Source organism: Streptomyces sp. NPDC058240, from assembly GCF_042882135.1.
Taxonomy (GTDB): Bacteria; Actinomycetota; Actinomycetes; order Streptomycetales; family Streptomycetaceae; genus Streptomyces.
Window position 1 is genome coordinate 1 of the sequence record NZ_JBHVWT010000026.1, and the last position, 86,845, is coordinate 86,845.

General features: G+C 71.3%; 84 protein-coding genes and 3 pseudogenes. 49 read left to right on the forward strand and 38 right to left on the reverse strand.

Features of this window, described 5'->3' with window-relative positions; all coding sequences use genetic code 11:
- The 15 genes from ACFVX4_RS29280 to ACFVX4_RS29350 all read right to left on the reverse strand — a co-directional run.
- Positions 1 to 176 (reverse strand): flavodoxin-dependent (E)-4-hydroxy-3-methylbut-2-enyl-diphosphate synthase (locus ACFVX4_RS29280; RefSeq protein WP_385338952.1); only part of this gene is annotated, 176 nt, incomplete at its 3' end.
- A 4-nt stretch (positions 177 to 180) separates the two neighbouring features.
- Positions 181 to 1,200, reverse strand: coding sequence for an adenosyl-hopene transferase HpnH (gene hpnH, locus ACFVX4_RS29285; protein WP_389982652.1), 1,020 nt, complete (start codon positions 1,198 to 1,200; stop codon positions 181 to 183).
- A gap of 5 nt (positions 1,201 to 1,205) precedes the next feature.
- Positions 1,206 to 1,865: a 1-hydroxy-2-methyl-2-butenyl 4-diphosphate reductase gene (locus ACFVX4_RS29290; protein WP_389982655.1), complete on the reverse strand. Its 660-nt coding sequence runs from the start codon at positions 1,863 to 1,865 to the stop codon at positions 1,206 to 1,208.
- A complete protein-coding gene (shc, locus tag ACFVX4_RS29295; RefSeq protein ID WP_389982658.1) occupies positions 1,865 to 3,865 on the reverse strand; it encodes a squalene--hopene cyclase in 2,001 nt (666 codons plus the stop codon). Before shc ends, ACFVX4_RS29290 begins: the two co-directional genes overlap by 1 nt.
- A 108-nt stretch (positions 3,866 to 3,973) precedes the next feature.
- Positions 3,974 to 5,077 carry a polyprenyl synthetase family protein gene (locus ACFVX4_RS29300; protein WP_329817261.1) on the reverse strand — a complete coding sequence of 368 codons (1,104 nt, stop codon included), beginning with the start codon at positions 5,075 to 5,077 and terminating at the stop codon, positions 3,974 to 3,976.
- Positions 5,074 to 6,462, reverse strand: coding sequence for a hydroxysqualene dehydroxylase HpnE (gene hpnE, locus ACFVX4_RS29305; protein WP_389982661.1), 1,389 nt, complete (start codon positions 6,460 to 6,462; stop codon positions 5,074 to 5,076). Before hpnE ends, ACFVX4_RS29300 begins: the two co-directional genes overlap by 4 nt.
- Before the next feature lie 118 nt (positions 6,463 to 6,580).
- Positions 6,581 to 7,501: a presqualene diphosphate synthase HpnD gene (hpnD, locus tag ACFVX4_RS29310; RefSeq protein ID WP_389982664.1), complete on the reverse strand. Its 921-nt coding sequence runs from the start codon at positions 7,499 to 7,501 to the stop codon at positions 6,581 to 6,583.
- A gap of 29 nt (positions 7,502 to 7,530) precedes the next feature.
- Entirely contained in the window at positions 7,531 to 8,451 is a 921-nt protein-coding gene (gene hpnC, locus ACFVX4_RS29315; RefSeq protein ID WP_389982667.1) for a squalene synthase HpnC, read from the reverse strand.
- 444 nt (positions 8,452 to 8,895) lie between these two features.
- On the reverse strand, positions 8,896 to 9,681 hold the full coding sequence (locus tag ACFVX4_RS29320; RefSeq protein WP_389982670.1) for an ABC transporter ATP-binding protein: 786 nt from the start codon (positions 9,679 to 9,681) through the stop codon (positions 8,896 to 8,898).
- Positions 9,674 to 10,603, reverse strand: coding sequence for an ABC transporter permease (locus tag ACFVX4_RS29325; protein WP_389982673.1), 930 nt, complete (start codon positions 10,601 to 10,603; stop codon positions 9,674 to 9,676). Before ACFVX4_RS29325 ends, ACFVX4_RS29320 begins: the two co-directional genes overlap by 8 nt.
- Before the next feature lie 107 nt (positions 10,604 to 10,710).
- Complete coding sequence (locus ACFVX4_RS29330) at positions 10,711 to 11,583, reverse strand: glycosyltransferase family 2 protein (protein ID WP_389982875.1); 873 nt, start codon at positions 11,581 to 11,583, stop codon at positions 10,711 to 10,713.
- Positions 11,584 to 11,591: 8 nt separating this feature from the next.
- On the reverse strand, positions 11,592 to 12,371 hold the full coding sequence (locus tag ACFVX4_RS29335; RefSeq protein WP_389982676.1) for a CDP-alcohol phosphatidyltransferase family protein: 780 nt from the start codon (positions 12,369 to 12,371) through the stop codon (positions 11,592 to 11,594).
- Positions 12,349 to 13,410 carry an iron-containing alcohol dehydrogenase family protein gene (locus ACFVX4_RS29340; protein WP_389982679.1) on the reverse strand — a complete coding sequence of 354 codons (1,062 nt, stop codon included), beginning with the start codon at positions 13,408 to 13,410 and terminating at the stop codon, positions 12,349 to 12,351. The genes ACFVX4_RS29335 and ACFVX4_RS29340 overlap by 23 nt, the downstream gene beginning before the upstream one ends.
- Positions 13,398 to 14,135 (reverse strand): sugar phosphate nucleotidyltransferase, encoded by a 738-nt coding sequence (locus tag ACFVX4_RS29345; RefSeq protein WP_389982682.1) that lies wholly within the window; start codon positions 14,133 to 14,135, stop codon positions 13,398 to 13,400. The genes ACFVX4_RS29340 and ACFVX4_RS29345 overlap by 13 nt, the downstream gene beginning before the upstream one ends.
- Positions 14,132 to 15,901 (reverse strand): DUF5941 domain-containing protein, encoded by a 1,770-nt coding sequence (locus tag ACFVX4_RS29350; RefSeq protein ID WP_389982878.1) that lies wholly within the window; start codon positions 15,899 to 15,901, stop codon positions 14,132 to 14,134. The genes ACFVX4_RS29345 and ACFVX4_RS29350 overlap by 4 nt, the downstream gene beginning before the upstream one ends.
- A gap of 437 nt (positions 15,902 to 16,338) precedes the next feature.
- Here ACFVX4_RS29350 and ACFVX4_RS29355 point away from each other — a divergent pair, with 437 nt between their 5' ends.
- From ACFVX4_RS29355 to idi, 3 genes are all read left to right on the forward strand, one after another.
- Positions 16,339 to 17,280 (forward strand): cation diffusion facilitator family transporter, encoded by a 942-nt coding sequence (locus tag ACFVX4_RS29355; protein WP_385338915.1) that lies wholly within the window; start codon positions 16,339 to 16,341, stop codon positions 17,278 to 17,280.
- Positions 17,281 to 17,487: 207 nt separating this feature from the next.
- Complete coding sequence (locus tag ACFVX4_RS29360) at positions 17,488 to 18,756, forward strand: bifunctional class I SAM-dependent methyltransferase/N-acetyltransferase (RefSeq protein WP_389982686.1); 1,269 nt, start codon at positions 17,488 to 17,490, stop codon at positions 18,754 to 18,756.
- A gap of 146 nt (positions 18,757 to 18,902) precedes the next feature.
- A complete protein-coding gene (gene idi, locus ACFVX4_RS29365; RefSeq protein ID WP_389982689.1) occupies positions 18,903 to 19,496 on the forward strand; it encodes an isopentenyl-diphosphate Delta-isomerase in 594 nt (197 codons plus the stop codon).
- Positions 19,497 to 19,523: 27 nt separating this feature from the next.
- On the opposite strand, the gene ACFVX4_RS29370 is transcribed toward idi, so the two are convergent.
- Together ACFVX4_RS29370 and ACFVX4_RS29375 are read right to left on the reverse strand one after the other, a co-directional pair.
- The gene (locus ACFVX4_RS29370) at positions 19,524 to 19,979 is read right to left on the reverse strand and encodes an ATP-binding protein (RefSeq protein ID WP_389982692.1); all 456 of its coding nucleotides are present in this window, start codon (positions 19,977 to 19,979) and stop codon (positions 19,524 to 19,526) included.
- A 134-nt stretch (positions 19,980 to 20,113) separates the two neighbouring features.
- Positions 20,114 to 20,737, reverse strand: a complete 624-nt coding sequence (locus tag ACFVX4_RS29375) for an HdeD family acid-resistance protein (protein WP_389982695.1) — start codon at positions 20,735 to 20,737, stop codon at positions 20,114 to 20,116.
- A gap of 80 nt (positions 20,738 to 20,817) precedes the next feature.
- On the opposite strand from ACFVX4_RS29375, the gene ACFVX4_RS29380 reads away from it, so the two are divergent.
- Positions 20,818 to 21,675, forward strand: coding sequence for an enoyl-CoA hydratase/isomerase family protein (locus ACFVX4_RS29380; protein ID WP_389982698.1), 858 nt, complete (start codon positions 20,818 to 20,820; stop codon positions 21,673 to 21,675).
- On the opposite strand, the gene ACFVX4_RS29385 is transcribed toward ACFVX4_RS29380, so the two are convergent.
- Entirely contained in the window at positions 21,638 to 23,203 is a 1,566-nt protein-coding gene (locus ACFVX4_RS29385) for a serine protease (protein ID WP_389982700.1), read from the reverse strand. The two genes, ACFVX4_RS29380 and ACFVX4_RS29385, sit on opposite strands and share 38 nt — an antisense overlap.
- A 142-nt stretch (positions 23,204 to 23,345) precedes the next feature.
- On the opposite strand from ACFVX4_RS29385, the gene ACFVX4_RS29390 reads away from it, so the two are divergent.
- Both ACFVX4_RS29390 and ACFVX4_RS29395 read left to right on the forward strand, forming a co-directional pair.
- Positions 23,346 to 24,017 (forward strand): RNA polymerase sigma factor, encoded by a 672-nt coding sequence (locus ACFVX4_RS29390; protein ID WP_389982703.1) that lies wholly within the window; start codon positions 23,346 to 23,348, stop codon positions 24,015 to 24,017.
- The gene (locus ACFVX4_RS29395) at positions 24,014 to 25,093 is read left to right on the forward strand and encodes a CU044_5270 family protein (protein WP_389982706.1); all 1,080 of its coding nucleotides are present in this window, start codon (positions 24,014 to 24,016) and stop codon (positions 25,091 to 25,093) included. Before ACFVX4_RS29390 ends, ACFVX4_RS29395 begins: the two co-directional genes overlap by 4 nt.
- Positions 25,094 to 25,419: 326 nt before the next feature.
- Here the strand turns inward: ACFVX4_RS29395 and ACFVX4_RS29400 are convergent, their stop codons facing one another.
- Both ACFVX4_RS29400 and ACFVX4_RS29405 read right to left on the reverse strand, forming a co-directional pair.
- Positions 25,420 to 25,575 (reverse strand): hypothetical protein, encoded by a 156-nt coding sequence (locus ACFVX4_RS29400; protein WP_266430446.1) that lies wholly within the window; start codon positions 25,573 to 25,575, stop codon positions 25,420 to 25,422.
- A 236-nt stretch (positions 25,576 to 25,811) separates the two neighbouring features.
- Complete coding sequence (locus ACFVX4_RS29405; protein WP_389982709.1) at positions 25,812 to 26,573, reverse strand: metallophosphoesterase family protein; 762 nt, start codon at positions 26,571 to 26,573, stop codon at positions 25,812 to 25,814.
- Positions 26,574 to 26,747: 174 nt separating this feature from the next.
- Between ACFVX4_RS29405 and ACFVX4_RS29410 the strand changes: the two are divergent.
- Both ACFVX4_RS29410 and ACFVX4_RS29415 read left to right on the forward strand, forming a co-directional pair.
- Positions 26,748 to 27,035: pseudogene (locus tag ACFVX4_RS29410) on the forward strand (DUF4158 domain-containing protein); the annotation flags it as partial.
- 102 nt (positions 27,036 to 27,137) lie between these two features.
- Positions 27,138 to 28,421, forward strand: a complete 1,284-nt coding sequence (locus ACFVX4_RS29415) for an MFS transporter (RefSeq protein ID WP_389982881.1) — start codon at positions 27,138 to 27,140, stop codon at positions 28,419 to 28,421.
- Between the two features lie 164 nt (positions 28,422 to 28,585).
- On the opposite strand, the pseudogene ACFVX4_RS29420 reads toward ACFVX4_RS29415, so the two are convergent.
- Positions 28,586 to 29,117, reverse strand: a pseudogene (locus tag ACFVX4_RS29420) (site-specific integrase); the annotation flags it as partial.
- A gap of 142 nt (positions 29,118 to 29,259) precedes the next feature.
- Positions 29,260 to 29,907: a class I SAM-dependent DNA methyltransferase gene (locus tag ACFVX4_RS29425; RefSeq protein WP_389982712.1), complete on the reverse strand. Its 648-nt coding sequence runs from the start codon at positions 29,905 to 29,907 to the stop codon at positions 29,260 to 29,262.
- A 544-nt stretch (positions 29,908 to 30,451) separates the two neighbouring features.
- Between ACFVX4_RS29425 and ACFVX4_RS29430 the strand changes: the two genes are divergently transcribed.
- Together ACFVX4_RS29430 and ACFVX4_RS29435 are read left to right on the forward strand one after the other, a co-directional pair.
- On the forward strand, positions 30,452 to 31,366 hold the full coding sequence (locus tag ACFVX4_RS29430; RefSeq protein WP_389982715.1) for an NADP-dependent oxidoreductase: 915 nt from the start codon (positions 30,452 to 30,454) through the stop codon (positions 31,364 to 31,366).
- A 99-nt stretch (positions 31,367 to 31,465) separates the two neighbouring features.
- A pseudogene (locus ACFVX4_RS29435) lies at positions 31,466 to 32,098 on the forward strand (amidohydrolase family protein); the annotation flags it as partial.
- 73 nt (positions 32,099 to 32,171) lie between these two features.
- Here the strand turns inward: ACFVX4_RS29435 and ACFVX4_RS29440 are convergent.
- The 4 genes from ACFVX4_RS29440 to ACFVX4_RS29455 form a co-directional block, all read right to left on the reverse strand.
- Complete coding sequence (locus ACFVX4_RS29440) at positions 32,172 to 33,773, reverse strand: hypothetical protein (RefSeq protein ID WP_389982718.1); 1,602 nt, start codon at positions 33,771 to 33,773, stop codon at positions 32,172 to 32,174.
- Positions 33,774 to 34,264: 491 nt separating this feature from the next.
- Complete coding sequence (locus tag ACFVX4_RS29445) at positions 34,265 to 34,387, reverse strand: hypothetical protein (RefSeq protein WP_389982721.1); 123 nt, start codon at positions 34,385 to 34,387, stop codon at positions 34,265 to 34,267.
- A 132-nt stretch (positions 34,388 to 34,519) separates the two neighbouring features.
- Positions 34,520 to 34,834 (reverse strand): transposase, encoded by a 315-nt coding sequence (locus ACFVX4_RS29450; RefSeq protein WP_389982724.1) that lies wholly within the window; start codon positions 34,832 to 34,834, stop codon positions 34,520 to 34,522.
- Entirely contained in the window at positions 34,791 to 35,141 is a 351-nt protein-coding gene (locus tag ACFVX4_RS29455; RefSeq protein WP_389982727.1) for an IS5 family transposase, read from the reverse strand. Before ACFVX4_RS29455 ends, ACFVX4_RS29450 begins: the two co-directional genes overlap by 44 nt.
- Before the next feature lie 175 nt (positions 35,142 to 35,316).
- Between ACFVX4_RS29455 and ACFVX4_RS29460 the strand changes: the two genes are divergently transcribed.
- The 3 genes from ACFVX4_RS29460 (at position 35,317) to ACFVX4_RS29470 (ending at position 38,538) form a co-directional block, all read left to right on the forward strand.
- Positions 35,317 to 36,189, forward strand: coding sequence for a 4-hydroxybenzoate octaprenyltransferase (locus tag ACFVX4_RS29460; protein ID WP_389982730.1), 873 nt, complete (start codon positions 35,317 to 35,319; stop codon positions 36,187 to 36,189).
- Positions 36,190 to 36,213: 24 nt separating this feature from the next.
- Positions 36,214 to 37,107: an oxygenase MpaB family protein gene (locus tag ACFVX4_RS29465; RefSeq protein ID WP_389982733.1), complete on the forward strand. Its 894-nt coding sequence runs from the start codon at positions 36,214 to 36,216 to the stop codon at positions 37,105 to 37,107.
- Between the two features lie 243 nt (positions 37,108 to 37,350).
- Positions 37,351 to 38,538, forward strand: a complete 1,188-nt coding sequence (locus ACFVX4_RS29470) for a serine hydrolase domain-containing protein (RefSeq protein ID WP_389982736.1) — start codon at positions 37,351 to 37,353, stop codon at positions 38,536 to 38,538.
- 116 nt (positions 38,539 to 38,654) lie between these two features.
- Here the strand turns inward: ACFVX4_RS29470 and ACFVX4_RS29475 are convergent, their stop codons facing one another.
- A complete protein-coding gene (locus ACFVX4_RS29475; protein WP_389982884.1) occupies positions 38,655 to 39,185 on the reverse strand; it encodes a GNAT family N-acetyltransferase in 531 nt (176 codons plus the stop codon).
- Positions 39,186 to 39,194: 9 nt separating this feature from the next.
- Here ACFVX4_RS29475 and ACFVX4_RS29480 point away from each other — a divergent pair, with 9 nt between their 5' ends.
- The 3 genes from ACFVX4_RS29480 to ACFVX4_RS29490 all read left to right on the forward strand — a co-directional run bounded on the left by ACFVX4_RS29480 (position 39,195) and on the right by ACFVX4_RS29490 (position 41,853).
- Positions 39,195 to 39,980, forward strand: a complete 786-nt coding sequence (locus ACFVX4_RS29480; RefSeq protein ID WP_389982739.1) for a hypothetical protein — start codon at positions 39,195 to 39,197, stop codon at positions 39,978 to 39,980.
- 509 nt (positions 39,981 to 40,489) lie between these two features.
- Entirely contained in the window at positions 40,490 to 41,230 is a 741-nt protein-coding gene (locus ACFVX4_RS29485; protein ID WP_389982741.1) for a 2OG-Fe(II) oxygenase, read from the forward strand.
- A 188-nt stretch (positions 41,231 to 41,418) separates the two neighbouring features.
- Entirely contained in the window at positions 41,419 to 41,853 is a 435-nt protein-coding gene (locus ACFVX4_RS29490) for a hypothetical protein (RefSeq protein WP_389982744.1), read from the forward strand.
- On the opposite strand, the gene ACFVX4_RS29495 is transcribed toward ACFVX4_RS29490, so the two are convergent.
- Together ACFVX4_RS29495 and ACFVX4_RS29500 are read right to left on the reverse strand one after the other, a co-directional pair.
- On the reverse strand, positions 41,829 to 42,020 hold the full coding sequence (locus ACFVX4_RS29495; RefSeq protein WP_389982747.1) for a hypothetical protein: 192 nt from the start codon (positions 42,018 to 42,020) through the stop codon (positions 41,829 to 41,831). The genes ACFVX4_RS29490 and ACFVX4_RS29495 overlap by 25 nt on opposite strands.
- Positions 42,020 to 42,733 carry a hypothetical protein gene (locus tag ACFVX4_RS29500; protein WP_389982750.1) on the reverse strand — a complete coding sequence of 238 codons (714 nt, stop codon included), beginning with the start codon at positions 42,731 to 42,733 and terminating at the stop codon, positions 42,020 to 42,022. Before ACFVX4_RS29500 ends, ACFVX4_RS29495 begins: the two co-directional genes overlap by 1 nt.
- Positions 42,734 to 42,808: 75 nt before the next feature.
- On the opposite strand from ACFVX4_RS29500, the gene ACFVX4_RS29505 reads away from it, so the two are divergent.
- On the forward strand, positions 42,809 to 43,690 hold the full coding sequence (locus tag ACFVX4_RS29505; protein WP_389982753.1) for a LysR family transcriptional regulator: 882 nt from the start codon (positions 42,809 to 42,811) through the stop codon (positions 43,688 to 43,690).
- Between the two features lie 53 nt (positions 43,691 to 43,743).
- Here ACFVX4_RS29505 and ACFVX4_RS29510 read toward each other — a convergent pair whose 3' ends face one another.
- Positions 43,744 to 44,796 (reverse strand): polyprenyl synthetase family protein, encoded by a 1,053-nt coding sequence (locus ACFVX4_RS29510; RefSeq protein ID WP_389982756.1) that lies wholly within the window; start codon positions 44,794 to 44,796, stop codon positions 43,744 to 43,746.
- On the reverse strand, positions 44,793 to 45,857 hold the full coding sequence (locus ACFVX4_RS29515) for a tetratricopeptide repeat protein (protein ID WP_389982759.1): 1,065 nt from the start codon (positions 45,855 to 45,857) through the stop codon (positions 44,793 to 44,795). Before ACFVX4_RS29515 ends, ACFVX4_RS29510 begins: the two co-directional genes overlap by 4 nt.
- 562 nt (positions 45,858 to 46,419) lie before the next feature.
- Here ACFVX4_RS29515 and ACFVX4_RS29520 point away from each other — a divergent pair.
- The 5 genes from ACFVX4_RS29520 (at position 46,420) to ACFVX4_RS29540 (ending at position 49,610) form a co-directional block, all read left to right on the forward strand.
- Positions 46,420 to 46,752 (forward strand): hypothetical protein, encoded by a 333-nt coding sequence (locus ACFVX4_RS29520; protein ID WP_389982761.1) that lies wholly within the window; start codon positions 46,420 to 46,422, stop codon positions 46,750 to 46,752.
- A 1-nt stretch (position 46,753) separates the two neighbouring features.
- Positions 46,754 to 47,572 carry a hypothetical protein gene (locus ACFVX4_RS29525; protein WP_389982764.1) on the forward strand — a complete coding sequence of 273 codons (819 nt, stop codon included), beginning with the start codon at positions 46,754 to 46,756 and terminating at the stop codon, positions 47,570 to 47,572.
- A 179-nt stretch (positions 47,573 to 47,751) separates the two neighbouring features.
- Entirely contained in the window at positions 47,752 to 48,213 is a 462-nt protein-coding gene (locus tag ACFVX4_RS29530) for a hypothetical protein (protein WP_389982767.1), read from the forward strand.
- 69 nt (positions 48,214 to 48,282) lie between these two features.
- Positions 48,283 to 48,474 (forward strand): DUF6381 family protein, encoded by a 192-nt coding sequence (locus tag ACFVX4_RS29535; protein ID WP_389982770.1) that lies wholly within the window; start codon positions 48,283 to 48,285, stop codon positions 48,472 to 48,474.
- 98 nt (positions 48,475 to 48,572) lie between these two features.
- Positions 48,573 to 49,610: an MsnO8 family LLM class oxidoreductase gene (locus ACFVX4_RS29540; protein WP_389982773.1), complete on the forward strand. Its 1,038-nt coding sequence runs from the start codon at positions 48,573 to 48,575 to the stop codon at positions 49,608 to 49,610.
- 27 nt (positions 49,611 to 49,637) lie between these two features.
- On the opposite strand, the gene ACFVX4_RS29545 is transcribed toward ACFVX4_RS29540, so the two are convergent.
- On the reverse strand, positions 49,638 to 49,949 hold the full coding sequence (locus ACFVX4_RS29545) for a hypothetical protein (RefSeq protein WP_389982776.1): 312 nt from the start codon (positions 49,947 to 49,949) through the stop codon (positions 49,638 to 49,640).
- Positions 49,946 to 50,086, reverse strand: coding sequence for a hypothetical protein (locus ACFVX4_RS29550; protein ID WP_389982779.1), 141 nt, complete (start codon positions 50,084 to 50,086; stop codon positions 49,946 to 49,948). The genes ACFVX4_RS29545 and ACFVX4_RS29550 overlap by 4 nt, the downstream gene beginning before the upstream one ends.
- A 310-nt stretch (positions 50,087 to 50,396) precedes the next feature.
- Between ACFVX4_RS29550 and ACFVX4_RS29555 the strand changes: the two genes are divergently transcribed.
- A complete protein-coding gene (locus ACFVX4_RS29555; RefSeq protein WP_389982782.1) occupies positions 50,397 to 51,506 on the forward strand; it encodes a hypothetical protein in 1,110 nt (369 codons plus the stop codon).
- A gap of 49 nt (positions 51,507 to 51,555) precedes the next feature.
- Here ACFVX4_RS29555 and ACFVX4_RS29560 read toward each other — a convergent pair whose 3' ends face one another.
- Positions 51,556 to 52,500 carry an aminoglycoside phosphotransferase family protein gene (locus ACFVX4_RS29560; protein WP_389982785.1) on the reverse strand — a complete coding sequence of 315 codons (945 nt, stop codon included), beginning with the start codon at positions 52,498 to 52,500 and terminating at the stop codon, positions 51,556 to 51,558.
- A gap of 205 nt (positions 52,501 to 52,705) precedes the next feature.
- Here ACFVX4_RS29560 and ACFVX4_RS29565 point away from each other — a divergent pair, with 205 nt between their 5' ends.
- From ACFVX4_RS29565 to ACFVX4_RS29580, 4 genes are all read left to right on the forward strand, one after another.
- Positions 52,706 to 53,215, forward strand: coding sequence for a DUF664 domain-containing protein (locus ACFVX4_RS29565; RefSeq protein ID WP_266430513.1), 510 nt, complete (start codon positions 52,706 to 52,708; stop codon positions 53,213 to 53,215).
- Positions 53,216 to 53,346: 131 nt separating this feature from the next.
- A complete protein-coding gene (locus ACFVX4_RS29570) occupies positions 53,347 to 53,787 on the forward strand; it encodes an NUDIX domain-containing protein (protein ID WP_389982789.1) in 441 nt (146 codons plus the stop codon).
- A 116-nt stretch (positions 53,788 to 53,903) separates the two neighbouring features.
- Entirely contained in the window at positions 53,904 to 54,920 is a 1,017-nt protein-coding gene (locus ACFVX4_RS29575) for a phosphotransferase (RefSeq protein ID WP_389982792.1), read from the forward strand.
- Positions 54,921 to 54,974: 54 nt separating this feature from the next.
- Complete coding sequence (locus ACFVX4_RS29580) at positions 54,975 to 55,991, forward strand: hypothetical protein (RefSeq protein ID WP_389982794.1); 1,017 nt, start codon at positions 54,975 to 54,977, stop codon at positions 55,989 to 55,991.
- Positions 55,992 to 56,053: 62 nt separating this feature from the next.
- Here the strand turns inward: ACFVX4_RS29580 and ACFVX4_RS29585 are convergent, their stop codons facing one another.
- Positions 56,054 to 56,620 carry a DUF4291 domain-containing protein gene (locus tag ACFVX4_RS29585; RefSeq protein WP_389982797.1) on the reverse strand — a complete coding sequence of 189 codons (567 nt, stop codon included), beginning with the start codon at positions 56,618 to 56,620 and terminating at the stop codon, positions 56,054 to 56,056.
- 228 nt (positions 56,621 to 56,848) lie between these two features.
- Between ACFVX4_RS29585 and ACFVX4_RS29590 the strand changes: the two genes are divergently transcribed.
- The 12 genes from ACFVX4_RS29590 to ACFVX4_RS29645 all read left to right on the forward strand — a co-directional run bounded on the left by ACFVX4_RS29590 (position 56,849) and on the right by ACFVX4_RS29645 (position 71,698).
- On the forward strand, positions 56,849 to 58,459 hold the full coding sequence (locus tag ACFVX4_RS29590) for an ABC transporter substrate-binding protein (protein WP_389982800.1): 1,611 nt from the start codon (positions 56,849 to 56,851) through the stop codon (positions 58,457 to 58,459).
- Complete coding sequence (locus ACFVX4_RS29595) at positions 58,459 to 59,445, forward strand: ABC transporter permease (protein ID WP_389982803.1); 987 nt, start codon at positions 58,459 to 58,461, stop codon at positions 59,443 to 59,445. The genes ACFVX4_RS29590 and ACFVX4_RS29595 overlap by 1 nt, the downstream gene beginning before the upstream one ends.
- Positions 59,445 to 61,364 (forward strand): dipeptide/oligopeptide/nickel ABC transporter permease/ATP-binding protein, encoded by a 1,920-nt coding sequence (locus tag ACFVX4_RS29600; RefSeq protein ID WP_389982805.1) that lies wholly within the window; start codon positions 59,445 to 59,447, stop codon positions 61,362 to 61,364. Before ACFVX4_RS29595 ends, ACFVX4_RS29600 begins: the two co-directional genes overlap by 1 nt.
- Positions 61,361 to 62,149 carry an ABC transporter ATP-binding protein gene (locus ACFVX4_RS29605; RefSeq protein WP_389982808.1) on the forward strand — a complete coding sequence of 263 codons (789 nt, stop codon included), beginning with the start codon at positions 61,361 to 61,363 and terminating at the stop codon, positions 62,147 to 62,149. Before ACFVX4_RS29600 ends, ACFVX4_RS29605 begins: the two co-directional genes overlap by 4 nt.
- Positions 62,146 to 64,095, forward strand: coding sequence for a prolyl oligopeptidase family serine peptidase (locus ACFVX4_RS29610; RefSeq protein ID WP_389982811.1), 1,950 nt, complete (start codon positions 62,146 to 62,148; stop codon positions 64,093 to 64,095). Before ACFVX4_RS29605 ends, ACFVX4_RS29610 begins: the two co-directional genes overlap by 4 nt.
- Positions 64,096 to 64,127: 32 nt before the next feature.
- Entirely contained in the window at positions 64,128 to 65,498 is a 1,371-nt protein-coding gene (locus tag ACFVX4_RS29615; RefSeq protein ID WP_389982814.1) for a serine hydrolase domain-containing protein, read from the forward strand.
- Between the two features lies 1 nt (position 65,499).
- Entirely contained in the window at positions 65,500 to 66,645 is a 1,146-nt protein-coding gene (locus ACFVX4_RS29620) for a M20 family metallopeptidase (protein WP_389982817.1), read from the forward strand.
- On the forward strand, positions 66,642 to 67,499 hold the full coding sequence (locus ACFVX4_RS29625; RefSeq protein ID WP_389982820.1) for a GNAT family N-acetyltransferase: 858 nt from the start codon (positions 66,642 to 66,644) through the stop codon (positions 67,497 to 67,499). Before ACFVX4_RS29620 ends, ACFVX4_RS29625 begins: the two co-directional genes overlap by 4 nt.
- On the forward strand, positions 67,496 to 68,602 hold the full coding sequence (gene menC, locus ACFVX4_RS29630) for an o-succinylbenzoate synthase (protein ID WP_389982823.1): 1,107 nt from the start codon (positions 67,496 to 67,498) through the stop codon (positions 68,600 to 68,602). Before ACFVX4_RS29625 ends, menC begins: the two co-directional genes overlap by 4 nt.
- The gene (locus tag ACFVX4_RS29635) at positions 68,599 to 69,513 is read left to right on the forward strand and encodes a serine hydrolase (protein ID WP_389982826.1); all 915 of its coding nucleotides are present in this window, start codon (positions 68,599 to 68,601) and stop codon (positions 69,511 to 69,513) included. The genes menC and ACFVX4_RS29635 overlap by 4 nt, the downstream gene beginning before the upstream one ends.
- Before the next feature lie 2 nt (positions 69,514 to 69,515).
- Complete coding sequence (locus ACFVX4_RS29640) at positions 69,516 to 71,129, forward strand: PucR family transcriptional regulator (protein ID WP_389982829.1); 1,614 nt, start codon at positions 69,516 to 69,518, stop codon at positions 71,127 to 71,129.
- 122 nt (positions 71,130 to 71,251) lie between these two features.
- Complete coding sequence (locus ACFVX4_RS29645) at positions 71,252 to 71,698, forward strand: nitroreductase family deazaflavin-dependent oxidoreductase (protein ID WP_389982832.1); 447 nt, start codon at positions 71,252 to 71,254, stop codon at positions 71,696 to 71,698.
- Here the strand turns inward: ACFVX4_RS29645 and ACFVX4_RS29650 are convergent.
- Positions 71,632 to 72,972 carry an MFS transporter gene (locus ACFVX4_RS29650; protein WP_389982835.1) on the reverse strand — a complete coding sequence of 447 codons (1,341 nt, stop codon included), beginning with the start codon at positions 72,970 to 72,972 and terminating at the stop codon, positions 71,632 to 71,634. The two genes, ACFVX4_RS29645 and ACFVX4_RS29650, sit on opposite strands and share 67 nt — an antisense overlap.
- Before the next feature lie 30 nt (positions 72,973 to 73,002).
- Between ACFVX4_RS29650 and ACFVX4_RS29655 the strand changes: the two genes are divergently transcribed.
- From ACFVX4_RS29655 to ACFVX4_RS29670, 4 genes are all read left to right on the forward strand, one after another.
- Positions 73,003 to 73,473 (forward strand): helix-turn-helix domain-containing protein, encoded by a 471-nt coding sequence (locus ACFVX4_RS29655; protein ID WP_266430557.1) that lies wholly within the window; start codon positions 73,003 to 73,005, stop codon positions 73,471 to 73,473.
- A gap of 140 nt (positions 73,474 to 73,613) precedes the next feature.
- A complete protein-coding gene (locus ACFVX4_RS29660; protein WP_389982838.1) occupies positions 73,614 to 74,291 on the forward strand; it encodes an ABC transporter permease in 678 nt (225 codons plus the stop codon).
- Positions 74,288 to 74,965, forward strand: a complete 678-nt coding sequence (locus ACFVX4_RS29665) for an ABC transporter permease (protein WP_389982841.1) — start codon at positions 74,288 to 74,290, stop codon at positions 74,963 to 74,965. Before ACFVX4_RS29660 ends, ACFVX4_RS29665 begins: the two co-directional genes overlap by 4 nt.
- Positions 74,962 to 75,912 (forward strand): ABC transporter substrate-binding protein, encoded by a 951-nt coding sequence (locus ACFVX4_RS29670; RefSeq protein ID WP_389982844.1) that lies wholly within the window; start codon positions 74,962 to 74,964, stop codon positions 75,910 to 75,912. The genes ACFVX4_RS29665 and ACFVX4_RS29670 overlap by 4 nt, the downstream gene beginning before the upstream one ends.
- Before the next feature lie 42 nt (positions 75,913 to 75,954).
- On the opposite strand, the gene ACFVX4_RS29675 is transcribed toward ACFVX4_RS29670, so the two are convergent.
- Positions 75,955 to 76,929, reverse strand: coding sequence for an acetylxylan esterase (locus ACFVX4_RS29675; protein ID WP_389982847.1), 975 nt, complete (start codon positions 76,927 to 76,929; stop codon positions 75,955 to 75,957).
- A gap of 153 nt (positions 76,930 to 77,082) precedes the next feature.
- On the opposite strand from ACFVX4_RS29675, the gene ACFVX4_RS29680 reads away from it, so the two are divergent.
- The 5 genes from ACFVX4_RS29680 to ACFVX4_RS29700 all read left to right on the forward strand — a co-directional run bounded on the left by ACFVX4_RS29680 (position 77,083) and on the right by ACFVX4_RS29700 (position 83,931).
- The gene (locus ACFVX4_RS29680) at positions 77,083 to 78,222 is read left to right on the forward strand and encodes a LacI family DNA-binding transcriptional regulator (RefSeq protein ID WP_389982850.1); all 1,140 of its coding nucleotides are present in this window, start codon (positions 77,083 to 77,085) and stop codon (positions 78,220 to 78,222) included.
- Positions 78,219 to 79,829 carry an FAD-dependent oxidoreductase gene (locus tag ACFVX4_RS29685; RefSeq protein WP_389982853.1) on the forward strand — a complete coding sequence of 537 codons (1,611 nt, stop codon included), beginning with the start codon at positions 78,219 to 78,221 and terminating at the stop codon, positions 79,827 to 79,829. Before ACFVX4_RS29680 ends, ACFVX4_RS29685 begins: the two co-directional genes overlap by 4 nt.
- A gap of 100 nt (positions 79,830 to 79,929) precedes the next feature.
- The gene (locus ACFVX4_RS29690; RefSeq protein WP_389982855.1) at positions 79,930 to 82,059 is read left to right on the forward strand and encodes a hydantoinase/oxoprolinase family protein; all 2,130 of its coding nucleotides are present in this window, start codon (positions 79,930 to 79,932) and stop codon (positions 82,057 to 82,059) included.
- Positions 82,056 to 82,643 carry a hypothetical protein gene (locus tag ACFVX4_RS29695; protein ID WP_389982858.1) on the forward strand — a complete coding sequence of 196 codons (588 nt, stop codon included), beginning with the start codon at positions 82,056 to 82,058 and terminating at the stop codon, positions 82,641 to 82,643. Before ACFVX4_RS29690 ends, ACFVX4_RS29695 begins: the two co-directional genes overlap by 4 nt.
- 4 nt (positions 82,644 to 82,647) lie before the next feature.
- A complete protein-coding gene (locus ACFVX4_RS29700) occupies positions 82,648 to 83,931 on the forward strand; it encodes a transporter (RefSeq protein WP_389982860.1) in 1,284 nt (427 codons plus the stop codon).
- A gap of 254 nt (positions 83,932 to 84,185) precedes the next feature.
- On the opposite strand, the gene ACFVX4_RS29705 is transcribed toward ACFVX4_RS29700, so the two are convergent.
- On the reverse strand, positions 84,186 to 85,349 hold the full coding sequence (locus tag ACFVX4_RS29705; protein ID WP_389982863.1) for an ABC transporter ATP-binding protein: 1,164 nt from the start codon (positions 85,347 to 85,349) through the stop codon (positions 84,186 to 84,188).
- A gap of 104 nt (positions 85,350 to 85,453) precedes the next feature.
- Between ACFVX4_RS29705 and ACFVX4_RS29710 the strand changes: the two genes are divergently transcribed.
- Positions 85,454 to 86,749, forward strand: a complete 1,296-nt coding sequence (locus ACFVX4_RS29710; protein ID WP_389982866.1) for an alpha/beta fold hydrolase — start codon at positions 85,454 to 85,456, stop codon at positions 86,747 to 86,749.
- The last annotated feature ends 96 nt before the right edge of the window (positions 86,750 to 86,845 follow it).

Genomic DNA, 86,845 nt, shown 5'->3' on the forward strand with positions numbered 1-86,845 from the left:
TGCAACGTCGCACCCACGTCCGACGTACGCGTCGTGGTCATCGACTGCACCGACACCGGCGCATCCCCGCCCACCGCAACCGACCCGACCTGGATGCGCCGCGAGTGGCGGCGCATCGCGAGCGGCCGGGCCGGCAGCTCGGGGAGACCCAGTGCGACCGGCCCTCCAGCGGTCATGACGTCACCGGTTCCCGGAGACGGTGTCGCGCGCCGCGCGCAGGGATTCCTTCAGCGATCCCATGGTGGCGAGCACGGCGGTGGGCTCGTATCCGCAGTGCGCCATGCAGTTGGCGCAGCGCGGGTCCTTGCCCCGGCCGTACTTGTCCCAGTCGGTCTCCTCGATGAGCTGACGGTACGTCGGCACGTAGCCGTCGCTCATCAGGTAGCAGGGCCGCTGCCAGCCGAAGAGCGAATAGTTCGGGATGGCCCAAGCCGTGCACGGGAAGTCCACCTTGCCTTCCAGGAAGTCCAGGAAGAGCGGCGAGTGGTTCAGCCGCCAGCGGGCCCGGTTGCCGCCCGCGAACGACTTCTTGAACAGTTCGCGGGTCTGCTCGACGCCCAGGAAGTGCTCCTGGTCGGGTGCCTTCTCGTAGGCGTAGGCGGGCGAGATCATCATCTCGTCGACCTTCAGGTCGTCATTGAGGTAATTGAGGACCTCGATGACGGTCTGCGGGGTGTCGGTGTTGAAGAAGGTGGAATTCGTGGTGACCCGGAAGCCGCGCCGCTTGGCCTCCTTGATCGCCGCCACCGCCTCGTCGAAGACGCCTTCCTTGGCGACCGACTCGTCGTGCCGTTCACGCAGCCCGTCGATGTGCACGGCGAATGCGAAATACGGCGAGGGCGTGAATTTCTCGATCTTCTTCCGCAGCAGCATCGCGTTGGTGCACAGGAAGACGTACTTCTTCCGCGCCACCAGCTGCCGGACGATTTCATCGATCTGCGGATGCATCAGCGGTTCGCCGCCCGCGATGGAAACCATCGGGGCACCCGATTCGAGCACGGCGCCCACGGCCTGGGCCACCGGCATGCGCTGCTTGAGCACGCCGGCCGGATGCTGGATCTTCCCGCAGCCCTCGCACGCGAGATTGCAGGCGTACAACGGCTCCAGTTCCACGATGAGCGGGAATTTCTCCCGCCTACGGAGCTTCTGTTCAATGAGGTACGTCGCAACCTTGATGGACTGACGGAGCGGCATGGCCATCTGGCTCACCTCCTGGGGAGCAGCAAAGATCGGTGCCATTCGTAGAAAGCCGGCAGGACGGCACGGAGAACCCGGAAAGCTGATATTCCACCGCGTATCGTGCCGATGCGGACGAGCTCATGCTCCGGAGCATCCACGATCACCCGTACGGCGGCAACCGGGCGTGGCCCGGACCGCAGAGCGGTGCGCAGAGTGGCGGCGGACTCCATGTCCACCGCGATCGCTCCGGTGGCCCGCAGCTCGGCCCGCTCATGTCCGCGTACGACATGGGCGGAGCCGGTCAGCGGACCGGTGTGGACGGCGCGGCCGGGCACCGCCCTGGCCAGGGCCTCGGCGAGCAGGCCCGGACCGGTGCAGACCGTCGAGTCCCCGTCTTCCCGGGTCTCGTCGGCGACCACCAGGTCCCCGGGGTGCATTCCGGGCACCAGCCCGGCACAGAACCCGGAGGCGACGACCGCCGTGCCGGGCGCCCGGTCCTGACCGAGCGCCCGTGAGACGGCCGCCTCGGCGGCTTTGGGACCCATGCCCGTACGGAGTACGGTCACCGGGCCGGCAGCGGCACCGGCCCTGCCCCGGCCGCTGCGCAGGGCGAACTGCTCGATGCCGAGCGCGCAGGCGATCAGCAGCGGCGCCGCGGGGCCGGCCGTCCCCGGCCCGTCGGCCATCAGGCCCCCTTGCGGGTGGCCGTGCGGTCGGCGAACGGTTCGCCGTACACGTACCGCCCGAGTGCGGTGAGCGGGAACACCTGGCGGTAGAGGTGGTAGTTGATGGAGAAGTCCCACGGGAATCCGGTGCCCGTGAAGTACGGCTCGTCCCAGGAGCCGTCGGCCTGCTGCGTCTCGCTGAGCCAGGTCACTCCCCGCTGCACGGCCCTGCTGTCCCGCCGTCCCGCGGCGAGCAGTGCGAGCAGCGCCCAGGCGGTCTGGGAGGCGGTCGAGGCGCCGTGCCCGATCCACTTCTCCTCCCGGTACGAGCGCAGGTCCTCGCCCCAGCCGCCGTCGTCGTTCTGCACGGACTCCAGCCAACCGACCGCGCGGCGGACCGCCGGGTGCGTCACGGGCAGACCGGCGGCGACCAGCGCGGGGACCACCGACCCTGTGCCGTATACGTAGTTGACGCCCCAGCGGCCGAACCAGGCACCGCTCGCCTCCTGTTCGGCGAGCAGCCACTCGATGCCCCGCCGGGTGACGCGGTGACCGGACCGCCCCTCGACGGCGAGCATCTCCACCACGTGCCCGGTGACATCGGCGGACGGCGGGTCGATGACCTCGCCGAAGTCGCAGAACGGCAACCGGTTGGGGAACGCGCTGGTGTTGTCCGCGTCGAAGGCGCCCCAGGCCCCGTTGCGGGACTGCATACCGATGTTCCAGCGGACTCCGCGCTTGATGGCGGCCTCGATGCGTGCCCGGTCCGGGTGGCGGACCCGGCGCAGTGCGAGGACCACCTCGGCGGTGTCGTCGATGTCCGGGTAGTTGTCGTTGTGGAACTCGAAGGCCCAGCCGCCCGGGTTGAGCCGGGGGCGGCGCACGGACCAGTCGCCGGGCCGGACGATCTCCTCGCCGAGCATCCAGTCCGCGGCCTTCACGAGCGCCGGGTGGTCGGGGCTGACCCCGGCGTCGGCGAGCGCGATGGTGGCGAGGCAGGTGTCCCACACCGGGGACTGGCAGGCCTCGATCATGCGGGCGCCGTCCTCGCGCCACACGGCGAAGCGGTCGAGCGATTCGAGTCCGGCCCGCATCACCGGGTGGTCCAGGTCGTAGCCGAGCAGATGCAGGGCGATGACGGAGTACACGGCGGGCGGCTGGATGCCGCCCCAGCAGCCGTCGTTCTCCTGGCGTTCGATGATCCAGCGGGCCGCGGCGTTCATCGCGGTCCGGCGCAGCTTGCGCGGTGCGATCCGGTGGTAGACGTGCAGCGCCTTGTCCAGGCGCTGGAAGACGCCGTCCCAGCTCGCGGCCGGTGCGGCTCGCCTGGGCGGGTTCGGATTGCGCGGGTCGGCGTGCAGTTCGTCGAGCGGGAAGGGCGCCGGGCGTACCGGCCGCTTCGCCGAGACGATGGTGAGCGGCACGATGGTCTGGCGGGCCCAGCAGCCGAAGTCGTAGATGTTGAGCGGGGCCCATTTGGGGAAGAACATCAGCTCGGGCGGGAGTTCCGGCAGGTCGTCCCATTTCCACCAGCCGAAGAGGGCGAGCCAGATCCGGGTGAAGACCCGGCCGGCGGCGATTCCGCCCTGTTCCCTGATCCAGGCCGAGGCGCGGGCCATGTGCGGATCGTCCGGCCGGTCTCCGGCCAGCCGCAGGGCCACGTACGCCTCGATGGTGGTGGAGAGTTCGCCGGGGCCGCCGTGGAAGGTGGCCCAGGTGCCGTCGCCCAGTTGTTCGCCGCGGATGAAGCGGCCGGCCGCCTGGACGGTGGCCGGGTCCTGGATTCCCAGGAACTGACGGAGCAGCAGGTCCTCGGCGTCCATGGTGACGTTGGTGGCGAGGTCGCCCTTCCACCAGCCCTGCTCGTCCTGCCTGCCGAGGAGGTGCTCCACCGAGCGTTCCGCGGCCCGCCGCGCGGCGGTGAACACGTCGTCCGCGGCGATGGTTGTGTCGGTCGGTTCACTGGCCGAGGCTGCGCGGGGGTTCACGGCCCCGGTGCTTCCGTCGGTCGTCGCTGTCATGGCTTCCCCTTCGTGCAGTCTGGTCCTCTGCTGTGCTGGGGTCTCCGTCGGCCGGTGCCTGATACGGGCACCGGCCGGCGACTGCGAGTCATATGGAGCAGATAGTGATCATCTCTTTCGTACGACGACGAAGTCCGCGAGCGCCGTGAGCTGCGCCCGCACGGTCTGCGGCATGTCGACACGGTGCAGCGCCTCGATGGCGACCGCATGCTGCCGACGGGCCTCCTGGGCGGTCCACTCGCGGCCGCCCGCCTCCTCGATGAGTGCCGCACGGGCGGCGAACTCCTCTTCGGAGAAGCTGTCGAAATCGCTGCTCTTGGCGTCGGCCGCAAGCAGTTCGCCCAGGCGCTCCGATGCCGGGCCGCCCGCGGCGAGCGCGGCGACGACCGGCAGGGATTTCTTGCGCTGGCGCAGGTCGCTCCAGGTCTGCTTGCCGGTGGACTCGGGGTCGCCCCAGATGCCGAGCAGATCGTCGACGGCCTGGAAGGCGAGGCCGAGGTGGTATCCGTACGCCTCCAGGGTGTCGGCGGTCCGGTCGTCGGCGCCGCCGAGGACCGCGCCGATGGAGCAGGCACAGGCGAGCAGGGCGCCGGTCTTGTTGCCCTCCATCTCCAGGCACTCCTCGACGGTGACCCGCTCGCGGTGCTCGTAGGAGATGTCCTGGGCCTGCCCGTCGATGAGCTTGCGGCTGGCCGCGGTCAGCCTGCGGGTCGCGCGGCCCGCCTCGACGGTACCGAGCTCCAGCAGGACCTCGTTGGCGAGGGCGAAGAGTGCGTCGCCGACCAGGATCGCCTGGGCGGGGCCGTGCACCTTCCAGACGGTGTCGCGGTGGCGGCGCTGTTCGTCGCCGTCCATCAGGTCGTCGTGCAGCAGCGAGAAGTTGTGCACGAGTTCGACGGCCACGGCGCCGGGGACGCCGGCCTCGGCGGCGGCGCCGGCGGCCTCCGCGGACAGCAGGGCTAGGGCCGGGCGGACGGCCTTGCCCCCGTCGCCGTCGGCGGGCTGTCCCTGGGCGTCGATCCAGCCGAAGTGGTAGGCGGCGACGGTGTCCATGGGCGGTGCGAGCCGGTCAACGGCGGCCCGGAGCACCGGCGTGGAAAGGGCCCGTCCGCGCTCCAGAAGCGCGGTGACGTCCGTGGTGTCTGCCACGGTGTCGAAAGCCGGATTCGCCGGGGTCACTGACTCTCCTCTTGTTCCGGTGGTACTGCTCATGCCGCCTCCTGCAGCGGATGTTCATGGGAGCGGCCGAGCGACCGGAGCGCGGCGTCCGCCGCGCTGAACCCGCTGCGGACGGCACCCTCCATCGTCGCGGGCCAGCCGGTGGCCGTCCATGCCCCTGCCAGGCAGAGGCCGGGGACGCGGGTGCGGGCACCCGGCCGCAGCCGGCCGACGCCGGGGGCGGGGGCGAAGGTCGCCGTACGCTCCCGGGTGACGAAGAAATCCCTGATGCCGGCCCCTCGGGCAGCCGGCAGGAGCCGCTCCAGCTCGGGCAGGTAGCGGGTGCGCAGCTCGGCGACGGGAAGGTCGATCTCCTCGTCGGCGGCGGACTGGGACACGGCGAGGTACTGCCCGGGTCCGGTGAGGCCCGAGGCGTCCGTACGGTCGAAGACCCACTGGACCGGGGAGCCGAGCGCGGCGAAGAACGGGCGGCGCAGCACCTTGCGGTCGTAGACGACGTGCACGTTGAGGATCGGCGACGTGCCGATGGCGAGCAGCCGCTCGGGCTCGTCGAGCGCGCCCTCGGGCAGCAGGTCGTGGGTCTCTCGCTGCGGGACGGCGAGGACGACGATGTCCGCCTCGATCCGTTCGCCGCCGGTGTCCACGATCCAGCAGCCATCCGCCGTACGGGTGAGGGAGGAGGCCTTCGTACGCAGCTCGGTACGGACTCCGGCGGCGTCGAGGGCCTTGCGTGCCAGCGTGTCGTGCACCTCGCCGAGGGGCACGCTCGCCCAACCGATGTCGGCGGCGCCGGGCTCGGAGAGGAGTCCGGTCTTGAAGACCTTCGCGGCCAGGGCCAGCGAGGAGTTCGGCGCGGTGGCGTTGAGCGTGGCGACGCCGACCAGGTCCCACAGGGCCTCGATGGTGCGCGGCGACTGGCCGTGCCGGGCGAGCCAGCTGCCGAAGTCGACGGCGTCGAGCGCGGGGTCGTCGGGGTCCAGGCGGCCGAGCGCCAGTGCGGCGCGGCCGACGCCCGCCCGCTCGGCGAGCGAGAGGTGCGGATAGCCGGCCAGTCCGGCGGCCAGGTGGAAGGGCACCGGCAGCGCGTTGCGGCGCAGCCGTCCCAGCCGGGGGCCCGAGGGCCGCCCGACATCGAGAACGGGCACGTCCAAACGGTTTTGCAGGGGTGCGAGGCGCGCCCCGTCCACGCGGTCGAGGAACCAGCGGTAGGCGGTGCAGCAGCGCAGATAGACATGCTGCCCGTTGTCGACCGTCAGTTCGCCGCGCCGGAAGGAGAAGGCGAGACCGCCGAGCCGGGGCCGGCCTTCGAGCAGGGTCACGTCAAGCCCGGCGTCGGCGAGACGCAGCGCCGAGGTGATTCCGGCGAGGCCGCCGCCGATCACGACCGCGCGGGAGCGGCGCGGGGCGTCGTGCGTCATGCGTCCTCCTTTCGCCAGGTCACTTCAGTCAGGGACGCGTCGGCACGGCGCAGGGTTGATCGCCGGGCGGATCGGGTTCCTGTGCTGCACATGGTGCGCGAGATGTCCTCACGGCGCATCAGACACGCCCCCTGGCCGTGCGCCGGGAGATGTACCGGGCGTCGAGACCCGACAGACCGCGCACCGCCACGTACGCCTTCTCGTGGCCCGGCAGCGAGACCCTGCCGCGCAGCACCGCCTCGGGATCGCGCTCGATCCGGTCGAGCAGCCGCCGGTAGATGCCCGCCATGGCCGCGACACAGGCTCCGCTGCGCCGGTCCAGCATGGGCAGCAGCCGGTACCCCTCGGCGAACAGGGTGCGGGCGCGCCGTACCTCGAAGTGGACGAGGCCCGCGAAGTCGGCGCCGGGCGGTGGTGTGGCCCGGTGGAAGCCGGCCGAGCAGCCGAACTTGGCGAGGTCGTCGGCGGGCAGATACGTACGCCCGTTGCCCGCGTCCTCGCGGACGTCGCGCAGGATGTTGGTCAGCTGGAGCGCGAGGCCGAGCGTGTCGGCGTACTCCGCGGCCCGGTCGGCCCCCGGCGCGCCGGCCTCGGTGCCGAAGACGCCCAGGCTGAGACGGCCGATGGCACCCGCGACACAGCGGCAGTACACCTTGAGGTCGTCCCAGGTCTCGTACGTCGCACCGCGCACGTCCATCAGCACTCCGTCGATGAGCTCGTCGAGCCCGCCGAGCGGGAGCGGGAATCTGCGCGCGGCGTCGGCGAGCGCGACAGCCACCGGGTCGGTGTCGTCCTCGTCGACCGCTCCGTCCCGGATCCGGTCCAGGACGGTGCGGGTGCTCTCCAGACGGGTCCGCTTGGTGTCCGCGTCCAGCTCGCCGTCACCGATGTCGTCGACACGACGGGAGAAGGCGTACAGCGCCGACATGGCCTGTCGCTTCTCGGCCGGCAGCAGTCTGATGCCGTACGCGAAGTTACGCGCCTGCTGTCCGGTGACCGCCTCGCAGTAACTGTATGCGGCCTGTACCGGTGCCGACATGTACGTCGTCTGTCCCTCCACGGTCCGGCTCACCCCTCTCTACGCGCTTTTCGCAAGACAACTCCCACCTCGCGCAGCAGGCTGGGCTTGGTGGGCTTGGGCGGTCCGGGCAGTACGTCGAACCCGACGGCCGCGATCGCGGTGAGGGCGGCGCGCCCCCCTCCCACGAATCCGGCGAGAAGCAGCTTGAGCCTGCCGTGGACGCTACCCACCAGAGGGGTGCCTTCATTCAGCAGTTCCCGAGCGCGTTCCGCTTCGTACGCAACCAGTGAACGCACCGATGCGCCCCCCGAGGGGGCGGCGAGATCGGCCTCGGCGACATGGAACCGGGCCATGTCGTCGGCGGGGAGATAGATCCGGTCGCGTCCGAGGTCCTCGGTGACGTCCTGGAGGTGCTCGACGATCTGCAGGGCGGTGCAGACGGCGTCGGAGCGGCGGATGCGTTCGGGGCTGGCGGTTCCGGTGATCTGCAGGACCAGCCGGCCCACGGGGTTGGCGGAGAGCTCGCAGTAGGCCAGGAGCTCCTCGTACGTCCCGTAACGGCGGACCTTCTGGTCCTGCCGGTTGGCCTCGATGAGGCCGAGGAAGGGTTCCGGGGTGAGCGCGCAGCGCCGCACGGTGGGGCGCAGGGCGCGCAGCAGGGGGTGGCGGGGGCCGTCGCCCGAGGTGTCGAAGACCCGGCGCAGATCGGCCTCGAAGGCGTCGAGCATGGCGAGCCGGTCGTCGGTCTGCGCGGGATCGAGGCCGAGGTGACGGGCGTCCGCGCCGCCGGGGGCGAGATCCCCGTCGCCGATGTCGTCGACGAGGCGGGCGTAGCCGTAGACGGCCATCAGGTCGTCGCGCCAGGCGCGGGGCAGGAAGAAGGGGGCCACGGGGAAGTTCTCGTCCGCGGCCTTGTCGAGGGTGCTGGGCACGACGTCATCGGGGTGCGTCTGCCGGGTACGGGTCACCACGGACCGCCCGGCGCTGGGACGGCGTGAGCACCTCGGAGCTGGAGATTTTCCGTCATTGCCGTCACATCTCCCGTTCTACACTGCCGACCCAAAACATCCCATTCCGGACACGCCGCCCGCTCTGTCGAGTGCGGAGCGCTGCCTACGGGCCGTACACCAGGCACTATCGCCCCACTTGCCTCGAATCAGCACCGGTACAGCTTACGTTGTACAACGCTCATCCATACGGCGGGGTGTTGGGCGCGTTGCAGGAGCGCTTTCCGCCCCGCCAACCTTCCCCCTGCACAAGGGAATTGACGTCATCCGACGGGACGAGATCCTGCGCGGGACGTACCGCCGGGCGTGGAGTGCGCCGACGGTGGTCCACGATCCGGACACCGCAGCGGCCCTTGCCGGAGTACCGGCAAGGCCCGCCTGGACGTCGTGGGACCGGGAGAGGCGCTACTTCCCGGTCTCGCGCTCGTACGCCTTGAGCACCTCGTCCGTCGGGCCGTCCATCAGCAGCTCGCCCTTCTCCAGCCACAGCACCCGGTCGCAGGTGTCCCTGATGGACTTGTTGCTGTGGCTGACCAGGAAGACGGTGCCGGCCTCCTTGCGGAGCTCCCTGATGCGCTTCTCGGAGCGGATCTGGAACTTGCGGTCACCGGTCGCCAGCGCCTCGTCGATCATGAGGACATCGTGGTTCTTCGCGGCAGCGATGGAGAAGCGCAGGCGCGCGGCCATGCCGGAGGAGTACGTGCGCATCGGCAGGGTGATGAAGTCGCCCTTCTCGTTGATGCCGGAGAAGTCGACGATCCCCTCGTAGCGGTCGCGGATCTCCTCGCGGGACATGCCCATCGCGAGGCCGCCGAGCACCACGTTGCGCTCGCCGGTCAGATCGCTCATCAGCGCCGCGTTCACCCCGAGCAGCGAGGGCTGCCCGTCGGTGTAGACCTTGCCGTGCTCGGTCGGCAGCAGACCGGCGATGGCCCGCAGCAGCGTCGACTTGCCGGAACCGTTGGTCCCGATGAGGCCGATCGCCTCGCCCCGGTAGGCGGTGAAGGAGACCCCTCGGACGGCGTGCACCTTGCGCACACCGCGCGATTCGCCCTTGCCGCGGCGCAGGATCCGGCTCAGTGCCGCGGTGGCGCTGCCCTTGCCGCCGCCGGCGCCGTTGACGCGGTACACGATGTGCACATCGTCGGCGATGACGGTGGGGACGCGCCCCGGAGTCTTGTCGTCAGCCACGGCCGTACCGTTCCTCTGCCTTCCAGAAGTACACGAAGCCCACGAGGCCTACGAGGACCGCCCAGGCGAGCGCCACGATCCAGACGTGCGCCGGCAGGTTCCCCGCGCCGTACCCGTCGATCAGCGCGAAGCGGACCAGGTCCATGTAGATGGCCGCCGGGTTGTACTGCAGCACGTTGGCGATCCAGTCCGGCTTGCTCTTGAGCATCACCGGGATCGAGAACATGACGCCCGACGCGTACATCCAGGTCCGCATGACGAACGGCATCAGCTGGGCGAGGTCGGGGGTCTTGCTGCCGAGCCTGGCCATGATCAGCGCCAGGCCGGTGTTGAAGACGAACTGCATGACCAGCGCCGGGACGATCAGCAGCCACGAGAGGCTCGGGTAGCTGCCGAAGGCGATGGCCACGGCCGCGAGCACGATCATCGAGAACAGCAGCTGCTGGAGCTGCTGGAGCGAGAACGAGATGGGCAGCGAGGCGCGTGGGAAGTGCAGTGCCCGGACCAGTCCCAGATTGCCGGAGATGGCCCGCACGCCCGCCATCACCGAACTCTGGGTGAAGGTGAAGACGAAGACGCCGGTCACCAGGAACGGGATGAAGACCTCCTGGGTCATTCCCTTCCGGGTGCCCAGGATCAGCCCGAAGATCAAGTAGTAGACCAGGGCGTTGAGCAGCGGTGTGGCCACCTGCCACAGCTGGCCGAGCTTCGCCTGGCTGTACTGGGCGGTCAGCTTCGCCCTGGAGAACGCCATGATGAAGTGGCGCCGGCCCCAGAGCTGCCGGATGTATTCGAAGAGCCCTGGCCGGGCGCCGCTCACCGTCAGGCCGTACTTGGCGGCCATCTCGGCCGAGCTCAGGCCGTCGTCGGCGGATGGTGGGGTGCTCAATGCGACCGCACCATCATGGGTTGTGTCACTCACCAGATGAAACTCTCGTATTCAAGATGCGCAGCCAGTCGCGGGCGCGGTTCGGAGCGGACAGGTCCCGTGGAGAAAACGTACGTCCCATGCTCTCAGAGGTGAGCCTCTCAGATCACGGGAGGTCGGCCGAGTCGGGTCAGCCGCCACACCGTGCGCCACCTCATCGGGCGGCGCGTTCCGCACGGCGTGGACCAGCCTTCCCGGAAGCCGCCGAGCCATGCCTTCAGCGCCGGGCCCGAGGGCTTGCGGAGCAGGGTCAGCAGCAGCCACACCCCGAGATAGACGGGCACCAGGGGCGCGGGCAGATTGCGCCGGGCCAGCCAGACCCGGTTGCGGGCCACCATGCGGTGGTACACCGCGTGCCGCGAGGGGGCGGTCGTCGGGTGGTTGAGCACCATGTCCGCGCGGTAGTCGATCATCCAGCCGGCGTCCAGTGCCCGCCAGGCGAGATCGGTCTCCTCGTGCGCGTAGAAGAACTGGCCGGGCAGCGGCCCGACCTCGGCGATGACCTTGGTGCGTACGGCGTTGGCGCCGCCGAGGAAGGTCGTCACGCGGGAGGAGCGCATCGGATCGGAGGCGCGCAGCCGCGGTACGTGGCGGCGCTGCGTGACACCGGTGTCCGGGTCGGCGATGCGGAAGCTGATGATGCCCAGCTCGGGATCGGCCTCGAAGGCCTGCCGGCACAGTTCGGCGGTGTCGGTGAGCGGCAGCAGTCCGTCGTCGTCGAGGAAGAGCAGGGCGTCCACGTCGGCGCCGGACGGGCCGAAGGCCTCGATCCCGACGTTGCGGCCGCCGGGGATGCCCAGGTTCTCGGGCAGCTCGACGGACCGTACCCCCGCGGGGACGTCCGGTACCGGGGCGCCGTTGCCGACGACCACCACCTCGATCCGGTCGCCGTCCTGCACGGCGACCGAATCGAGGAGGGCGCGGAGCTCTTCGGGGCGGTTGCCCATCGTGATGACGACCGCGCCGAGTTTCATGGGCGTGCTCACTTCAGCCTGCTCGACGCCAGGATCGACACCAGGTGCAGGAGCGTCTGCAGCAGCGCGATGCCGGCCAGCACCGCGACCATGAGGCGGCTGAAGAACAGGTCGTCACGGACCGCGTCGAGGACGGCGGCCGCCAGGATGACCAGTGACGCCTCGACCCCGAGGATCAGCCGGTGGAACTTGAGCGCGCCGGCGGCCCGGCGGGCGAGCGCCATCCCGGACGAGCGCGGCTCCGACGCGGCCTCCTTGACCGGCGGCAGCCCGCCCTGGTGGCGGGCGACCCCGACCAGGTCGGTCTCGGCCTTGATCAGGATGGCGCCGAGGGCCGCGAGCGTGCCCAGGAAGGCCCAGAGCCAGTCGATCCGTCCGGTGCCCCACAGGTCCGCGGCGCGCAGGCCGAAGCCGACCAGCACGGCCGCGTCGCAGAGGTACGCGCCGACCCGGTCGAGGTAGACCCCGCCCAGCGAGAACTGCTTCTTCCAGCGGGCCACCTCGCCGTCGACACAGTCGAGCAGGAGGTAGAGCTGGACCATGAGCACCCCGAGCAGCGCACCGGGAATGCCCGGAACGAGCAGGGCCGGCGCGGAGAGCACTCCGGCGACCGTCATCAGGTAGGTCAGCTGGTTGGGGGTGACCTTGGTGTTCACCAGGTGCCGGTCGATGCGCAGCGAGATCTCGCGCATGTAGAGCCGACCAGCCCAGTGCTCACCGCTGCGCCGGTCCTTCACACCCGGGGGGTGCACGACCGGACGGAGTTCAGCTATGGATGGCTTTTGCATAGTCGGCGTACGCGTCCCTGATCTGGTCGGTGGACAGGTTGAGGTGTTCCAGGATCGTGAAGCGCCCCGGACGGGTCTGCGGGGCGTAGTCGACGGCCTGGACGAACTCGTCGGCGGTGAACCCGATCTCTTCGGGCACGACCGGCAGGCCGTGACGGCGCAGGGTGGCCGCCATGAGCAGCGACTCCTCGCGCGCGCCGCGCAGATACATGGCGAAGCAGGCGCCGAGGCCGACCTGTTCGCCGTGGCTGGCCGCGCGCTTGGGGTACAGCAGGTCGAAGGCGTGGTTGATCTCGTGGCAGGCGCCCGAGGCCGGCCGGGAGTCCCCGGCGACGGACATCGAGATGCCGGTCAGTACGAGACCCTCGGCCAGCACCTTGAGGAAGGCGTCGTCGCCGATCCCGCCGGGGTGGCGCAGCACGGCCTCGCCGGCCTGACGGGCCATGGCCGCGGCGAGACCGTCGATCTCCTCGCCCTTGACTTCGTGGGCGAGTTCCCAGTCGGCCACGCAGGAGATGTTGGAGACCGCGTCACCGATGCCGGAGCGCACGAAGCGGGCCGGTGCCTGGCGGACGATGTCGAGGTCGATGACCACGGCGATCGGGGTGGGGACTCCGTAGGAGCCCCGGCCGTTGTCGTTGTCGAGCGTCGCGACGGGTGAGCAGAGGCCGTCGTGGGCGAGGTTCGTCGCGACCGCGACCATGGGCAGCCCGACCCGCGCCGCCGCGTACTTCGCCACGTCGACGATCTTGCCGCCGCCGAGGCCGACCACGGCGTCGTACCGGTTGCCCTTGATGTCGTCGGCCAGCTTGACCGCCGAGTCGAGGGTGCCGTCGGTCACGGGGTACCAGTGGGCGCCGGGCAGCGCGGGGGTCAGCCGCTCGCGCAGGGCGCGCCCCGAGCCGTCGCTGATCGCGACGGCGAGCTTGCCCGAGGCGGAGATCCGCTGGTCGGCGAGGAGACCGGCCAGATCGTCCAGGGCGCCGCGACGGATGTCGACGACGACCGGGGACGGGATGAGCCGGGTCAGTACTGGCACGCGATCTCACGGCCCTTCGCGAGGTCGTCGTGGTTGTCGATCTCCACCCACGTCACTTCGCCGATGGGGGCCACGTCGATGGTGAAGCCGCGGTTCACGAGCTCCTGGTAGCCGTCCTCGTAGTAGAGGTCGGGGTCGCGCTCGAAGGTCGCCCGCAGTGCGTCCGCGAGCTCCTCGGCGGCCTCGGGCTCGATGAGGGTGACGCCGATGTACTCACCGGTCGCGGTGGCCGGGTCCATCAGCTTGGTGATGCGCCGCACCCCCTTGCCGTCCTCGGTGATGACCTTCATCTCCTCGTCGGCGAGGTGCTTCGCCGTGTCGAGGGCGAGGACGATCCGCCGGCCGTCGCCGCGGGCGGCGAGCAGGGTCTTCTCGACGGAGACCGGGTGGACGGTGTCGCCGTTGGCCAGGATGACGCCGCGCTTGAGGACCTCACGGGCGCACCACAGGGAGTAGGCGTTGTTCCACTCCTCGGCCTTGTCGTTGTCGATCAGGGTGAGGGCCACGCCGTACTTCGCCTCGAACTCGGCCTTGCGGTCGTACACGGCTTCCTTGCGGTAGCCCACGACGACGGCTACCTCGGTGAGGCCGATCTCGGCGAAGTTGGCCAGCGTGAGATCCAGGACCGTCTTCTCGCCGTCGACAGGCACGAGCGCCTTCGGAAGCGTGTCGGTGTAGGGGCGCAGACGCCGTCCTGCACCGGCTGCCAGTACGAGGCCGATCATGCGGGTTCTCCTTCGTCGTGAACGGCGGGTGCTCCGGAGGACACCCAGAAACGGATGGACTCCACGAGCACCACCAGTGCCACCGCCACAGCGAGCGTGGTGAGTGCCACGGTGAAAGCCGGATGCTGAGTGAATACGGCGGCGAGTACGGCCACCACCAGGGTGCGGCCCTCGTGCCCACCGATCGTGCGGACCAGCCACTGGGGCGGCGCGCCGGTGCCGCCGCGAATGCGGTACACCGTGTCGTAGTGATGGTAGGCGACGGCCGAGACCAGCCCGAAGGCTGCGGGAAGGGCTCCCGGGACATCGCTGCGGGCCGCGAGAACGAGGATGGTGCAGTACTCCGCCGCCCTGAATATCGGGGGTACGAGCCAGTCGAGGGCGCCCTTGAGGGGGCGGGCCACCGCCACGCCGGAGCAGATCGCGTAGAAGACCGCGGCAAAGATCATCTGCTTGCTGCCGAAGGGCTGCTGGAGCGCGGCGGCGATCAGCGCCCCCGCTCCGACGAGCGCGATCACCGGGGCGCTCCAGGCGCCGCCGATCCTGGGACCGTGCGCCGCGACGAACAGGGCGACCGGTCCGGAGTCGGCCAGCTCGGCGAGCGCCCGCGCGGCGCGGTCGGTGCGCTCGGCCTTGCGGGTCAGCGAGCGCAGCAGCCGTCCCGCGGTGGTGTAGCAGGCGGCGAAGGCGCAGCCGATGAGCAGGGCGTAGAAGACGATCCGGGGCGTGGTCACCGCGGTCAGTACCGCGATCATCGCCCAGCGCTCGCCGATCGGCAGCACTATCATCCGGCGCAGCCAGACGGTCCAGCCGACGCTGTCGAGCCGGTCGGAGAGTGCTGCCGTGGGGCTCGAATTGGCCACCGCGTCGTGGTTGGCCTCGTTGAACGAGAAGTCGATGACGTGCCGACAGGCCTGGAGCACCATCGCGCCGAGGGCGAGCGCCCATACGTCGTCACCGCCGCGGGCGGCGCCGAGCGCGAGGCCGGCGTAGTACGCGTACTCCTTGGCCCGGTCGAAGGTCGCGTCCAGCCAGGCGCCCATCGTCGAGTACTGGAGCGAGTAGCGGGCGAGCTGCCCGTCGGTGCAGTCCAGGACGAAGGAGAAGAGCAGCAGCAGCCCGGCGGCGATGTAGCCGCCGCGGGTGCCGGTCGCCGCGCTGCCGGCCGCGATCAGCGCGGTCAGCAGGGACGCGGTGGTGACCTGGTTCGGTGTGAGGCCGCGGCGGGCGCACCAGCGGGCGATGTAGCGGGAGTACGGGCTGATGAAGAACGTGGTGAAGAAACCGTCGTGGGCCTTCACGGCGCTGCGCAGCCGCACCGCCTCGTCGTCGACCGCGGCTCGGGCGGTCTCCGCCGCTTCGCGCGCGGGCCCGTCGACCGGAACGGCCGCGACCAGCGAGCCCAGCTCGGGGCGCTGCACGGCGGTGCCCCCGGCGTCCATGGTGACGGCGAGGCGGCCCGGCACGGTTCGGTCGGTGACCGGTGCGTCGGGCGTGCCCGTGGGCACTCCGGCGCCGACGGCCTCGGCGGTGGTGTCCAGGGCCCGGACGAGGGCGGGGCGCGCCTCCGGCTGCGCGGTCAGCGCGCCGGGCACGGTGGCGGCGGGGAAGCGCGGGTCGGTCAGTCCGAGCCGGAGGGCGTGGACATGGCCGACGAAACGGGGGTCGATCAGTGCGACGCGGTGGTCGGCGGGGACGGCCGAGAGCAGCCGTGCGGCCTCGGTCACATCGGCGGCGGCCTGTACGTCGAAGCCCAGTGACCGCAGATCGTCCGCGAGCGACGATCCGGGTACCGGTGCACCGGTGAGGATGGCGGTCGACAGACGAACTCACTCCTTGGTGCTGACGGGGTCGGCGCGCGACAGTGCGGCCCGGATGCGGGCCGGCGGCACGTCGGCAGAGGCTATCGGATGAACGGAAGCGCGAGTTCACTGACCGTTTGCGCTCTGTTCGGGGTGGACCGGCATCATGCGACGCCGCCCGCGATCATCATCGTCGATCGCCACCTCGCCTGACAAAACGCGAGGGCGGGGTCCCGCTCCGGGACATCGCGCCGCCGCTCTGACCTGCAAGCATTTCCGCAGGTCAGAGCATATGACAACGGTGTTCAGTACCGTGTTGCCGGATACCCCCCACCCGTAGTTGACTGGCAGTACCCGGGGCGACCGCGCCCGGGACCCGAGAGCACCGGGAGGCGTTCCCCATGGGGGCAGGGCACGACCACGGACACACGCACGGCGGGCCGCCGCCCACCGGCACGGCAGCCGCCGCGTACAAGGGACGGCTGCGGATCGCGCTCTGCATCACCCTCACCGTGATGGTCGTGGAGATCGTCGGCGGGGTGCTCGCCGACTCCCTCGCACTGATCGCGGACGCGGCCCACATGGCGACCGACGCCCTCGGCCTGGGCATGGCGCTGCTGGCGATCCACTTCGCCAACCGGCCGGCCGGGCTGAACCGCACCTTCGGCTACGCCCGCGCCGAGATCCTCGCCGCGCTCGCCAACTGTCTGCTGCTGCTCGGCGTGGGCGGCTTCCTGCTCTTCGAGGCCGTCGAGCGCTTCATCACCCCGGCCGAGACCAGGGGCGGGCTGACGATCGCCTTCGCCCTGGTCGGCATGGTCGCCAACATGGTCTCCCTGTCGTTGCTGATGCGCGGACAGAAGGACAGTCTCAATGTGCGCGGCGCCTATCTGGAGGTGCTCGCGGACACGCTCGGCTCGTTCGCGGTGCTGGTCTCGGCGGGGATCATCCTGGCCACCGGCTGGCAGGCCGCCGACCCGATCGCCTCGCTGGTCATCGGCCTGATGATCGTCCCCCGCACCGTGAAACTGCTCAGGGAGACGCTCAACGTGCTGCTGGAGTCGGCGCCCAAGGGGGTCGACATGGGTGAGGTACGGGCCCACATCACCGCCCTGCCCGGAGTGCTGGACGTCCATGACCTGCACGCCTGGACGATCACGTCGGGAATGCCGGTGCTCTCCGCCCATGTGGTGGTGCGCCAGGACATGCTCGACTCGATCGGACACGAGAAGCTCCTCCATGAGCTGCAGGGCTGCCTCGGTGTCCACTTCGACGTGGAGCACTGCACCTTCCAGCTGGAGCCGAGCGGCCATGCCGAGCACGAGGCCAGGCTCTGCCACTGAAGTCCCCGCCCGGCGGGGCCGTGTAGGGTATTCGCAGAGGCGTTCGGCCTCCCCATGTGCGAGAGAGGAGCTGAGGTTGATGACCGCCGCTACGGCGCCTGCCCGGCGCAGCATCCGGTCCCTCCTCATCTCCCGGGTTCTCGGCTAGCCCCCCGACCCACCGGGTCGACACGTTGGCCGGAGCCCTCGTACCCAAGGGTTCCCCCGTTGACCGACAACGATCACGCCGTCCGTACCGAGGCGTTCTTCTCCCTGCATCACGGCCTGCCCCGGCAGAGCCCCGGCTCCGATGCCACCACCCGGCGGCTGCTGGAACTCACCGGCCCGTTGCCGAGCCGTCCGCGCGTCCTGGATCTGGGCTGCGGACCCGGCCGCGCCGCGCTGCTCCTCGCCGCCGAGGCCGGCGCCGAGGTGACCGCCGTCGACCTCCACCAGCCGTTCCTCGACGAACTGCGCGAGGCGGCCGACGCCCGCGGGCTCGGCGACCGGGTCCGTACGGTCCGGGCCGACATGGCCGAACTGTCCGGTCCCGGCTTCCCCGACGGGTCGTTCGACCTCGTCTGGGCCGAGGGGTCCGCGTACATCATCGGTCTCGACACCGCGCTGCGTGACTGGAAGCGGCTGCTCGCCCCGGGCGGCTCCCTCGTCGTCAGCGAGTGCGTCTGGACGACGGACGCGCCGACGGCCGAGGCGCGCGCCTTCTGGGAACAGGAGACGTCGATGCGCCCCGTGGCGGGCAACACCGCTGCGGCCGTGGCAGCCGGCTACCACGTCCTCGCTGTCGGGCTGCAGCCCGACAGCGACTGGGACGAGTACTACATCCCGCTCGCCGAACGCGTCGAGGCCGCCGACGCCTCGGCTCCCGGCATGGCGTGGGCGCTCGCGGCGACCCGCGAGGAGCTGGCCATGCGGCGCGACCACGGCACGGAGTACGGCTACGCCTGCTACGTGCTGCGCCCCGTCGACCCCCGCTGGACGACCCGGCCGGAGACGGCGGCCGACGCGGCGGCCGTGCACGCGGTCAACGCCGCCGCGTTCCCGACGCCGGACGAGGCCGCTCTCGTCGACGCGCTGCGCGCCGATCCGGCGGCCTGGCGGCCCGGCCTCGGCCAGGTCGCCACGGACGGCCCGGCCGGGGATATCGCGGCGTACGCCCTGCTGACCCGGTGCCGGGTCGGGGACGCGCCGGCTCTCGCGCCGGCCCCGGTGGCGACGGCTCCGGAACACCAGCGCCGGGGTGCGGGTCAGGCCGCGGTGTGGGCGGTGCTCGACGCGGCCAGGCTGCGCGGCGAGTCACTCGTCCTGGTGCTCGGCCATCCCGAGTACTACCCGAGGTTCGGTTTCGTGCCGGCGTCGCGGTACGGGATCCGGCCGGGCTTCGACGCCCCGGACGAGGCGATGATGGCCCTGGTGCTCGACGACTCCGCGCCGGTGCCGCAGGGCACGATCCACTACCCGGCCGCCTTCGGCGTCTGACGTACCGTCCGGTCCCGCCGCGCGTCGTGGTGCGCGGGACCGGACATGCCAGACCCCGAGGTGCGGACAAGCGGCTTTTGTACGGCAGACTTGAGCGGACTCGACGGGACCGGCGCACCGGGCCGGGACCATAGCGAAGGATGGGTATGCCGACCACACCAGCCACCGCGGCGCACAGCTCGTCGAACGGCACAGCAGAAGTGATCATGCTCGAACTGGTCGATGAGGACGGCACCACCATCGGTACGGCGGAGAAGCTCGCCGCCCATCAGCCGCCCGGTCAGCTGCACCGCGCCTTCTCGGTCTTCCTCTTCGACGAGCAGGGCAGGCTGCTGCTCCAGCGCCGTGCGCTCGGCAAATACCACTCCCCCGGTGTCTGGTCGAACACCTGCTGCGGCCACCCCTATCCCGGTGAGGCGCCCTTCGCCGCCGCCGCCCGGCGTACGTACGAGGAGCTGGGGGTCTCGCCCTCCCTGCTGGCCGAGGCGGGCACGGTCCGCTACAACCACCCCGACCCGGCTTCCGGTCTGGTGGAGCAGGAGTTCAACCATCTCTTCGTGGGAATGGCGCAGGACCGGCTGGCCCCGGACCCGGAGGAGGTCGGCGAGACCGCGTTCGTGACGGCCGAAGAGCTCGCCGAGCGGCATGCCCGGTCGCCGTTCTCGGCCTGGTTCATGACGGTGCTGGACGCCGCGCGTCCGGCGATCAGGGAGCTGACCGGACCGTCCGCCGGCTGGTGACGGGCGGACGGCACCGGGTGCGGGCGGTCAGGGTCGCGGACTCAGCGGCAGCACCGCCCAGATGATCTTTCCGCCGCCTGCGGTGTGCTCCGCATCGCAGGCCCCGCCCGCTTCCCGGGTGATCTCCCGGACCAGCAGCAGACCGCGCCCGCCGGTCTGCGCGTGGTCCGTCTCCAGGGCCGTCGGACGGTAGGGATGGTTGTCCTCGACGGACACCCTGATCCATTCCTCGCCGACGGCCACCTCGACGGCGAGCTCCGGCGAGAGCAGCGCGGCGTGCTTCACCGCGTTGGTGACCAGCTCGGAAACGATGAGCAGCAGACCCTCGGCGACGTCGTCGTCCAGCGGCACGCCCTGGCGTTTCAGCAGATCGCGCACCGCGTGCCGGGCCTGCGGTACGGAGACGTCCACGGCGGGGGCGGTGAACCGCCAGACTCCCTCGTACGACACGGGCCGGGCGGGGACACTCCCGCGGCTCTCCATAGTCCGGTACCCGCTCTCCGCTCGATGTGACTGCACGTCGAGTACAGAGTGCGGGGCGTAGTCGGTCCGGGCCGTGCCACTGAACAGAAGTCGACTCCTATCGACATATTTTGACCGAACAGCACACCAAAGACTCAATCATTGGACCGCTTCTGCTCATCTCGCAGGGGTGAGTCGGGCAACTCTCCGGTCACCCTCTGTTCCGAGACCATGGAGACGATGCGGCGCCCGCCCACCCCCATCGCGATCAGGCCGAGCCCGTCGAAGAGCAGCGCAAGCGAGAAGAAGAGGCCCAGCACGTAGAGGCTGCTGTGCGGCCAGTCGAAGAGCACCAGCAGCCCCAGCAGCAGGCCGAAGGCTCCTTGCAGCAGCGTCCAGCCGAACTGCGGGCCGCGCACCACGACGCTGCCCACGAGGCGGAACACCCCGCCGGTCAGGAAGAGCAGCGCGGCGAACATGGTCAGCGCCTCCGCGGTGCCGTGCGGGTGGCGGATGACGACGACTCCGGCGGCGATGTTCAGCGCGGCCACCACGACGCCCAGCCAGAAGTAGTCGCTGCCGCGGGAATCGATGGCGTGCAGCAGTCCGACGATGCCGCCGATCAGCAGCAGCCAGCCGAACAGGATCATCGAGGTCAGCGTCGCGACGCCGGTGTAGACGAGACCAACGAGGCCGGCCACGACGAGAAGGGTGCCGAGCAGGGCGAGCCAGCCGAAGCTGCGGCTCAGCCTCCTGCCCTCGGTTGCGGGATCGGCCACGAGAAGCTCCTCACGGTGCGTGCCTGGTCGGCGACCCCTTCTTGATCATAGGTTCGAACCGTACGGATAGCATCCGGCGCATGGACCGTACCGAACCCGGGCTGGAGCACGCCGTCGTGGACGGCGTCGCCACCGTCGTCATCAGCAACCCCGCCAAACGCAATGCGATGACGGCCGCGATGTGGAGCGCGCTGCCCGGTCTGCTGGAGCGGCTGGCGGCCGATCCCGCGGTCGGGGTGCTGGTACTGACGGGTGCCGGGGACACCTTCTGCGCCGGTGCGGACATCGCCTCGCTCCGGGACCCGGCGGACGATCCGCAGGCGCTCGCCGTGGCGGCCGAGGAGGCGTTGGCGGCGTTCCCCCGGCCGACGCTCGCGGCGATCCGGGGCTACTGCGTGGGCGGTGGCAGCCAGTTGGCGGCCGCCTGCGATCTGCGGTTCGCCGAGGAGGGCGCGTCCTTCGGTGTCACGCCGGCCAAGCTCGGCGTCGTGTACGCCGCGTCCTCGACCCGGCGGCTGGTGGCGCTGACCGGACCGGCCACGGCGAAGCATCTGCTGTTCTCCGGCGAGCTGATCGACACCGCGCGGGCGCTGCGTACCGGTCTGGTCGACGAGGTGCTGCCGGCCGGCGAGCTGGACAAGCGGGTCGAGGCGTACGTACGAACCCTGGTGGCCCGCTCGCGGCTGACGCAGGCGGCGGCGAAGGAGTTCGCCGCCGGGCGCGAGGACCGGGACGCGTACTGGGCGGAGCAGGCGCGCCGCAGCGGGGGGGGGGTGGAGGGGGGGGGGGGCCCGGGGACCGCGGACACCACCCCACCCCCACCACCCCGGCCTGCTCCGGACCGTTCCGGTCACCACCGCACGGTGAGGCCGTGTGTCCGGGTCACGGGGTCCGGCGGAGTCACTGCGTGCGGTAGGCGTCGACGATGGTCTGGGTGAGGGTGTGCCCGTCGGTGTCGGTCAGCTCCGCGCGCAAGGAGACGCCGGTGCCCGCGCCCGGGTTGTGGATCGTGACGGCGCCGCGCTCGACCGGCAGGCGGGTCCACGAGGCGCCGCCGTCCACGGAGACGGACACGGCCAGCGAGCGGAGCTTTCCGTTCGCGGCGGCACCCTGCACCGTGACGGGGACACGGAGTGCGGCGTCCGCCGCGGCGGTGCCGGTGGGGCTGAGCGAGGGGGAGAACCGCACGGCGCTCACCGGTACCGGGGCCGGACCGGTGGTCGTGCCCGAGGCGAAGGTCCACGACGCGGTCACGCGGGTGGCGGCGCCGGGCGCGCCGGTGCGCTTCACCGTGCTGGTGATCCGGTACGCCGCGCGCCCCGGCGGCACGGTGAACTCGGCCCGGCCGGGGGCGCCGGACTGCGTCCCGACGAGCACGCCGTCGCGGTGCAGCGTGGTCGAGGCCGAGGCGTACGACGGCGACGACGGCACGTGGCCACCGCCGTCAGTGAGCAGCGGGACGTCGACGGTGATCCGGTCGCCGTCGCGCACGACGCCGGGGCGGCCGGTGAGGCCGGGGCCGAAGACGGCGTTGTCGAAGACATGGGTGGTCGTGCTTCCGGCGCGCACGGCGACGCCCTCGGCGGAGTAGCGGTTCGCCGCCCCGCCGGGCGCACGGGGAGCCATATAGGTGATGTCCCAGTTGCCGCGTTCCGGAGTCACGAGGTAGGTGGCGGTGCCGGGAGTCGGCAGGGCCTGGGAGACCCCGACGGTCAGGCCGGCACTCGGTTGCAGGTCGACGGACCCGGTCCCCGCGGTGCCCGGCAGCGCGGCGCCACGGACCTTCACGGTGGCCAGGTCCTTGGCGGCGGGGTGCCGGGTGAGCCCGGTCAGGGCGCGGGTGCCGGAGAAGACGTAGCCGAGTGCGTAGTCGACGCTCTTGGTGGTCCAGTACGCGTCGAACCACTGCTTCACCGATCCGGCCTCGGCGTCGGGGCCCAGGTGCGCGACGCGCAGATTCGCCGTGGAGGAGATGAGGTTGACGAGCCGTTCGGCGCCCTGGTGCCTGACCTCGACGACCATCGCACTGTGCAGGAAGCCCGCCGAGCGGTCGGGCGGCCGTACGTCGACGGGCGCCGTGGTCCGCGCGTCGACGGTCACGGTGGTGTCGCGGTCCAGGTCGAGGCGCGGCTGGACGATCCAGTCCGTACCGTCCGCGCCGTCACCGGAGATCAGGGAACTGTTCAGCAGATAACGGCCCTTCGGCAGCCGCACGGTGGTGGTGCCGGAAGCGTCGTGCGGCTGGACGACCTCGTCGGCACCCGGACCGGAAATTCCGGTGACGGTCGTCTCGTACGACCCCGTCGGGCGGCCGGTGCGGTCGAGGTGCTTGATCGTGAGGGCGTACGTCTGCGGCTCGGCGGCGAAGGCCGTGGTGTCCAGGGCGGGCGTCGCGGTGCCGACCACGGCAACGGCGAGAGCCATGGTCCGCAGGACGCTCCGGCGGGGCAGGGAAGAATTGGTCATGACCTGCACTGCGTCGTTGGGTGCCGGAGTTCCCGTGAGCCGCGTCACATCGGTTGCAGGGTCACGGCCCCGGACGGCGCATGTGGTGCACGTCACGGGAACCGGCGCAACGGACGTGGCAGAGCAGAGTGTGGAATCACTCATGAGGAATCGCTTCCGCCGCGGAGACCGCAGCGCCCTGGGAGAGCTGTACGACGAGCACTCCCAGGTGCTGTACCGCTACGCCCTTCGCGTGACCGGCGACTGGGCGGAGGCCGAGGACGTCGTCTCGGCGACCTTCCTGGAGGCGTGGCGCAGCCGGGAGAAGCTGTGCCCCGAAGGAGACAGCCTGCGCCCGTGGTTGCTGGGCATCGCCACCAACATCATGCGCCGCAACGCACGCGCCCGCCGACGCCGTGACATCGCGCTCGCCCGCGTCCCGGAACGCGGCTCCATCCCGGACTTCGTCGACGACCTGGTCACACACCTCGCGGATGCCGAGCAACTGCGTGCGGCGCACACCGCACTCGCCCGACTGCGGCGCCGCGACCGGGAGGTCTTCACCCTCGTCGTCTGGGAAGGCCTGGACTACGCGGCCGCGGCCGAGGCACTCGGCGTACCGGTCGGCACCGTCCGCTCACGCCTCTCCCGCGCCCGTACCCGACTGCGCGAGCTCGCCGACGCCGAGGCCCGCGCCACACGCGCGCGGTCCGGGCGGTCCGGAGCCGGCCGGCCGGCCGCGGCGGAGGGCGGCGAACCCTCTGCCATCCCCGACAAGCCCGTACCGGGCCGCATCCCCGCGGTCCGCTCGTCCAGCCAGGAGAACCACGGATGAACACCACCCCGCGGCACCCCACGGACCACCCGTCCGAGGAGAGCGAACGCCTCGGCCTCACCGGTCTGTTGCCCCCGCCACCGGTCCCCGGCCTGACGCCCGACCGCGAACTGCTGCTGAAGCAGGCACTGCTGGCCGAGGCCGCCCCCGCCGAACCGTCCGGCAGGCTCATCACCCGGACCACGCGCCCGCGTCGGCATCTGGTCCGGTTCGCGGCGCCGGCCGTAGCCTGCGCGCTGGCCGTCGGCGGCGTCGTGGTGGTGAACCTCGCGGATGCGCCGGGGCCCGGCCCCACCGAGGTCGCGGGCGGCGGTGCCACCGGCGCTCTCGAGGTGACACGTCTCCTCGACCGCATCGCACTCGCCGCCGCCGGAGAGCAGCAGCCGACGGTCCGCGCCGACCAGTTCGTGTACATCGAGAGCAAGGTCGCCTACGCCGCGCAGAGTGCCGGGGGAGGCCCCGTGACGATGCCTCCCGTGCACACGCGGCAGGTGTGGCTGTCCGCCGACGGCAGTCGCCCCGGCCTGCTGCGCGAGGCGGGCGAGCCCGCCACCCGGCTCGGCGCCGACGGACCCGTCGACACCCTCGACGGACCGGGGGCGACGCCCCGTCCGAGTACCCTGCACGCTTCGGGCCCGTCGGTCGGCAACCCCACCCACGCCTACGTCGCATCGCTGCCCACTGACCCCGACGCCCTGCTGAGGCTGATCCGGGACGAGACCCGGGGACAGGGCCAGGACCCGGACCAGCGAGCGTTCACCGCGATCGGTGACCTGCTGGCCGAGACATGGGCACCACCGCGGGTCGGCGCCGCGCTCTACCGGGCCGCCGCGAAGATCCCCGGGGTCACGGTGATCCACGCGGCCCACGACGGCACGGGACGCGAGGGTGTTGCCGTCGCCCGCACGGCACACGGAGAGCAGACTCAGTGGGTCTTCGACCGGACCACGTACGCATTCCTCGGTGAACGCACGGTCCTGGCCGAAGCCGGCGACGCCGGCCCGGCGGGAACCGTCGTCGGTACCTCCGCGGTCCTTACCAAGGCCGCCGTCGACCGTGCCGGTGAGACTCCCTAGCCGCCGGAGGCCATGAGGCGATCGAGCGCCGCCCGGCCCGCGCGTCCCCAGGTGGGCCGGCCGCCGGGAAGGCCCTGTTCCCATGCCTGGCCGATGCCGATGAGGGAAACACCGCGCAGGACGGCCCACCCTCGTGCGCGCCGGATCATCGCCTCGTTCGCGCGTGCGTATGGGCCGAAGAGCCGTGAGGCCGCGCCTGCGGGAAGGAGCAGCCACGCGGCTGCAGGTGCCGCGCCTGCCCGCCGAAGGCCGGGGCCCCGGCGGTTCGGCCGGCTGACCGACCCAGGTATCCGCACGGCGGGGCCGCCGTACGGATACCGCCCGTGTCAGGTCTCCTCGTCCTCCGCGCGGCGCTCGCCCTCCGCCTGCGACGGCTGGGTGCGCCTGGTGGCGGGGTGCCGCTCCTCGGCCGGATCCCTGTCCTCGTCCAGCCTCTCGCCTTCGGCCTGCGACGGTGTCGGGTACTCGATGTTCTCTCTCATGGCCGCCTCCGTGGTCGGATCGCGTGCCTACAAGACGAGCGTATCGCTTCCGTCCCGTCGGCGGTCCGGGCTGCCCGCACAGCCCGGGAACAGCCCGCCGGGCGGACGGGCGGCCAACCCGGACGCGGTGATCAGCGCCGTGGCGGCCGGCGCACGACCGGGGGGTTGAGATTGCTATGCGTCGTTGATCGTGTGGTCGGTGTTCGGCTGCCCGATGTCATGGAAGGGGGCGGGTGTCATGGTGTGTGGTCGCGCCCGTCTCGTGGGGCGAAGGCTCTGAGGGCGTCTGCGTCGGTCGCGCGCGCGTGCAGGAAGTAGTCGACCCACTCGGTGATTTCGGGGTAGGACGAGTCCTGACCGACCTGGGTGGCGGCGGCCGCGATGTCGAAGTTCGTGGTTCGCAGTTCGACGCCAGGGCCCAGGAGGGCCCAGTGTGCTCCGGTTCTTCCGTAGGGCATGCCGATGCTGCCGGGGTTGATGACGAGCCGGCCGTGGGCGAGGCGGACGAACGGCATGTGGGTGTGGCCGCAGACCACGGTGCGGATGTCCGTATCGAGTCCGTTGAAGACTTCCTCCCAGCGGTCAAGGCGGGAGTCGACCAGGACGACCTCCTCGTCGTCACGGGGGGTGGCATGGCAGAACAGCACCTTCCCCAGGCCACGCAGGGACAGGGAGGCCGATCGTGGCAACGAGCCGAGGAGGTCGAGATGGTCCTCGCGGAGCTGTTCGGCTGCCCAGGGGGCGATCGGGTCGGGGATCGTGTCGCGTTGCCCCCGGCGGTATTCAAGGAGTTCACGGTCGGCGTTGCCGCTGATCCAGATGACGCGGTCGCCGAGGCTGGTCAGCAGGTCGAGAACCTGGGTCGGTTGTGGGCCGGCGGTGATGTCGCCGGTGAGCACGATCTGATCGGCGGTGCTGACGTCTGGTTCGGCGAGCACTGCATCCAGGGCTGGCAGGACTCCGTGAATGTCGGACAGGACGGCTACCCGGTTCAGCATGGTCACCACTGTGGGGTGAAGGCAGCCGAGCAGGGTGATCTTTCGCCCGACGCGTAGCTCAAGGCGGGGCCGTTCAGCGTGCGTGGTCGCCGGGTGCGTAGTTCTTCCAGGGGGGGGCCGGCGTCGGTGACGATGTGGGTGGTGCTCTTGTCGTGGCAGCCCAGTGCTTGGGCGATGACGGGGGCCGGGGCCTGCTCCGAGGCGCCGTTGACCAGGGCTGATCGTGCAGCGGGGTCCTCGCGGGGCGATGTTGTCGATCTTCGGAGGGCCGCGGTGGCGATCGAGTCTCCGACGGATGAGCAGGCAGCCCGGCACGGGGCGTTCTTCGGGGCGCAGTCGCGGACGGAGCAGGGGCGGTTCTTCTCCCTGGACGATGCGGACCGGGAGAAGGCGCAGGCCGAGCGGCGTGCACACAGCCGGCTGGGGTCCGCTGTCCAGCTGACGAGCGTGCGGTACTTGGGGCGAGAACCGAGAGCACCGTGTCGGCGTGTTGGTGACCAGCGGCATGGTTCAGGCCGTGGACCTGAGAACGGAGTTGGTGCTGTGACGGAATTGGCGAAGGATGTGCAGGATGTCGGGTCGGAGACCGATAGTCCGAGCCTATGGCGGCAGCGGGATTTCATGCTGCTGTGGAGTGGCCAGACGGTCAGTGAGATGGGATCGGCGGTCACCCAGGTCGCTCTACCGCTGCTCGCGGTCGTCGCGCTCAACGCGAGCACGTTCCAGGTCGGATTGCTGACCGCGGCCACCACGCTGGCGTTCGCGGTGATCGCGTTGCCGGCGGGTGCGATGGTGGACGGCGCGGCCAAGCGTTCCATCATGATCGTCTGCAACGTTCTCCGTCTGGCGATCATCGGCTCGGTTCCGGTGGCGGCGGCGTTCGGCGTCCTGACGATGGCGCAGCTGTACGTGGTCGCGGTGGCGGCGGGCGTGTGCTCGGTGTTCTTCGATGTCTCGTACCAGAGTTATGTGCCGTCACTCATCCGCGCCGACGACCTGATGAGCGCCAACGGCAAGCTCGGGACCACCCAGGCGTTCGCGCAGCTCGGGGGACCGAGTCTGGGCGGCGGGCTGGTCGGGTTGTTCGGCGCCGCGGGGGCGATGACGGCCGATGCGGTCTCCTACGCGGTCTCGGCCCTGTCGATCCTCGGGATCAGGACCAGGGAGGAGCCGCCGCCGGAGCGGTCGGCGGACGAGACACTGCGGCGCCGGATCGCCGAGGGGCTGAAGTTCGTTTTCGGGCACAGCATTCTGCGCAGGGTCGTGGCGTGCACGGGCACCGCGAACCTGTTCAGCGGCATGAGTACGGCGCTGGCGATGGTCTTCCTCGTCCGGGTGCTGCACGTGCGTCCCGCGCTGACCGGGCTGATCATGGCGGGCGCGGCCATCGGCGGGATTGCCGGGGGAGCGTTCGCCGGCCGGCTCGCCAAGAAGGTCGGCTCGGCGCGCATCATCTGGGTGTCGATGCTGGTCTTCAGCGCGCCGCAGGTCATCGCGGCGGCCGCCTGGCAGGGCTGGGGAGTGCTGCTGTTCCCGCTGGGCTGGGGCATCGCGTACTTCTCGGGGATGGTCTACAACATCGCCCAGCTCAGCTACCGGCAATCGGTGACACCGCCGGAGCTGATGGGCCGGATGAATGCGGCCGTCCGCTGGGTCGTGTGGGGCACGTTGCCGCTCGGCGGCGCCCTCGGCGGGGTACTTGGCACCCTGATCGGGGTGCGGCCCGCACTCTGGCTGGCGTTCATCGGTTCCTGGGCGGCCGGCTGGTTCGTGTTCTTCTCCCCGCTCCGCCGCATGCGCGATGTTCCCCAACCCGCGCCCGCGTCCGCCCCCGACGCCACGAGTTGACAGTGAGCGCAGGGTCGTCGCAGGGGCCTATGCATACGGCATGGGCGAGGAGAGCCGGCCGACGATCCCGGCGAGCCGCGCAAGTGGAATCCAGCCGTGTCGCGCTGGGGGCCGGCTTCTTGTGCGGAGCCGGCCAAGTGGACTCCAGGGCTTCGGTACCCGGCTCAGCGGCGGCTGTCGCCGGGCGCGAGCAGACTGGTCACCTCGCCGATCGTCTCCGGCGACGGCTTGAAGCAGCGATGGACGTTCTCCGGCTTCTTGTGCCAGGACTTGGCCATCGGCATCAGCAGGCTCGCCCCGGCCTCGCCGCGGTGCGTCAGCCCGGAGTGACGGCGCTCGTGCAGGTCCCAGCCCGTGCCCGGCCCGCGCAGAGTGGTGCGCTGGTCCAGCAACGCGCGGGCCTGCCCGTACGAGAGACGGGCCGGCCCTGTGGACGGGCAGACATCGCGTGGGGAGACCACCTTGTCCGGGCCGGGACGGCGATGGGTGACGAACACCGGCCCGGGGTGCGGTCCCGATCGGCCTCGGCAGCAACCGGGCGGTCCCGGCATCCCAGCACCCCGTCTCCAGCGCGTACCCTTCGCGCACCGCACCCCGCCGGCGGACCTGCGGCTGGGCACCCTTCGACTTCACCGGGCAGCGGCGGCCGGCCAGGCCCAGTTCCTCGATGTCGACGTCCAGGATCTCCTCGGAGCGGCGCACGCGTGTGGCAGGACCGGTCGTGGTGGTCCGGAGGATACCGGGGAGGTCCAGGAGCTTCCTGCCGCGGCCGACGCGGTCATGTGGCTCGGCGCCTTCCGGCAAGTCGGATGTGGTCGTGCGTTCGGCCGGACAGGGCCTAGGCCTTGCGGGCGAGCAGTTGAATCTCCTGGAACTGCCGTCGGTCGGTGGGCTCAGGCTCGCGAACCATCCGAGCCACCTCGGCCAACCCGGACTCACGCAGCATCGTGGCGAGGTGATCAGGCGACCACCGATAGGCAGGCGCGACTGCGTGATCGAAGACCTGCGTCGGGTGAGACGGGCCGTCGCTGGCCGAGAAGCCGATCAGAAGGTGGCCGCCAGGTGCCAGCACGCGGTGGAACTCCGCCAGGATGACGGGGAGTTCCTGCGGCGGAGTGTGGATGATGGACCAACGTGAGAGTACGCCGCCCAGCACGCCGTCAGCGATGTTCAACGCGGCCATCGAGCCCACGTCGAACCGCAGGTCCGAATTGGCTTGTCGAGCCAACTCGATCATCGCAGGAGAGGCATCGACGCCAAACGCCGCCAGCCCCAACTGGTCCAGATGAGCGGTGATATGCCCAGGCCCACACCCCAGGTCCGCGACCTGACCATCCCCACTCGCACGTACGACCTCGGCGAAGGCACTCAAGATCGCGCGGTCCAACGGCCTGTCACGCAGCGTGTCGCGGAACAGCTGGTCATAGGTGGTGGCAGCAGCATCGTAGGCCTCGCGGGTGGCGCTGTGGGCATCGTGTTCGACCATGCTCGCCACAGTAGTTCCTGGCGCTGAGGCGAGCCGAGAGAATCACGATCTTCCCTCCCGTCGGTTCGCCCGGCCATCGCCAGTTCAGGGAATGGAGCAGCTGCCACGGCGTCTTCGCCCGCAGGTGGACGTCCCGGCGGGCGATCAGCCGGTCGATCGCCGTCTTCGAGCGCACCGGGGTGTCGGAGCCCGGCGGCGGAAGCCGCTTCACCAGGCCGGGACCACCGGCCCGTCGTAGCCGCGCTCGGCGCACCAGCCGGTCCAGGACAGCACCGCGCCGCGTCGGGTGTGTCAGGTGTACACCGCCGCCGTGCCACGCAGCAGTTCCACGGCCTCGCCGTCAGCCTCCCACCTGGACCGACGGGGGCTCAGCGCTCGATCCGACGCGGATGTTCCTCAAACCCCGACCGGCGTCACCCGCGCGGCCCGCCTTTCGGCCAGGTGGAACCGCTCGGAGGGCGGGCCGGGTCCGCAGCCGGGAAGATCGACGCTGGATCACACGCGGCTTGTCCGGGCACGCGGCATGTCGACATAGGAGACAGGGATGGAAGCGATTGTTTTCGAGGAGTTCGGCGGACCTGATGTGCTGCACCTCGTGCAGTCACCCGATCCGCACCCCGGCCCCGGGCAGATCCGGGTGCGGGTGCGGGCCGCCGGAGTGAACCCGTTGGACTACAAGATCCGCAGGGGCTGGATGGAGCAGATGTTCCCCACCGCCCTCCCCGCGACGCCGGGCAACGAGTTCGCCGGGGTCGTCGACGAGGTGGGTGACGGAGTCACCGGTTTCGTGGTCGGTGACGAGGTCCTCGGCTGGAGCGCCACCGGCGCCTACGCCACCCTCGCGCTGGCCGACACCGGGACCGTGGCCCTCAAGCCGTCCGAGCTGAGCTGGGAGAACGCGGCCGCCCTGCCCATCGCGACGGAGACGGCGGCGCGAGTGCTCGACGAGCTCGGGGTCGGCGACGGTGACACCCTGCTGCTGCACGGCGCGGCCGGAGGCGTCGGCTCGGCCGGCGTCCAGCTGGCGCTGGCCCGCGGCGCGACGGTGATCGGGACGGCCTCTCCGGCGAACCACGCGTATCTGCGCGAGCTGGGTGCCATTCCGGTGGCGTACGGAGGAGGGTTGGTGGACCGGGTACGGGCGGCCGCCCCGCAAGGCGTGGACGCGGTCTTCGACGCGGCCGGGCAGGGCGCGCTGCCCGACTCCATCGAGCTGCGCGGCGGCACGACCGAGCGGATCGTCACCATCGCTGACGCGGACGCGGCGAAGTACGGAGTGGCCTTCTCGGGCGGAGGCATCGAGCGGGCCGGCGAGCGGCTCGCGGAGAACGCCCGGACCGCCGCGGCGGGCCGCCTGACGGTGCCGGTCGCGCAGACCTTCGCACTCGGCGATGCGGCGAAGGCGCAGGAGCTGAGCGAGGAGGGGCACGTACGAGGAAAGCTGGTACTGCTGCCCTGACCGCCGGGCATCGGGGGCGGCCCGGGACGGACCCGCGCCGTCCCGGCCCGCGGCCCGGACGAGTTCGAGCGCTTCCTCGACCGTCGCGGCTTCCTCCAGCACGGTGGCGGCGAGCAGACGCACGGGTATGCCGCCGACGCCGTCCTGACGGTGTCCGGCACCCGCGACACACGCGGCACCCGCGCCCACCCTTCTCGCCGTCACCTGCACATAGAGACCGTCCCCGACGACACCTTGCGCCGCTTCGGTGAACTCGGTGTCATCGCGTCCCTGCAGCCCACGCACTGCTGCGACTTCACCCGCGCCGACCACGCCGACAACTGGTTCCGGCGGCTCGGCGAGGAGCGCGCCGCGCGCGCCTGGCGCTGCCGCGATCTGTGGGACTCGGGCGCCACCGTCGTCCTCGACTCCGACTGGCCCGTCGCTCCCTACCACCCGCTCACGGTGATGGCCGGAGCCCGCCACCGCCGCCCCACCCGCGACCTCACCCAGCCCCCGCACGGCCCCGGCCATGCTCTCACCGCCCTCGAAGCGCTCCAGGCCGTGACCCTCCCCTGCCTACGCGGCAGGCGAGGAACACGAGTCGGGACGCCTGGCCATCGGCCGCCGCGCGGATCTCACCGTGTTCGCGGAGAGAACCCGCTCACCACGCCCGCGGCCGACCTGGCCGGCCTTCCCGTCGTGCTCACCGTGGTCGACGGCCGCACCACTCACCGCGACTCCGGCCTGTGACGGCGCGAGGGGTGAGGCGGCATCCCTGGAAGACCCTCGCCCCTCACCCCTCATTCCTCGTTCGGCCGAACGTCTAACCGGGGTGTCGCACGCCGATACGGTCGACGGCGCACGTCCCGGGGACACTGGTGCTGTCGGCGTACCGACCGAGGTGGGTCAGGCGGAGTGTGTTGCGTCCTGCCCGCAGGGCGACCTGGGCGAACTCCGGCTCGGCGTAGGTCATGACCGGGCTGTAGAGGTCGAGTGGCTCTCCGACCGTGGTGCCGTTCACCGAGAGCCGGTAGATGCCCCGGGAGTAGTGCCGCTTCACCCGCAACCGCAGGGTTCGCAGGCCGGCTTCCGGTTGCTGGAACTCGAAGGTCAGCGCATCGCCGGTGGCGGCCGGTGTGAACAACAGCCCCTGACCGGCGCCGCATTGGGCATCGGCGAAGACCTCGGCGCGGCCGCCCGAGGTGGTGAAGGAGAGCGCCTCCGCCTCTGCCATCCAGTTCAGGGGGCGTGGCGTCCAGCTGCCGTGCGAGTCGCAGAGGACCACCCGGGTGCGGTCGGTGGCGGCCTCCGTGTCGGTGTAGGCGACCATGCGGCCATCGGGTGAGAAGGCCGGATGGGGGTGGCCGGGATGGGCGGATCCCCAGCCCACCGGGCCGAGCGTGCGCGGTGGGTGTACGCCTGTCAGGTCCACCAGGGCCACCGCCCCCACCTGCCCCCGTGCCGAGCCGTTGCGACCGTTGGTGTCGGTCACGGCCCAGCGGCCGTCCGCGGTGAGGTCGCAGTGGTTGTACGCGCCGTTCGTGCCCGAGGGCCCCGGCGCCAGCAGCCGGTCCGGCCGGTCGTCCGGGTGGACCATCCACAGTCCCGAGGCGCTGCCGCCGATGCCCACGGCGAGGCAGCCGGTGTCGGCACGGGACTTCCACACGTTGTGGGTGCCGATCGGTACGCCCGCGGCGGCCTGGTCCCAGATCAGCTTGCCGTGCGGCGCGTGGACCGGATGCAGCGCCCAGGCGAGGATGTTGCCGCCGAGCGAATAGCCGATCCATTCGGGATCGTGGGCGCTGTACTGGAAGTGGGTGGCGAACACGCCCCCCGAGAAGACCTCTCTGACCCGGCCGCCCGTGAGCTCGATCTCCACCGCTGTGGTCGGTCCGGCGGTGATCGGTGCCGGGTAGTGGCTGCACAGCACCCGGTCGCCCGCCGGATGCAGATTGACGACGACGCTGAGCGCGCGGCCCGGCGGCGGTGAGTAGAGCTTTACGGGCGAGGGATCGGCCAGGTCGATCAGCCAGACCGCGTTCTCGGCGCAGGTGACGAGGCGTCCGGAGTGGATGTTCCACCAGACGAACGGATTCCGGTCGTCCGCCGGAGTGGCGAATCGCGCCAGGAACCGCTCCTTGCCGGAGCGAAGATTCACCTCCCACAGGCTCGTGGCCCCGGTCTCCCGCTGACCGAGCACGATGCGGTCGGCATCGACGAAGCCGTTGTGGGTGGGGTACGTGAAATAGCGCCGTTGGTCGAACGAACTGAGGTGGCGCACCTCGAACGGTTCCTGGGCCGTGGCGGCGGCAGCGGCCTCGCTCACGGTTCCCGTCCCGGCGGTGAATCCTGCGGCCAGCACAACCAGCCCGGCCATGCGGCCGAACCCTCTGCGGGTGATCTCACTCATGGCGTCCTCACTCATGCGTGCTCACGGTGGGTGGCGCTCAGCTTCGAACCAGCCGATGGAAGAAGTCAAGGTACTAATACGAATTAGTAGGTTCAGGGCGGCAGTTCGGGGCGTGCTGCGTCCCGCCGGCCGGGGCTGGATGTCACAGGCTTCTGCAACACGCTTCAGTGGTCATTCCTTATGGCGGGTCGCTTGAATGAGGGTCAGCGATCGAGTTCGTTGTGCGATCGGCTGCTCAGGCAGCGGGGCATGAAGACAGGAACTCATCTGTTGAACGCACGAGCGTAGGAAGAGTGGCTGATGCTTGCTGTCATGGTGGGAGCCGTCGTCGCTGGCTTCGGGATCTGCCTCGCGGCTAACCCGTGGAACCTCGCAGATCGGCTCTTTCCCTACTATTCCTGCCGCGTGGCAATGGGAAGCGCAACAGCTGGGACGTTTCGTCTGATGGGAGGAGGAGGCGTTCTGATCGGGCTTTTCTGGATCGCAACCGCCCTGCCTGAAGTGTTTTAGACCGTCAACTGAGTGGTGAGACGGCGATGGCAGATGAGAACGGCGGCTATGCCGACGAAGGCGAGGAAGCGTTCGGCCTTGCGTTCGTAGCGGCGGTGCAGGCGTCGGCAGCCGGCCATCCAGGGCACGCTCCGCTCGACCGCCCAGCGGTGGCGCCCGAGTCGCTGTGGGGACTCGATGCCCTTGCGTGCGATGCGGTGTTGGATGCCGCGTGTGCGGAGCCATCGGCGCAGGTGCCGGGGCCGGCCTTCTCACGACAGGCGTTTCTGCCGCACTGTTCGTCGTGGCGCTGGTGGTCGTGCTCGTTCGGGGGGTCCGCGGCACGGCGGCGGCGCGGCGCGCGTACCTCGCCGCCTTCGGGCGGACTGCCTGGTTCTAGGTATCGCGTCCATCACGGCGGTGAACTGGGTGCAGTCGTTGGTGTTCCCGCCTGTGACAGTGAAGGCGAGCGGGCGCCCCAGGGCATCGCAGGCCAGGTGAATCTTGCTGGTCAGGCCACCTCGGGACCGACCGAGCCCCCGGTTACGGAGCCCCTTTTCGGGCCCCGGCAGCGTGCTGGTGGGCACGGACCACGGTTGAGTCGATCGACACAAGCCAGTCAATGCCGCCGGTCGAGTCCGCCCTTGCCCGGGCGGCCTGGAGCATCCGCTCGAACGTGCCGTCCAGGGCCCACCGGCGAAACCGGGTGTGCAGCGTGGCCCACACACCGTACCGCTCAGGGACGCCCCGCCAAGCCGTCCCGGTACGGAACTTCCACACGATCCTGTTGAGCACGGTGCGGTCGTCCAGCCGCTTCCTGCCCCGCAACGACTTGGGCAGCAGCGGCTGGACGAACTCCCACTCGGCATCGGACAGTTCATGTCGACGTATCACCCGACCATGATCTACCGCTCCAGATCATTTGAAGGCACAACCTAGCCGGGGCTAGGTTGGACCGATCGGCATGCAATCCCCCTGGAGAGGGACATGAATCGGTATGACCGTCGCCTCACAAGCCCCGGCCCAAGTCCCGACTCAAGTCCCGGCCAAAGGCCGTGCCGCCCGGTTGGTGGGGCGGACCCCCGCCGGGGTGCGGCCGTATCTGGAGTTGCTGCGGCTGGACCGGCCGGTGGGGGCCTGGCTGCTGGTGGTGCCCGGATGGATCGCCCTGGGAGCGATCGCCGGGCCCCGGGACGGGGGCCTGCTCGGGCTGCTGCTCCTGGTGTACGGGGTGCTGTCGAGAGGGGCCGCCTGCGGGCTCAACGATGTGCTGGACGCGCGGTTCGACGCACAGGTGCCGCGTACGGCGGGGCGGCCCGTCGCCTCCGGGCGGCTGGCGGCCGGGCGGGCACTGGTGCTGTGTGTCGTGGTGGGGGCCGTCGCTCCGCTGGTGATGGGGTTCTGGAGTGTGGAGGCCGTGGTGTGGGCGGCGGCCGGGGCGCCCCTCGCGGCGGTATATCCGTATATGAAGCGGGTCACCCACTGGCCGCATGTGTGGCTGGGGATCACCATCAACTGGACGGTGCCGCTGGTGTACGGCCTGCTCACCGGAGGGCTCGGGCTCGGGGGCGGGGTGCTGTACGGGGCGCTGATCTGCTGGGCCGTGGGGACAGACGTGATCTACGCCTGCCAGGACCGGGAGGCCGATGTGCGGGCCGGGGTGCGGTCGGCCGTCGTGCTGCTGGGGCGGCGTAGCCGGGTGGTGGTGGGCGGCGTGTACGCGGGGTGTGTGGTGCTGCTCGCCTGGTTCGGGATCGTGGCCGGGCTCGGGCCGCTGTACTGGCCCGGACTGTGCGTGGTCGCAGGGCAGTTGGGATGGCAGGTGTGGCGGGCCGACCCTGCGGATGTCGGAGCCTGCGGGCGGGCGTTCGGCACCAATCCTCTGTGCGGACTGCTCATCCTCGTGGCTGTGCTCGCCGGGCGGGTCGGTACCCTCGGCTGAGGGACACGGATCCTGGAGGTGCTGGTGGGACTGCGGGAACGGATCGCGGCGGAACTAACGGCGACCATGCACGGCGGGAATCTCAAGCTGGAGCGGTACGCGGGGCCGCCCGGTGATCCCGGGCTGTTCGGGATCGCGCCGGGGGATCCGGTGTGGCGGGTGCATGGGCAGGCCACCGGGATGCTCACCGGCGGGTTCGCCGCGCTCATGCTCCAGTCGCTGCATCCGCTGGCCATGGCGGGGGTCGACCAGCACTCCGACTTCCGCGCCGATCCGGTCGGGCGGCTGAACGGAACCGTGCGGTTCATCACCACGACCACCTTCGGCTCCTCGGCCGCCGCCCGCGAGGTGATCGACCTCGTCCGGCGGATCCACACCCGGGTGCACGGCACCGCCCCCGACGGCCGGCCGTACCGCGCGGACGACCCCGACCTGCTCACCTGGGTGCACACCGCCGAGGTACGCAGCTTCCTCGCCGGCCACCAGACCTACGCACCCCGGCCGCTCCGACTGACCCCCGCCGAGTGCGACGCCTACTACCGCCAAGCCGCCCCCGTGGCCGAGGCGTTGGGCGCACGGAACGTACCGCGCACGTCCCTCGAAGCCGAGCGGTACCTGGCTCGCCTCCGCCCTCAACTCCACGCCACTCCGGCCGCGTTGGACTCGGTACTGTTCCTCCGCCGCTTCGGACGCACACGACGGGAGCGGCTGGTCGTAGGCCTGCTCACGAACGCCTCGGTCGGACTCCTCCCCGACTGGGCCCGCACCGAACTCGGCATCCACCGCCCGGCCCCCGTCCGCACCGGCTGGGACCGGCCCCTGGCGACGGCCGTCGGACGCACCCTCCAGTGGGGGCTCGGGCCCTCCCGGATCCAGGCCGCTGCACGGGGGCGGCTGGCGGGGGCGCGGCAGGGATGACGTCGAGATCTTCGAGGCGTCCGGCAGCAGCATGCTTCGGTGGAGGGGAACCGGCGGCTCACCGGGTTTCATGATCGGGCGCGGTCAGGCTTCCACCCCCGCCCCTAGTTTCTAGCGCGTTGCACCGAGCGCGTGAGGTTGCCAGGACGGCCACCGGTGTGCGGGACAGCTCAGGGGGTGATGGGGGAGCGCTCCGGGGCGGCCCCGATGTTCGGGCGCGTGTCCGTCGGCAGTGTGAGGGGCATGACCTCAACGCGCACGTCACGAAGGGCCTTTGCGGGCTTCGCCATGTCGGGGGCCGCCGCGCTGGCCGCCGCCGCGGTGCTGCCCGCGCGCCGCGCCACCGCTTCTCCCGTTCCTCTCCCGCCGCTGGATCCCACGGCCCTGCGGGCGGCGATCAACGACCTGGAGCACCCGCCGTCGACCGCGGCCCAGCTGCGAGTCGGCGGCACGGTCGGCCACTGGTACGGCACCTCGGGCGTGGCCGACATCAGGACGCAGCGGCCGGTGACGGTGCACGACAAGGTCCGGATCGGCAGCATCACCAAGGTCTTCGTCGCCACGGTGGTGCTGCAACTGGTGGCCGAGGGCAGGGTTGTGCTGGACGCGCCGGTGCGGCGCGTCCTCCCGGGTCTGCTGCCGGACCGGTTCGCCGCTGTCACCGTGGCGCACCTGCTGAACCACACCAGCGGGATACCGGACCACATCGGCATCCCTGAGCCGGCGACCGCGCAGGAGGTGTTCCGCCACCGCTTCGACCACTGGACACCACAGGAATGGGTGGCGACGGCGACGCACGGACCGCTGAAGTTCGCCCCGGGCACCCGGCAGGAGTACCGCGGCATCAACTACGTCCTGGCCGCACTGATCATCGACAAGGTGACCGGCCGCCCGTACGGGGAGGCCGTCACGGCCCGCATTCTGCGCCCGCTGGGCCTGGCGCGCACCGCCGTGACCGGCGACGACCCGCGCATCCACGGTCGTCACGTGCACGGATACCTGGCCATGGCCGATGGAAGCCTGCGGGGCATCACCGCATACGACCAGTCCGCCAGCCGGGGCGAAGGCGACATGATCTCCACCACGGGAGACCTCGACCGGATGCTCGCCGCACTGTTCTCCGGCGAACTGCTCCCACCGGAGCTGCTGCAATTGCTGTTCACCCTGCCTCCGGACGACGTACGGATGCTGGACGGCTCCCCGGCCCGCTACAGCACCGGGTTGCAGCAGGCCACCGTCAACGGAGTCACCCTCTGGGGCAAGACCGGAGAGACGTACGGCTACAAGAACGCCGCGTTCTCCACTCGTGACCAGGAGCGCCGCTTCGTGCTCGCGTACCATCCGACGTCCGTCCGCAACGGCGGGGAGAGCCGGATGGTCGCTCGGGTCGCCGACCTGATCACCCGCGACCCGAGCACCGGAGTCTCGTGATCAGCACACCCACGGGTCTGCCTCTTCGACCGTGGAAAGCTCGATCCGGGCCCGGTCGACCCGAGGACGGGGCCGGGTGGTGGGACCGGTGAGTCCGCCGTCGCCCGGAGGCCGAGTCATGGTTTCGCCAGGGGCTGTTGGGCAGGCTGCGGGTCCGTCGCGAGGCGTGCGTGCATCTCGACGTCGTAGCGGATGCCGTCGTAGGCGAGCTTCTGCCGCTGGAGACCCTCGGCGGTGAAGCCGGACGCGAGGGCAGCTCGGCAGGAAGCGGGGTTGTCGGTGCGGTGCCCCAGTTCCAGGCGGAACAGTCCCAGATCGGCGAGACACCAGTCGGCCAGCGCCCGGAAGCCGTGGGTTGCCACGCCCCTGCCGCGGGCAGCGGAGGCGGTCCAGTAGGAGACCCAACCGGTGGCGTGCCGGGGATCGACGTTGCTGACCGCGACACTGCCCAGCGCCGCGTCGGTGCTGTCCGCGACGGCGAAACTGTAGGCAACTCGCCGGCTGTCCCGCCCGGAAGCCGGAACGGCCTTGAGGTGCGGCTCTGGTCGAGGTCGCGCGTGCGGCGGCCGGAGCGTAGGCGGTCCCGGTGCGGGACGCCACACGGTGATCGTTACTCTGTTGCCCCGCCACCGGGCGGGGCAGAACAGGGGTGGGACATGCACAGAAGAATCGCCGCGCTCGCCGCGGTGGGAGCGGTTGCCGCCGCGGTCATGGTGGCGCCGGCCGCACACGCGGAGGGGCGCGGTGACATCCGGGTCACCAAGACCGTCGTGAATGACGGCGGCAGCGTGATCGTCGGGATCAAGAACGTCAAGCGATTCCCGATCACCATGACGATCAAGGACAACTCGGGGGTGAAGAAGGTCAGCTCGGTGTCCGCGTTCAACCGGACCAATGGTCACGGACCGGTGGACTACCTCGGTACGACATGCAAGAAGACCAGCACGACGACCTCCGTGTGCACCGCGACGATGGAATTCGACCCGTCGTGGATCGACTCCTACGGAAGCGGCAACGAGGGCTGGGACGCCAACGCGGTCGCGGGCGACTGGCAGGTCAGCGCCACGGTCCACGCCAATGACGGGGACTACTGGATCTCGGACAGCATCGCCTCGTTCAAGATGAAGCGTGCCGCGACCCTGACCACCGACGCCGCGCCCGAGCCCGTGCGGAAGGGCGGCACGCTCACCGTCACCGGAAAGCTGTCACGGGCCAACTGGACGGACCTGAAGTACCACGCGTTCACCAAGCAGGTGGTGAAGCTTCAGTACAAGAAGCCGGGCGGCAGGTACAGCACGGTGAAGACCGCGACCACGGACAGCAAGGGCCACCTCCGCACGACGGTGAAGGCCGCCGCTTCGGGCAGCTGGCGCTGGGCGTTCCTCGGTACGAATACGACCATGAAGGTCGTCTCGACGGGTGATGCCGTCACGGTGAAGTGATCTCGCGGCGGGCCGGGAACCGGCCCGCCGACGGGCCACCCCTCGTGCCGGACCCGGCACGCAACGACCGACGCACGGTGTCCTTCCACCGTCGGACGTCAGGCAGGACCCGGCGCGAAGACCGGTCGCCCGTGGCCGGTCGAGCGCGTCTCCCGTACGGCTGTACCAGCGGGAGAACACCGCTTCCGTGCAGCGCACGTCGCACCTCTCAGGTCGCGTCTCGCACGTCGGGCACTGCTGCGCAGCGCAATGTCCGAATAGCGCCAGATCCGGTGCCGGCGGTCAGCGAGCATGGATCACGGGGCCACCCGTCGCGACGCCGGGTGGGGACGACCACACCCCATCGAGGAGGAGCCGGAGCCGGGCCGGGGAACGAACTTCCCGGGCCGCGGTTGGCCGGTCCGGGGAGGAACGGCTGCCGATGGCACCCCGTTCGGCACGGCACCATCACCATGCCCGCTGAGCGCACGACCGACAGGCGGAAGCCTGGGGAACAGGGAATCAGACCCATGACCGACACCACACACCCGGCCCGCCCGGCCGGAACCGTGCGCGACCTGGTGGACGCCACCGACTGGACCGCGCTCACCGACGAGCTCGCCGCCCACGGCAGCGCGCCGACCGGGCGGCTGCTCACCCCCGCTCAGTGCCGGGAGATCGCCGCTCTGTACGACGAGACCGAGCGCTTCCGCTCCACCGTCGACATGGCCCGCCACCGTTTCGGCTCCGGCCAGTACCGCTACTTCACCCACGATCTGCCCGAAATGGTGGGGGAGTTGCGTGAGGCGTTCTATCCGCACCTGCTGCACATCGCCCGTGACTGGTCCGCGAAGCTGGGCACGGCCGCGCCGTGGCCCGACGATCTGGCCGAGTGGCTCGGCACGTGTCATGCGGCGGGGCAGTCCAAGTCCGCCCAGATCCTGCTGCGTTACGGCGCCGGGGACTGGAACGCCCTGCACCGCGACGTGTTCGGCGACATGCTCTTCCCGCTCCAGGTCGTCATCGGCCTCGATGTGCCCGGCGCCGACTACACCGGTGGTGAGTTCCTCATGACCGAACAGCGGCCCCGCGCGCAGTCACGCGGATCGGCCACCACCCTTCTCCAGGGCCACGGGCTGGTCTTCACCACCCGTGACCGGCCGGTCGCCTCCAAGCGCGGCTGGTCGGTCGCGCCCATGCGGCACGGTGTCAGCACCGTCCGCTCCGGCCGGCGCCGCACCCTCGGCCTCGTCTTCCACGACGCCCGGTGAACGACGCCACCGAGCCCCGCCCCGGGCGGTCGTGCGGGCGGCTGGATCGCCCCTCCGCACAACGGACGGTCGCCCGAGGACACTTCGCGGATGCCGCGCGGAGTACGTCACCCGGCCTCAGTACCTCTGACGTCGACAGCCCCGCACCGCACGCACACACCGAAGCGGAGCTGGCCGCTCTGATCGGCTTGCTGACCGCGCCGCGTTCGCGCATCCGGTCCGTCGCCGTAGGACACGGTCGCGACGCCGAATCCGTCGACGCCGCGCAGGCGTTCGTACGTTGCTGGCAGGACCTGGACAAGGACGTGCTCGTCGTCGTCGACTGGCCGGAGGACGCCGCCTCGTGGCTCCGTCCGGCCCGGCGGCTGACCGCCCAGTCCCCGGACGGGTGGGTGCTGGCCGGGGCTCCGCGCGGCGTGGCCCGGCTGGCCCGGCGCCTGCGCCGGTCCACCGACTGGGCGGCGGACCGCACCTTCGGCTTCTCCTCGCTCGGTACCCCGCGACTCGTCGAACTCGCCGGCGCCGACACCGTCCACGGTCTGCGCGGCGCCTGCGCCGACGGAGGCACCTGGGACCTGCGCCGCGGCTGGACCACCTGCTACGAGCCCCCGGGCCGGGCATAGGGGTGACCCGGCGCGTCGACGCGGGCGGCGGTCAGCGCGGCGTCCGGAACCGGCGCGAGGGGGCTGGTGGCGCAGGCGTCGGGGACCGTGCAGGCTCGCAGATAGGCGGCGACCACGGCCGCCGCCCGCGTTCTCCAGCCCCTGGAGGTGGCGTTCTGGATCCGCATCAGTGCGTGCCCTTCGCATGTCGGACGGCCGCCTCGGCCAGCCCTGTGATCAAGGGGTGGGGCCGGGTGCCGTCGCCGTGCAGTTCGGGCTGGAAGAGGGTGGCGAGGAAGAAGGGATGTGCCGGCAGTTCGGCGATGCGGACCTCGCCCGCGTCGTCGATGCCGGTGAAGCGCAGTCCATGCGACCGCAGCAGGTCGAGATGGTGGGGATTGGGGCCGTAGTTGCAGTAATAGCGCTCCACCGTGCGCTCGGCGCCCAGGAGCTGGGCGGCCCACGACCCGTCGGTGAGCTCGATCGCACCCTCGTGGCCGACCAGCGAGCAGGCGAGCGGGATGAGCACCGCGTCCTCGGCGGCGGTCAGTGGCGCGTTCTCGGTGTGACCGGCGTCCGCCAGTCCGCACACATTGCGGGCGTACTCGAGCAGGGCATGCTGGAAGCCCCCGCAGGTGCCCAGAAAGGGAATGCCTTGCTCACGGGCGGTACGGATGGCCGCGAGCGCCCCCGCTTCGCTGCGGTACGGGCTGCCGGGCAGCACCCAGACCGCGTCGAACCCCTCGACGCCCTCCACGGCTTCCTGCGTGGGGATCCAGTAGGCGTCGAGGTCCAGTCCGTCGCGGTTGCGCAGGGAGTCCAGCAGAACTGGGACGCGGGTATGGGAGCGGACGGCCGGATCCCGGTCGCCGACCAGAGCGATACGTGCGGTGTGGGTCATGGCCCCATCGAATCGCAGCTTCCACATCACGTCCAACGATGATCTGCGCATCCAGCATTAGCAATACTGATACCCATGGACCCGCATCTGCTGCGTACCTTCGTCGCCGTCGTCGAACAACGCTCCTTCTCCGCCGCCGCCCAGGCGCTGGGCTACACCCAGTCCGCCGTGTCCCAGCACATCGCCGCCCTGGAGAACGATCTCGGCACCCGGCTGGTGGAGCGCCGCCCCGTCGGGCCGACAGCGGCGGGCGAGAGGCTCATGGAACACGCCTCACCGCTGCTGCTCCGCCTCGACGCGGCCCGTGCCGATGTCGCCCGGGTCGGACGGACCCATCCCACCGGGCTGACCCTCGCCTGCGGCCCCGCGGCGCTCACGCCCGCCGTCGCCGGGGAGCTGGCCCGCCTGCGCACCGACACGCCCGGACTCGCCGTGGACGTCCAGGTGCTCGGACGGGCAGCGGTGGCGCAGGCGGTGCTCACCGGAGCCGTGGACCTGGGCCTGATCGACGGTGCGGCGGCCCCCAGCGACCCGCTGCCGGTGCCCGACGCGGGGCCCATGACCGGCCTGGCCGTGGCCGAGCAGCCCCTCGCCGTTCTCTTTCCCGCGGGCCACCCGCTGGCGCACCGGCGCTCCCTGCGCCTCCTCGACCTCGCCGACGCCCACTGGATCGACGCCCCCGACACCGCTGTTCCCCTCGCCCAGCTGCGCGCCGCCGCCAACACCGACGGGTTCCGCCCGCACATCACGTACCGCGGAACCGATGTGCACGGCCTCGGGCTGCTCGTCGCCGCGGGACACGGACTGGCGGCCCTGCCCCTCGCCCTCACCGCCGCCCTGCCGGGCACGACCGGCATCCGGCTCTCCGCCCCGCGCCTGGTCCACCGCACCGAACTGCTCCATCCCAGGGCCCCGGCATCCGTCGCGCAGGAGCTCATCGCCGGGCTCACCGGCTGACGAGGCGCGGAGGAGCAGACGAGCAGAAGAAGGGACCGTCGGCCGGACCGGGGTCAGCCGGTGCGGTCGATGAGGAACGGGAGCAGCGCGAGGATCTCGCCGAGCGCGGATGGAGCGAGCGGAACGCTCTCCAGGCTGCGCCGAGCGCTGTCCAGCTGCCGGTGGGCCTCGGCCAGGGTGGCGGAGCGTCCGCCGGCCTCCTCGACGAGCTCGGCCGCCCGCCGGGCGTCGGTGCCGTCGAGCGGATTTCCGGTGCCGAGCAGCGTGGCGAGCCGTCGGGCGGCGGGATGGTCCGTGGCCAGGGCCGAGAGGACGGGATAGGTCTTCTTCAGCCGGCGCAGATCGCTGTGCACGGGCTTGCCCGTGACCTCGGGATCGCCCCAGATCCCGAGCAGATCGTCCACCGCCTGGAACGCCACCCCGAGATGCCGGCCCGCTCGGGCGAGCGCGTCGACGGTCGGGGTCGGGGCACCTGCGAACACCGCGCCCAGGCCCGCCGCGCAGCCGAGCAGCGCACCTGTCTTGTGTTCGGCCATCCACCGGTACTCGTGCGGCTGGACCGCTTCGGGCCCGCTCCACGGCCGGGACTCGAAGAGCAGGTCGTCGGCCTGGCCGCGGACCAGGTCGGTCAGCGTCCCGGCGAGATGCCGGACCGCCGTCGCACTGTGGCTTCCGGGCGAGTCGGCCAGGGTCTGCACGGCCAGCGCGAAGAGTGCGTCGCCCGCGAGGATCGCCGGGCCGGTTCCGTACGCCTTCCACACGGTGGCGCGCTGTCTGCGGGTCTCGTCGCCGTCCATGATGTCGTCGTGGAGGAGGGAGAAGACGTGGATCAGTTCCACGGCGACCGCGCCGACCACCGCGTCCTCTGCCGGCGCCCCGGCGGCCTCGGCGCTGAGCAGCGTGAGGGCCTGGCGGATCCCCTTGCCCTGTGAGCCCGGGGCGGGGCTGCCGTCCGCCGCGTCCCACCCGAGGGAGAAGGCGGCCATCTCCGCGTGCCACGGATGCAGGCGCCGCACGGCCTGTGCGAGCGCCGGGCGCACGAGGTCGCGGCAGCGGGCGAGCACCTCCGGCGCCGCGGCCTGCCGGATTGCGGGCGGTGGTGTCATCGTCGTCCGCTCTCCTCGTCCGTGTCGCCGTCGACCGGGGCCACGCCGAGTTCGGCGTACGCCTTGTCCACCATGTCCCGGGCGTTGAGCAGACCGATCCGGCTGAGGGTGCGGCGCAACTCGTGCAGATCCGCCGCGGTGTCGTTGCGGTCGCGGCCGAGCCGGGCGAGCGATTTGACGAGACCGAGCCGGGCCAGCGCCTCACCCCGGGGTTCGGTCATGGCGCGGAACTCCGCGAGCGCTTCCTCGTACACCTCGCGCGCCTCCTCGTAACGGTGGGCGCGGAAGAGGACGTTGGCGCGCATCTTGTGGTTGTAGGCGAGCGCACTGGACAGATTCATCTCACGGCAGGTGAGTTCGGCCTCCGAGAGCAGAGCGAGGGCGCGCTCCGTGTCGCCGTCCCGCAGGGAGATGATGTCGGCCATGCCGCGCAGGGCCCACGCCCGGCCGCGCCGGTCGTCCGCGTTGCCGGCAAGCTCGGCCGCCTCCTCGAACATGGCCAGGGCCGTGTCGAGCGAGCCGGTGTTGCGGTGGATCTGCGCGATTCCCTCCAGCGCCCACACGGTGTGACGCGCCTCGCCGCGCGCGCGTGCTTCGGCGAGCAGCTGTTCGTGCAGTGCGGCCACGGTCCGGTAGTCGCCCTGTATGCGACCGGTCTCCGCGAGGCCGGCGAGGGAGTAGCCGCGGGCGACGATGTCCCCGCCGCGCTTTCCCATGTCGGCCGCGAGCCCCAACAGCCGGAAGGCGAGCCTGAGTTCACCGCGCTGTCGGGCCAGCGTCCCCCCGCTCCACAACGCCCAGGCCATTGCCCCGAGGTCACCGGCCGAGCGGGCGGACCGGTAACTGGCCTTCCAGGCCCGATCGGCTTCCGTCACGTTGCCGAGCCTGCGGTGCGCCTCGGCGACGGCGAGCCCGCACCGGGCCACCTCCTGTGGTGAACCGGAGAGCTCGGCCTCCCTCAAGTGACGTACTCCTTCTGCCAGTACGTCTGTGAGAGAGGAGTTCACCGACATCTTGGTGAGGGCGCCTTGGTACTCGGGCGCCAGTGCCTTGCTGTGCATGGGGGCCTTTCATGCGCGGCCGGATCGGGACGGGAAACAACTATGCACCTAGTGTATACATTGCGTGCATAGTTACCTGATGGACGGACCCGGGTGTTCGTGGGGGTCGGAGGCGGTTTTTGTCGCTTGTGGCGAACCGCCTTGCTGTGGATCAAGACGACGGTCGCGCGTCCGAGGTTGCTCCGCGATCAACGGAAGTCGACATCGTCGGTACGGAGAGACTGCGAGCCGGTGGCCGATTCCTCGCCATCCGGCCAAAATCGCCCCGGCGTCGCCAAGTCCACCCGTAATACCGAAGAGTGTTAGCGGTTACTGTCGCCCGCGTATGTCCTGGCCATAGTAAAAGACAGAAACATTTGAGGGCCTCTTGCGCCCTATGGCAATCGCTTACATGCTGGCGCGCAGCCCGTACAACACTCCGATTCCGTTGATCCTCATAGGAGTTTCCGGATGCGCCCTGCCCGAACACCGTTCACCACTCCGGCTCATCTCGCCGCCGCCTCGCCGCTGTCCGGACACGACACGGGGCCGGCCTCCAGGGCGTCGGAAGGCTCCGTCCTCCGTGCCACGAGCCGCCGGACGATCCTGGGCGCCCTGGCCGGTGCCGTTGGAGCTGGCGTTCGGCGAGGACTTCTGGCCGAAGCTGCACCGGCTCGTGCGCAGCGAGCACCAGCACGACGCCCCGGTCGACGACTACACGCACGACCCCGTCATCAACGCCCGCCAGTACCTGGCCCTGGCCGGCTATGCCGCCCGCACCGCCGGATACGAGCTCACCGATTTCTTCGTCCGCCAGTGGGCTCTCCCGATCGACTCCGCGGGAGTTGCCGCACTCGCCGCGCTGGGGCTGCCGAAGCCGCCCGTCGATCCCAGCAAGCTCACCGATCGGAGATGACATGAGCACCACAAACACACACTTCGGGACCCCCGCCCGCAGACAACTGCGTCGCCTCGTGCGGTCGGGCACGGTCCTCGCCGCCACCACGCTGCTCGCCGTCGGCGCGGCAGGGCAGTCGTGGGCCTCGACGCCCACCCTGCGCTGGACCACGAACGCACCCACGCCCGTGACCACGCTGACGCTTCCGATGGCCGTGGACTCCGCGCCGGACGCGTCCGGCATCTACTTCGCCTACTACACCACCCTGGAGAGCGGCACACGCCCCTACGCCGGCTTCCAGCCCAAGCCCGTCGACGCGAACGGGAACCGCGTACTTCAGGCGATCTTCAGCTCCTTCAACGCCGACGCCACGACAACGGACGACCACTGCACCTACGGAGCCGACGGCGGCGCCGGAGTGAGCTGTGCGGTCCGCTTCCGCTACACACCGGGGACGATGTACTCCCTGGTGCTCGAGCGGGCCTCCGTGAGCGGGGCGACGCAGCTCATGACCGGGGACGTCGTCGAGACGGCGACCGGAGAGCCGGTGGCACACATCGGCAGTTTCGGGCTTCCGTCCGCCTCCGGGCGGTTCAAGAACGCCGATCAGGGCTTCATCGAGCCCTACCTCTCGGCCGGCTGCGGCCAGCGGGTCACCGTGACGTACGGAAAACCGGTCGGCACCGAGGCGGGCGTGGCCCATACGGGCAGCCTTCCCACGGTCACCGATCCGTCGTCCGGAAGCTGCCTGAGCACCACCTCGCAGACCACGAGCAGGGGACAGCAGGTCACGGTGGCGGGCGATGCGGCCGCGGCGGCAGCGCCCACAACCGGCTGAATCCTTGAATCCGGAACCATGGCTCGTCCGATCCTCCGGGTCGGGCCCGATCACCTGACCCGGGGCGGGTCCGGCGGAGGTCACGACGCCGGGCCCGCGGTCGGGACTCTCCTTGTGAAGCGCCACCGGCACCTACTGGCTAAGCTCGACGAGGGGCCCGGTACAGGACGGAGGCTCCCATGACGACGACTGTCGAACCGCGCGATGTGCCCCCTCGCCTCGCCACCGGCGCGTTCATCCTGAACTCCGGCTTGGACATGCTGAAAGCCGACGTGGAGACGGCCGAGGGCCTGCACGGCATGGCCTGTGTCGCCTACCCGTTCCTGAAGAAGATCGAGCCCGAGCGGTTCACCCGACTGCTCGCCTGGTCGGAGATCGCGGTCGGCGGAACGCTGCTCGCCCCATTCGTGCCGACCCGGCTGGCCGGGCTGGCGCTGACCGGATTCTCCGGGGGCCTGATCGGTCTGTATCTGCGGGTTCCCGGGCTGCGGGAGCCCGGAAGCCTCCGGCCCACCCAGAACGGCATCCCGATGGCCAAGGACTTCTGGATGCTGGGCATCGGTCTCGGTTTCCTGAGCTCCAAGGCCCGCTGCTCACGCGCGCGTGCGTCCAGTTGCCCATGGCACCGGTCCCGATCCTGACACGTCGGCCGGGGACCGGACGGGCGACGCCCGGTCCCGTGGCGGGTCCCGCACATCCAAGGAGTGATCATGAGTGAGTCGGACGAACTGCGCAGTCGCGTGCGGCAGATGCGAGCCAAGGCGAAAGACCTGAAAGACGAAGCCGAGCGCACCACCGACCCCGAGGAACGCCGGCGTCTGAAGGAGAAGGCCGGCCGGATCGAATCGGAGAGTGAGCAGGTCAGCGGCATGGCGAGCGGGGACATCTACCCCATGGAGTGAAGCCGGGAGGGCCTGCTGCCGTTTCCCCGGCCCCGTATCGTCAGGACTCCGTACGGGGCCGGGGGAATCCTGACGCGCCCCGGGCGTTGAACAAGGATGTGAGTTCAGTGATCGCATCCACCCGGTTCTCCGTGCTCGACCGTTCCCGCATCCGTCAGGGGCACGACGGTCCGGAGGCGCTGCGCGACTCGGTGCGCCTCGCCGAGGAGGCCGAGAAGCTCGGGTACCACCGGTTCTGGGTCTCCGAGCATCACAGCGTGCCGGGCGTCGCCGGATCGGCGCCCACCGTCCTGGCAGCGGCCGTCGCGGCCGCCACATCCACCATCAGGGTCGGTACCGGCGGTGTGATGCTGCCCAACCATCAACCGCTGCTGGTGGCCGAGCAGTTCGGTGTGCTGGAGTCCCTGTTCCCCGGTCGGATCGACATGGGTCTCGGCCGCTCCGTGGGCTTCACCGACGGCATCCGCAGGGCGCTCGGCCGGGACAAGCCGGCCGCCGAGGACTTCGCCGGGCAGCTCACCGAACTGCTCGGCTGGCTGGACGGCACACAGCGGGCCCACCCGCAGGTCCATGCCCTGCCCGCCGAGGGCCTGCGCATACCCCCGTTCCTGCTGGCCACCGGCGAGGGCGCGGGCATCGCGGCCGCGGCAGGCCTGCCGCTGGTGGTCGGAGACCTCCGCGGCCGGGAGAAGCTGCTGCGCGCCGTCGAGCGCTACCGCCGGGAATTCCGCCCCTCCTCCTGGGCCGCAGAGCCCTATGTGGTCGTGTCGGGCACGATCGCGCTCGCCGGGAGCGCGGCGGAGGCCCGTCGAATCCTGATCCCGGAAGCGTGGTCCATGGCTCATTCCCGGACCCACGGCGTCTTCCCGCCGCTCGCCCCCGCCGAGCGGGTCGAGGCGCGGACCATGACGGAGAAGGAGCGCCGATTCTACGAGGACGGGCTGCGCGGACACCTCCACGGCACGGAGGACGAAGTCGCCACGGAGCTCGAAACGGTCATCGAGGAGACCGGTGCCGACGAGGTGCTCGTCACGACCAGTACGTACGACCGCGCGGCTCTGGTCGACTCATTGCGCCGACTGGCCCGGATCGCGCGACTGACCTCCCGGCGCGGAGCGCCCGGCGCACTCCGGTGACAGCACCCGGCGAGCGGCGCGGCCCGGTCAGCCGTGCAGATGGCTGAGCGCCCACCAGGCCCAGGCGACGACCGCGACCGGGACGACGATGGCCATCGAGCCGAGAACGACCCCGGCCCGCGCACGGAGGCGGTCGGCACCTTCCAGCCCTCGCATGTCGCGCAACGCGCCGACGCCGGAGACGACCGCACAGATCCCGAGGGGCACCACCAGGTGGACGGGGAAGAACCGGATCCACGACGAGACGACGGACGGCAGCAAGGGACATCCGGACGCGGCCGCACCACCGATGCCCAGAAGCAGCGAGCACGTACCGTTGCGACCTTGATCCTCCGTCACCTGGGGCTCCACTCGGATTCCGGCCATGCGTACGCGTCGAACCCGTCCGGGAGCTTCCCGCACGCCAGGCCCATCGCCACGACGAGCAGGGAGCCGGTGAACAACAGAATCGGGAGAACGGGTTTCCTCGTCAGCATGAGCCGGCCTCCGCGCCGGCCGTGGTGACGGGCGGTCGGGAGGTGCGCGACATCGGCGCGGACCGGTGGCGGACAGCGGGGTGAAGGGAACTCATGGTGCGGACGCCGGAAGGCGGGTGACGGTCGGCGCGTGGGGACGGCTACTCAGATCCGGCTGAGCAGGGGAGTGGCCGAGCGGTCCGGCAGGCAGAAGGCCGCCCGAGGCAGGCGGCGGAGCGGTCTCCCGGCGCGATGCTCCGGGACCACCGGCACTGTCGGACCCGGCCCGCATACTTTGGCCCGGATACCGGAAACCGGCAAAGGGGTGGGCATGCGAACGGTGTACTGCGGGGAACTGCACGTCAGTTATGGGCAGTTCTATGTGGAGAGCAGGCCCGACACGGACGACCCGGATGGGCCGGAGCCCTGCGCCGGGCAGGCCAATGGGCTCTGCGGAGCCGCGGTGCCCGGATATCTGTTTCTGACCACGGGCCTGCACACCGGGGAAGTGGGGCTGACCGTCGAGGTGCACGACACCGCACCCGCGCTCGACGTCGGCTGGGAGGACGTGGTCGAGGTTCCGTTCCGGCCCGCTTCCGAGTCCACGGTCGTCCAGCCGTGGGGCGACGGCCCCCTGGTATCGCTGGATCTGCCCGTGGCCGACTACCGGGTGCGCTACTGCGGGCGTGACATGGACCGCGCGCGCGAGGACGAAATCGCCATTCTCGCCGGTGAGGCGACAGCCGATCAGTACCTGCTGCAGTTCTGGCCGGCGGCACCCCGCCCCGACGAGATCGTCAGGCAGACGGCAGAGACCGCGGACTACTGGCATCGGCGGGCGCGCCTCCTGCCGCCGCCCCCGTCACCACAAGAGCGCGCCCAGGCCGAGCGCCGCCGGGCAGCGGAGCAGGCGCGAGCGGAGGAGGCCGCGCAGAGGCGCGCCGAAGCCCAGGAATGGGGCGGTCGGTTGCCCAGCCGGAGCCTGCGGGAGGTCGGCGGCAATGTGGCGGGGCTGTTGCGCCTGGACAGCGACCTCCTGCACGCGGTGGACGCGGCGGGACCGGCGGCCCAGCGGTCCATCGCCCGCTGGGCCGCCCACCGCGCGTACGAGGAAGCGGGTCTGAGCGGCGTCGACTGGATCGCCCCCGCGCTGGCGGCACTCGACCTCGGGCACGACCTGCCGGCGCCGTTCGACGATCTCCGGCGCACGTGGGACCGCTTCTTCGCCGACCGGACGATCCCGCACACGCTTGTGGACTCGCCCGACGGCAGCCCGGGAGGGATCCTGAAGCAGGCCATGGCGGTGCCCGCACTGTTCGACGCGACGGAGACGGACCCGTTGCGTGCCGCGCTCGACGCGCTGTTCGCCGCGGCGGTCACGTACGGCAGCGACTACCCGCGCTTGTTCGACGAGGCGCGCCGACGGTTCACCATGCTGTAGACCGTGGCCGCGAGACCGTCCTGCCGGACCGAACCGGCTCGAATCCGGTCTATCGGCGGTGCTCCCGTCCCTGACGGCTCAACAAGGTCGTGGCGATGGTGATCTGGGTCGGCTCCAGGGCGGTCCTGCCGTCCTCGATGTCCCACAGCGCGTTCTGCAGGACGCGGCCCAGCGTCCAGCCGGTCGCCCGCTGCCGGTCCAGGCCGAGCACCTCGGTCAGCTGGTCGAAGCGGCGGAGCACCGTGCGGGTCACGTCACCGGTCGCCACGACTTCGGCCCAGCGGTTGTCCAACGCCGGTAACAGCTCGAAACCCGGGTCGCCGGCCAGCGGCTCGGGATCGATGGCCAGCCACGGTTCCCGCTGTCCGGCGAGGATGTTGTCGTAGTGCAGGTCCCAGTGCAGCAGGCGGTCGCCCGGTTCGCCGAGGAGTTCGGCCACCGCGGACGCGCAGCTGCGCACCAGTTGCCGTTCGGCGCGGTCGCGCAGCATCGGCACGGCACGCGGCACCTCGTCGAGCATGGCCGCGGCGATGTCGGCCAACTGCCGGAAGCCCGGTGGCGCGGGCACCGCGACCAGGCGGGCCATCAGCTCGGCGAGGATCTGCACGGCGGCCGTGTCGTCCGCCACCGCCGACAGCGGCCTCGCCGCGTCCAGCCGTTCGAGCAACATCGTGCCGGTGCCCGGATCGTGGTCGAGCAGGTGCACCGCCCCGTTGCCGTCCCACACCCGCAGGCCCGGCGCGGCGCCGATGTTGTCCTCGGAGACCTGCTGGAGCTTCAGCACCGCGGGCATGCCGTCCGCGCGGGTCACCGGCAGCACCAGCGAGGCCATGCCGTGTGCTGCGGGGCCGTCCAGCCGCAGGGTCCAGCGGTCCAGGAAGTCCGCGGCCAGTCCGGGCAGCGCGGCGATCCAGGCACGGCCGGACGCACCACCGTTCGTGCCGTAGGACGCGGCGAACGCGGCGGGGACGTCGATGGGGTGGGTGGCATTCATGTGTCTCTCCTTCGTCGGTTCCGGAATCGATCGGGTACGAGGGAGGTCATGGTGGTGCCCGGCTTCCGGGCAGGCGTCAAAGCATGCTGCCACCCTATGCACATGCCCGGACGCTGCCGAGGCCGCGGCCGGTGAACGGAGCGGCTGCGGTGCGCGGTGCGTGTCGATGGCGGGGGAGGGGCCCGGCAGCGGCGAAGGTGATGGCATGAACAGTGCTGACCTTTTGACCGACGCGTTCAGCCGCGTCCGGGAGACGGTGCACTCGGCGGTCGAGGGCCTTTCACGCGCCGACCTCCATGCTCGTCTCGACGACGGTGCGAACTCGATCGGCTGGCTCGTCTGGCATCTCACTCGGATCCAGGACGACCATGTCTCGGACGCGGCCGGTGTCGAGCAGGTCTGGTTCTCCGAGGACTGGGCCTCCCGTTTCGATCTGCCCTTCGCGAAGGAGGCCACCGGGTACGGACACAGCAGCGCGGATGTCGCGGCCGTGCGGGTGGGCTCGGCCGAACTGCTGCTCGGCTACCACGACGCGGTCCACGAGCGGACCGTCGGGTTCGTGCGCGGGCTCGACGACGCGGCCCTGGACCGCATCGTCGACGAGGCGTGGTCGCCGCCGGTCAGCCTCGGAGTGCGTCTGATCAGCGTCATCTCGGACGATCTGCAGCACGCAGGTCAGGCCGCCTTCGTCCGGGGGGCTCTGGAGCGCCGGTAGACCGGGGCCCGCGGTCGGGACTGCCGGCGACCGTCAGCCGGCGGTCCCGTGTCCGAACTCCTTTGTGTGATCGATAGGTTGTCCCGAACGGCTCGGTCGGAGCCGTGGACCTCGATGACCGGAGGACACCCGTGGGAAGTGATGTACGTTCACGTATCTCGGCATATGCGCTCGCTGTCGCGGATCACCAGTTGCTGCTGACCCGACTCTCGGACAGCTCACCGGTCTTCCTGCCCGGACTGTGGCACCTGCCCGGCGGAGGCATCGATCCCGGTGAGCAGCCGCGGGAGACGCTGGCCCGTGAACTGTACGAGGAGACCGGCCTGGAGCTTCTCGACGCCCGGCTGGTGGACGCGCGGTCGTACACCGCGCACCGGCTCGGAGTGAACTGGCATCTCGTGGGGCTCTTCTACGTGGTCGACCTCAAACCGGGACCGCTCGCGGTCACCAAGACCGATGACTCCACCTCCGACGTCAGCTGGATGCCCTTGTCGGGCTTGGAGGAGTCACGGCTGTCCCCCGCGGCGATCGACGGTCTCGCGATGATCGGCGCGCAGCCGGTGCGTCAGTAGGCCGCTCGCCCTGCCCGGTCCGGGAGAGGCCGCCTGCGCCCTGTGCCGGGCCTGACCGCGTACCGTCGCCGGAAATTCGGATGAGGACCGGACCGGCACGGTGGTGGGATGGCGCGATGCGAAGTGATGCGCCGGCAGCGGTGGACCGAGGCCAGTACCAGGATGCGGTGACGCCCTGGGAACAGCAGGACTGGCGGGAGGACGTCTTCGGATGGGCGGAACGCGGGCTCGCCGCTCATGGGCTGCGCGAAACCGGGCCACGGAAGGTGAGGCTCCGGCCGTGGTCCGTGCTGGTGCGGATGTCCGTCGCGGGCGGCGACGCCGTATGGTTCAAGGCCAACCCGCCCGCCAGCGCCTTCGAGGCGGGGCTGACCGAGGCATTGGCCCGCTGGGTGCCCGGGTACGTGCTGAAGCCGCTCGCCGTCGACGCCGGCCGGGGCTGGTCCCTGCTTCCGGACGGCGGCACGCTCTTCCGCGACGCACTCGACTCGGCGGCCCGTACCGCGGTCGATCCGCGTGCCTGGGAGGAACCGCTGCGGCAGTACGCCGGAATGCAACGCGCCCTCGTTCCGTACACCGACGAGATCGAACGGCTCGGTGTCCCCGGCGCGCGCACGACCGTGCTCCCGGAGACCTTCGACCGGGTCGTCGAGGAGAACACCGCGCTGGAGCCCGCCGACCGAGAGGTCCTGCGCGAGTTGCGGCCCCGGCTCGTCGGGTGGTGCGAGGAGCTCGCGGCAGCGGGCATCGCCGATACGCTCGACCACTCCGATCTGCACGACGGCCAGCTCTTCGCGCCGGAGCCGGGCCGTTTCACGTTCTTCGACTGGGGCGACGCGGCCGTCGCCCACCCGTTCTGCAGCTTCCTCGTCCCCGCCCGTGCGGCCCGTGAACGGTTCGGGGCCGAGGCACTGCCCCGGCTGCGGGACGCCTACCTGGAGCAGTGGACGGGCGACGGCCGCACGCAGGCCGAGCTGAGGCGTGCGCTGAGTCTGGCCTGGCGGCTCGGGGCGATCGGCCGGGCCTGCTCCTGGGGACGGCTCTTCCCCGGCGCGTCCAGCAGCGTGGGCGGGGCCGGCGACGCGGAGAGCGCGGGCTGGCTGCTGGAACTCGCCACCGAGCCACCGCTGTAGGGGCGGACGGGCGGGCGGTGCGCCGGGCCGGGGACAGGCCACTACGCTGCTCCGATGCACCGCACGGCGCCGCCTCGCCCGGTCGACATCACCGAGGAGTTCCCGGATCTCGCCCCGCTGGCACGCACGGCGGTGCGGCTGCACCCGCGCCCGGGGAGGCCGGCCGTCGAGGACAGCTCCGTCGGCGGGCCGTTGCTGTGGCCACGGGACGAACCGTGGCCCACCTGCCCGGAGCACGCGGGCCCGTGGCACCTCGGTTTCGCCCCCGACGAGGTGCGGGCCGAACGCCGGGTCCTGACCGCGGTCTGGGCACGGGCGGAGGGCAACCGGCTGATCCTCACCCCGCAGGAGCGGGAAGCCGTGGACCGGGTCGGCTACAGCGGTCGGCGCATCCCGCAGAACGGGCCGGTCCCCCTGCTGGCAGTCGCCCAGCTGTACGCACGTGACCTCCCGGCCGCCGAGGGCGACGGCCCGTGGCCGGGCCCACGGGCGACGGGTCTGCTCCAGGTGCTGTGGTGCCCCTTCGACCACGGCGACGACTGCCTTCCGCGGATGTGTCTGGTGTGGCGGAGGGCCGCCGAAGTCGGTCCGCCGCTGACCACGCCGCCCGAGCCGTCGGTGATCGACAACGGCAACTATCTGCCCGGCCCCTGCCTCCTGCACCCCGAACGGGTCACCGAGTACCCGGCACCGCACGAACTGGACGAGGCACTCGCCGAACGCGTCAGGGCCTGGGAGGAAGAGCGCGACCATCTGTACCAGGGCGCCTTGTCCGTGGCGCCCGGATGGAAGCTCGGTGGCTGGGGAAACTGGAGCTTCTGCGATCCGTGGCCCATGGAGTGCCCGGACTGCGGCGGGGGCGTCCGCCCACTGCTGACCGTGGACAGCGGCGAATGGGACAACGAGAAGCATTGGCGTCCCGTCGAGGACGAAGCCGCCGACGCGGCACCCGGAGTGGTGTACCCGCAGCCGCAGGAGCCCACCCAGGTCACCATCGGCCGGGGTTGCACCATGCAGGTCTACTCCTGCGAGCGGTCCTTCGGGCACACCGCGCTCCAGGTGATGCAGTAGCGCGATGAGGCGCGGCGGCGCCGGTGCGTGCCGCGGGTGTGCGCACCGGGGCCGCCGTGGCCTCAGGCGTCGATCCGGAGGCCCTTCGCGACGGCCGGGGGCACCGGGTAGATCCGCTCGGGCGGAAGCAGCCGCTGGGCCTGCGCGGCCCGACCGCTCTGTCTGAGCGCCGCGATCTTCTGGACCCGGGGCGTCATGTCGGTGAGCTCGACGACCCACTCCTCGGCGAAGGTGCGGATCAGACCGCGTCCCACCCCGACCTGGATGCTGTAGTGATTGAGCGCGGCTCCCCGCAGTGAGCGTTCGGGATCCCACTGGACGTGCACGGGAGCCTGGGCGACAGCCGACGGGTCGGCCGTCGTCAGTACGGCCTGCGAGAGGGCCTCCTCCCATCCGGCCCTGGTGATCCGTACCGCGAGAATCCGCTCCTGGCCCGACTTCTGCGCCCAGTTGCTACGGTGCATGAGCCAGCGGAACGACGGCTTGATCCAGGTCATCCGGTTGAACGAGAACGGCGGTACGAACCGTTTCGCCCGCAGGGCCGGACCGGCGACCGCCGGCGAGTACGCCTGATAGACGACGATCGTCCGGGCGTCGTAGTCGGCCCGTATCTGGTGCTGCGAAGTCATGCGCCACAGATTTTCAGTCAGCGGATCTCATGGCGATCGAATTTTCTCTCCGCCGGGGCTCCGCGCCGGAACTCCGCCGTCCGGAATCACCCCGTCCTTGCGTCCGTCTTCAGTGCGGAGCACCGTCGGGGAGCCGGTTTTTTGTGCGGCACGACCACTCGGAGCCGGTCCGGCGCTGCCTAATGTTCCCTCACTCGGCGGCGGCGTGCCGCTCCCTCGGAGGTGACCATGGCCAGCACCGCAGGCACGGAGGCCAGGAACAGAACGGCCCGCAGGACCCGGGCGGCGGCCGCGGTGGTCACGGCGCTCGGCCTGGTCGGCACCGCGACCGCATGCGGCGGCGACACGTCCGCAGGGGGTGTCGGCGGCTCGACGGTGGTGGTCGCCATCTCCGGTGATCCGGGCAGCCTCAGCCCCACCACGGCGCTGGTCAGCACCGCACTGGCGATGAACTCCTTCGCATACGACACGCTCGTGCACATCGACGCCGACGGCTCGCTGGTGCCGGGAGTGGCCGAGAAGTGGTCCGCCACGACCACCTCGGCGAAGTTCACCATCCGCCCCGGAGTCACCTGCGAGGACGGCACGGCCCTCACCGCCGAGGACGTGGCCGCCGAGTACAACCACATCGCCGATCCGAAGAACCAATCGCCGATGCTCGGCCTCTCCGTCCCCGTAACCGCTGTGGCCAAGGCCGACAAGGCGGCCCGGACGGTCACGCTCACCACGACGAAGCCCGCCCCGTTCATCGTGCAGATGGCCCGGCTGCTGCCGCTGCTGTGCAAGAAGAGCCTGGCGACGCCGACCGCACTGGCCAGGGCCACCAACGCGAGCGGCCCCTACCGGCTGACCGAGGCGGTCCCGGGCGACCACTACACGTACGTCAAGCGTGACGGGTACAGCTGGGGGCCCCGCGGATCCACCGGTGCCGGCCTTCCCGGCAAGGTGGTGGTCAAGGTGGTCGCCAACGAGTCGACCGCGACCAACCTCCTGATGGCCGGTCAGATCAATGTCGCCCTCATCAACGGTGCCGACCAGGACCGGCTGGACGCGGCCAAGGTGAAGAAGCGGAGCCTGGAGGCGCTGTTCGGACAGCTCCTGTTCAACCAGGCCGCCGGCCGTCCGACCGCCGACCTCGCGGTACGCAAGGCGCTGGTCTCCGCGCTGGATCTCGAACAGCTGGGAAACGTCGCCACCGGCGGGAAGGGCAGGCCGGCGACCGGCATCGGCGAGATCGCCCCCACTCCCTGCTCCGGCGACACGGTGAAGGGCAACCTCCCCGCCCATGACCCGGCGAAGGCAGCCGCCGCACTCACCGGGGCGGGCTGGGTGAAGAGCGGCGGCACCTGGACCAAGGACGGCAAACCGCTCACCGTCGGGCTCAGCTACGCGACCAATCAGGGGCCGCAGGTCGGCTCGGCGGTCGAGCTGGCCGTCCAGCAGTGGACGTCCTTCGGCGTGAAGGCGAAGGCGGAACCCAAGGGCTCCGGCAGCATCGTCAGCACCCTCGGCGGCGGCGACTGGGACATCGCCTGGGCGCCCATCGGAGTCACGCTCCCTGACCAGCTGACCCAGTTCTACGACGGTCCGCCGCCGCCGAAGGGCAACAACTTCGGCTCCATCACCAACCCCGAGTACCGCCGGCTCACCGCCCAGGCCGCGGCCAAGCCCGGCGCCGCCGGCTGCGCCCTGTGGGACGCGGCCGACGCCACCCTGGTCAAGCACGTCGACATCGTGCCGATCGTCAGCAAGGCGAACCAGTACTACGGCAAGGGCGTCACCTTCGAGGTGGACGGCAGCGGCATCGTCCCGAGCACCGTGCGCCGGAGCGCCGACTGATGGCGACGATCACCCTGGACTCCTTGGGGGCGAGGGTCCGCAACCCGTGGGTCGGATTCGCCCTGCGCCGCACCTGGCGGCTGCTGGTGTCGCTCGCGGCGCTGGTCACGGCCGCATTCGCGATGATCCACCTGATCCCCGGCGATCCGGTCCGGGCGGCTCTCGGCACCACCGCCGACCCGGCCCTGGTCGCCGCCCGCAGACAGTCGCTCGGCCTCGACCAGTCGCTGCTGAAGCAGTACGGCGACTTCGTCGGGAACCTCCTCCAGGGCAGGCTCGGCGAGTCGATCGGCGCCCAGATGCCGGTGTCCGAGATCATCTCCAGCCGGCTCCCGGCCACCCTGCAGATCGCCGTCCCCGCGTTCGTACTGATCCTGCTGATCGCCGTTCCCGTCGGCATGACGGCCGCGGTACTGACCAAGGACGGCCGGCGGCGACGCGGTGAACTCGCCTTCACCGGGGTCACCGGGTTCCTGGGCGCGGTGCCCGAATTCCTGCTGGCGGTGGGCCTGATCGCGGCGTTCGCCGTGGCGTGGCCGCTCTTCCCGGTCGCCTCGCGGGGCGGCCTGGACTCCTACGTACTGCCGGTGCTCGCCCTGACCGTCGTACCGGCGGCGACGCTGTCACGCATCGTCCGGGTGGAGACCCTGCGGGTGCTCGGCGAGGACTACATGCGGACCGCACGGGCGAAGCGGCTCCCGGCCCGGCTGCGCTATCTGCGGCACGCACTGCCCAATCTGCTGACCTCCTCGCTCACCCTGGGCGGCCTGCTGTTCAGCTCGCTGCTCGCCGGCACCGTGCTGGTCGAGAACGTCTTCGCCTGGCCCGGCCTCGGCACCACGATCGTCCAGGCGATCACCGAGAAGGACTATCCGCTGGTCCAGGGCGTCGTGCTGGTCTACGGGGCCGCCGCACTGCTGATCACCTTCGCCGTCGACGTGGCCGTGGCCGTCGCCGACCCCCAGTCCACCGTCCGCGGGAGTTGATGATGCCTCATCAGGACCATGACAGCTCGCTGCGGCACCGGCTCGGTCGCTCCCTCCGGACACCGATCGGCGTCACCGCGCTCACCGCCTGCCTGCTGGTCGCACTGGTCGCCGTATTCGGCCCCGTGCTGCTCGGCGACCGGGCCGCGCAGGTCGACACGGACGCGATCAACCAGGGCAGCAGCGCCGCCCATCTGCTGGGCACGGACCAGCTCGGCCGGGACATCGCCGCCCGCGTCATGGTGGCGACCCGGCTGACCCTGCGACTCACCCTGCTCGCTGCCGTGATCGGTGTCGGCGGCGGCCTGCTGCTCGGCGTCGCCCCGGCGGTCGTGGGCCGGCGCCTGGGCCGGCTGATCACCGCGACCGTCGGCGTGCTGGTGGCCTTTCCGGGACTGCTGTTCCTGCTCTTCCTCGCCACGATCTTCGGGGTGGGCAGCACCGGCGCGGTGTTCGCCGTGGGGCTGGCCATGGTCCCGCCCATGGCGCGGCTGGTACAGAACCTGACGGCCTCGATCGCGGGTTCCGACTACGTCGCGGCGGCCCGGATCCTCGGTGTCGGCCGGTTCAAGCTGGTGGTACGTCATCTGCTGCCCAACATCGCCGAACCGTCGGTGCTGTTCGCCACCCAGGCGACAGGCGGCATCCTGGTCGCCTTCTCCGGCCTCTCGTTCCTCGGGCTCGGCGTACAGCCCCCGCAGTACGACTGGGGGCGGCTGCTCAACGAACAGCTGAACCGCATCTTCGTGAACCCGGCGGCGGCCCTGGCACCCGGCGCGGCCGTCGTCCTGACGGGGCTGATGTTCGGTCTGGTCGGCGAGGTGCTCGCGCAGGCCGGTGGCCGACGGGCGCCACAGACACCGGAGCCGGCGCCGCAGCAGCGGCCGACGCCACCGGACGAACCGGTCGCCGACGGTGACGCCGGGGCCCTGGTCAGGGCGCGCGATCTGCGGGTGACGTTCCCGGGCGGGCGGCAGGCCGTACGCGGGATCTCGCTGGACATCGGCACGGGCGAGGCCGTCGGCCTGGTCGGCGAATCGGGCTCCGGCAAGAGCCTGAGCGCGCTGGCACTCGCGGATCTCGTTCCGTACCCGGGCAGGGTCTCGGCCGGCACCCTCCGCTTCGACGGGGACGATCTGCGGGCGGACCCACGGTTCGGCACCGAACTGGCCATGGTCTTCCAGGACCCGATGGCCTCGCTGAACCCGGCCCTGCGCGTGGGCCGCCAGCTCGCCGAGGTGGCCGAGGTGCACCTGGGAGCGGGCCGCGCACAGGCCGCGGCACGCGCCGTCGACCGGCTCGCCGCCGTCCGCATCCCCACGCCGGAACGCCGTGCCCGGCAGCGGCCGCACGAATACTCCGGCGGGATGCGGCAGCGGGCCGTCATCGCGATGGGACTGATGGGGAAGCCGAAACTGATCATCGCCGACGAACCCACCACGGCGCTCGACGTGGCGGTCCAGCAGCAGGTGCTCGATCTGCTCGCCGAGGTGCGCGAGGACTCCGGCGCCGCGCTGCTGCTGATCTCCCACGACCTCGCCGTCGTCGCCCAGGTCTGCGAACGCGTCCTGGTGATGTACGCGGGCCTGATCGTCGAGGACCTCCCGGTCGGCGAACTGCTCGAAGGCGCCGCCCACCCGTACACCCGGGCCCTGGTGGGGGCGGTCCCGACCATGGCCACGGACCCCGGAACGGAACTGGCGACCATCCCCGGCCGGCCGCCGGAACCGGGGGAGACCGGTGAGGGATGCCCGTTCGCACCGCGCTGCGAACGTGCCCGGGAACGCTGCCACGAAGCCGCCCCCGGACTGGCCGCCTTCGGGCCGGGCCGACAGGTCGCCTGCTGGTACCCGGTCGGGACGGCGGCCGCCGGTGGGCCCGTCGTGGCCACGCCATACGCAGCGGAGGCGACGTCATGAGCTCACTCGAACTGCGCGGGATCACGGTGCGCTACGGCCGCTTCACCGCCGTGGACAACGTCGACCTGCTGGTGCCGGAGGGAACGGTGACCGGACTGGTGGGCGGGTCGGGGTCGGGAAAATCGACCCTCGGCAAGGCCGTGGTGGGACTGGCGCCGACGCAGTCGGGGCGGGTACTGGTCGACGGGAGCGATGCCGCGCGCCGGCGCGGGCGCAGCCCGGTGCAGCTGGTGTTCCAGAACCCGTACGCCTCGCTCGATCCGCGCATGACCGTCGGCGCGGCCGTGGCCGAAGCGCTGTCCGGCGGGGCCGGACCGGGCGAGGCGACCGGGCGCAGGGCACCGGCCCGCGAACGCCGGGCCGCATGCGACGCGGAGGTGGCCCGCTACCTGGAGCTCGTCGGCATCGACCCCGCGCGGGCCGCGCTCACCCCCGACGCGCTCTCGGGCGGCCAGCGCCAACGGGTGGCCCTTGCAAGGGCCCTGGCCGTCAGGCCCGCCGTGCTGATCGCGGACGAGATCACCTCGGCCCTGGACGTGTCCGTACAGGGCGCGGTGCTCAATCTGCTCCGCCGGCTCCAGCGCGAACTGGGCTTCGCGATGCTCTTCATCTCCCACAACCTCGCCGTCGTCCGCTACCTGTCCGACCAGGTCGCCGTGATGGACGGCGGACACCTCGTCGAGTGCGGGCCCACCGAACAGGTGCTGGAGCGACCGGAGCACCCGACGACCCGGAACCTGATCTCCTGCGTGCCCACCCTTGCCCTTGCCGAGGAGGCGTCATGACCCGACCGCTGACGATCGACGACTTGTACCGGTTCGAGATCCCCGGCGATCCCGCACTGTCCCCCGACGGCGAACGCGTCGCCTACACACTGACCACCCAGGACGCCGAGAACGACCGCGTGGTCCGCTCCATCTGGGAGGTACGCAGCGCAGGCGGCCCGGCCCGGCGGCTCACCCACGGTCCCGCGGACACCGCGCCGCGCTGGTCCCCGGACGGGACGCGGCTGGCGTTCCTGCGCGAGGGGCAACTCCATCTGCTGCCCGTCGAGGGGGGAGAGGCCGTAGCGCTCACCACGCCCGCCCGGTGCCCGGCGGGGGCGGGCACACCGGTCTGGAGCCCGGACGGATCACGGATCGCGTTCTCGGCCCCCGCGACCCGGCGCGACGACAACGCACCCGTGGTCATCGACGCCCTCGGCTGGAAGGCGGACGGCGCCGGCCTGATCGGGTCGGTCCGGAACCAGCTCTTCGTGGTCGGGACCGAATCGGGCGAGGTCAGGCAGCTCACCCAGGCCGATCGGCACGCCGGCTCGCCCACCTGGTCGCCCGATGGCACACAGCTCGCCTACCCGGCGCAGAGCGGCCCGGACGCGGCTGTGCTCGGGACCTCGGCCGCTCATGTCGTAGGAGTCGGAAAAGACGCGCCCGAGCCCCGCCGGGTCGGCCCGGCCGACGGTCTCGCCGGTCCGGTGAGCTGGTTCCCCGACGGGTCCGCGCTGCTCGTCGTCGGCCGGAACACGTTCGGCGTCGGCCACCTGGAGCTGCTGCGCCAGCCCCTGGACGGATCGGCGCCGGTTTCGGTCAGCGCCGCACTGGACCGCAACGTCATGGGCGGCGGCCCGGGCTACCCGGGTGCGCTGCCGCAGTTCCACGGCGACGCCATCGTGTTCTGCGCCCGCGACCGGGGCGCCACACGCCTGTACCGGGTGGACGCGGCCGGGATCAGCGCGTCCCCGCTGCCCGTCGGCACCGGGGTCAGCGGCTGTTCGGTCGCCACGAAGGCCGGGCGAGCGGCGGTGGTGGTCTCCGACGCGTCGAGCTTCGCCGAGATCGCTCTGCTCGACCTGGACGCCTGGACGTCCGGGGAACCGGGCGAGCCCTCGGCCGGGCGACAGCCCGAGCGGCTCACCGACCACATGGCCCGGTCACTGCCCGAGATCACCCTCCACCCGGTCACCGAACGCGAGTTCACCGTCTCGGACGGGACAGTGGTGCACGGCATGATCACCCGCGCCGCGCAGACTCCCGCGGGCGGGCCGCTGCTGGTCGACGTGCACGGCGGCCCGCACAACGCCTGGGCGCCGCACTCCGACCCGGTCCACCTCTACCACCAGGAGCTGGCCTCGCAGGGCTGGACGATCCTGACGCTGAACGTCCGCGGCAGCGACGGCTACGGCGAGGCGTTCTACACGGCCGCCGTGGGCGCCTGGGGCGAGACCGACGAGCAGGACGTCCTGCAACCGGTCGCCACCCTCGTCGCCGAAGGGCTCGTCGATCCGGAACGGGTCGCGCTCACCGGCTACAGCTACGGCGGCTATCTGACCTGCTGGCTCTCCGCCCGCAGCGACCTCTTCGCCGCCGTCGTACCGGGCGGCATCCTGGTCGATCTGAAGAGCATGGCCGGCACCTCCGAAGAAGGACACCTGATCGCCGCCCACGAGATCGGCGACCCGGAACGGCTGACGGCGCTCTCGCCGATCAGCCGGGCCGACGCGGTGCGCGTGCCCACCCTGATCCTGCACGGCGGCACGGACGACACCTGCCCGGTCGGCCAGGCCGAGCAGTGGTTCCACGCGCTGCGAAGCCGGGACGTGCCCGTCCGGCTGGTCGTGTACCCCGGCGGCTCGCACCTGTTCCTCCTGGACGGCCGGCCCTCGCACCGGGAGGACTACTCCCGTCGCCTGATCGACTGGGTCACCACGCACACCAACACCTCGATCCGCTGAATCCGCTGTACGAAACTGAATTGGAGACGAACATGACCGACACCACCGACCTGTCCGCCTGCTGGACCGCCCGCCTCACCGAGCTGACCGCCCGCCACTGCGTCCCCGGCGCGAGCCTCGGCATCCTGCACCGCGGCGAGCTGATCGCCGAGACCGCCGTAGGCCTGGCCAACACCGACGCCAGGATCGAAGCGACCACCGACACCCTCTTCCAGATCGGCTCGATCTCCAAGGTATGGACCACCACGGTGGCCATGGCCCTGGTCGACGAGGGCCTCCTCGAACTCGACGCGCCCATCGTCTCCGTACTCCCCGAACTGCGGCTCGCGAACGAGGAGCTGACCCGTGGCGTGACGCTCCGACATCTCCTGGACCACACCAGCGGCATCGACGGCGACCTCTTCACCGACACCGGCCGGGGCGACGACTGCCTGGAGAAGTTCGCCGCGCAGCTGGGCGAGGGCACTCTCAACCACCCCCTCGGCGCCACCATGTCGTACTGCAACGCGGGCTTCACCCTGCTCGGCCGGGTGCTCGAAGTCGTCACCGGCGTCCAGTGGGACGAGCTGATGCGGGAGCGCCTGTACCGTCCGCTCGGTCTGACGCACACCGCGACCCTGCCGGAAGAGGTGCTGCGCTTCCGCGCCGCCATCGGACACCTGGGGGAGCCGCCGGTACAGGCCCCGCAGTGGGGGCTGATGCGCTCGGCAGGACCGGCCGGACTGATCTGCTCGACGCCGCGCGAGGTACTGAAGTTCGCCCGGCTGCACCTCGACAACGGCGTCACCGAGGACGGCACCAAGATCCTGTCGGCCGAGGGTGTCACCGCCATGCAGACCCCGCAGGTCGATCTCCCCGACCCGCACTTCCTGGGCCACGCCTGGGGGCTGGGCTGGATCCTCGACACCTGGGACGGACGCCGGGTGTACGGACACGACGGCGGCACGATCGGGCAGAGCGCGTTCCTGCGGGTGCTGCCTGAGGCCGACCTGGCGATCTGCCTGCTCACCAATGGCGGCGACACCATGAGCCTCTTCCGGGACGTGTTCGCGGAGATCGTCCAGGAGCTGGCCGGCGTGGCGATGCGCACCGGCATCCAGCCGGCGACGGAGCCGGTGGCGGTGGACCCCGCCGACTACGTCGGCGTGTACCAGCGGCTCTCCAGCCGGATCGAGATCGTGGAGCGGGACGGCGGCCTGGTGATGCTCAACCGGATCACCGGACCGCTGGCCGAAGTGACCCCCGACACGGAGCAGGAGTACGAGCTGCACCCGGTCGAGCCGGGGCTGTTCGTGGTGCAGAGGCCGGGGATGAAGCTCTGGGTCCCCGTCGTGTTCTACACACTTGCCGACGGCACGCCCTACATTCACCACGGTGGCCGCGCCACCCCCAAGGTGGGCTGACGTGACCGCAATCGCCACCGCCCTGGAGGCGGGGCTGCCGGGCCTGCTGGCCGACATCGAGGAGCTGGTCCGCACCGAGTCGCCCAGCGAGGATCCGGCCGCCGTCGCCGACTGCGCCCGGGTCGTCGCCGGGCTCGGCACCCGGCTGACCGGCGCAGCGCCCCAGTGGCTCGACGGTTCGGGGACGCCCGCTCTGCGCTGGCGCTTCGGCTCCGGCGACCGGGTTCTGCTGCTCGGCCACTTCGACACGGTGTGGCCGGTGGGCTCGTTGGCCGGGCACCCCTGCGAGGTGGCCGGGGGACGGCTGACAGGACCCGGCTGCTTCGACATGAAGGCCGGCGTGGTGCAGCTGTTCCACGCGCTGTCGGTGCTCGACGACCTGGACGGGGTGTCGGTCCTGCTCACGGGCGACGAGGAGATCGGCTCCCCGACCTCGCGCACCTTGATCGAGGCCGAGGCCCGCCGGACCCGGGCCGTACTCGTCCTGGAGGCGAGCGAGGGCGGCGCACTGAAAACCGCACGCAAGGGTGTGTCCGGCTACGAACTGAACATTGCCGGACGCGCGTCGCACGCCGGACTCGAACCCCAGCGCGGCGTCAACACGACCACCGAACTGGCCCACCAGGTGCTCGCGTTGTCCGCAATCGCCGATCCGGCGACCGGTACCACCGTGACGCCGACCGTGGCCTCCTCCGGTACCACCCGCAACACGGTGCCCGATGCGGCCCGGCTGCTGGTCGACGTACGGGTGGAGACGGCCGCCGAACAGGACCGGGTGGACCGTGCCATGCAGGGTCTCGCACCGGTGCTCGCGGGCGCCTCGCTCAAGCTCTCCGGCGGCCCGGACCGGGCGCCGCTGCAGGCGAGCGCGTCGGCGGAGCTGTTCGAACTCGCCCGAAACCGCTATGCGGAGCTGGGCTTCGGCCCACTGCGCGGCGTCGCGGTCGGCGGCGGATCCGACGGCAACCTCACCGCCGGAGCGGGCACGCCCACGCTCGACGGCCTCGGGGCCGTGGGCGGCGGGGCGCACGCGGACGACGAGCATGTGGTCGTCGCCGAACTGCCCCGTCGCGCGGCACTCGTGGCCTCCCTGGTGGACTCGCTCGTACACGAGCCGCTGCCCCGACCCGGCCGGGTGACATCGTGAACGGCACGGAGGCGGCTGCCGCGGCAGCCGCCTCCGACCTGGCCGCGCACCGTGCCGGCGTGACCGTCACGGAGCTGCACGGGCTGGACGAGATGCTGGTGGCCTGCCAGGTGCTGGACCGGGTCTGGCGGCCCGATCCCGGCAACCCGCTGATCACCCCGGAGCTGCTGAGGGTCTTCGCCCACTCCGGCAGCTATGTCGTCGGTGTCCACCAGGACGGCCGGATGGTCGGATTCTGCCTGGGCTTCCTGGCCACCGCCGGACTGCACTCGCACATCGCCGGGGTGGACGACAGCGTCCGGGGCCGCAATGTCGGCTTCGCCGTCAAACTCCATCAGCGGGCGTGGGCGCTGGCCCGTGGCATCACCGCGGTCACCTGGACCTTCGACCCGCTGATCAGCCGCAACGCCTACTTCAACCTGGCCAAACTGGGGGCGGCGCCGAGCGAGTACCTGGCCGACTTCTACGGCGCGATGCAGGACGAGGTCAATGCCGGGACCGAGACGGACCGGCTGATGGTCCGCTGGGAGCTGACCGGCCAGCACGCCGTCGCAGCCGCCGCGGGCACACCTCACATCGTCACGGTCGACGACGCCGGTGCGCACGCCGTGGTCGGTCTGGACGCCAAGCCCGACGGCGGCCCCGCCGTCGGGCGCCGGGACGGCGAAACCGTCCTCGTCCGGATCCCCACGGAGGTCGGGACACTGCGCCGCACCGACCCAACCCTGGCCCGCGAATGGCGGTACGCGCTGCGCGAGGTACTCGGCGGCCTGATGGCCGAGGGGCACACCGTCACCGGATTCACCCGGGACGGCTGGTACGTGATCGACAAACGTCAGGAGAGGCAGGCATGAAGCTCGTCGGTGTGGAACTGCGCCGGATCGCGATGCCGCTGGTCGCACCGTTCCGAACCTCGTTCGCCACCATGACCGCCCGGGAGATCCTGCTGGTCAGGGTCGAGACCGAGCACCACGAGGGCTACGGCGAATGCGTCACGATGGCCGATCCGCTGTACTCCTCGGAGTACACCGTGGCCGCGGCGGACGTGCTGAGCAGCTATCTCGTGCCCGCGCTCGCCGCCCTGCCGGCACTCGACCCCTGGGCGGTCGCCCCGGCACTGGCCGCGTTCAAGGGGCACCGGATGGCCAAGGCCGCACTGGAGACCGCGGTGCTGGACGCCTGGCTGCGCGCCCATGAACTGTCGATGGGGCAGTGGCTGGGGGCGACGGCCGATCGGGTGCCGGCCGGGGTGTCGGTCGGCATCATGGACTCGATCCCCGCACTGCTCGACGCCGTCGACGGCTATCTCGCCGAGGGCTACCTGCGGATCAAGCTGAAGATCGAACCCGGCTGGGACGTGGAACCCGTGCGCGCGGTCCGGGAGCGCTTCGGCGACGACGTACTGCTCCAGGTCGACGCCAACACCGCGTACACCCTCGCCGACGCCGCACAGCTGGCCCGGCTCGACCCGTACGGGCTGCTGCTGATCGAACAGCCCCTGGACGAGGAGGACATCCGGGGACACGCGGCGCTGGCCGAGCGGGTGCGCACCCCCATCTGTCTGGACGAGTCCATCGTCTCCGCCCGCTCGGCGGCCGACGCGATCGCCATGGGTGCCTGCTCGGTCGTCAACATCAAGCCGGGGCGGGTCGGCGGCTATCTGGAGGCCCGGCGGATCCACGACGTGTGCGCCGCGCACAGCGTCCCGGTCTGGTGCGGCGGAATGCTGGAGACCGGCCTCGGCCGGGCCGCCAATGTCGCCCTCGCCGCACTGCCCGGCTTCACCCTGCCCGGCGACACCTCCGCCTCCGACCGGTACTACCGGACCGACATCACCGAACCGTTCATGCTGAAGGACGGCCATCTCGACGTGCCCCGCACACCCGGGCTCGGACTCTCCCCGATCCCCGAGCAGTTGGCCGCAGTGACCGAATCGACCGAATGGATCAGCCGATGACCGCAACCGTATCGGGCACCGTCGAGACCAGGATCCGGACGGCGTTCGACGACGCCGAGGTCCAGGGACACTTCTTCGCCCGAGAGATCGACGGCGACCGCACGATCGGCGTCGCGGCGGACGAACCGGTCTGCCTCGCCTCCGTGTTCAAGATCCCGATCGCACTCGCCTACGCACGCGAGGTCGCCGCAGGACGGCTGGAGAGGACCGAGCGCCACTCGGTGGACCCGCGCTATCGCGACGGCGGCATCGGCACCTCCGGCTGCGCCGATCCGGTCGAGATGAGCCTGCGCGACCTGGTCCACATGATGCTGACGATGAGCGACAACGCAGCCACCGATGTGGTGCTGGCCCGGGTCGGTCTGGACACCGTCAACGGGCTGATCGCCGAACTGGGCCTGCGCCGGACCCACTTGATCGGTGGCTGTCTGGAGCTGACCGGCTCGCTCTTCGCCGACCTCGGCGTGACCACCGAGGTCGAGGCGCACACGAGGATGGCGGCACTCGCCGCGCAGGGGCCGGAGAAGCTGCTGGAGCTGTCGGTGTGCGTCCCGGAACGCACCACCCGGGGAACGGCCCGCGACATCGCGGAACTGCTGGTCCGGATCTGGCGCGACGAGGCCGGCCCCGCCGAAGCCTGCGCCGAGGTACGGGCCGTGATGTCCCAGCAGATATGGCCGCACCGACTGTGGTCCGGCTTCGACGACAGCTACCGCATCGCCGGCAAGACCGGGACGCTGCCGGGCTGGCGCAACGAGGCCGGGGTGATCGAGGACCGCGACGGCGGGCGCTGGGCAGTGGCCGTCTTCACCCGGTCCGACAGGCCGGACCTGCACAATCCCCGGGCGGACCGGGTGATCGGGCAGGTGGCAGCACTCGCCGTCGACGAACTCCGATCAACTACCTTGTGAAGATGACGGAGCAGCCGCGGGCCGTGCTCGGCCGGATCCTCAACGATCTGGGATCGACATTGATCGAGGTGGTGGCCGGGCAGGCCGACCCGGCACGCACCGTCAGCGGAGTGCTCATCCAGGACCCGCTGGACGAACCGGCCAGGCTGCCCGGCGCGGTGGTGCTCGGCGTCGGCGTGTACGGCGCCGAGCCGGTCGCCGCCCTGGTCGACCGGGCCGCCGGGCTCGGCGCGGCGGCCGTGGTAGTCCGGTCCCCGGTCCCGGTGGACGGGCCGGTGGCCGAGTCGGCCGCGCGCACCGGCCTGACCGTGCTCGGCCTGACCCCCGGCGCGTCCTGGGCCCAGGTGGCCGCCCTGCTGCGGTCGCTGCTCGCGGTCGACGAACTGGGGACGGTGGGCGGCCCCGACGAGGCCGACGGCGCCGAGCCGCTCGCCGGTGACCTGTTCGCGCTGGCCAACGCGACGGCCGGGCTGCTGGACGGCCCGGTCACCGTGGAGGACCGCGGCGGACGGGTGCTGGCCTTCTCCAGCCGGCAGGACGAGGGCGACGACGCCAGGATCGCGACCGTCCTCGACCGCCAGGTGCCCGCCGAGAAACTGCGCGCCCTGGAGGAACGCGGCGCCTTCCAGGCCCTCTACCGGAAGGAGGAACCCGTCTATGTGGCCGGCATCTCGGACAAGCCCCGGGTCGCCATCGCCGTCCGCGCGGGCGGCGAGATCCTGGGATCGATCTGGGTCGTGGTCGACGGACCGCTGAGCGCGGACCGAGGACAGGCGCTGCAGGAGGCGGCGAAGGTGGCCGCCCTGCATCTGCTGCGCCGCCGCACGGGCGAGGACGCCGAACGACGGCTGCGCGCGGATCTGCTCGCCACCGTCCTGGAGGGCGGTACGCACGCACCGCAGGCCGCCGTGCGGCTCGGCCTGTCCGCCCAGCCCGCCTGCGTACTGGCACTCGCGGTGACCGGCGAGCAGTACGCGCCCGACCGGGTGGCCGCGGGCCATCGGGTGGCCGAGGCGCTCACCCTGCACCTGGCCGCGATCCACCCCCGTACCGCCGCCGCCACACTCGGCGGAGTCACCTACGCGGTCCTGCCCACGAGTTCGGACGAGCAGGGGCTACGGGTGGCCGAGGCGTTCCTCGGCCGCATAGGCAACCGTGTTCCCGCCGTCATCGGAATCGGCCGGCTCGCCGCCCGCCCGGTGGAGCTGCGCCGCTCGCGCGCCGACGCGGACCGTGCGCTGCGGGTCCTCGGCTCCGGTCGTACGCAGCGCAGGGCGGCGCGGCTGTCGGACGTCTACGCCGCCTCGCTGCTGGAGGAGCTGACGGACCGGATGGCCGCCGAGGACGATCTGCCGGACGGCCCCGTCATACGGCTGCTCGCCTACGACGCCCGGCACAACACGGCCCTCACGGAGACCCTGGACGCCTGGCTGAGCACCTTCGGCGATGTGCCCGCCGCCGCTGCCGCCGTACACATCCACCCCAACACCTTCCGCTACCGGCTCAAGCGGCTGGCCGTGGTCGCGGGCATCGAACTCGACGACCCGGAGGCACGATTCGAAGCAATGCTGCAACTGCGGCTGAGGCGCCGTACTCCTGAGGCGGGACACCCGTAGCCGTCCGGACGGAATGGTGCAAGAGTTTTCGCAACGGACAGGACACACCGATGGCCGTAGGTCCACGCGCCTGCGCGTCGGAAGTGCCTGCGCGTCCGAACGTCGACGATGGGACAGATGCCATGCCTCTCCAGGGAGAGTACGAGCCGAGCCCCGCGCAGTGGGTCCGCGATCAGGTCGAGCTGTTCGAGAGCTCCGGAGGGACGGAGGGGACCATGATGCGGGGCATGCCCGTCATCATCCTCACCACCCGCGGGGCCAAGAGCGGAAAGATCCGCAAGACCCCGCTGATGCGGGTCGAGCACGACGGCACCTATGCCGTCGTCGCCTCGCAGGGCGGCGCCCCCAAGCACCCCGTCTGGTACCACAACATCGTGGCCGACCCCCGCGTGGAACTCCAGGACGGCCCGGTCCGCCAGGACATGAACGCCCGTGAGGCCACGGGCGACGAGAAGGGCCTGTGGTGGCAGCGGGCGGTCGAGGCGTTTCCCGACTACGCCGACTACCAGCGCAAGACCGACCGGCAGATTCCGGTCTTCGTCCTCGAACCGGCGGCCGAAGCGCACTGACGGCTGTCCACCACCCACACGAGGAGCGCGAGCGCGCTGATCGCGGCGCCGAGGAGGCACACCGCGCCCCACCCGGCCATCGCGTGGACGGCCGTCGAGGCGAGGGCGCCCGTGGCGCTGCCGACCGAGTAGAAGACCATGTAGCCGCCGATCAGACGGCTTCCGGCGTCGGGACGGACCGCGTAGATCAGGCTCTGGTTGGTGACATGGACGGCCTGCACTGCCAGGTCGAGGACGACCGCGCCGATCGCCAGCGCCCACAGCGACTGCCGGGTGAGGGCGAGCGGGAGCCACGACACGGTGAGCAGGACCAGTGCGGTGCCGGTCGTCCACCCGGCGAGACCCCGGTCGTGCAGGCGTCCGGCCGGCGCGGCCGCGAGCGCGCCCGCGGCTCCCGCGAGCCCGAACGCCCCTATCGCGGTGTGCGACAGCGACAGCGGGGGTTCGCTCAGCGGGAGCGCGACGCAGCTCCACAGGGTGCTGAACGCGGCGAAGACGAGCAGGGCGAGCAGAGCGCGGACCCGCAGTACGCGTTCCTCGGCGAACAGCGTGATCGTCGAACGCAGCAGTCGTAGATACCGCATGGAGGCCGGTGGTGTCGACCGGCGGGGCAGCACGCGGTACAGGGCCAGGGTGAGCACGAGGGTCAGTGCGGCCGAGGCGAGATAGACCGAGCGCCAGCCCGCGAGGTCGGCCAGCGCGCCGGAGACCGTGCGGGCGAGCAGGATCCCGATGACGATTCCGCTGGTGACCAGGCCGACCGCGCGGCCACGCCGGTCCGGGGTGGACAGCGACGCCGCGAAGGCCACGAGCGTCTGGGTCACCACGGCGAGAAAGCCCACAGCGGCCAGGGCGGTCAGCAGGACCGGCGCGGTGGCCGCCGTGCCGGTGGCGACGAGCGCTGCCGCGAGCAGCGCCAGCTGGGTCACGACGAGGGTTCGCCGGTCGACCAGATCGCCCAGGGGCACCAGCAGGAACAGCCCGAGGCCGTAGCCGATCTGGGTGAGGGTCACGACGACGCCGATGGTTGCCGCACTGATCCGGAAGTCCTGGCTCAGGGTGACCAGCAGGGGTTGCGCGAAGTAGACATTGGCCACCGCCACTCCGGAGGCGACCGCGAAGAGCAGCGTGGTGCGTCCGGACAGAGCGGTTGCCGGTGTCCCCCCGCTGGTGTCCGCGGTCCTGATCGTTCTCTCGCTTTCGGTCACGGGTGCCCCTCGATCAATTCGGTTGCAAGTTGCTACCAGGTGGACGTTAGCGTCAGCTGGTAGCATGTTGCAACCGATGATGTGAAGGGGAACGGAATGGTCAAGCGGACGCGCCTCGACGACAGCGACTGCCCGGTGGCCCGCTCGGTCGACGCGATCGGCGACTGGTGGTCGCTCCTGATCGTCCGTGACGCGTTCGACGGCAGCCGCCGCTTCGGGGAGTTCCAGCGCAGTCTGGGGGTCGCGAAGAACATCCTGGCGGCGCGGTTGCGCGAGCTGGTCGGGGGCGGGATTCTCGACATGGTTCCGGCGGCCGACGGCGGGGCCCGCCACGAATATGTGCTGACGGCCAAGGGCAGGGACCTCTTCCCGGTCATCGTGGCGCTGAGGCAGTGGGGCGAGGGCCACTTCTTCGACCCCGGCGAACCGCATTCGGAGATGGTCGACCTGCGCCACGGCCGGACGCCCCGGGCACTGGAGGTCCGCGCGGCCGACGGGCGCCTGCTCGGACCGGACGACATCACGGTGCGAAAGGTCGAGCGGCCCGGAGCGTCGGCGCCCGCATAGCGCGGCCCGCCACTCAGGCCGGCCCACCGCGCCCTTCCCGGCCGCGGCCCCGGCACGTGGGGTGCATACGCACCCGCACCACCCCCCGGACGGTCGATCAGGACGCGCGCCCGCGCGGCCCCGCGCGCTCCAATGGACGGGTGACCGCGCCCCCGGACGACTGCCTGGCGCGCAATGAGTGGCTCTGCGGGGCCTACCTCTCCAGCCGTCGCGAGATTCTCTGGGACGCCGTCGTGCAGCACCTTCAGCTCACCGTGGCCGCCGTGCTCATCGGGCTGGTCCTCGCCGTCCCGCTCGCCCTCGCGGCACGGCACCGGCGCTGGGCGGCGGGACCCGTGCTCGGCGTGACGACGATTCTCTACACCGTGCCGTCGCTCGCCATGTTCTCGCTGCTGCTGCCGGTGTACGGACTCTCCGCCTCGCTCGTCGTCGCCGGGCTCGTGCTGTACTCGCTCACCCTCCTCGTACGGAACATCCTCGCCGGACTGCGCGCCGTGCCCGAGGAGACCCGGCAGGCCGCGCGCGGCATGGGGTACGGACCCCTGCGGCTGCTGCTCGCCGTGGAGCTGCCCCTCGCGCTGCCCGCGGCCATGGCCGGACTGCGGATCGCGACCGTCTCCGCGGTCTCCCTGGTCACGGTCGGCGCAATCGTCGGCTACGGCGGACTCGGAAACCTCATCTACTCCGGGATGAACACCTACTTCAAGGCCCAGGTGCTCACCGCCTCCGTCCTCTGCGTCGTCATCGCCGTCGCCGCCGACCTGCTGCTCCTGCTCGCGCAGCGACTGCTGACCCCGTGGACCCGGAGGCAGCCGTGAACACCCTCGCCGACGCCTGGTCCTGGCTCACCACCTCCGCGAACTGGTCCGGTGACGGCGGTATCTGGAACCGGCTGGTCCAGCATCTGTTCCTCACCGTCGTCTGCCTGCTGATCAGCTGCCTGATCGCGCTGCCGGTCGGCGTGGTCCTCGGCCATCTCGGCAAGGGCGGCGCACTCGCCGTCAACATCTCCAACATCGGCCGGGCCGTGCCCACCTTCGCCGTGCTGGTGCTGCTGCTCCTCACCCCGATCGGCGGGCACGGCGAGTGGCCGACCGTCATCGCTCTCGTGCTCTTCGCCGTACCTCCGCTGCTCACCAACGCCTATGTCGGCATGCGGGAGGTCGACCGCGATGTCGTGCGCGCGGCCAGGGGAATGGGCATGACGGGCAGACAACTGATGCTGGGCGTCGAGGTGCCGCTCGCTCTCCCACTGATCCTCACCGGCGTACGGATCGCCGCCGTCCAGCTTGTCGCGACCGCCACCCTCGCGGCACTGGCGGGCGGCGGGGGACTCGGCCGCATCATCACGGCGGGCTTCAATCTCGCCTCCACCGCCCAGGTGGTCGCCGGGGCGGTGCTCGTCGCGGTCTTCGCGCTGATCGTCGAAGGGCTCTTCGAGGCGGGCCGGCTGCTCGTCCCCGGCCGGTTCCGCGGCGGGGGATCCGGATGAGGCCACGAACCGCCGTCGCCGTGCTGCTGGTGCTGCTCCCGGCGGCCGGGTGCGGCACCGGCCCCTCCCTGGAGAACCGGGGCGAGGTCACCGCACCGCCGGGCGACAGCAAGCACCTCACCATCGGCTCCGCGGGCTTCACCGAGAGCGATCTGCTCGCCCAGATGTACGCGCTGCTGCTGGACCGGACCGGCTACTCCACGAAGATCATCTCCGTCACCAACCGGGAGATCTACGAACCGGCGCTGGAGAGCGGCCAGATCGACGTCGTGCCGGAGTACGCCGCCACCTTCGCGGACTGGCTGAACGCCAAGAAGAACGGCGCCGACGCCACCCCGGTCGGTTCGCCCGACCTCGCCGCCACCATGAAGGCCCTGCGCGCGCTGGCCGCGCCCCGTGGTCTCACCGTCCTCGACCCCGGGCGTGCCGTCGACCAGAACGGCTTCGCGGTCGCCGCCCGGTACGCGGCCGCGCACCGCCTCAAGACCCTCGGCGACCTGGGCAGGTCCCGGCTGCCCGTACGTCTGGCCGCCGGTGACGAATGCGTGCAGCGCCCCTACTGCGCACCCGGGCTGAGGAAGACGTACGGCATCCGCATCACCGCGGTGGACCCCAAGGGCGTCGGCACCACCCAGGCCAAACAGGCCGTCCAGAACGGTCAGGACCAGATGGTGCTGACCACCACGACCGACGCCACGCTCGACAACTTCGGCCTCGTCCTGCTCGCCGACGACAAGCATCTCCAGAACGCCGACTACCTCGTCCCCGTCGTCAACCGGTCCCGGGCGGGCAGCGCAGGCGTACGCACGGCGCTGGGCAGGCTCAACACCGTACTGACCACCGCCGACCTGGCCCGGCTCAACGAGCAGGTCGACAGCTGGCGGCGGCTGCCCGAGGACGTGGCACGCACCTATCTGGAGTCCAAGAACCTCGTCCCGCACGGATGACCGCCGCGGACCACCGCCGCGTACGACCGCCGCCTCGCGCGGTCAGGCCGTCAGCCTTCCGGGGAGCCAGCCCAGCTGCACGGCCTCCTGGAACGGCCCGCCGCCCTCGTGATCGTTGAAGTCGTACACCTCGATGGTCTTGTCCTGGTGGGCATAGGCGTTGAAGGCGGCGAAGACGGTCGAGGGCGGGCAGGTCATGTCCTCCAGGGCGGTCGAGAACAGCGCCGGCGCGCGCCCGCGTGCGGCGAAGTGCACCCCGTCGAAGTAGGACAGCGTGGCCCGCGCCCGCTCGGCCCGGCCGCGGTGCGTCTTGAGGTAGTTGCCCACCTCGCGGTACGGGGTCCGGTCGGTGACCGTGAGGGCGCGGGGGAAGTCGCACAGGAACGGGACGTCCGGCGCGATGGCCACGAGGTCGGGTATCAGCCCGCCCACGGCGAGCGTGATGCCGCCGCCCTGGCTCTCGCCGATGGCCGCGGTGCGCGCCGCGTCGGTCAGCGGGTGCGAGCGCGCCGCCTCCACCGCACGCACCGCATCGGTGAACACCCGCCGGTAGTAGTACGACTCCGGGGCCTCGATGCCCCGGGTCATGAAGCCGGGGTACGCGGGGGCGCTGCCCACCGGGTCCGGGGTGTCGCCGACGAGCCAGCCGCTGCCCTGGCCGCGGGTGTCCATCACGAAGTGGGCGAAACCGGCCGACGCCCAGAGCAGATGGGTGTGCGCCAGGCCCCGCCCGCCGCCGTAACCGATGAACTCGACCACCACCGGCAGCGGCTGGGTGGTGCCCGCCGGGACGACGAACCAGCCCTTGACCGGGTGGCCGCCGAAGCCCGCGAAGGTCACGTCGTACACGTCGACGGTGCTCAGCCCCGTGCCGGTGCGCAGTTCGAAACGGGCGTCGAGGTCGTGGGACCGGGCCTCGTCGAGCGTCTTCGACCAGAACGCGTCGAAGTCCTCCGGCTCGACCGACCCGCTGCGGTAGTCGCGCAGCCGGTCGAGCGGCAGATCGAACAGGGACATGTGGGACCGCCTTCTTCGCAGGGATGGTTGATCACACCGTACGGGGGGCGTGCGGTGAAGAAGTTGTGCCCGACCTCTTGACCGACGCCCGGCCGGCCCTCACAGTACTCGTTAATGCGCATTACTAATACGCATTAATCGATGTGAGGAGCCATGGTGGAGGAACCCAGGAGGCGGGCCAGGCCCGGCCGCGCACCCGCACCGGCAGGCCGCACGGCCCGCCCGCGCCAGGCGGAGGTCGCACGGCTCGCCGGGGTCTCGCAGGCCACGGTCTCGCTGGTACTCGCGGACAAGAGACAGGGGCCCGCGATCTCGGAGGAGACCCGGCAGAAGGTCCTGGAGGCGGCCCGCAGTCTCGGCTACGTCCCCGACCCGGCGGCCCGCAGGCTCGCGGCGGCGCGCAACAACCTGCTGGGCGTGTTCAGCTTCACCGCGACGTTCCCGACCGATGTGCAGCACTCGTACTACCCGTTCCTGGTGGGCGTGGAGCGCGAGGCCGCGGAGCGCGGCTACGACCTGGTGCTGTTCACGGGGTCGAGCACCGGCGGCGCTGGGGCCGCCGGACCCGACGCGCTGAACCGGGTCCGTCTCGCGGACGGGTGCCTGTTCCTCGGCCGCCACGCGCCGGTCCAGGAGCTGGGCCGGCTGGTCGCCGACGGCTTCCCGGTGGTCCACCTCGGCCGCCGGGACGAGCCGGAGGGCCTGCACTGGGTCGGCGCCGACTACGTGAGCGCCGCCCGGGAGGTCGTCGACCACCTCGCCGCCCTCGGGCACCGCAGGATGGTGCTCATCCGCGAGGACGACGAGGCGCCCGCCTCCACCGACCGTGAGCAGGGCTTCCTCGAAGGGCTGGAGGCCGTCGGCCCCGGGGCCGTCTTCCGTTCCGCGGACCCGGAACGAGACCTCACCCCCGAGCGGCTGCGGAGCTGGCTCGCCGACGGCGTCACCGCGTTCGTCGTCGAGGAGACCGACACCGGGGCCGCCTGGCGCGCCCTGCGCCACGCCGTCGCCGAAGCCGGGATCGACTGCCCGCGCGACGCCTCCCTGGCGCTGCTCGGCAGCCCGCCCGCCAACCTCGCGGACGGGCCCGAACCGACCGGTTTCGACATCCCCCGTACCCGGCTCGGCGCCGCCGCCGTCCGCATGCTCGCCGCGCTGGTCGCGGGGGAGGAGGCCACCGAACCCCTGGTCGCCTGCACCTTCCGGCCCGGCGCCACCTCGGGCCCGCCGCCCGACACCGAGGACCACCGACCGACCGCACCACCCGTACGTACAGCTCAAGGAGACCAGTGATACCCGAACCGGACATCCTCGTCGTGGGCGCCGGACTCGGCGGCGTCGCCGCCGCGCTCGCCGCCTGCCGTGCCGGACGCACCGTCGTCCTCACCGAGGAGACCGACTGGATCGGCGGCCAGCTCACCTCCCAGGCCGTCCCCCCGGACGAGCACCCGTGGGTGGAGCAGTTCGGCACCACCGCCTCGTACCGCCGGCTGCGCGAAGGCATCCGGGCGTACTACCGCCAGTGGTACCCGATGCGTTCCGAGGCCCTCGCCCTCACCGACCTCAACCCGGGCGCCGGACGCGTCAGCAAGCTCTGCAATGAACCGCGCGTCGCGCTCACCGTGCTGGAGGCGATGCTCGCACCGCACCGGGCGGCCGGCCGCCTCACCCTGCTCACCGAGCACCGGGCCGTGGCCGCCGACGCGGACAACGATGTCATCCGGGCCGTCACGCTGGAGGACCTCCGGACCGGCGACCGCACCACCGTCACCGCCCACTACGTCGTCGACGCCACCGAGACCGGTGAACTCCTCGAACTCGGCGGTGTCGAGCACGCCATCGGCGCCGAGGCGCGGAGCGAGTTCGACGAACCGCACGCCCCCGAACAGGCCCAGCCGCTCAACCAGCAGGGCATCACCGTGTGTTTCGCGCTCTCCCACCACGAGGGCGAGAACCACATCGTCGACCGCCCCGCCGACTACGACTTCTGGCGCTCCTACCGCCCCGACTTCTGGCCCGGCCCGCTCCTCGGATTCCAGGCGCCCGACCCGCGCTCCCTGGAATCCGTACCGCGCACCTTCGTCCCCAACCCGGACGTCGACCCGCTCGCCGTCAGCGCCGACCAGAGCGCGGACGCGGGCGACAAGGAACTGTGGGGCTTCCGCCGCATCCTCGCCCGGGGAATGCACCGCCCCGGTGCCTTCGACTCCGACATCACGCTCGTCAACTGGCCGCTCAACGACTACTGGCTCAAGCCGCTGGTCGGCGCCGGGGACGAGGTCTCCGCACAAGCGGTCGCCGAGGCGCGGCAGTTGTCGCTGTCGGTGCTGTACTGGCTGCAGACCGAGGCCCCGCGCCAGGACGGTGGCACCGGCTTCCCCGGACTGCGGATCCGCCCCGACATCACCGGCACCGACGACGGCCTCGCCAAGGCCCCGTACGTACGCGAGTCCCGCCGGATCAAGGCCGTCACCACCGTCACCGAGCAGGACGTGGCGATCGACCTCGTCGGCCCGCACGGCGGAACACGCCACCGGGACGCGGTCGGCGTCGGCAGCTACCGCATCGATCTGCACCCCTCCACCGGAGGCGACAACTACATCGACATCGGCTCGGTCCCGTTCGAGATCCCGCTCGGCGCCCTCGTGCCACGCCGCGTCCGCAACCTGCTGCCCGCGGGCAAGAACATCGGCACCACCCACATCACCAACGGCTGCTACCGGCTCCACCCGGTGGAGTGGAACATCGGCGAGGTCGCCGGCGCCCTGGCCGCCCACTGCCTCGCCGAGGGCGTCGAACCGCAACAGGTCCAGTCCGAGGACAAGCGGTACGAGGCGTTCGCGCGGCTGCTCGACCGCGACGGGGTCCAGCGCCACTGGCCCGACGTACGCGGCTACTGACGGCCCGTCCCGAATCCGTGAAACGCCGGGTGGGACAGCTCCACCTGTCCCACCCGGCCCGCCCGCGCATCAACCCACCCGCACAAGGAGGTGCCCAGCCATGACCACCCACCGCATCCGCGTCGGTATCGACGTGGGCGGAACCTTCACCGACGCCGTGGCCGTCGACGCCACGACCCTCGAACTGCTGGGGCAGGTAAAGGTTCCCACCAGCCACCACCACGAGGACGGGGTCGCCCACGGCATCGTCGAGGCACTCGACCGGCTGCTGGAACAGACCGGCCGCGCCGCCGAGGATGTGGCGTTCCTGGCCCACGGCACGACACAGGCTACCAACGCCCTGCTGGAGGGCGATGTCGCCACCGTCGGGCTGATCGGCATCGGAACGGGACCCGGCGCCGCGCTCACTCGCCGGCTCTCCTCGCTCGGCAGGCTCGAACTCGCCCCGGGCAAGCGGCTGCCGCTCTCCTACGCCCATGTGGCCGACCCCGAGAACGCCGACGAGGTGCGCGGCGCCGTCGACGCCGTCACCCGGGACGGCGCCCGAGTGCTCGTCGCCAGCGAGCCGTTCGGCGTCGACCGGCCGGAGGGCGAGCGGGCGGTCCTCGAAGCGGCCCGCCCGCGCGGCCTGCCGATGACGGCCGCACACGAGATCACCTCGCTGTACGGACTTGCCAAGCGGACCCGCACCGCCGTGGTCAACGCCGCGATCCTGCCCCGGATGCTGGCCACCGCGGACCTCGTCGACGCCTCCATCACCAAGGCCGGGGTGAACGCGCCGCTGATGGTGATGCGGTGCGACGGCGGTGTGATGTCGCTCGACGAGATGCGCAGACGCCCGCTGCTGACCGTGCTCTCCGGCCCCGCCGCGGGAGTGGCGGGCGCGCTGATGCAGGAACGGATCAGCGAGGGCCTGTTCCTGGAGACCGGGGGCACCTCCACCGACATCAGCGTCGTGCGCCGCGGCAAGGTCGCCGTCCGGCACGCCACCATCCTCGGCAAGGCGTCGTACCTCTCCGCGCTCGATGTGCGGACCGTCGGCGTCGGTGGCGGGTCCATGGTCCGGATCGGCGGCGGCAGGGTCGTCGGCGTCGGGCCCCGCAGCGCGCACATCGCCGGACTGCCGTACGCCTGCTTCGCCACGCTCGACGAACTGCGCGGCGCGCGCGTCGCCACCGTCCGGCCGATGGAGGGCGACCCCGACGACTACGCCGTGATCGACGCGGCCGGCGGGCGGTACGCGATCACGATGACCTGCGCGGCCAACGCGCTGGGCCGGGTGCCCGAGGGCGACTTCGCCCGCTGCGACCAGGACGTGGCACAGGCCGCGCTGGCCCCGCTGGCCGCCGCGCTGTCCACCGATGTCGCGACGGCCGCCGCCCGGCTCCTCGACGCGGGCATCGAACAGGTCAGGGCCGTGACCGACGCCATGATCCGCGACTACCGGCTGGAGAAGGACACCGCGGTGCTGGTCGGGGGCGGCGGAGGCGCCGCGTCCGTGACCCCGCACCTGGCGTCCGTCACCGGCCAGGAGGGCCGGATCGCCCGGCACAGCGAGGTCATCAGCCCCATCGGAGTCGCCCTCGCCCTGGTCCGTGAACAGATCGAGCGGATCATCCCGGGCGCCGGCCAGGAACAGATCCTCGCCGTCCGCGCGGAGGCCGAGGCGGCCGTCGTGGCCCAGGGTGCCGCCGCCGACGGCGTGGAGGTCGAAGTGACCGTGGACCCGCAGACCAGCACGGTACGGGCGGTGGCCACCGGCGCCACCGAACTCCGCACCCAGGACCGCGCCCACCGCGCCGACGGGGACGAACGGCTGCGGGCCGCGGCGGCCAGCCTCAAGGCCGACCCCTCGGACGTGAGCGTCCTGGCCGGCACTCCCGCCCACACCGTCTACGGCACCGAGATCCGGCGCCGCTTCCGCACCACCCGGCACCCGGTGCGGGTCGTCGACGCCGATGGTGTCGTCCGGCTGCACGCCCCCGACGCCCTGGTGGAGACCACCACCGTCGCCCGCGCCCCCGAGACGCTCGCCCGGCTCGTCGGCGAGGCCACCTCGTACGGCGACGGCGGAGTCCGGGCCCCCTCCCTGCGGCTGCTCATCGGCTCCCGCATCGCCGACCTCTCCGGCGTCCTGGACCCGCAGCCGCTGCTCGCCCTGGCCCGCAGCGAACTCGGCACCCGCGCCGCGGACGAGTCCGTGATCGCGGTCGTGGAGGTACGGACATGAGCCGGACCGCCGACCTCGCCGCCACGGACGACGTCGAGTTCGGCGTACGGCTCCTGGCGGCCACCCCCACGCACGAAGGACGCGACCGCGATCTGCTGCGCCACTGGGCCACCGTGGCGACGGAGTTCGGGGCCCGGCTCACCCCCGCCCCGTCCCGCGCCCGCGTCGTCGAACGCGACGGCGGGCTGGAACACGGCCTCCTCGCCCGCTACACCTCGCGCCCCGCGACCGTCGAGCTGTACACCGACACCCTCGCCCGCGCGGAGGCCCTGGTCGACGAGCGCGGCTGGCGCCACTGGTACCCGACGGGCTCGGTGCGCGCCGCGGCCCTCGCACACGAGGCCGTCCACGAACTGCTCCACCACGGCCCGGCGAAGGCGGAACTGAAACGCGCCCTCGGGCATGTCGTGCTGCGCGCCGGACGCCGACGCCTGTACGGCCATGTCGCCGGGGCCGAGGAGATCGCCGCCCATTCCTATGCCCGCACCGCCTGCGGACTCGGCCGCAGCCCGCTGCTGCTCACCGCCGCGCTGGCCACCGCCGACGCGCACCCCACCACCGCACCGCACGGAAGAGAGAAGTAACGCCATGGGCGTCGTCATCCTCCTCGTCATGGCGGCCGGTGTCGCCGCGATGCTCACCCGGAAACTCCCCACGGCCTTCGCGCTCGTCGTCCTGGCCGTCGTCATCGCCCTCGTCGCGGGCGCCCCGCTCACCGGCAAGAACAGCGTCCTGGACACGGTCCTCCAGGAGGGCGCACCCGCCCTCGCCGCCACCGTGATCGCCATCCTGCTCGGCTCCTGGCTCGGCAAGCTCCTGGACGAGACCGGCATCGCGGGCACCCTCGTCCGCAAGATCGTCGAATTCGGCGGCGACCGTCCGGTCGTGGTGGCCCTCGGTGTCCTCGCCGTCTCCACGCTCGTCGGTACGGTGACGGGCTCCGCGCCCGCCGCGATGCTCGCCGGAATCATCGGCATCCCCGCGATGATCGCCGTCGGCATCCCCAAGGTCACCGCGGCCGGCACGATCCTCATGGGCATCGCGGCGGGAATGCCGTTCGAGCTCCCGGTCTGGCAGTTCTTCTCCACCGCGCTCGAACTGCCCATCCCCACCGTGCGCGGATTCATGATCAAGCTGTTCCCGTTCGCGCTGGCCGCCGCGGTCCTCTTCGTCCTCGTCGAGTCCCGCCGCCGCGGCGTCGAACACGCCTGGTCCGCCAAGTCCCTTGCGCCGAAGCCGCGTTCCAGCAGGCGTGCCCGGCTCGGCGACGCCCCCTGGTACGCGCTGCTCACACCGGTCGTGCCCCTGGTCCTGGCCCTCGGCCTCGACATGGCCATCATTCCCTCGCTGCTCGCGGGCGTTCTGTACTGCCTGGTCACCACCACCCGGCCGCGCGAGATGAACAAGCGGCTGCTGCGCACCCTGTACGGCGGCTTCGAGGTGGCCGCCGCGCCGATCACCCTGTTCATCGCCATCGGCATCCTGCTCGCGGCCGTGAAGCTGCCCGGAGCGATCGAGGCGCTCGAACCTCTCGTCAAGGCGGTCAGCCCGCAGAACGCGGTGCTGTTCGTCCTCGTCTTCACCGTCCTCGTACCGCTCTGCCTCTACCGGGGCCCGCTCAACGTCTTCGGTCTCGGAGCGGGCATCGCCGGTGTCCTGATCGCCGCCGGCATCTACCCCGCCACCGCGGTCCTGGGCCTGGCCACCTCGTACAACCAGGTGTTCGGCGTCGCCGACCCCACGAGCACCCAGACCGTGTGGAGCGCTCAGTACGCGGGTGTCACCCCGCAGCAGGTGATGCTCCGCACCCTGCCGTACGTCTGGGCCGTCGCCCTCGGCGGCTTCTGCGTGACCGCCGCCACCTGCCTCTGACACGTTCACCCACTCCCGGGACGGAGTTCACCCATGAATGAGCCGCAGACGATTCCGGCGAACGAGCCGGGGGTGGACCGCCGCCTCGGAGAGATCATCTTCCCCTGCATCAGGGGAGCGGCGGCAACAACCTCCTGATCACCGAGTACGAAGCAGCAGTCACCCTCGGCTCACTCCTGATGCGGGCGTGACATGCGACGACAACTCCCAGGGCCCCTCGGGGGAGGGACGGGGCGCACGCGCCCCGTCCCTCCCTACGCGTCCGCGACCGAGTCGAAGCACACCTCGTCCCGGCCCACGCCCCGTGCGTCCGCGTCGACCGAGCGGCGCAGCGCTTCGTGGAGCTTGGCCGGCGTCAGCACGCCGAGGAACCGGGACCCGTCCAGTACCGCGACCCACCCCGCGTCGTGCTGGAGCATCTCGCTGAACGCCTGCTTCAGCGGGGCCCCGACCGGCACCCAGGCATCCATCCTGCGGGCCAGTTCGCCGACCGTGCCGTGGTCACCGGCGATCCGCAACGCGTCCGCAGCCACCCAGCCGTGCAGATCGCCGTCGCCGTTCAGCACCACCGCCCAGCGGGCACCCGTGCCGCCCAGCCGCGCCGCCGCCGCGCAGGCCGGTTCGTCCAGGCGGGCGACCGGCGGCTCCTCCAGGTCCTCCGGCTCGATCGTGGTGACCGAGAGCCGCTTCAGGCCCCGGTCGGCGCCGACGAACTGCGCCACGTACGGAGTCGCGGGAGCCCCGAGCACGGCGCCCGGGGTGTCGAACTGCTCGATGCGCCCCGCCCCGTACACCGCGATCCGGTCGCCCATCCGGACCGCCTCCTCGATGTCATGGGTGACCATCAGGACCGTCTTGCGGACCGTCGCCTGCAGGCTCAGGAATTCGTTCTGCAGCCGCTCGCGCACCACCGGGTCGACCGCGCCGAACGGCTCGTCCATCAGCAGTACCGGCGGATCCGCCGCCAACGCCCGCGCCACACCCACCCGTTGGCGCTGTCCGCCGGAGAGCTGCGCGGGGTACCGGGAGCCGTACGTCTTCGGGTCGAGGCCCACCAGATCCAGCAACTCGGCCGCACGCTCCCGGGCCCTCGCCCGTTTCCAGCCGACCAGCGCGGGGACGGTCGCGGTGTTGTCGAGCACTGTGCGGTGCGGGAAGAGGCCGACCTGCTGGATGACGTAGCCGATCCGGCGGCGCAGTTTCACCGGGTCGACGCCGGCGATGTCCTCGCCGTCGACGAGGATCCGTCCCGACGAGGGCTCGATCAGCCGGTTCACCATCATCATCGTGGTGGTCTTGCCGCAGCCGGACGGTCCGACGAGGGTGACCAGCTCTCCCTCGGCGACCTCGAAGGAGAGATCGTCGACCGCGCTGGTGCCGTCCGGATACACCTTGCCGACCTGCTCGAACCGGATCATGCCTGCACGGTAGGAGGCTCCCGGGTGTTCCGCACACGGGCCGCGACTGTCCGTGTCACGGCGGTGTGCTGAACTGTCCGTGACATCTGATTCAGGAGCACCTTGTGAACAGCTACCGGCATCCCGGCATCGTCTTCACCGACCGCTATTTCACGGTCCCGCTCGACCACGGCGATCCGGGTGGCGAGCAGATCGAAGTCTTCGGCAGGGAGGCCGTGGCGAGCGGCAGGACCGGCGAGGAGCTGCCGTGGCTGGTCTACCTGGAGGGCGGCCCCGGCTTCGGCGCCCGGCGTTTCGTCGGCGCGGAGGCCTGGCTGGGACGGGCCGTGCGGGAATTCCGGGTGCTGCTGCTCGACCAGCGCGGCACCGGCCTCTCCACCCCGGCCAACCGGCAGACCCTGCCGCTGCGCGGCGGCCCGCGCGAGCAGGCCGACTACCTCGCCCACTTCCGGTCGGACAACATCGTGCGCGACTGCGAGCTGATCCGCCCGCAGCTGACCGGCGGCGAACCGTGGACGGTCCTCGGCCAGTCCTTCGGCGGCTTCTGTGCCGTCCGCTACCTGTCGGCCGCTCCCGAAGGGCTCAAGGCCGTCCTCATCACCGGTGGGCTGCCCTCCCTCGACGCGCACGCCGACGACGTGTACCGGGCCGCCTACCCCCGGATCGAGCGCAAGGTCGCCGCCCACTACGCCCGCTACCCGCAGGACGCCGAACGTGCCCGGGAGATCACCGCCCACCTGGCGGAGCACCGCCCGGAAAGCGCCGGACACCGTCTGACGCCCGAGGGGTTCCAGTCCCTCGGCATCATGCTGGGCGGCGGCAACGGCAGCCACCAGCTGCACTATCTGCTGGAGAACGCCTTCGTCCGTACGCCGCTCGGCACCGAGCTCTCCGACACCTTCCAGGAGGCCATGCGGGCCGCCACCTCGTTCGCCGGGCATCCCTTGTACGCGCTGATGCACGAGGCGATCTACGGCCAGGGCGAGCAGCCCACCGGCTGGGCGGCCGAGCGGGTCCGTGCCGAATTCCCGCAGTTCGACGCCGCCGAGGCGCTCGCGGGCGACGGTCCGGTGCTCTTCACCGGTGAGAGCATCCACCCCTGGCACTTCGAGGTGGACCCGGCGCTGCGCCCGCTGCGCGAGACCGCCGAACTGCTGGCCGCCCGTACCGACTGGCCGCCGCTGTACGACCCCGAGCGCCTGGCGGCCAATCAGGTGCCGGTCGCGGCGGCCGTCTACCACGACGACATGTACGTCGACACGGAACACGCGCTGCGCACGGCGGCATCGATCCGGGGCCTGCGCACCTGGGTGACCAATGAGTACGAGCACGACGGGCTGCGTGCGGGCGGACCGCGGGTACTGGACCGGTTGCTCGCCCTGGTCCGGGACGACGTCTGACCGTTCTCCGTCCTTCTGGTCTCCGTGAGCGGGAGGAGCCGGCCACGCAAAGAGTGACCCGATCCCTCCCCTTGCGGAAGCAATGGGGGTGGTTCT

Coding starts and splice junctions, on each gene's coding strand:
- hpnH (WP_389982652.1), bottom strand. CDS start 1,200: ATGGCCATGCCGCTCCGTCAGTCCATCAAGGTTGCGACGTACCTCATT.
- ACFVX4_RS29290 (WP_389982655.1), bottom strand. CDS start 1,865: ATGGCCGACGGGCCGGGGACGGCCGGCCCCGCGGCGCCGCTGCTGATC.
- shc (WP_389982658.1), bottom strand. CDS start 3,865: ATGACAGCGACGACCGACGGAAGCACCGGGGCCGTGAACCCCCGCGCA.
- ACFVX4_RS29300 (WP_329817261.1), bottom strand. CDS start 5,077: ATGAGCAGTACCACCGGAACAAGAGGAGAGTCAGTGACCCCGGCGAAT.
- hpnE (WP_389982661.1), bottom strand. CDS start 6,462: ATGACGCACGACGCCCCGCGCCGCTCCCGCGCGGTCGTGATCGGCGGC.
- hpnD (WP_389982664.1), bottom strand. CDS start 7,501: ATGTCGGCACCGGTACAGGCCGCATACAGTTACTGCGAGGCGGTCACC.
- ACFVX4_RS29330 (WP_389982875.1), bottom strand. CDS start 11,583: ATGAAACTCGGCGCGGTCGTCATCACGATGGGCAACCGCCCCGAAGAG.
- ACFVX4_RS29335 (WP_389982676.1), bottom strand. CDS start 12,371: ATGCAAAAGCCATCCATAGCTGAACTCCGTCCGGTCGTGCACCCCCCG.
- ACFVX4_RS29345 (WP_389982682.1), bottom strand. CDS start 14,135: ATGATCGGCCTCGTACTGGCAGCCGGTGCAGGACGGCGTCTGCGCCCC.
- ACFVX4_RS29355 (WP_385338915.1), top strand. CDS start 16,339: ATGGGGGCAGGGCACGACCACGGACACACGCACGGCGGGCCGCCGCCC.
- idi (WP_389982689.1), top strand. CDS start 18,903: ATGCCGACCACACCAGCCACCGCGGCGCACAGCTCGTCGAACGGCACA.
- ACFVX4_RS29370 (WP_389982692.1), bottom strand. CDS start 19,979: ATGGAGAGCCGCGGGAGTGTCCCCGCCCGGCCCGTGTCGTACGAGGGA.
- ACFVX4_RS29380 (WP_389982698.1), top strand. CDS start 20,818: ATGGACCGTACCGAACCCGGGCTGGAGCACGCCGTCGTGGACGGCGTC.
- ACFVX4_RS29385 (WP_389982700.1), bottom strand. CDS start 23,203: ATGACCAATTCTTCCCTGCCCCGCCGGAGCGTCCTGCGGACCATGGCT.
- ACFVX4_RS29390 (WP_389982703.1), top strand. CDS start 23,346: ATGAGGAATCGCTTCCGCCGCGGAGACCGCAGCGCCCTGGGAGAGCTG.
- ACFVX4_RS29395 (WP_389982706.1), top strand. CDS start 24,014: ATGAACACCACCCCGCGGCACCCCACGGACCACCCGTCCGAGGAGAGC.
- ACFVX4_RS29400 (WP_266430446.1), bottom strand. CDS start 25,575: ATGAGAGAGAACATCGAGTACCCGACACCGTCGCAGGCCGAAGGCGAG.
- ACFVX4_RS29405 (WP_389982709.1), bottom strand. CDS start 26,573: ATGCTGAACCGGGTAGCCGTCCTGTCCGACATTCACGGAGTCCTGCCA.
- ACFVX4_RS29425 (WP_389982712.1), bottom strand. CDS start 29,907: ATGGTCGAACACGATGCCCACAGCGCCACCCGCGAGGCCTACGATGCT.
- ACFVX4_RS29430 (WP_389982715.1), top strand. CDS start 30,452: ATGGAAGCGATTGTTTTCGAGGAGTTCGGCGGACCTGATGTGCTGCAC.
- ACFVX4_RS29440 (WP_389982718.1), bottom strand. CDS start 33,773: ATGAGTGAGGACGCCATGAGTGAGATCACCCGCAGAGGGTTCGGCCGC.
- ACFVX4_RS29445 (WP_389982721.1), bottom strand. CDS start 34,387: ATGGCCGGCTGCCGACGCCTGCACCGCCGCTACGAACGCAAGGCCGAA.
- ACFVX4_RS29470 (WP_389982736.1), top strand. CDS start 37,351: ATGACCTCAACGCGCACGTCACGAAGGGCCTTTGCGGGCTTCGCCATG.
- ACFVX4_RS29480 (WP_389982739.1), top strand. CDS start 39,195: ATGCACAGAAGAATCGCCGCGCTCGCCGCGGTGGGAGCGGTTGCCGCC.
- ACFVX4_RS29485 (WP_389982741.1), top strand. CDS start 40,490: ATGACCGACACCACACACCCGGCCCGCCCGGCCGGAACCGTGCGCGAC.
- ACFVX4_RS29495 (WP_389982747.1), bottom strand. CDS start 42,020: ATGCGGATCCAGAACGCCACCTCCAGGGGCTGGAGAACGCGGGCGGCG.
- ACFVX4_RS29500 (WP_389982750.1), bottom strand. CDS start 42,733: ATGACCCACACCGCACGTATCGCTCTGGTCGGCGACCGGGATCCGGCC.
- ACFVX4_RS29505 (WP_389982753.1), top strand. CDS start 42,809: ATGGACCCGCATCTGCTGCGTACCTTCGTCGCCGTCGTCGAACAACGC.
- ACFVX4_RS29510 (WP_389982756.1), bottom strand. CDS start 44,796: ATGACACCACCGCCCGCAATCCGGCAGGCCGCGGCGCCGGAGGTGCTC.
- ACFVX4_RS29515 (WP_389982759.1), bottom strand. CDS start 45,857: ATGCACAGCAAGGCACTGGCGCCCGAGTACCAAGGCGCCCTCACCAAG.
- ACFVX4_RS29525 (WP_389982764.1), top strand. CDS start 46,754: ATGAGCACCACAAACACACACTTCGGGACCCCCGCCCGCAGACAACTG.
- ACFVX4_RS29530 (WP_389982767.1), top strand. CDS start 47,752: ATGACGACGACTGTCGAACCGCGCGATGTGCCCCCTCGCCTCGCCACC.
- ACFVX4_RS29535 (WP_389982770.1), top strand. CDS start 48,283: ATGAGTGAGTCGGACGAACTGCGCAGTCGCGTGCGGCAGATGCGAGCC.
- ACFVX4_RS29550 (WP_389982779.1), bottom strand. CDS start 50,086: ATGCTGACGAGGAAACCCGTTCTCCCGATTCTGTTGTTCACCGGCTCC.
- ACFVX4_RS29555 (WP_389982782.1), top strand. CDS start 50,397: ATGCGAACGGTGTACTGCGGGGAACTGCACGTCAGTTATGGGCAGTTC.
- ACFVX4_RS29560 (WP_389982785.1), bottom strand. CDS start 52,500: ATGAATGCCACCCACCCCATCGACGTCCCCGCCGCGTTCGCCGCGTCC.
- ACFVX4_RS29565 (WP_266430513.1), top strand. CDS start 52,706: ATGAACAGTGCTGACCTTTTGACCGACGCGTTCAGCCGCGTCCGGGAG.
- ACFVX4_RS29575 (WP_389982792.1), top strand. CDS start 53,904: ATGCGAAGTGATGCGCCGGCAGCGGTGGACCGAGGCCAGTACCAGGAT.
- ACFVX4_RS29580 (WP_389982794.1), top strand. CDS start 54,975: ATGCACCGCACGGCGCCGCCTCGCCCGGTCGACATCACCGAGGAGTTC.
- ACFVX4_RS29585 (WP_389982797.1), bottom strand. CDS start 56,620: ATGACTTCGCAGCACCAGATACGGGCCGACTACGACGCCCGGACGATC.
- ACFVX4_RS29590 (WP_389982800.1), top strand. CDS start 56,849: ATGGCCAGCACCGCAGGCACGGAGGCCAGGAACAGAACGGCCCGCAGG.
- ACFVX4_RS29595 (WP_389982803.1), top strand. CDS start 58,459: ATGGCGACGATCACCCTGGACTCCTTGGGGGCGAGGGTCCGCAACCCG.
- ACFVX4_RS29600 (WP_389982805.1), top strand. CDS start 59,445: ATGATGCCTCATCAGGACCATGACAGCTCGCTGCGGCACCGGCTCGGT.
- ACFVX4_RS29605 (WP_389982808.1), top strand. CDS start 61,361: ATGAGCTCACTCGAACTGCGCGGGATCACGGTGCGCTACGGCCGCTTC.
- ACFVX4_RS29610 (WP_389982811.1), top strand. CDS start 62,146: ATGACCCGACCGCTGACGATCGACGACTTGTACCGGTTCGAGATCCCC.
- ACFVX4_RS29615 (WP_389982814.1), top strand. CDS start 64,128: ATGACCGACACCACCGACCTGTCCGCCTGCTGGACCGCCCGCCTCACC.
- menC (WP_389982823.1), top strand. CDS start 67,496: ATGAAGCTCGTCGGTGTGGAACTGCGCCGGATCGCGATGCCGCTGGTC.
- ACFVX4_RS29635 (WP_389982826.1), top strand. CDS start 68,599: ATGACCGCAACCGTATCGGGCACCGTCGAGACCAGGATCCGGACGGCG.
- ACFVX4_RS29640 (WP_389982829.1), top strand. CDS start 69,516: ATGACGGAGCAGCCGCGGGCCGTGCTCGGCCGGATCCTCAACGATCTG.
- ACFVX4_RS29645 (WP_389982832.1), top strand. CDS start 71,252: ATGCCTCTCCAGGGAGAGTACGAGCCGAGCCCCGCGCAGTGGGTCCGC.
- ACFVX4_RS29650 (WP_389982835.1), bottom strand. CDS start 72,972: ATGCTACCAGCTGACGCTAACGTCCACCTGGTAGCAACTTGCAACCGA.
- ACFVX4_RS29655 (WP_266430557.1), top strand. CDS start 73,003: ATGGTCAAGCGGACGCGCCTCGACGACAGCGACTGCCCGGTGGCCCGC.
- ACFVX4_RS29670 (WP_389982844.1), top strand. CDS start 74,962: ATGAGGCCACGAACCGCCGTCGCCGTGCTGCTGGTGCTGCTCCCGGCG.
- ACFVX4_RS29675 (WP_389982847.1), bottom strand. CDS start 76,929: ATGTCCCTGTTCGATCTGCCGCTCGACCGGCTGCGCGACTACCGCAGC.
- ACFVX4_RS29680 (WP_389982850.1), top strand. CDS start 77,083: ATGGTGGAGGAACCCAGGAGGCGGGCCAGGCCCGGCCGCGCACCCGCA.
- ACFVX4_RS29690 (WP_389982855.1), top strand. CDS start 79,930: ATGACCACCCACCGCATCCGCGTCGGTATCGACGTGGGCGGAACCTTC.
- ACFVX4_RS29695 (WP_389982858.1), top strand. CDS start 82,056: ATGAGCCGGACCGCCGACCTCGCCGCCACGGACGACGTCGAGTTCGGC.
- ACFVX4_RS29700 (WP_389982860.1), top strand. CDS start 82,648: ATGGGCGTCGTCATCCTCCTCGTCATGGCGGCCGGTGTCGCCGCGATG.
- ACFVX4_RS29705 (WP_389982863.1), bottom strand. CDS start 85,349: ATGATCCGGTTCGAGCAGGTCGGCAAGGTGTATCCGGACGGCACCAGC.